110 protein-coding genes and 1 riboswitch (1 of these 111 running past the window's edge) are annotated in these 113690 nt (G+C 72.5%); of the genes, 57 read left to right on the top strand and 53 right to left on the bottom strand.

Annotation, left to right across the window (positions count from 1 at the left end):
- The 6 genes from AC156L_RS25380 to AC156L_RS25355 form a co-directional block, all read right to left on the bottom strand.
- On the bottom strand, positions 1-217 hold the 5' end (the start) of the coding sequence (locus AC156L_RS25380; protein ID WP_330874436.1) for a CHAT domain-containing protein. It extends 3263 nt beyond the left edge of the window; the window shows 217 of its 3480 coding nt (coding positions 1-217); it begins with the start codon at positions 215-217; its stop codon lies off the left edge, out of view.
- Between the two features lie 4 nt (positions 218-221).
- Entirely contained in the window at positions 222-371 is a 150-nt protein-coding gene (locus AC156L_RS25375; protein ID WP_330874435.1) for a hypothetical protein, read from the bottom strand.
- Entirely contained in the window at positions 368-1015 is a 648-nt protein-coding gene (locus AC156L_RS25370) for a DUF6338 family protein (protein WP_330874434.1), read from the bottom strand. Before AC156L_RS25370 ends, AC156L_RS25375 begins: the two co-directional genes overlap by 4 nt.
- Positions 1016-1103: 88 nt before the next feature.
- Positions 1104-1901, bottom strand: coding sequence for a hypothetical protein (locus AC156L_RS25365; protein WP_330874433.1), 798 nt, complete (start codon positions 1899-1901; stop codon positions 1104-1106).
- Positions 1902-1940: 39 nt separating this feature from the next.
- The gene (locus tag AC156L_RS25360) at positions 1941-2429 is read right to left on the bottom strand and encodes a YcxB family protein (RefSeq protein WP_330874432.1); all 489 of its coding nucleotides are present in this window, start codon (positions 2427-2429) and stop codon (positions 1941-1943) included.
- Positions 2430-2477: 48 nt separating this feature from the next.
- A complete protein-coding gene (locus AC156L_RS25355; protein WP_330874431.1) occupies positions 2478-3188 on the bottom strand; it encodes a polysaccharide deacetylase family protein in 711 nt (236 codons plus the stop codon).
- 37 nt (positions 3189-3225) lie between these two features.
- Between AC156L_RS25355 and AC156L_RS25350 the strand changes: the two genes are divergently transcribed.
- The 3 genes from AC156L_RS25350 (at position 3226) to AC156L_RS25340 (ending at position 7289) form a co-directional block, all read left to right on the top strand.
- Positions 3226-4617: a sigma 54-interacting transcriptional regulator gene (locus tag AC156L_RS25350; protein WP_330874430.1), complete on the top strand. Its 1392-nt coding sequence runs from the start codon at positions 3226-3228 to the stop codon at positions 4615-4617.
- Complete coding sequence (locus AC156L_RS25345; RefSeq protein WP_330874429.1) at positions 4614-6557, top strand: VWA domain-containing protein; 1944 nt, start codon at positions 4614-4616, stop codon at positions 6555-6557. Before AC156L_RS25350 ends, AC156L_RS25345 begins: the two co-directional genes overlap by 4 nt.
- A gap of 63 nt (positions 6558-6620) precedes the next feature.
- Positions 6621-7289, top strand: a complete 669-nt coding sequence (locus AC156L_RS25340) for a hypothetical protein (protein WP_330874428.1) — start codon at positions 6621-6623, stop codon at positions 7287-7289.
- Here AC156L_RS25340 and ctaD read toward each other — a convergent pair.
- Together ctaD and AC156L_RS25330 are read right to left on the bottom strand one after the other, a co-directional pair.
- Complete coding sequence (gene ctaD / locus AC156L_RS25335; RefSeq protein ID WP_330874427.1) at positions 7286-9043, bottom strand: aa3-type cytochrome oxidase subunit I; 1758 nt, start codon at positions 9041-9043, stop codon at positions 7286-7288. The two genes, AC156L_RS25340 and ctaD, sit on opposite strands and share 4 nt — an antisense overlap.
- A gap of 70 nt (positions 9044-9113) precedes the next feature.
- A complete protein-coding gene (locus AC156L_RS25330; protein WP_484407320.1) occupies positions 9114-9944 on the bottom strand; it encodes a slipin family protein in 831 nt (276 codons plus the stop codon).
- A 170-nt stretch (positions 9945-10114) separates the two neighbouring features.
- On the opposite strand from AC156L_RS25330, the gene AC156L_RS25325 reads away from it, so the two are divergent.
- Together AC156L_RS25325 and mshC are read left to right on the top strand one after the other, a co-directional pair.
- Complete coding sequence (locus AC156L_RS25325; RefSeq protein ID WP_330874425.1) at positions 10115-12199, top strand: MMPL family transporter; 2085 nt, start codon at positions 10115-10117, stop codon at positions 12197-12199.
- A gap of 10 nt (positions 12200-12209) precedes the next feature.
- Complete coding sequence (gene mshC, locus AC156L_RS25320) at positions 12210-13448, top strand: cysteine--1-D-myo-inosityl 2-amino-2-deoxy-alpha-D-glucopyranoside ligase (protein ID WP_330874424.1); 1239 nt, start codon at positions 12210-12212, stop codon at positions 13446-13448.
- A gap of 109 nt (positions 13449-13557) precedes the next feature.
- On the opposite strand, the gene AC156L_RS25315 is transcribed toward mshC, so the two are convergent.
- Positions 13558-15369 (bottom strand): S8 family peptidase, encoded by a 1812-nt coding sequence (locus tag AC156L_RS25315; protein WP_330874423.1) that lies wholly within the window; start codon positions 15367-15369, stop codon positions 13558-13560.
- Between the two features lie 525 nt (positions 15370-15894).
- Here AC156L_RS25315 and AC156L_RS25310 point away from each other — a divergent pair.
- Together AC156L_RS25310 and AC156L_RS25305 are read left to right on the top strand one after the other, a co-directional pair.
- On the top strand, positions 15895-17022 hold the full coding sequence (locus AC156L_RS25310; RefSeq protein WP_330874422.1) for a S1 family peptidase: 1128 nt from the start codon (positions 15895-15897) through the stop codon (positions 17020-17022).
- Positions 17023-17280: 258 nt separating this feature from the next.
- The gene (locus AC156L_RS25305; RefSeq protein WP_330874421.1) at positions 17281-19764 is read left to right on the top strand and encodes a terpene synthase family protein; all 2484 of its coding nucleotides are present in this window, start codon (positions 17281-17283) and stop codon (positions 19762-19764) included.
- Here AC156L_RS25305 and AC156L_RS25300 read toward each other — a convergent pair.
- Positions 19737-20225: a GbsR/MarR family transcriptional regulator gene (locus AC156L_RS25300; protein WP_330874420.1), complete on the bottom strand. Its 489-nt coding sequence runs from the start codon at positions 20223-20225 to the stop codon at positions 19737-19739. The genes AC156L_RS25305 and AC156L_RS25300 overlap by 28 nt on opposite strands.
- A gap of 90 nt (positions 20226-20315) precedes the next feature.
- On the opposite strand from AC156L_RS25300, the gene AC156L_RS25295 reads away from it, so the two are divergent.
- Both AC156L_RS25295 and AC156L_RS25290 read left to right on the top strand, forming a co-directional pair.
- Positions 20316-21221 carry an ABC transporter ATP-binding protein gene (locus AC156L_RS25295; protein WP_330874419.1) on the top strand — a complete coding sequence of 302 codons (906 nt, stop codon included), beginning with the start codon at positions 20316-20318 and terminating at the stop codon, positions 21219-21221.
- On the top strand, positions 21218-22891 hold the full coding sequence (locus AC156L_RS25290) for an ABC transporter permease (RefSeq protein ID WP_330874418.1): 1674 nt from the start codon (positions 21218-21220) through the stop codon (positions 22889-22891). Before AC156L_RS25295 ends, AC156L_RS25290 begins: the two co-directional genes overlap by 4 nt.
- A gap of 22 nt (positions 22892-22913) precedes the next feature.
- Here the strand turns inward: AC156L_RS25290 and AC156L_RS25285 are convergent, their stop codons facing one another.
- The 3 genes from AC156L_RS25285 to AC156L_RS25275 all read right to left on the bottom strand — a co-directional run bounded on the left by AC156L_RS25285 (position 22914) and on the right by AC156L_RS25275 (position 26441).
- On the bottom strand, positions 22914-24101 hold the full coding sequence (locus AC156L_RS25285) for an MFS transporter (protein WP_330874417.1): 1188 nt from the start codon (positions 24099-24101) through the stop codon (positions 22914-22916).
- A gap of 38 nt (positions 24102-24139) precedes the next feature.
- Positions 24140-25450, bottom strand: coding sequence for a serine hydrolase domain-containing protein (locus tag AC156L_RS25280; RefSeq protein WP_330874416.1), 1311 nt, complete (start codon positions 25448-25450; stop codon positions 24140-24142).
- A gap of 94 nt (positions 25451-25544) precedes the next feature.
- Positions 25545-26441, bottom strand: coding sequence for a PAC2 family protein (locus tag AC156L_RS25275; protein ID WP_414719809.1), 897 nt, complete (start codon positions 26439-26441; stop codon positions 25545-25547).
- Between the two features lie 50 nt (positions 26442-26491).
- Here AC156L_RS25275 and metH point away from each other — a divergent pair, with 50 nt between their 5' ends.
- Together metH and AC156L_RS25265 are read left to right on the top strand one after the other, a co-directional pair.
- Positions 26492-30049: a methionine synthase gene (gene metH, locus AC156L_RS25270; RefSeq protein WP_484407318.1), complete on the top strand. Its 3558-nt coding sequence runs from the start codon at positions 26492-26494 to the stop codon at positions 30047-30049.
- Positions 30042-30704, top strand: coding sequence for an HAD family hydrolase (locus AC156L_RS25265; RefSeq protein ID WP_330873632.1), 663 nt, complete (start codon positions 30042-30044; stop codon positions 30702-30704). The genes metH and AC156L_RS25265 overlap by 8 nt, the downstream gene beginning before the upstream one ends.
- A gap of 54 nt (positions 30705-30758) precedes the next feature.
- Here the strand turns inward: AC156L_RS25265 and AC156L_RS25260 are convergent, their stop codons facing one another.
- The 5 genes from AC156L_RS25260 to AC156L_RS25240 form a co-directional block, all read right to left on the bottom strand.
- Positions 30759-31514 carry a CbtA family protein gene (locus AC156L_RS25260; protein WP_330873633.1) on the bottom strand — a complete coding sequence of 252 codons (756 nt, stop codon included), beginning with the start codon at positions 31512-31514 and terminating at the stop codon, positions 30759-30761.
- A gap of 11 nt (positions 31515-31525) precedes the next feature.
- Positions 31526-31711: a CbtB domain-containing protein gene (locus tag AC156L_RS25255; protein WP_330873634.1), complete on the bottom strand. Its 186-nt coding sequence runs from the start codon at positions 31709-31711 to the stop codon at positions 31526-31528.
- A gap of 33 nt (positions 31712-31744) precedes the next feature.
- Positions 31745-31919, bottom strand: a riboswitch (cobalamin riboswitch).
- Positions 31920-32005: 86 nt separating this feature from the next.
- Positions 32006-32674 carry a (2Fe-2S)-binding protein gene (locus AC156L_RS25250; RefSeq protein WP_330873635.1) on the bottom strand — a complete coding sequence of 223 codons (669 nt, stop codon included), beginning with the start codon at positions 32672-32674 and terminating at the stop codon, positions 32006-32008.
- Positions 32675-32727: 53 nt separating this feature from the next.
- Positions 32728-33489, bottom strand: coding sequence for an alpha/beta hydrolase (locus AC156L_RS25245; RefSeq protein WP_330873636.1), 762 nt, complete (start codon positions 33487-33489; stop codon positions 32728-32730).
- A gap of 1 nt (position 33490) precedes the next feature.
- Positions 33491-34453 carry a GlxA family transcriptional regulator gene (locus AC156L_RS25240; protein ID WP_330873637.1) on the bottom strand — a complete coding sequence of 321 codons (963 nt, stop codon included), beginning with the start codon at positions 34451-34453 and terminating at the stop codon, positions 33491-33493.
- A gap of 86 nt (positions 34454-34539) precedes the next feature.
- Here AC156L_RS25240 and AC156L_RS25235 point away from each other — a divergent pair, with 86 nt between their 5' ends.
- Positions 34540-34773, top strand: a complete 234-nt coding sequence (locus AC156L_RS25235) for a hypothetical protein (RefSeq protein WP_330873638.1) — start codon at positions 34540-34542, stop codon at positions 34771-34773.
- Between the two features lie 41 nt (positions 34774-34814).
- Here the strand turns inward: AC156L_RS25235 and AC156L_RS25230 are convergent, their stop codons facing one another.
- On the bottom strand, positions 34815-35429 hold the full coding sequence (locus tag AC156L_RS25230; protein ID WP_330873639.1) for a TetR/AcrR family transcriptional regulator: 615 nt from the start codon (positions 35427-35429) through the stop codon (positions 34815-34817).
- Positions 35430-35587: 158 nt separating this feature from the next.
- On the opposite strand from AC156L_RS25230, the gene AC156L_RS25225 reads away from it, so the two are divergent.
- From AC156L_RS25225 to AC156L_RS25215, 3 genes are all read left to right on the top strand, one after another.
- Entirely contained in the window at positions 35588-35851 is a 264-nt protein-coding gene (locus tag AC156L_RS25225; RefSeq protein WP_106191219.1) for a phosphoribosyl-ATP diphosphatase, read from the top strand.
- Positions 35852-35863: 12 nt separating this feature from the next.
- Positions 35864-36709, top strand: coding sequence for an ATP phosphoribosyltransferase (hisG, locus tag AC156L_RS25220; RefSeq protein ID WP_330873640.1), 846 nt, complete (start codon positions 35864-35866; stop codon positions 36707-36709).
- A 280-nt stretch (positions 36710-36989) separates the two neighbouring features.
- Complete coding sequence (locus AC156L_RS25215) at positions 36990-37643, top strand: lytic polysaccharide monooxygenase auxiliary activity family 9 protein (RefSeq protein ID WP_330873641.1); 654 nt, start codon at positions 36990-36992, stop codon at positions 37641-37643.
- A gap of 45 nt (positions 37644-37688) precedes the next feature.
- Here AC156L_RS25215 and AC156L_RS25210 read toward each other — a convergent pair whose 3' ends face one another.
- The 3 genes from AC156L_RS25210 to AC156L_RS25200 all read right to left on the bottom strand — a co-directional run bounded on the left by AC156L_RS25210 (position 37689) and on the right by AC156L_RS25200 (position 40295).
- On the bottom strand, positions 37689-38528 hold the full coding sequence (locus tag AC156L_RS25210) for a glycoside hydrolase family 16 protein (RefSeq protein WP_330873642.1): 840 nt from the start codon (positions 38526-38528) through the stop codon (positions 37689-37691).
- Between the two features lie 106 nt (positions 38529-38634).
- Positions 38635-39408, bottom strand: coding sequence for a thioesterase family protein (locus tag AC156L_RS25205; protein ID WP_330873643.1), 774 nt, complete (start codon positions 39406-39408; stop codon positions 38635-38637).
- A complete protein-coding gene (locus AC156L_RS25200; protein WP_330873644.1) occupies positions 39408-40295 on the bottom strand; it encodes a RecB family exonuclease in 888 nt (295 codons plus the stop codon). Before AC156L_RS25200 ends, AC156L_RS25205 begins: the two co-directional genes overlap by 1 nt.
- Before the next feature lie 178 nt (positions 40296-40473).
- Between AC156L_RS25200 and AC156L_RS25195 the strand changes: the two genes are divergently transcribed.
- Positions 40474-41604, top strand: a complete 1131-nt coding sequence (locus AC156L_RS25195; RefSeq protein ID WP_330873645.1) for a site-2 protease family protein — start codon at positions 40474-40476, stop codon at positions 41602-41604.
- On the opposite strand, the gene AC156L_RS25190 is transcribed toward AC156L_RS25195, so the two are convergent.
- Entirely contained in the window at positions 41579-42241 is a 663-nt protein-coding gene (locus tag AC156L_RS25190; protein WP_330873646.1) for a response regulator transcription factor, read from the bottom strand. The genes AC156L_RS25195 and AC156L_RS25190 overlap by 26 nt on opposite strands.
- Positions 42238-43371: a sensor histidine kinase gene (locus AC156L_RS25185; protein WP_330873647.1), complete on the bottom strand. Its 1134-nt coding sequence runs from the start codon at positions 43369-43371 to the stop codon at positions 42238-42240. The genes AC156L_RS25190 and AC156L_RS25185 overlap by 4 nt, the downstream gene beginning before the upstream one ends.
- A 146-nt stretch (positions 43372-43517) precedes the next feature.
- Here AC156L_RS25185 and AC156L_RS25180 point away from each other — a divergent pair, with 146 nt between their 5' ends.
- Together AC156L_RS25180 and AC156L_RS25175 are read left to right on the top strand one after the other, a co-directional pair.
- A complete protein-coding gene (locus AC156L_RS25180; RefSeq protein ID WP_330873648.1) occupies positions 43518-43733 on the top strand; it encodes a hypothetical protein in 216 nt (71 codons plus the stop codon).
- A gap of 82 nt (positions 43734-43815) precedes the next feature.
- Positions 43816-44643, top strand: a complete 828-nt coding sequence (locus AC156L_RS25175; RefSeq protein WP_330873649.1) for a tRNA (adenine-N1)-methyltransferase — start codon at positions 43816-43818, stop codon at positions 44641-44643.
- 42 nt (positions 44644-44685) lie between these two features.
- Here AC156L_RS25175 and AC156L_RS25170 read toward each other — a convergent pair whose 3' ends face one another.
- Positions 44686-45453 carry an Rv0361 family membrane protein gene (locus tag AC156L_RS25170; protein ID WP_330873650.1) on the bottom strand — a complete coding sequence of 256 codons (768 nt, stop codon included), beginning with the start codon at positions 45451-45453 and terminating at the stop codon, positions 44686-44688.
- Between the two features lie 239 nt (positions 45454-45692).
- Here AC156L_RS25170 and arc point away from each other — a divergent pair, with 239 nt between their 5' ends.
- The gene (gene arc, locus AC156L_RS25165) at positions 45693-47492 is read left to right on the top strand and encodes a proteasome ATPase (protein ID WP_330873651.1); all 1800 of its coding nucleotides are present in this window, start codon (positions 45693-45695) and stop codon (positions 47490-47492) included.
- Positions 47493-47547: 55 nt separating this feature from the next.
- Here arc and AC156L_RS25160 read toward each other — a convergent pair whose 3' ends face one another.
- Both AC156L_RS25160 and AC156L_RS25155 read right to left on the bottom strand, forming a co-directional pair.
- A complete protein-coding gene (locus AC156L_RS25160) occupies positions 47548-48189 on the bottom strand; it encodes a response regulator transcription factor (protein WP_330873652.1) in 642 nt (213 codons plus the stop codon).
- Positions 48186-49298, bottom strand: a complete 1113-nt coding sequence (locus AC156L_RS25155; RefSeq protein WP_330873653.1) for a sensor histidine kinase — start codon at positions 49296-49298, stop codon at positions 48186-48188. The genes AC156L_RS25160 and AC156L_RS25155 overlap by 4 nt, the downstream gene beginning before the upstream one ends.
- Before the next feature lie 110 nt (positions 49299-49408).
- Between AC156L_RS25155 and AC156L_RS25150 the strand changes: the two genes are divergently transcribed.
- The 3 genes from AC156L_RS25150 (at position 49409) to AC156L_RS25140 (ending at position 51815) form a co-directional block, all read left to right on the top strand.
- Complete coding sequence (locus AC156L_RS25150) at positions 49409-50317, top strand: ABC transporter ATP-binding protein (RefSeq protein WP_330873682.1); 909 nt, start codon at positions 49409-49411, stop codon at positions 50315-50317.
- Positions 50317-51075: an ABC transporter permease gene (locus AC156L_RS25145; RefSeq protein ID WP_330873654.1), complete on the top strand. Its 759-nt coding sequence runs from the start codon at positions 50317-50319 to the stop codon at positions 51073-51075. Before AC156L_RS25150 ends, AC156L_RS25145 begins: the two co-directional genes overlap by 1 nt.
- Before the next feature lie 71 nt (positions 51076-51146).
- A complete protein-coding gene (locus AC156L_RS25140) occupies positions 51147-51815 on the top strand; it encodes a hypothetical protein (RefSeq protein ID WP_330873655.1) in 669 nt (222 codons plus the stop codon).
- Here the strand turns inward: AC156L_RS25140 and AC156L_RS25135 are convergent.
- Together AC156L_RS25135 and AC156L_RS25130 are read right to left on the bottom strand one after the other, a co-directional pair.
- Positions 51769-52080 (bottom strand): DUF6191 domain-containing protein, encoded by a 312-nt coding sequence (locus AC156L_RS25135; RefSeq protein ID WP_484407315.1) that lies wholly within the window; start codon positions 52078-52080, stop codon positions 51769-51771. The two genes, AC156L_RS25140 and AC156L_RS25135, sit on opposite strands and share 47 nt — an antisense overlap.
- A gap of 2 nt (positions 52081-52082) precedes the next feature.
- Entirely contained in the window at positions 52083-52598 is a 516-nt protein-coding gene (locus AC156L_RS25130) for an NUDIX hydrolase (RefSeq protein ID WP_330873657.1), read from the bottom strand.
- 105 nt (positions 52599-52703) lie between these two features.
- Here AC156L_RS25130 and AC156L_RS25125 point away from each other — a divergent pair, with 105 nt between their 5' ends.
- On the top strand, positions 52704-55205 hold the full coding sequence (locus tag AC156L_RS25125; RefSeq protein WP_330873658.1) for an FtsX-like permease family protein: 2502 nt from the start codon (positions 52704-52706) through the stop codon (positions 55203-55205).
- Positions 55206-55260: 55 nt separating this feature from the next.
- On the top strand, positions 55261-58374 hold the full coding sequence (locus tag AC156L_RS25120; protein ID WP_330873659.1) for a S8 family serine peptidase: 3114 nt from the start codon (positions 55261-55263) through the stop codon (positions 58372-58374).
- Positions 58375-58377: 3 nt separating this feature from the next.
- On the opposite strand, the gene AC156L_RS25115 is transcribed toward AC156L_RS25120, so the two are convergent.
- On the bottom strand, positions 58378-59538 hold the full coding sequence (locus AC156L_RS25115; protein WP_330873660.1) for an FAD-dependent monooxygenase: 1161 nt from the start codon (positions 59536-59538) through the stop codon (positions 58378-58380).
- An 85-nt stretch (positions 59539-59623) separates the two neighbouring features.
- Between AC156L_RS25115 and dop the strand changes: the two genes are divergently transcribed.
- The 4 genes from dop to prcA all read left to right on the top strand — a co-directional run bounded on the left by dop (position 59624) and on the right by prcA (position 63192).
- Positions 59624-61129 carry a depupylase/deamidase Dop gene (gene dop / locus AC156L_RS25110; RefSeq protein WP_330873661.1) on the top strand — a complete coding sequence of 502 codons (1506 nt, stop codon included), beginning with the start codon at positions 59624-59626 and terminating at the stop codon, positions 61127-61129.
- 134 nt (positions 61130-61263) lie between these two features.
- On the top strand, positions 61264-61455 hold the full coding sequence (locus tag AC156L_RS25105) for a ubiquitin-like protein Pup (RefSeq protein ID WP_330873662.1): 192 nt from the start codon (positions 61264-61266) through the stop codon (positions 61453-61455).
- Positions 61456-61505: 50 nt separating this feature from the next.
- A complete protein-coding gene (prcB, locus tag AC156L_RS25100; protein ID WP_330873663.1) occupies positions 61506-62345 on the top strand; it encodes a proteasome subunit beta in 840 nt (279 codons plus the stop codon).
- Positions 62346-62385: 40 nt separating this feature from the next.
- The gene (gene prcA / locus AC156L_RS25095; protein ID WP_330873664.1) at positions 62386-63192 is read left to right on the top strand and encodes a proteasome subunit alpha; all 807 of its coding nucleotides are present in this window, start codon (positions 62386-62388) and stop codon (positions 63190-63192) included.
- Between the two features lie 66 nt (positions 63193-63258).
- Here the strand turns inward: prcA and AC156L_RS25090 are convergent, their stop codons facing one another.
- On the bottom strand, positions 63259-63813 hold the full coding sequence (locus tag AC156L_RS25090; protein ID WP_330873665.1) for a hypothetical protein: 555 nt from the start codon (positions 63811-63813) through the stop codon (positions 63259-63261).
- 129 nt (positions 63814-63942) lie between these two features.
- Here AC156L_RS25090 and AC156L_RS25085 point away from each other — a divergent pair, with 129 nt between their 5' ends.
- Positions 63943-64419 carry a GNAT family N-acetyltransferase gene (locus AC156L_RS25085; protein WP_330873666.1) on the top strand — a complete coding sequence of 159 codons (477 nt, stop codon included), beginning with the start codon at positions 63943-63945 and terminating at the stop codon, positions 64417-64419.
- 107 nt (positions 64420-64526) lie between these two features.
- On the opposite strand, the gene AC156L_RS25080 is transcribed toward AC156L_RS25085, so the two are convergent.
- From AC156L_RS25080 to AC156L_RS25065, 4 genes are read right to left on the bottom strand one after another with little or no spacing between them, the layout of a single operon-like run.
- Positions 64527-65438 (bottom strand): bifunctional helix-turn-helix transcriptional regulator/GNAT family N-acetyltransferase, encoded by a 912-nt coding sequence (locus AC156L_RS25080; RefSeq protein ID WP_330873667.1) that lies wholly within the window; start codon positions 65436-65438, stop codon positions 64527-64529.
- 59 nt (positions 65439-65497) lie between these two features.
- Positions 65498-66355, bottom strand: a complete 858-nt coding sequence (locus AC156L_RS25075; RefSeq protein ID WP_330873668.1) for a transglutaminase domain-containing protein — start codon at positions 66353-66355, stop codon at positions 65498-65500.
- Positions 66352-67113 (bottom strand): MerR family transcriptional regulator, encoded by a 762-nt coding sequence (locus AC156L_RS25070; protein WP_330873669.1) that lies wholly within the window; start codon positions 67111-67113, stop codon positions 66352-66354. The genes AC156L_RS25075 and AC156L_RS25070 overlap by 4 nt, the downstream gene beginning before the upstream one ends.
- 42 nt (positions 67114-67155) lie before the next feature.
- A complete protein-coding gene (locus AC156L_RS25065; RefSeq protein WP_330873670.1) occupies positions 67156-68604 on the bottom strand; it encodes a bifunctional phosphatase PAP2/diacylglycerol kinase family protein in 1449 nt (482 codons plus the stop codon).
- A 79-nt stretch (positions 68605-68683) separates the two neighbouring features.
- On the opposite strand from AC156L_RS25065, the gene pafA reads away from it, so the two are divergent.
- The 9 genes from pafA (at position 68684) to AC156L_RS25020 (ending at position 76292) form a co-directional block, all read left to right on the top strand.
- Positions 68684-70042 (top strand): Pup--protein ligase, encoded by a 1359-nt coding sequence (gene pafA / locus AC156L_RS25060; protein WP_259629963.1) that lies wholly within the window; start codon positions 68684-68686, stop codon positions 70040-70042.
- A 242-nt stretch (positions 70043-70284) separates the two neighbouring features.
- The gene (locus AC156L_RS25055) at positions 70285-70461 is read left to right on the top strand and encodes a beta propeller repeat protein (protein WP_330873671.1); all 177 of its coding nucleotides are present in this window, start codon (positions 70285-70287) and stop codon (positions 70459-70461) included.
- Positions 70462-70533: 72 nt separating this feature from the next.
- Entirely contained in the window at positions 70534-71526 is a 993-nt protein-coding gene (locus AC156L_RS25050) for a helix-turn-helix transcriptional regulator (protein ID WP_330873672.1), read from the top strand.
- Positions 71523-72494 carry a helix-turn-helix transcriptional regulator gene (locus AC156L_RS25045; RefSeq protein WP_484407312.1) on the top strand — a complete coding sequence of 324 codons (972 nt, stop codon included), beginning with the start codon at positions 71523-71525 and terminating at the stop codon, positions 72492-72494. Before AC156L_RS25050 ends, AC156L_RS25045 begins: the two co-directional genes overlap by 4 nt.
- An 18-nt stretch (positions 72495-72512) precedes the next feature.
- Positions 72513-72764 carry a bacteriophage holin gene (locus tag AC156L_RS25040; RefSeq protein WP_330873674.1) on the top strand — a complete coding sequence of 84 codons (252 nt, stop codon included), beginning with the start codon at positions 72513-72515 and terminating at the stop codon, positions 72762-72764.
- Positions 72757-73068: a Sec-independent protein translocase subunit TatA gene (gene tatA, locus AC156L_RS25035; RefSeq protein WP_330873675.1), complete on the top strand. Its 312-nt coding sequence runs from the start codon at positions 72757-72759 to the stop codon at positions 73066-73068. Before AC156L_RS25040 ends, tatA begins: the two co-directional genes overlap by 8 nt.
- A gap of 20 nt (positions 73069-73088) precedes the next feature.
- The gene (gene tatC / locus AC156L_RS25030) at positions 73089-74066 is read left to right on the top strand and encodes a twin-arginine translocase subunit TatC (RefSeq protein ID WP_414719773.1); all 978 of its coding nucleotides are present in this window, start codon (positions 73089-73091) and stop codon (positions 74064-74066) included.
- A 129-nt stretch (positions 74067-74195) separates the two neighbouring features.
- Positions 74196-75068 carry a diacylglycerol/lipid kinase family protein gene (locus AC156L_RS25025; RefSeq protein ID WP_330873676.1) on the top strand — a complete coding sequence of 291 codons (873 nt, stop codon included), beginning with the start codon at positions 74196-74198 and terminating at the stop codon, positions 75066-75068.
- 81 nt (positions 75069-75149) lie between these two features.
- Positions 75150-76292 carry a cellulose-binding domain-containing protein gene (locus AC156L_RS25020; protein WP_330873677.1) on the top strand — a complete coding sequence of 381 codons (1143 nt, stop codon included), beginning with the start codon at positions 75150-75152 and terminating at the stop codon, positions 76290-76292.
- A 6-nt stretch (positions 76293-76298) separates the two neighbouring features.
- Here the strand turns inward: AC156L_RS25020 and AC156L_RS25015 are convergent, their stop codons facing one another.
- A complete protein-coding gene (locus AC156L_RS25015) occupies positions 76299-76862 on the bottom strand; it encodes a TetR/AcrR family transcriptional regulator (protein ID WP_330873678.1) in 564 nt (187 codons plus the stop codon).
- Between the two features lie 77 nt (positions 76863-76939).
- On the opposite strand from AC156L_RS25015, the gene AC156L_RS25010 reads away from it, so the two are divergent.
- Positions 76940-77641, top strand: coding sequence for an alpha/beta fold hydrolase (locus tag AC156L_RS25010; protein ID WP_330873679.1), 702 nt, complete (start codon positions 76940-76942; stop codon positions 77639-77641).
- Positions 77642-77699: 58 nt separating this feature from the next.
- On the opposite strand, the gene AC156L_RS25005 is transcribed toward AC156L_RS25010, so the two are convergent.
- The 5 genes from AC156L_RS25005 to AC156L_RS24985 all read right to left on the bottom strand — a co-directional run bounded on the left by AC156L_RS25005 (position 77700) and on the right by AC156L_RS24985 (position 86354).
- Complete coding sequence (locus AC156L_RS25005; protein ID WP_330873680.1) at positions 77700-79151, bottom strand: glutamate synthase subunit beta; 1452 nt, start codon at positions 79149-79151, stop codon at positions 77700-77702.
- Positions 79144-83700, bottom strand: a complete 4557-nt coding sequence (gene gltB, locus AC156L_RS25000; protein WP_484407311.1) for a glutamate synthase large subunit — start codon at positions 83698-83700, stop codon at positions 79144-79146. The genes AC156L_RS25005 and gltB overlap by 8 nt, the downstream gene beginning before the upstream one ends.
- A gap of 371 nt (positions 83701-84071) precedes the next feature.
- On the bottom strand, positions 84072-84824 hold the full coding sequence (gene cobF, locus AC156L_RS24995) for a precorrin-6A synthase (deacetylating) (protein WP_330877289.1): 753 nt from the start codon (positions 84822-84824) through the stop codon (positions 84072-84074).
- The gene (locus AC156L_RS24990; protein WP_330877288.1) at positions 84821-85060 is read right to left on the bottom strand and encodes a hypothetical protein; all 240 of its coding nucleotides are present in this window, start codon (positions 85058-85060) and stop codon (positions 84821-84823) included. The genes cobF and AC156L_RS24990 overlap by 4 nt, the downstream gene beginning before the upstream one ends.
- A 115-nt stretch (positions 85061-85175) precedes the next feature.
- Positions 85176-86354 (bottom strand): AI-2E family transporter, encoded by a 1179-nt coding sequence (locus AC156L_RS24985; protein ID WP_330877287.1) that lies wholly within the window; start codon positions 86352-86354, stop codon positions 85176-85178.
- A gap of 83 nt (positions 86355-86437) precedes the next feature.
- Here AC156L_RS24985 and AC156L_RS24980 point away from each other — a divergent pair, with 83 nt between their 5' ends.
- Positions 86438-86680 (top strand): hypothetical protein, encoded by a 243-nt coding sequence (locus AC156L_RS24980; protein ID WP_330877286.1) that lies wholly within the window; start codon positions 86438-86440, stop codon positions 86678-86680.
- Here AC156L_RS24980 and AC156L_RS24975 read toward each other — a convergent pair.
- Positions 86677-87513, bottom strand: a complete 837-nt coding sequence (locus AC156L_RS24975; protein WP_330877285.1) for a patatin-like phospholipase family protein — start codon at positions 87511-87513, stop codon at positions 86677-86679. The two genes, AC156L_RS24980 and AC156L_RS24975, sit on opposite strands and share 4 nt — an antisense overlap.
- A gap of 59 nt (positions 87514-87572) precedes the next feature.
- Between AC156L_RS24975 and AC156L_RS24970 the strand changes: the two genes are divergently transcribed.
- Together AC156L_RS24970 and AC156L_RS24965 are read left to right on the top strand one after the other, a co-directional pair.
- Positions 87573-88277 carry a VIT1/CCC1 transporter family protein gene (locus tag AC156L_RS24970; protein WP_330877284.1) on the top strand — a complete coding sequence of 235 codons (705 nt, stop codon included), beginning with the start codon at positions 87573-87575 and terminating at the stop codon, positions 88275-88277.
- Positions 88278-88291: 14 nt separating this feature from the next.
- Positions 88292-88744, top strand: a complete 453-nt coding sequence (locus AC156L_RS24965; RefSeq protein WP_330877283.1) for an SRPBCC family protein — start codon at positions 88292-88294, stop codon at positions 88742-88744.
- A gap of 7 nt (positions 88745-88751) precedes the next feature.
- Here AC156L_RS24965 and AC156L_RS24960 read toward each other — a convergent pair whose 3' ends face one another.
- Entirely contained in the window at positions 88752-89303 is a 552-nt protein-coding gene (locus AC156L_RS24960) for a hypothetical protein (RefSeq protein ID WP_330877282.1), read from the bottom strand.
- Between the two features lie 29 nt (positions 89304-89332).
- Here AC156L_RS24960 and AC156L_RS24955 point away from each other — a divergent pair, with 29 nt between their 5' ends.
- The 3 genes from AC156L_RS24955 to AC156L_RS24945 all read left to right on the top strand — a co-directional run bounded on the left by AC156L_RS24955 (position 89333) and on the right by AC156L_RS24945 (position 92176).
- Entirely contained in the window at positions 89333-90013 is a 681-nt protein-coding gene (locus AC156L_RS24955) for a response regulator transcription factor (RefSeq protein WP_330877281.1), read from the top strand.
- Positions 90010-91296, top strand: a complete 1287-nt coding sequence (locus AC156L_RS24950; RefSeq protein WP_330877280.1) for a HAMP domain-containing sensor histidine kinase — start codon at positions 90010-90012, stop codon at positions 91294-91296. Before AC156L_RS24955 ends, AC156L_RS24950 begins: the two co-directional genes overlap by 4 nt.
- A 136-nt stretch (positions 91297-91432) precedes the next feature.
- Positions 91433-92176 (top strand): CAP domain-containing protein, encoded by a 744-nt coding sequence (locus AC156L_RS24945; RefSeq protein ID WP_330877279.1) that lies wholly within the window; start codon positions 91433-91435, stop codon positions 92174-92176.
- 75 nt (positions 92177-92251) lie between these two features.
- On the opposite strand, the gene AC156L_RS24940 is transcribed toward AC156L_RS24945, so the two are convergent.
- The gene (locus AC156L_RS24940; RefSeq protein WP_330877278.1) at positions 92252-92737 is read right to left on the bottom strand and encodes an Lrp/AsnC family transcriptional regulator; all 486 of its coding nucleotides are present in this window, start codon (positions 92735-92737) and stop codon (positions 92252-92254) included.
- A gap of 112 nt (positions 92738-92849) precedes the next feature.
- On the opposite strand from AC156L_RS24940, the gene pdhA reads away from it, so the two are divergent.
- The 3 genes from pdhA to AC156L_RS24925 are packed head-to-tail and all read left to right on the top strand — an operon-like array spanning position 92850 to position 96122.
- Positions 92850-93941: a pyruvate dehydrogenase (acetyl-transferring) E1 component subunit alpha gene (pdhA, locus tag AC156L_RS24935; RefSeq protein ID WP_414719943.1), complete on the top strand. Its 1092-nt coding sequence runs from the start codon at positions 92850-92852 to the stop codon at positions 93939-93941.
- The gene (locus AC156L_RS24930; RefSeq protein ID WP_330877277.1) at positions 93938-94930 is read left to right on the top strand and encodes an alpha-ketoacid dehydrogenase subunit beta; all 993 of its coding nucleotides are present in this window, start codon (positions 93938-93940) and stop codon (positions 94928-94930) included. The genes pdhA and AC156L_RS24930 overlap by 4 nt, the downstream gene beginning before the upstream one ends.
- Complete coding sequence (locus AC156L_RS24925) at positions 94923-96122, top strand: dihydrolipoamide acetyltransferase family protein (protein WP_484407308.1); 1200 nt, start codon at positions 94923-94925, stop codon at positions 96120-96122. Before AC156L_RS24930 ends, AC156L_RS24925 begins: the two co-directional genes overlap by 8 nt.
- Here AC156L_RS24925 and AC156L_RS24920 read toward each other — a convergent pair.
- A complete protein-coding gene (locus tag AC156L_RS24920; RefSeq protein ID WP_330877275.1) occupies positions 96119-96592 on the bottom strand; it encodes an anthrone oxygenase family protein in 474 nt (157 codons plus the stop codon). The two genes, AC156L_RS24925 and AC156L_RS24920, sit on opposite strands and share 4 nt — an antisense overlap.
- Positions 96593-96673: 81 nt before the next feature.
- Between AC156L_RS24920 and AC156L_RS24915 the strand changes: the two genes are divergently transcribed.
- Complete coding sequence (locus AC156L_RS24915; protein ID WP_330877274.1) at positions 96674-97609, top strand: AraC family transcriptional regulator; 936 nt, start codon at positions 96674-96676, stop codon at positions 97607-97609.
- On the opposite strand, the gene AC156L_RS24910 is transcribed toward AC156L_RS24915, so the two are convergent.
- Together AC156L_RS24910 and AC156L_RS24905 are read right to left on the bottom strand one after the other, a co-directional pair.
- Positions 97606-97989, bottom strand: a complete 384-nt coding sequence (locus AC156L_RS24910; protein ID WP_330877273.1) for a DUF5313 family protein — start codon at positions 97987-97989, stop codon at positions 97606-97608. The genes AC156L_RS24915 and AC156L_RS24910 overlap by 4 nt on opposite strands.
- Positions 97986-98426 carry a MarR family winged helix-turn-helix transcriptional regulator gene (locus AC156L_RS24905; RefSeq protein WP_330877271.1) on the bottom strand — a complete coding sequence of 147 codons (441 nt, stop codon included), beginning with the start codon at positions 98424-98426 and terminating at the stop codon, positions 97986-97988. The genes AC156L_RS24910 and AC156L_RS24905 overlap by 4 nt, the downstream gene beginning before the upstream one ends.
- Before the next feature lie 80 nt (positions 98427-98506).
- On the opposite strand from AC156L_RS24905, the gene AC156L_RS24900 reads away from it, so the two are divergent.
- Positions 98507-99025, top strand: coding sequence for a DUF2087 domain-containing protein (locus AC156L_RS24900; RefSeq protein WP_330877270.1), 519 nt, complete (start codon positions 98507-98509; stop codon positions 99023-99025).
- Here the strand turns inward: AC156L_RS24900 and AC156L_RS24895 are convergent.
- A complete protein-coding gene (locus AC156L_RS24895; RefSeq protein WP_330877269.1) occupies positions 99022-99609 on the bottom strand; it encodes a TetR/AcrR family transcriptional regulator in 588 nt (195 codons plus the stop codon). The two genes, AC156L_RS24900 and AC156L_RS24895, sit on opposite strands and share 4 nt — an antisense overlap.
- 80 nt (positions 99610-99689) lie before the next feature.
- On the opposite strand from AC156L_RS24895, the gene AC156L_RS24890 reads away from it, so the two are divergent.
- The gene (locus AC156L_RS24890) at positions 99690-100868 is read left to right on the top strand and encodes a thiolase family protein (RefSeq protein ID WP_330877268.1); all 1179 of its coding nucleotides are present in this window, start codon (positions 99690-99692) and stop codon (positions 100866-100868) included.
- A 49-nt stretch (positions 100869-100917) separates the two neighbouring features.
- On the opposite strand, the gene AC156L_RS24885 is transcribed toward AC156L_RS24890, so the two are convergent.
- On the bottom strand, positions 100918-101727 hold the full coding sequence (locus tag AC156L_RS24885) for an alpha/beta fold hydrolase (RefSeq protein WP_330877267.1): 810 nt from the start codon (positions 101725-101727) through the stop codon (positions 100918-100920).
- A 259-nt stretch (positions 101728-101986) separates the two neighbouring features.
- Between AC156L_RS24885 and hisG (AC156L_RS24880) the strand changes: the two genes are divergently transcribed.
- The gene (gene hisG / locus AC156L_RS24880) at positions 101987-102844 is read left to right on the top strand and encodes an ATP phosphoribosyltransferase (RefSeq protein ID WP_330877292.1); all 858 of its coding nucleotides are present in this window, start codon (positions 101987-101989) and stop codon (positions 102842-102844) included.
- A gap of 7 nt (positions 102845-102851) precedes the next feature.
- Here the strand turns inward: hisG (AC156L_RS24880) and AC156L_RS24875 are convergent, their stop codons facing one another.
- Positions 102852-103412, bottom strand: coding sequence for a TIGR03086 family metal-binding protein (locus AC156L_RS24875; protein WP_484407306.1), 561 nt, complete (start codon positions 103410-103412; stop codon positions 102852-102854).
- 96 nt (positions 103413-103508) lie between these two features.
- Between AC156L_RS24875 and AC156L_RS24870 the strand changes: the two genes are divergently transcribed.
- The 3 genes from AC156L_RS24870 (at position 103509) to AC156L_RS24860 (ending at position 106430) form a co-directional block, all read left to right on the top strand.
- Positions 103509-104294, top strand: coding sequence for an AraC family transcriptional regulator (locus AC156L_RS24870; protein WP_330877265.1), 786 nt, complete (start codon positions 103509-103511; stop codon positions 104292-104294).
- A 77-nt stretch (positions 104295-104371) separates the two neighbouring features.
- On the top strand, positions 104372-105724 hold the full coding sequence (locus AC156L_RS24865; protein ID WP_330877264.1) for a carotenoid oxygenase family protein: 1353 nt from the start codon (positions 104372-104374) through the stop codon (positions 105722-105724).
- Positions 105725-105767: 43 nt separating this feature from the next.
- Positions 105768-106430 carry a response regulator transcription factor gene (locus AC156L_RS24860; RefSeq protein ID WP_330877263.1) on the top strand — a complete coding sequence of 221 codons (663 nt, stop codon included), beginning with the start codon at positions 105768-105770 and terminating at the stop codon, positions 106428-106430.
- Here AC156L_RS24860 and AC156L_RS24855 read toward each other — a convergent pair whose 3' ends face one another.
- Complete coding sequence (locus tag AC156L_RS24855; RefSeq protein WP_414719945.1) at positions 106431-107432, bottom strand: P1 family peptidase; 1002 nt, start codon at positions 107430-107432, stop codon at positions 106431-106433.
- A 665-nt stretch (positions 107433-108097) separates the two neighbouring features.
- Positions 108098-108781 carry an 8-oxoguanine DNA glycosylase OGG fold protein gene (locus AC156L_RS24850; RefSeq protein ID WP_330877261.1) on the bottom strand — a complete coding sequence of 228 codons (684 nt, stop codon included), beginning with the start codon at positions 108779-108781 and terminating at the stop codon, positions 108098-108100.
- 415 nt (positions 108782-109196) lie between these two features.
- Here AC156L_RS24850 and AC156L_RS24845 point away from each other — a divergent pair, with 415 nt between their 5' ends.
- Both AC156L_RS24845 and AC156L_RS24840 read left to right on the top strand, forming a co-directional pair.
- Positions 109197-111425 (top strand): RICIN domain-containing protein, encoded by a 2229-nt coding sequence (locus AC156L_RS24845; protein ID WP_414719940.1) that lies wholly within the window; start codon positions 109197-109199, stop codon positions 111423-111425.
- Between the two features lie 149 nt (positions 111426-111574).
- Positions 111575-112777, top strand: a complete 1203-nt coding sequence (locus tag AC156L_RS24840) for an MFS transporter (RefSeq protein WP_330877260.1) — start codon at positions 111575-111577, stop codon at positions 112775-112777.
- A gap of 38 nt (positions 112778-112815) precedes the next feature.
- Here the strand turns inward: AC156L_RS24840 and AC156L_RS24835 are convergent, their stop codons facing one another.
- Positions 112816-113586, bottom strand: a complete 771-nt coding sequence (locus tag AC156L_RS24835) for a DUF1684 domain-containing protein (protein WP_484407305.1) — start codon at positions 113584-113586, stop codon at positions 112816-112818.
- Positions 113587-113690: the final 104 nt, after the last annotated feature.

Below are 113690 nucleotides of genomic sequence, written 5' to 3'. Positions count from 1 at the left end.
CGACCGCCTCGTCGAGGTAGCTCGGGTCGCCGGTCTGCTGGAACCGGGTCTGGAGCAGTCCGCCGAGGTTGGACAGGTGGCGCACCCGCTCCTCACCGCCCGGCCCGGTGGCGAGCCTGCCCGCCTCGATCGCGGCCCGCACCGCGGCCGGGCTGGGGTCGAAGCGCGCGACCCGCAGCGCGAGGTCGAACTTCCGGCCCCTGTTCGCGGCGAACACCCGCTCACTCCTCGGACGGCGGGGTGCGCGACGGCCCCGCCTGCCCCGGCGGGGCCTCGTCGGGTTCCGGCACGTCCCGCTTGGGCGAGAAGCCGCGGCCCGCGCCGCGGAACAGGTCCGCCTCGTCGGGCAGGGGGGTCGGTTCGGTCGTCACCCGTCCACCTCTCTCACGTCGTCGGGCGCGCTGACGAACTCCAGCACGTCGAAGTCCTCCGCTCGCAGGCGCAGACCGGCCGTGCCGCGCACCCGCGGTCCGAACCCGCCGTCGGGCGTCATCACCCGCGCGGACTCCAGGTACAGCTCGGCCGGGTGCGGGTAGGAGGACGCGTAGGACCCGTGCCCGTACCAGCCGCCCGCCCAGTTGCCGTCCTTGAGCCGGACCCGGACGAAGCACGGGTCGCGGTCGCGGAAGGCGTGGTCCCACGCGGTCGGCGTGCGCCGGTAGGTCGACCGGTGGCGCTCGCGCTCCACCAGCGACACGGCCGAGGCGACCACGGCGGGCACGACCAGGAACAGCAGCACGCCCACCAGCCCGACCAGCCTCGGCTGCTGCACGAACCCGTTCAGCTCGCCGGGCGGCCTGCCGCGGACGAGCGCGACCAGCGCGGGACCGGCGGCGGTGAGGTACGCGGCGTCCAGCGCGATCGACGCGACGACCGCGCGCAGCACGCGCTCCCCGAGGTCGCGCTCCCACGGCACCGGGCCGCGCAGGCGTTCCCGCACGAACTGGTAGGAGATGCCGGGCAGCACGAGCAGCACCAGGAGGACGAGCTGCACGACAGTCGAGGGCGCCTGCACCCCAACCTCCCCCAGGTGTGGATGATCTTCGCCACCCAGGCTACTGCGCGAGTGCTCCCGTGCGAGCGGGATTCAGCCGTCCGTGGGATCAGTGCAGCCCGGCCGCCTGGTCCGACAGCACGCGCACGGCCTCCTCCACGGCGGCGCAGCGGGCCCGCCGCACGGCCTCCGACAGGGGCCGCAGCGCGTCGTCGCGGGCCTGCATCGCCGACGCCGACCTCGCCCCGCCGGGGGAGTCGCCGCGGGCGACCTCCAGGATCGCGGCGACCTCGGCGGCCCGCTGGAGCACCCGGACCGCCCTCGGCGGCATCCCCGCGGGCCACTCCAGCTTCGAGTGCCTGGTGGACAGCTCGGCGATCTCCTCGCGCACGTTCGGGCGGTGCTTGGCCACGTCCAGCGTCACCAGCGCCGTCGCGGCCTGGCGCATGGCGCTGGAGAGGCCGTGCTCGGCCTCGCCGATGGGCACGTGCTCCGCGCCCCCGGCGGACGGCAGGTCGAACACGGTCCAGCGCAGGACGCCGTCCGCGACGACCTTGGGCACGAGCCCGACGCCGGTGTCCGGCAGCACCGCCGCCTCGCCCGCCCGCAGCGCGCACGTGCTCAGCGGACCCTTGCCGCCCAGACCGCGGACGTCACCCGGTACGGGGAGGGCGAGCCTGCCCGTCCGCGTGCCCGCGCGGCGCAGCGACGCCAGCAGCAGCGCGGGGCCGACCGGGGCCTCGTCCGGGCCCGGCAGGTCCAGCGCCGTCGCGGTGCCGTCGTCGTCGGCCACCACTTCGTGCAGGTCGGCCCACGCCCCGAGGGCGTCAAGGACGTCGTCGGCCGCGGCCGCACCATGCAGCCACGCGGAGGTCCAGACGACCAGCGTCGCACTCGCACAAGACACGCTGTCCAAGGTTAGTGCCTCCGCGGGGGTGCTCCGTCCTCAGGCGGCCGGTCCCACGTGCCGGACGAGGAGGTCGCGGAAGCGGTTCCGGGCGGCGTTGTCCTCGAACGCCCGGTACGGCACCGCGTACATCGGCCCCCGCGCGCCCTCCCAGGTGCGCAGGATGAACCCGCGCCGGGTCTCCGTCCACGCGGGGAGGTGCGTCCACGGCAGCTCGCTGCGCGCCGCGTCGCCGACGGTCATCCGCAGCGAGTGGTCGTCCGCGGTGGCCGTGACGGTGTTCGCGGCGAGGGGGTGGCCGCTGAAGTCGATCCGCACCTGGACGGGGACCAGCACCGCGACCAGGCCCGCGACGGCGATGCCGAACAGGCCCGGAGCCGTGGACCCGCTCAGCAGCAGCACCACCGATCCCGCCAGGAGGACGGCCGCGAACCAGGGGGCCCAGCGGAACATCGGCACGGCCGAGCGCAGGGCGTCACCCCAGTCGGCCGGTTCCGGTGCCCACCTGAAGTCGACGCTGCCGCTCACTGATGCTCCGATGTCCGGGATGTCCGTGCCGCCGCATTCTCCTGCGCCTCAGGTGAGCAGTTGGGCCACCGTGACGAAGGTGTAACCCTCCGCCTTGAGCGCGCGGACGATCCCCGGCACCGCGTCCCACGAGGACTGCCGCGAGGTGGGCCACACGTGCAGCAGCACGATGGAGCCAGGCCGGACCTCGTCGCAGGTCCGGCGCACGACCTCGGCCGTCGTCGGCTGCTCGCCGGAGTCCGGTTCGACGTCCCACGTGATCGTGGTCCGGTCGTGGTCGGCGAGGTAGGAGGGCAGCGCGAACAGCTTCTTGCCGTGCGGCGGCCTGAAGTGGATCGGTCCCGTGTGGCCCGCGGCCCGGATCGCGGCGTCCGTGCGCTCGACCTCGTCGGCGACGAACTCGTCCGACACCAGCACCATCCGCCGGTGGGTGTAGCTGTGGTTGCCCAGCTCGTGGCCCGCGTCGACCAGCAGGCGGGCGTACCCGGGGTGCGCGTCCACCTCCCGGCCGACGACGAAGAACGTCGCGGGCACGTCCAGGTCGGCCAGCGTCCGCACCACGTCGAGGGTCCGGTCGCCGGGACCGTCGTCGAACGTGAGCGCGACGACCTTGCGGTCGGTTTCCACCCGGTGGACGAGCTTTCCCGCGAACTGGAACGTGCGCGACTTCGACACCTGGAACAGGCCGAACGCCGTGCTCACCAGGAGCAGCAGGACCACCGCGGCGACGACGGCCCACCGCCGCTGGAGTTGCTCCACGTCGACCAGTCTGGCAAACGTGCGTAGCGTCGATCGGGTGACCGCCTCCTCCGCACTTCCCCGTACCGCGGGTGAGCTCCGCGCCGCGGGCCACCTGCCCCGCAGCGTGAAGACCGAGATCCGCGAGAACCTGCTCACCGCACTGCGCGCGGGCAAGAACCCCTGGCCCGGCATCGTCGGCTTCGACCGCACGGTGGTCCCGCAGCTCGAACGCGCCCTGCTGGCCGGGCACGACTTCGTGCTCCTCGGCGAGCGCGGCCAGGGCAAGACCCGCCTGCTGCGCACCCTGATCGGCCTGCTGGACGAGTGGACGCCCGTCATCGAGGGCTCCGAACTGGGCGAACACCCCCTCGACCCGATCACGCCCGAGTCGAGGCGCCGGGCCGAGGAGCTGGGCGACGACCTGCCCGTCACGTGGCGGCACCGCGACCAGCGCTACGCCGAGAAGCTCGCCACGCCGGACACGTCGGTCGGCGACCTCGTCGGCGACATCGACCCGGTCAAGGTCGCCCAGGGCCGCAGCCTCGGCGACCCCGAGACCATCCACTACGGCCTGCTGCCGCGCTCGCACCGCGGCATCATCGCCATCAACGAGCTGCCCGACCTCGCCGAGCGCATCCAGGTGTCGCTGCTCAACGTGATGGAGGAGCGCGACATCCAGGTCCGCGGCTACACGCTGCGGCTGCCGCTGGACGTGCTGCTCGTCGCCACCGCGAACCCCGAGGACTACACCAACCGCGGCCGGATCATCACGCCGCTCAAGGACCGGTTCGGCGCCGAGGTCCGCACGCACTACCCGTTGGAGATCGCCAACGAGGTCGACCTGGTCCGCCAGGAGGCCGACCTGGTCGCCGAGGTCGGCGACCACCTGATCGAGGTCGTCGCCCGGTTCGTGCGGCACCTGCGCGAGTCGTCCGCCGTCGACCAGCGCTCCGGCGTGTCCGCCCGGTTCGCCGTCGCGGCGGCCGAGACCGTCGCCGCGTCCGCGCTGCGCCGGTCCGCGCTGATCGGCGAGACCCCGGCGGTCGCCCGGCCGGTCGACCTGGAGTCCGTGCCCGAGGTGCTGCGCGGCAAGCTGGAGTTCGAGGCGGGGGAGGAGGGGCGCGAGATCGAGATCCTCACGCACCTGCTGCGCCGCTCGATCGCCGACACCGCACGCTCCACGTTCGCCGGGATCGACCTCCGGTCGCTCGCCGACGCCGTGACCGACGGCCACCCCGTCGCCACCGGCGAGCGCGTGCCCGCGGGCACCGTGCTCGCGGCCCTGCCCGAGCTGCCGGTCCTGCACGAGGTCGCGGCCCGCCTGGGCGTCGGCCCGAAGGACCCGGTCGGCCGGATCGCCTCCGCCGTCGAACTGGCGCTGGAGTCGCTCTACCTGACCAGGCAGATCGGCAAGGACAGCGACGACGATCGATCGGTGTACGGATGAGCGGATACCGCTACGGGCGCTACGTCGACGGCCCGGACCCCCTGGCGCCGCCGACGGACCTGCGCGCCGCCATGGACGAGCTGGGCCGCGAGGTCATGGAGGGCTCCTCGCCCGCCGCCGCGCTGCGCGAGCTGCTGCGGCGCGGCGTGCAGGGCACCCGCGGACTCGACGACCTCATGTCCAGGCTGTGGAAGAAGCGGTCGGACATCCAGCGCCGCCACCGGCTCGACGGCACGTTGCAGGAGGTCCAGCGCCTGCTCTCGGAGGCGTTGAGCGCCGAGCGCAAGGCCCTGTTCCCCGAGCCGACCGACGACGCCCGGTTCCGCGAGGCCCAGCTCGACGCGCTGCCCCCCGGCACCGCGGCGGCCGTGCGCGACCTGGCCGAGTACGACTGGCGTTCCCCCGAGGCGCGCGAGTCGTACGAGAAGATCCGGAACCTGCTCGGCCGCGAGCTGATGGACCAGCGCTTCCAGGGCGTGAAGGAGGCGATGAGCAACGTCGACCAGGCATCCGTGCAGCGCGTCCAGGAGATGTTGGCCGACCTGAACGCGCTGCTGGCGGGCCACGCCGCGGGCGACCAGGACACCCCCGCCCGGTTCGACGAGTTCATGCGCGAGCACGGCGAGTTCTTCCCCGAGAACCCGCGCGACGTCGACGAGCTGATCGACGCGCTGGCGGAACGCTCCGCCGCCGCGCAGCGGATGATGAACTCGATGACCGACGAGCAGCGCGCCGAACTGGCGGCGCTGTCGCAGCAGGCCTTCGGCAACTCCGGTGTCGGGCAGCAGCTGTCTCAGTTGGACTCGCTGCTGCAAGGCCTGCGGCCGGGCGAGGACTGGACCGGCTCGTCCCGCTTCCGCGGCCAGAACCCGCTGGGGCTGGGCGAGGGCGCCCTGGCCATGCAGGACCTGGCCGACCTGGACGCGCTGGCCGAGCAGCTCGGCCAGTCCTACCCCGGCGCGCGGCTGGAGGACATCGACGTCGAGTCGCTCGTCCAGCAGCTGGGCGCCGAGGCGGGCGTCGACGCGCGTCGGCTCGCGGAGCTGGAACGCCAGCTGCGCGAGCAGAACCTGCTCGAACGCGGACCCGACGGCGACCTGCGGCTGACCCCGAAGGCGCTGCGGCGCCTGGGCGAGACCGCGCTGCGCGGCGTCGTGGACAGCGTCCGCACCCCGCGCGGCGACCGGGACAGCAACCGGGCGGGCGCGGCGGGCGAGCCGATCGGCAGCACCCGGCCGTGGCAGTTCGGCGACGCCGAGCCGTGGAACGTGCCCCGCACCGTGACCAACGCGGTGCTGCGCGGCGGCGGCGGGCCGGTGTCGCTGGACGTGGTCGACGTCGAGATCACCGAGACCGAGCTGCGGTCGCGCGCGGCCATCGCGCTGTGCGTGGACACGTCGTGGTCGATGGTGCAGGACGGCCGCTGGGTGCCGATGAAGCGCACCGCGCTGGCGCTGCACCACCTGGTGCGCACCAGGTTCCGCACGGACGCGCTGGAGCTGATCACGTTCGGCAGGCACGCCGAGACCGTCGACATCGGCGGGCTCACGTCGCTGGAGGGCGTGTGGGAGCAGGGCACCAACCTGCACCACGCGCTCCTGCTGGCCGGTCGTCACCTGCGCCGCCACCCGGACGCGCAGCCGGTCGTGCTGGTCGTCACCGACGGCGAGCCGACCGCGCACCTGGAGCCGGACGGTGAGGCGGAGTTCCACTACCCGCCGCTGCCGCGCACGCTCGGGAAGACGCTGGTGGAGGTCGACACCATCGCCAAGCTGGGCGCGTCGATCACCGTGTTCAAGCTCGGCGACGACCCCCGCCTGGCCGCGTTCGTCGACACCGTGGCCCGCCGCAGCGGCGGGCGGGTGGTGGCACCGGACGAGGACGGTCTCGGCGCGGCCGTGGTGAGCGACTACCTGAGGGCCCGCAAGCGCAGGCGGTGACCGCGGGAGCGCCCCGGACACGGGTCCGGGGCGCTCCCGCGGCGCACCGGGCACACTGGTCGGGTGGAGACCGAGGGCGCGCGACTGGCGCGGGAGTGGCTGGCCGAGCGGGACGTGGTGCCCGCGGGCGACGGGTGGTGGCACGACGGGCAGGAGTGCTCCGCCAACGAGGTGGCGCACGACTGGACCGACAAGGCCCTCGAAGACCCCGGCCTGGACGACGTCGGGCGGGTGCGGGTGGCGCTGGGGCTGCTCGACCTGCTCGACCAGTACGCCGTGACGATGTACCTCAAGACCACACCGCTGTCGCCGGAGGCCGACGCCCTGTTCTGGGAGGCCTACCGGCGGCGGCTGGAGGCTCCCGCGTCCGCCGAGCCGGTCACCTACTCGCTGTGGGTCGACTGGTTCGAGGACCCGCTGACCGCCGAGGGCGCGTTCGCCGAGGTCGTGGCCCGCCCGGACGACCTCGCCGACGGTCCCCTGCGCCGCAACCGCCGGGTGCTCGCGGTGTCCGGCCCGGTGCCGTGGCGGGCCAAGCGGGCGGTGTACGAGGCCGCCGCCACGGTGCCCGAACTGCACCTCGCTCTCTTCCACGGGCTGCTCGGCAGCCGCTACGACGTGTACGGCGACCTCGACGCCCCGCAGGCCCTCGCCCTGCTGCGCCGGCTGGACCTGCCGGAGGGCACGGCGAACGTGGACGTGCTGCGCGAGGAGCTGGAGGCGCGGCGCTAGGACTCGCGGTCGCGGTCCGCCGCCAGGGCCTCCTCGGTCGTCTCGTCGCGCGGCACCCGGCGCTTGCCCGGTCTCAGCAGCGAGAAGTGGGACTCCTCGCGCATCCGCTCGACCATGTGCGGGTAGTGCAGCTCGAACGCGGGCCGCTCCGAGCGGATCCGGGGCAGTTCGGTGAAGTTGTGCCGCGGCGGGGGTGAGGAGGTGGCCCACTCCAGGGAGTTGCCGAAGCCCCACGGGTCGTCGGCGTTCGCCGGGTCGCCGAAGCGGTAGCTGCGGAACACGTTGTACACGAACGGGAGCACGGAGGCGCCGAGCAGGAACGAGCCGATGGTGGACAGGGTGTTGAGGAACGTGAACCCGTCGCTCGCCAGGTAGTCGGCGTAGCGCCGGGGCATGCCCTCGTTGCCCAGCCAGTGCTGGACCAGGAACGTCAGGTGGAAGCCGAGGAACGTGGTCCAGAAGTGCAGCTTCCCCAGGCCCTCGTCGAGCATCCGGCCGGTCATCTTGGGGAACCAGAAGTAGATCCCGGCGTAGGTGGCGAAGACGATGGTGCCGAACAGCACGTAGTGGAAGTGCGCGACGACGAAGTACGTGTCGGTGACGTGGAAGTCGACCGGCGGCGAGGCCAGCAGGATGCCGGTGAGACCGCCGAGCAGGAACGTGACCAGGAACCCGACGCTGAACAGCATCGGCGACTCGAACGTCAGCCTGCCGCGCCACATCGTGCCGATCCAGTTGAAGAACTTGATGCCCGTCGGCACGGAGATCAGGAACGTCATGAGCGCGAAGAACGGCAGCAGCACCGCGCCGGTGGCGTACATGTGGTGCGCCCACACGGCCACGGACAGCATGGCGATGGCCAGGGTCGCGAACACCATCCCCTTGTAGCCGAACAGGGGTTTGCGGCTGAACACCGGGATGACCTCGGTGATGATGCCGAAGAACGGCAGCGCCACGATGTAGACCTCGGGGTGGCCGAAGAACCAGAACAGGTGCTGCCACAGGATCACGCCGCCGTTGGCGGGGTCGTACACGTGCGCGCCGAGGTGCCGGTCGGCGGCCAGGCCCATGAGCGCGGCGGTGAGGATCGGGAACGCCAGCAGGATCAGGATGCTGGTGACCAGGATGTTCCAGGTGAAGATCGGCATCCGCCACATCGTCATGCCGGGCGCGCGCAGGCAGATGACGGTGGTGGTCATGTTGACCCCGCCGAGGATCGTGCCGAGGCCGCTCACCGCCAGCCCCATGATCCACAGGTCCGCGCCGATGCCGGGGGTGTGCATCGCGCTGGCGAGCGGCGTGTACGCCGTCCAGCCGAAGTCGGGTGCGCCGCCGGGCGTCAGGAACGAGGACAGGACGATCAGGCCGCCGAAGAGGAACAGCCAGTAGGAGAACGCGTTGAGCCGCGGGAACGCCACGTCCGGCGCGCCGATCTGGAGCGGCAGGACGTAGTTGGCGAACCCGAACAGGATCGGGGTCGCGTAGAGCAGCAGCATGATCGTGCCGTGCATGGTGAACAGCTGGTTGTACTGCTCGTTCGACAGGAACTGGAGGCCGGGCCGCGCCAGCTCGCCGCGCATCAGCAGCGCCATCACGCCGCCGACCATGAAGAACGCGAACGACGTGACGAGGTACAGCAGGCCGATCTGCTTGGGGTCGGTCGTCCTGAACAGGGAGAGCAGCAGCCCGCCCTTGGGACGCGGTCTCGCGGCGCCGGGGTGCACGACAACCGGCGTCGGCCTGAGCACGGTCACGGTGTTCTCCCTCGTCCTCGGACGTGAGCGGTGTCCATCGTCCACCCGCGTCCGGGACCGGGGCAATCGGTCAGCCGGGGAGTCGTCCCTCCGACTTGTTCGGTTCAGGGTCCGCCGCCCGCGCCGCCTGCCGGTCCAGCGCGTCGGAGCTCTTCTCCAGGAACCGCAGCAGCTCCACCGGGAACGGCAGCACGAGCGTCGAGTTCTTCTCCGCCGCCACCTCGACGATCGTCTGGAGCAGCCGCAGTTGCAGGGCGGCGGGCGTGTCCGCCATCGTCCCGGCGGCCTGCGACAGCTTCAGCGACGCCTGGAGCTCGCCGTCGGCGGTGATGATCCGCGCCCGCCGCTCCCGCTCGGCCTCGGCCTGCCGCGACATCGAGCGCTTCATGCCCTCGGGCAGCGCGACGTCCTTGATCTCCACGCGGTCGATGTCGATGCCCCACCCCACGGCGGGCGTGTCGATCATCAGCTCCAGGCCCTGGTTCAGCCGCTCGCGGTTGGACAGCAGGTCGTCCAGCTCGCTCTTGCCGATGATCGAGCGCAGCGACGTCTGCGCCACCTGGAGGACGGCGAACCGGTAGTCCTCGACGTTCACCACCGCGCGCACCGGGTCGACGACCTTGAAGTACACCACCGCGTCCACCCGCAGCGTCACGTTGTCGCGGGTGATGCCGTCCTGCGCCGGGATGGGCAGCGTGACGATCTGGAGGTTCACCTTCTTCAACCGGTCCACGCCGGGGATGAGCATCGTCAGCCCCGGACCGCGCAGGTGCTCGCGCACCCGGCCGAACCGGAAGACGATGCCCTGCTCGAACTGCTTGATCACGCGGGCGCTCGTCCCGAGGCCCACGGCGGCGAAGCCCAGCACGCCGAGCACGATGTCGAGGATCACCGGGACCATCTCCCTCAGTCACGACCCGCTGTCGAGCGTACGCCCGCGACCGGTCCGGTCGCCGGGTCGCCGCGCCCCCGTGCTGGGGACGAGCGGGCCGCGGCACGCGGTGTGTCCTGGCCGACACGGGGCCCCGACCACCGGGCGGACCCGACCGGCGCCACCTAGCCTTCTGCACCATGAAGTGGCTCCGCTGGACCCTGCCCGCAGTGCTGGTCGCCGTCTGGCTGCTCGTCGGCGGCCTCGGCGGCCCGTTGCAGGGCAAGCTGTCGGAGGTGCAGACGAACGACAACGCGTCGTTCCTCCCCGCGTCGGCGGAGGCCACCGAGGTCGCCGACTGGCAGAAGCGGTTCGCGGACGAGGAGTCGCTGCCCGCGCTCGTCGTGTTCGAGCGCGACGGCGGTCTGACGCCGGACGACCTCGCGGCGATCGGCGACCGGGTCAGGGCCCTCGCGACCTTCGAGGGCGTCGAGGGCCGGGTGATCGGACCGGTGCCCGCCGAGGACGGGCGGGCCGCGCAGGTGATCGTGCCGCTCAAGCCCGTGGGCTCGGAGATCACCGAGGTCGTGGAGGAGCTGCGCGCGTCCGTGCGGGAGGGGCTGCCGTCCGGGCTCACCCCGTACGTCACGGGCCCCGCGGGCATCCTCGGCGACTTCGCCAACGCCTTCGGCGGCATCGACGGGCTGCTGCTGGTCGTGACGGCGGTCGTCGTCGCGCTGATCCTGCTCGTCGTCTACCGCAGCCCGCTGCTGCCGCTCGTGGTGATCCTCAACGCCGGCCTGGCGCTGTCGCTCGCGGTCATCGTCGTGTACCTGCTGGCGCGCGACGACGTGCTGACGCTCAACGGGCAGAGCCAGGGCATCCTGTTCATCCTCGTGTTCGGCGCGTCCACGGACTACTCGCTGCTGCTGGTCGCGCGGTTCCGGGAGGAGCTGCACCGGCACGAGGACCGGTGGAGCTCCCTGCGGACGGCGATGAAGCAGTCGCTGGAGCCGATCGTGGCGTCCGCCGGAACGGTGGTCATCGGACTGCTGTGCCTGCTGCTGTCGGACCTGAAGTCGAACCAGGGCCTCGGTCCGGTGGCGGCGATCGGCATCGCCGCGTCCCTGGTCGCGACGCTCACGTTCCTGCCGGCGATGCTCGCGCTGCTCGGCCGGTCCGCGTTCTGGCCGTTCCGGCCGAAGTTCGACACGGTGGCGCACAAGGAGTCCGGCCTCTGGCAGCGGGTGTCGGCGTTCGTCGGCCGCCGGGCGCGGGCGACGTGGATCGTGACGACGCTGGTGCTGCTGGTGGGGGTCGCGTTCGTGCCGCAGCTCAAGGCGAACGGCGTGGCGCAGACCGACTTCTTCCTCAACCCGGTCGAGTCGGTGACCGGCCAGGAGGTGCTGACCGAGCACTTCGACGGCGGCACCGGGTCGCCCGCGGTGATCATCGTGGAGCGGTCGGCCGCGCAGGAGGCCGTGGCCAGGGCCAGGGCCGTGCCCGGCGTCGCGGAGGTCGCGCCGTCCTCGGACAAGGTCGTCGACGGCAGGGTGGAGCTGCTGGCGACGCTGAAGGCCCCGGCCGACAGCGCGGAGGCGACGGCGGCGCTGCGGCAGCTCCGCACCGACCTGCACCCGGTCGGCGGCGCGCTCGTCGGCGGCGTCACGGCCATCCAGGTCGACGTTCAGGACACCGCGAAGCGCGACCTGCGGGTGATCATCCCCGTGGTGCTGCTGGTGATCTTCCTCATCCTGGCGCTGCTGCTGCGCGCCCTGCTGGCCCCGCTGCTGCTGATCGCGACCGTCGTCCTGTCGTTCGCCGCGACCCTGGGCGTGGCCGCGCTGGTGTTCAACGACCTGCTGGACTTCCCCGGCGCGGACCCGAGCGTGCCGCTGTTCGCGTTCGTGTTCCTGGTGGCGCTGGGGATCGACTACAACATCTTCCTGATGACGAGGGTGCGCGAGGAGTCCATCCGGCACGGCACCCGCGAGGGCACGCTGATCGGGCTCTCCGTCACGGGCGGGGTGATCACCTCGGCCGGTGTCGTGCTCGCCGCGACGTTCGCCGCGCTCGCCGTCCTGCCGATCCTGTTCCTCGCGCAGATCGCGTTCCTGGTGGCGTTCGGCGTCCTGCTCGACACGCTCATCGTGCGCTCGCTGCTCGTGCCCGCGCTGACCGTCGACATCGGCCGCGCGGTCTGGTGGCCGTCGGCGCTGTCGCGCAGGGGTGTGACCGCCGTCCCAGAGGCCGAGAAGTCCTCCCGGTCCCCGCACTCGGGTTAGGGTCGAACCCATGCAGACCTGGTCATCCATCCCAGTGCCGCGGGTAGCGGGCGAGCCTCGACCCCTGCGGTTGTTCGACACGGCCACGGGCGAGGTCCGCCCCACGGCGCCGGACGACACCGCCAGGTTGTACGTCTGCGGCATCACGCCGTACGACGCCACGCACCTCGGCCACGCGGCCACGTACCTGGCCTTCGACCTCGTGCACCGGCTGTGGCTCGACAACGGCCACGACGTCCACTACGTGCAGAACGTCACGGACATCGACGACCCGCTGCTGGAGCGCGCGGCCCGCGACCAGGACGACTGGGTCGTGCTCGGGATGCGGGAGACCGCCCTGTTCCGCGAGGACATGGAGGCGCTGCGGGTCCTGCCCCCGCGCCAGTACATCGGCGCGGTCGAGGCGATCCCGGAGATCGTCGAGGCCATCGCGAAGCTCGTCGCCGACGGCGCCGCCTACCGCGTGGACGACGCCGAGTACCCCGACGTGTACTTCGACCACACCGTGACCGGCCGGTTCGGCTACGAGTCGAACTACGACGAGCAGACGATGCTGGGCTTCTTCGCCGAGCGCGGCGGCGACCCCGACCGCCCCGGCAAGCGGCACCCGCTGGACGCCCTGCTGTGGCGCCTGGAGCGGCCGGGCGAGCCCGCGTGGCCGTCGGACCTCGGCGCGGGCCGCCCCGGCTGGCACATCGAGTGCAGCGCCATCGCCCTCAACCGCCTCGGCACGGCGTTCGACGTCCAGGGCGGCGGCTCCGACCTGGTCTTCCCGCACCACGAGTACAGCTCCGCGCACGCGGAGGCGCTGACCGGCCAGCACCCGTTCGCCCGGCACTACGTGCACGCGGGCATGATCGGCCTGGACGGGGAGAAGATGTCGAAGTCCAGGGGCAACCTGGTCTTCGTGTCGAAGCTGAGGGCCGAGAAGGTCGACCCGAACGCCGTCCGCCTCGCCCTGTTCGCGGGCCACTACCGGTCCGACCGGCCGTGGAGCGCCGCACTGCTCGACGAGGCCCTGACCAGGCTCGACCGCTGGCGCGCCGCGGCGGCACTGGTGGCGGGCCCCGCCGCCGAGGACACGATCGCGCGGCTGCGCGAGCACCTCGGCAACGACCTGGACACCCCGCGCGCGCTGGCCGCGGTGGACGCGTGGGCGGCCGACGCGCTGGCGACCGGCGGCTCCGACCACTCGGCGCCCGCGCTCGTGCGCGAGGCCGTGGACGCGCTGCTGGGCGTCGCGCTCTAGCCCCTGGAGAGCACGAAGGCCGTCCTGCGTCGAGCAGGACGGCCTTCTCCGTGCTGTGCGGGAGCCCGTGGGTGAGCCCTGGCGGCTCACCCACGGGAGGGATCAGGACCTACGCGTCGAGCGTCCACGAGTCGATGCGACCCGTGTCGAGGGACGCCTGGTCGCGGACCCGCAGCTTCCAGGTACCGGCGGCGACCTCGCTGGAGGCGTTCACCGTGTACGTCTGGTTGATGTTGTCGGTGCTGCCACCGGTGCGGTTGTGCAGGTTGTACGAGGTGCCGTCCGGCGCGACGAGGTCGACGACGAGGTCACCCTTGTAGGTGTGGACGATCGCGACCGTCACCGTGGTGGTGGCCGAGGCGTTGCCGGAGCAGGACAGGGCGATGGAGCTGCTCACGTCCGAGTTGTCCGGGATCGCCACGTCGGTGCCGTTGGTCGCCGCGTCGCAGCCGGAGCCGACCGGGTTGACGACCCAGGAGAAGGTCGCCGTGCCGGTCTTCGCGGCGGCGTCGGTCACCGTCACCGTCACCGACGAGGTGCCCGCGGTGGTCGGCGTGCCGGAGACCAGGCCCGAGGAGCTGATCGACAGACCGGCCGGGAGACCGGACGCCGCGAAGGTGTACGGCGAGGTGCCGCCGGACGCCGCGAGCTGGAGGTTCACCGCGGTGCCCACGGTGCTCGCCTGCGCGCCGGGGTTGGTGACCGACGGGTTGCCGGGCACGCCACCGGTGCCGGTGAACAGCAGCTTGTTCGGCGAGCCGGTGCCGGGGTTCGTGACCTTGTCGCTGGTCGCGGCGTTGACGATCGCGGAGTGCACGGTCGCCGGGCTCGCGGTCGGGTTGCCCGCCAGGTAGAGGGCCACGGCACCCGCGACGTGCGGCGTCGCCATCGACGTGCCGCTGATGTTGTTCGTGGCCGTGTCGTTGGTGTTCCACGACGACACGATGTTCTGGCCGGGGGCGTAGAGGTCGGTGCAGGTGCCGTAGTTCGAGAACGAGGCACGCGCGTCGGTGTTGGTCGACGCGTTCACCGTGAGGGCCGTCGCGACGCGTGCCGGGGAGAAGTTGCACGCGTTGGTGTTCGAGTTGCCCGAGGCGATGGCGTAGGAGACACCGGAGGCGATGGAGTTCGCGACCGCGTTGTCCAGGGTCGTGTCGACGCCGCCACCGAGGCTCATGTTGGCCACGGCGGGCTTGATCGCGTTCGCGGTCACCCAGTCGATGCCCGCGACGACGCCCGCGGTCGTGCCGGAGCCCGCGCAGTTCAACACCTTGACGGCGACGATGGAGACGCCCTTCGCGACGCCGTACTCGGCGCCGCCGACCGTGCCCGCCACGTGCGTGCCGTGGCCGTTGCAGTCGGAGTTGTTGCCGTCACCGGAGGTGTTGGTGCCCCACGTCGCCCGGCCGCCGAAGGTGGAGTGCGTGGTGCGCACACCGGTGTCGACGATGTAGGCGTGCACGTTCGACGCCGTCGTGCCGTAGGTGTAGCTGTTGTCGAGGGGCAGGTTCTGCTGGTCGATCCGGTCGATGCCCCACGAGGGGACGGGCGACTGGGTGTCGGCGAGCGTGACCACAGCGTCCTGCTGGACGTAGGCGACCGTGGGGTCCGCGGCGAGCTTGCGGGCCTGGTCGGCGGTCATCGTGACGGAGAAGCCGTTGATCGCGTGCTTGAACGCGGCACGCACCTGGCCGCCGTACTTCGAGGTCAAGGAGCCCGCCGTCCGCGCGGACTCGGCCCGCGGCGACGCGCTCTCCTTGAGCGTGACGATGTAGCTGTCCTTGACGGCGTCGGCGCGGTCAGCGCCGAGGATCTGACCTTCGGCCGACGCGGGTGCGGCGGCGGTGATGGCCAGGGCGATCGCCGCGGTGGCGGCCATGCCCAATCCGGCCAGACGTCTGGTGATCCGAGCGTCTCCCATTGCAGGTGTCTCCCTCAAGACGGGGTCGCTCAGCCGTTCGGCGGTGCCGAACGACTGAGCCGCAGGGTAGGGACATTCGCGCGAACGGGTGAAACGGTAATCGACCGGTCACAGAAGATAGTCGTGACATTCGACGGCCGGGAGTAGGACCGATCGTTGCAACTTGGCGCGGATAATTACCCGTTGACATGCGAAAACCGGGAACCGTGTTTAAGGGCCCCGGCTACTGGGAACGCGCGTCGCGGCTATCTCATTCGGCCGGATGGCCGCTACCGTCGGGCGGCTCTACCTACTTCCGGGTACGCCTGCATAGCGTCACCCGTTAGGAGGACCGGAACCGAGTCGAGTGGTTCAGGGCCGATGGGGACGCGGAGCGTGTCGCAGGTGCGGCCACGCCGCAACGTGGTCGATCTCCTCATCGCGGCCGGGACGCTCGGCGTTACAGCTCCACTCGACGTCGGCTCGGCACCGGTCCACCTCGCCCCCCAGGGGGCGTTCCCCGCAGCCGAGGAAGAGGAGAGCTGGATGAAGTGCACGAGTGTTGCGCGGGCGGCTGGAGCAGTGGTGCTCGCGACCCTCACGGTGGTGCCCGGAACGGCCCTGGCCTCGGCCTCGGACCCGACGGCCGCGCTGCCCGCTGAGGTGTTGGCCGCCTACCAGCGCGACCTCGGGTTGGATTCGGGCGAGGCGAAGGCGCGATTGGAGTTGGAGCGGACGGCCGCGGCGACGCAGAAGTCGGTCCAGGAGTTCACCGGGGCCGCCTACGGCGGGGCGTGGTTCGACGCGGACAGCGGGAAGCTCGTCGTGGGTGTCACCGACGAGGCGAGGTCCAGGGTGGTGAGGGCGCTCGGCGCCGAGCCGAAGCTGGTGGCGCACAGCGCGACGACGCTGACCGACACCAAGAACGAGATCGACCGGGCGGGCAGGGCCCCCGGCGCGGTGACCGGCTGGTACGTCGACACCGAGGCGAACTCGGTCGTGGTGACCGTGAAGCGCGGCGCCGTCGACGGCGAGGTGTCGCGGTTCCTCGACACCGCCAAGGCCGCGGGGCCGGTCTCGGTCGTGGAGACCGACCGGGCGCCCAGGCTGTACGCGGACATCCGCGGCGGCGACGCCTACAACATCAACAACCAGTCGCGGTGCTCGATCGGGTTCGCCGTGTCCGGCGGGTTCGTGTCGGCGGGCCACTGCGGCTCGCCGGGTGACCCGGTGACGTCCGGTGGTCAGTCGATGGGCTCGTTCGAGGGGTCCTCGTTCCCCGGCGACGACTACTCGTACGTGACCACCGGTTCCGGCTGGACGCCCACGGCGAAGGTCAACCACTACGGCGGCGCGGACGTGATCGTGTCGGGGTCGACCGAGGCGGCCGTCGGTGCCTCGGTGTGCCGCTCCGGTTCCACGACCGGGTGGCACTGCGGGACCGTGCAGGCGAAGGACCAGACGGTGAACTACCAGGAGGGCTCGGTCTCGGGCCTCACGCGGACGAACGCGTGCGCCGAGCCCGGTGACTCGGGCGGCTCCTGGGTCAGCGGCACCCAGGCCCAGGGCGTGACGTCCGGCGGCTCCGGTGACTGCACCTCCGGCGGGGAGACGTACTTCCAGCCGGTCAACGAGATCCTGTCCGTCTACGGGGTCAGCCTGATCACCGGCTGACCGCCGTCGCGACACCGGTGGGCCACCTCGGGATCGGGTGGCCCACCGGTGCGCGCGGGTCTCACCACCGGGTGAACTTCGAGGTGGGGCGCTCCTGGGGCGAACCGGCCGCCGCGGTGATCACCCCCACGGTCAGTAGCGCGGGTGTCACCCGCCAGAACAGGCCGTCCGCTCCAATGGCCGTTGTCCGGTCGCGGCCCCGGTTGCGAGGGTCTTCTACCGAGCCCCCAGCAGCCGGCCGAAGGAGCAGTCCCACCCATGCAGGCGTTCACGCTGCCCGACTTCTACCTGCCCCACCCGGCCAGGATCAACCCCCACCTGGAGCGCACGCGGTCGCACAGCGCGGCCTGGGCCGAGGCGATGGGGATGCTGTCGGCCCCGAAGCCCGGTGGCGGTGTCGTCTGGACCGAGTCCGCCCTCGCGCGCATGGACTACGCGCTCATGTGCGCCTACACCCACCCGGACTGCGGCGGCGACGCGCTCGACCTGATCACCGACTGGTACGTCTGGGTCTTCTTCTTCGACGACCACTTCCTGGAGCAGTTCAAGTACACCCGCGACCGCAGGGGGGCGCAGGCCTACCTGGACCGGCTCGAACGGTTCATGACGGCGGGCGACGAGCAGGCCCCCGAGGTGACCAACCCCGCCGAGGCCGGGCTGCACGACCTGTGGCGGCGCACCGTCCCGTCCATGTCGGACGGCTGGCGCCGCCGGTTCACCACCGTGACGCACAACCTGATGGTCGAGTCCCTGTGGGAGCTCGACAACATCGAGCTGGGGCGGATCGCGAACCCGATCGAGTACCTCCAGATGCGCCGCCGGGTCGGCGGTGCCCCGTGGTCGGCCGGGCTGGTCGAGTACGCGGTCGGCGCGGAGGTCCCGGACGCCGTCGCGGCCCTGCGGCCGATGCGGCTGCTGTCGGACACGTTCTCCGACGCCGTGCACCTGCGCAACGACCTGTTCTCCTACCAGCGCGAGGTCGAGGAGGAGGGCGAGAACTCGAACGCCGTGCTGGTGTTCGAGGAGTTCCTCGGCTGCACCACCCAGCAGGCCGCCGACCTCGTCAACGAGCTGCTGACCTCGCGGCTGCACCAGTTCGAGAACACCGCGCTGGTCGAGGTGCCCGCGCTGATGGCCGAGCACCGCGTCCCGCCGCACGAGCAGCTCGGCGTGGCCGCGTACGTGAAGGGGTTGCAGGACTGGCAGTCCGGCGGCCACGAGTGGCACGCCGTGTCCAGCCGGTACATGAACGAGGAGGCGGCGACCGGCACCAGCGTCCTCGGTGGACCGTCCGGGTTCGGCACGTCGGCCAGCCGCATGTTCTCACCCGCAGCCACCGGGATGCGGCGGCGGGAGCGGCAGTTCGGCTTCACGCCCTTCGAGCGGGTCGGCCACCTGCCGCTGCCGGACTTCCACATGCCGTTCGACGTCAGGACGAGCCCGCACCTCGACGCCGCCCGCGAGTACTCCGTCGGCTGGGCGCGTGCGATGGGGATGTTCGGCTCGATCTGGGACGAGCGGAAGTTCGCGGGCTTCGACTTCGCGCACTGCGCCGCGATGATCGACGCCGACGCCACCCCCGACGGCCTCAACCTCACCTCGGACTGGCTCGCCTGGGGCACCTACGGCGACGACTACTTCCCGCTGGTGTTCGGCGCCGCGCGCAACGTCGCGGCGGCCAAGGCGTGCAACGAGCGGCTGTCGCTGTTCATGCCGGTCGACGGGAGCGGGACCCCCGAGCCGACGAACCCGATCGAGCTGGGCCTCCAGGACCTGTGGCGGCGCACCGCCGGACCGATGGAGCCCGGCGCCCGCCAGGAGTTCCGCCACGCCGTCGAGGCCATGACGGAGAGCTGGGTCTGGGAGGTCTTCAACCAGGCGCAGCACCGGGTGCCCGACCCCGTCGACTACGTCGAGATGCGGCGCCGGACGTTCGGCTCGGACATGACGATGAGCCTGAACCGCCTGGCGAACTGGAACTCCGTGCCGCGGGAGATCTACGACACGCGGGTGATCCGCGAGATGGAGACGGCGGCCCAGGACTACGCCTGCTTCACGAACGACCTCTTCTCGTACCAGAAGGAGGTCGAGTTCGAGGGCGAGGCGCACAACATGGTCGTCGTGGTCGAGAACTTCCTGGAGGTCGACCGGCTCACCGCCAGGGACGTCGTCGCGAAGCTGATGACCGACCGGATGCGCCAGTTCGAGCACATCGTCGCGAACGACCTGCCGAAGCTGTTCGAGGAGCTCGACCTGGACGACTCGGTGCGCGCGATCCTCACCAGGCAGGCCGAGGGGTTGAAGGAGTGGATGTCCGGCATCCTGGAGTGGCACCGGAAGGTGGTGCGCTACGGCGAGGCCGAGCTGCGGCGCGACCGCGCCGCGAGCCCGCCGGAGGTGCGCGCGAGCGGGTTCGGGCGGCCCGGCGGGTTCGGGCGGACGGGGTTCGCGGTGTCCGGCGCCGGTCTGCCGGGGTCGACGGTGGCCGCCGCGCGGACGTGGACGCCACCGAGCGCGCCCGTGGGGGCCGTGCCGGGTGGGCCTGTCGTGACCGTGCCGGGTGTGCCGGTGCGGGGTGTGTCGGGTGGGCCTGTCGTGACCGCGCCGAGCGCGCCCGTGGGGGCCGTGCCGGGTGGGCCTGTCGTGACCGCGCCGAGCGAGCCGGTGCGGGGCGCGCCGTCGGCTCGGGGGCTGGGCACCTCGGCCGCGCGGGTTCAGGTGCCGAAGGTCTCCTCGCGGTAGACGCGCCACCGTTCGAGCATCCCCGGCATCTCCCGGTGGATGAACCGGAAGAAGGCCAGCGTCTCGTTGAGGCGCCTGCCCGCCGGGGTGTCGGGACCCAGCGTCTCGACACCCTCCTTCAGGGGCACGGCCCAGCGCTCCAGCATCTGGTCCTTGTGGAAGACGGCCTCGTACCAGACGTCGTCGGACACCTGGAACACGTCGCGGCGGGAGCCCACCTCCCGCTCGCGGCGCACCAGCTCGACCTGGCCCAGGTAGCGCACGGCCCCGGAGATCGCGGCGGGGGAGACCTGGAGCAGCTCGCCCAGCTCGGCCGCGGTCATCCGCCCCGTATCGCTGACCAGGAGCGTCACGAAGACCCGCGCGGGCATCCGCGCCATACCCGAATCGGTGAACACCGAGGAGAAGCGCTCGATGAAGCGCACGACGGCCTGGTTGTCGCGCTCCGCCACTCCGGTCACCTCGGCACCATCCTCTTCGTCCGTTCGACGTGGAATCTTATCCGATTTCACAACTTCACGAAGTTGTGAAATGAGCGTAGCTTACGGTTCATGACTGATGCGATATCCGTGTCGGGCCTGGTGAAGACCTTCGGCCCGACGCGTGCGCTGGACGGTCTCGACCTGACCGTCCGCACCGGTGAGGTGCACGGCTTCCTCGGCCCCAACGGGGCGGGCAAGTCGACCACCATCCGGATGTTGCTGGGGCTGCTGCGAGCCGACGCGGGCACCACCCGCCTGCTCGGCGGCGACCCGTGGAAGGACGCCGTCACCCTGCACCGCAGGCTCGCCTACGTGCCGGGCGACGTCACGCTGTGGCCGACCCTGTCCGGCGGCGAGGTCATCGACCTGCTCGGCAGGCTGCGCGGCGGGCTCGACCACACCCGCCGGGCCGAGCTGCTGGAGCGCTTCGAGCTGGACCCGCGCAAGAAGGGCCGGGCCTACTCGAAGGGCAACCGGCAGAAGGTGGCGCTGGTCGCCGCCCTCGCCTCCGACGTGGAGCTGCTGGTCCTGGACGAGCCGACCTCCGGGCTGGACCCGCTGATGGAGGCCGTGTTCCAGGAGTGCGTCCAGGAGGAGCGGAGCAGGGGCAGGACCGTCCTGCTCTCCAGCCACATCCTCGCCGAGGTGGAGGCCCTCTGCGACCGGGTGAGCATCATCCGCGGTGGTCGGACCGTCGAGTCCGGCACGCTCACCGAGCTGCGCCACCTCACCCGCACCAGCATCTCCGCCGAACTCGCGACCGAGCCGCACGGCCTGGCCGCGCTGCCCGGCGTGCACGACCTGAGGGTCGAGGGGAACCGCGTCCACCTCGACGTGGACACCGAGCAGCTCGACGCCGTCCTCCGGCGGCTCACGCAGGCCGGTGTCCGCGGTCTGGCGAGCCACCCGCCGACCCTGGAGCAGCTCTTCCTCCGCCACTACGAGGCGGAACCCGAGGTCGTGGTGCCGTCGTGAGCGCCGTGGTGTCGCGACCGGATCCCGGAGCCGCCCCGGCGGCGCGGGACGGGGGCGGCCGTGGCGCCGCGGTGACCGGGGGGTTCGCGGGCACCGGCGCCCTGGTGCGGCTCGCGCTGCGCCGCGACCGGATCATGCTCCCCGCCTGGATCGCGGGCGTCGTGGTGCTGGCCGCGGGCTCCGCCGCTGCCGCCGCCGACCTCTACTCGACGGTCGAGTCGCGCGTGGCCTCCGCCACCGCCGCGAACAACACGACCGCGCTGGTCGCGCTGTACGGCCGGGTGTACGACCCGACCTCGGCGGGCGGCATCTCGATGGTCAAGACCGGCGGTCTCGGCGCGGTGCTGATCGCCCTGCTGTCGATCGTCGTCGTGGTCCGGCACACCCGTGCCGAGGAGGAGACCGGACGGCTGGAACTGGTCGGCGCGACCGTCGTCGGCCGGTACGCCCCGCTGTCCGCGGCCCTGGTCGTCGCCGTCGGCACCAACGTGGTGCTGGCCCTGCTCACGGCCGTGAGCGTGGCCGGGGTGGGGATGCCGACGGCGGGCTCGTTCGCGTTCGGCCTCGCCTGGGGCGGTGTGGGGATCGCCTTCGCGGGCATCGCGGCCATCACCGCCCAGGTCTCCTCGACGGCCCGCGGCGCGACCAGCCTGGCCTCGATCGTGCTCGGCGTGGTCTACGTCCTGCGCGCGGTCGGCGACACGGCGGGCCCGGACGGCCCCACCTGGATGTCGTGGCTCTCGCCGATCGGCTGGGGCCAGCAGTTCCGCCCCTACTCGGGCGACCGCTGGTGGGTGCTGCTGGTCCTGCTCGGCTTCGCCGCCGTGGTCGTGCAGGGCGCCTACGCGCTGGTCGAACGCCGCGACCTCGGCGCGGGCCTGGTCGCCGACCGGCTCGGCCCCGCCGGGTCCACGCGGCTGGGCAGCCCGCTCGCGCTGGCCTGGCGCCTGCACCGCGGCTCGCTGCTCGGCTGGACCGCGGCGTTCGCCGGGGTCGGGCTGGTGCTGGGCAACATCGCGGACAACGTCAGCGGCTTCGTCGACAGCCCGTCCGCGCGGGAGATGGTCGCGAAGCTCGGCGGCACGGACGCGCTCACCGACGCGTTCATCTCCGCCGAGATGGGGATCATGGGCCTGGTCGCGTCGGTCTACGGCATCCAGGCCGCCCTGCGGCTGCGGACCGAGGAGACGGGCCAGCGCGCCGAACCCCTGCTCGCGGGCGCGGTCTCGCGGACCGGCTGGGCGGGGAGCCACCTGGTCATCGCGTTCGGCGGCCCGGTGCTGCTGATCACGGCGATGGGGGTGGGCGCTGGCCTGTCGCACGGCTCGTCGTCCGGCGACATGGGCCGGTTCGGGCCGGTGCTCGTCTCGGCGCTGCTCCAGGTGCCCGCCGTGTGGGTGGTCGGCGGCATCGTGGTGCTCGCGTTCGGCGCCGCTCCGCGCCTGGCCGCCGCCGGGTGGGTCGCGCTCCTGCTGTTCCTGCTGCTCGGCCAGCTCGGGCCGCTGCTGGAGCTGGACCAGTGGGCGATGAACCTGTCCCCGTACACCCACGTCCCGAAGTTCCCCGCCGGGGACGTCGACCCCGTGCCGCTGGTGTGGCTGGTGCTCGTCGCCGCCGCGCTCGTCGCCGCGGGGCTCGCCGCGTTCCGACGCCGGGACGTCACCACCTGACCCGGGAGTCCACCGGGCCGGGCTACACGTGCTCGTCGGGGCGCCCGCGCCGAAGCACCAGCGGGGGCACGAGGACGAGCAGGGCGGCGGGCACGAGGAACGCGAGGACCGGGTCGAGGTGGTACAGGGGCACGAACGCGGTCGGTGACAGGGCGGCGCCGAGGAACCGCAGCGACTGCACGACCGAGACCGAGCCGCCCCTGTTCGGGCCCTCGCCGGTGAGGACCAGGGTGTTCACCCCGACGATGACGCCCTGGCTGCACGCGCCGGTCAGCGCCCAGAGGAGACCGACCGCCCACAGCGCCGGGAGCGTCGCCACCGCGGCCAGCAGCACCCCACCGGTCGCCGTGCCCACCAGCACGCAGCGCCGGGCGCCGAACCGGTCCACCGCGCGGCCCACCAGCCGGGCGGTGAGGATGCCGGCCAGGCCGAAGCCCGTCAGGACCAGGCCGCGCTGCCCCGCGCTCAGCCCGAAGTCGTCGCCGAGGCGGAACGCGACCAGGAACGACAGACCGCCGAGGCAGCCCCAGGCCACGAAGGCCGTGACGGCGATCCTCACCACCGACGGGCGCCACGCGCTGCGCAGCCGCGGGCGCTCGCCCGAGGGGGCGGTGGTCCTCGGCAGTCCGATCCAGGCGAGCAGCGCCGCCACCACCGCGGCACCCGCGAACGCCCAGCGCCAGGACGCCTCTGCGGCGAGGCCGCCCACCAGCGGGGCCGAGGTCTGTCCCGCCGCCTGCATGGCCGCGAAGACGCCCAGCGTGCGGCCGAGGCGGTCCTCCCTGGTGACCGCCGCGATGGCCGCGAGCAGCAGCGGGGTGGTGAACGCGTTCGCCGCGCCCTGGACCGCCCTTCCGGCGAGCAGGACGGGGAACGACCAGGAGACGGCGCACAGCACTGAGGCCAGCACGTAGACGAGGTAGGCGGTCCGGACCGTCCGCGGCGCGCCCCAGCGGGCGCCGAGGGTGCCGGAGAACAGCATCAGCCCCGCGAACGGCAGGAGGTACGTCGTGAGGGTCGCCGCCGCCCCGCCGCCGGTCCGGTCGAAGTCCGCGCCGATCTCGGGGAGGATCGACGACGTCATCGCGCCGCCGAAGGGGCCGAGGAAGCCGCCCGCGTACAGGGCGGCGAGGGTGGCCCTGTCCCGCAGGCCGGTGCGGGGTGCCGTCGTGGTCATGGTGGCGCGCTCGTCCTGTGTGGTGGGTCCCACCCGTCCGGTGGTCGTGGACAGTCAACTCCACGTGCCGGTCAGGCGCGGTCGGGGTCCACGGGACGGGACCGCGGCTCGCGCGCGGCGGTCTCCGCCTCCTGCTCCTGGGTCACCTCCAGGGTGTCGTCGTCGAGCAGCCTGATCTCGCAGTCGAGGTCGGCCGCGCGGTAGCGGCCCCGGCCCAGGTGGTGCAGCGGCAGGGGCGGCAGGCCCGGCGCGGTGAGGACCAGGTGGCCGTCGGCCCCGGTGACGGTGAACCGGTAGTCGTCGCGCAGGCGCCACGCGCCCGTCGGGTCGCCCGCGCCCGGAGGCGGCGCGCCGTACCGGCGCTCCGCCTCGGCCAGCAGGCCGAGCAGGATCTCGTCCGCCACCTCGTTGTTGGCCATCACCGCCATCGTGGCCCCGGTCGAGGGCCAGGTGAACGTCCAGCAGCCGTAGCCGACGTTGCCGCCCGTGTGGCCGAACCTGCCCGTCGCGTCGACGTGCACGCCCAGCCCGTAGCCGCCCGGCACCTGCGGGGTCAGCATCTGCTCGGTGGTCTCTCCGGTCAGCAGACCCAGGGCGCCGGTGCGGATCTCCGCGCCCAGCTTCACCAGGTCGGACGGGGTCGTCCAGAGGCCCGCGCCCGCCAGTTCCGGCTGCACCCGCCACCCGCCGCTGACCGGGGTGCCGTCCAGGTGGTGCCCCGCCGCGGCGTCCCGGTGGTGCGGGAACTGCTGGTCGTAGCCGCTGTGCCGCATGCCCAGCGGCTCCAGGACCAGCGAGTGCGCGAGGGAGGCGAACGGGGTGTCGGTGACGTCCTCCAGGAGTTGCTGGAGGACGGCGTAGTGGCTGCCCGAGTAGCGGAAGCGGCTGCCGGGCAGCGTGGTCGCCCGCACCGGCGGGGTGTTGGCGGGCGGCTCGCCGTCCAGGACCTGGCGCAGGGTCGGGATCCGGTCGTCCTGGTGGAAGCCGCGGAACCAGTTGTAGGACAGGCCCGCGGTGTGGGCCAGCAGCTGGCGCACGGTGATCCGGGGCCGCGCGCCGCCGACGTCCGGCAGCCGCCACGAGGTGAGGTAGGTGTGGGCGTCCTCGTCGAGGTCGAGGACGCCCTGGTCCACCAGGCGCAGGGTGCCGAACGCGGCGACGTGCTTGCTGATCGAGCACGCCTGGAAGACCGTCCCGGTGCCGGCCGTCCCGTAGGCCGCGGCCCAGGGCTCGACACCCTCCTGGGCGACGGCGACGCTGACCGCGGGCACCCGGTGCAGGCCCATGAGGTCCAGGAGCGTGGCCCGGTCCGGCGACCGGTGCCGCCTGCGCTGCTGGCGGTCCAGCCCGGCCAGGAACTCGGTCCACTCGGATTCGACCACGGCGGAGCCCACCTCCCGTGAATTGGTCCCACTCTAGGGAGGACGGGCCCCCGGTGGTGCCGCCATCGCGCGTGGCGGTGGCGGCACCCGGTGCCTACAGGCCCGCCGGGCCCTTGCCGGGACCGCGGCCCCGGCGGCGGAGGTAGCGCTCGAACTCCGCCGCGATGGCGTCGCCGCTCTCCTCGGTGATCTCGATCTCCGCGTCGCCGCGCTCCTCCAGGGCACGCACGTAGTTGCGCACGTCCTCGTCCTCGTCCGCCATCTCGCTGACGGTCCGCTCCCACTCCTCGGCCTGCTCCGGCAGCGCGCCGAGCGGCACCTCGACGTCGAGGACCTCCTCGACGCGGTGCAGCAGCGCCAGGGTCGCCTTCGGCGACGGGGGCTGGGAGACGTAGTGCGGCACCGCCGCCCAGAACGAGATGGCGGGGATGCCCGCCTGGACGCACAGGTCCTGGAAGACGCCGACGATCCCGGTCGGACCCTCGTAGCGGGAGCGCTCCAGCCCGTACTTCGCCGCCGACTCCTCGTCGTAGGCGGTGCCGGTCACGGGGACCGGGCGGGTGTGCGGGGTGTCCATGAGCAGCGCGCCCAGCGTCACCACGGTGGTGATGCCGAGGCCCTCGATGTGGCCGAGGAGTTCCGCCGCGAACCTGCCCCACCGCATGTTGGGCTCGATGCCGTGCACCAGGACCACGTCGGTCGCGGAGCCCGGTGGGCGGCACACGGTCAGCCGGGTCGTCGGGAATTCCACCCTTCGGGTGATGCCGTCCACCATGCGGACCGTGGGTCGCGTCACCTGGAAGTCGTAGTAGTCGTCGGGGTCGATCTCCACGAGCGGAGTCGCGTCCCAGGTGAGTTGCAGGTGTTCGATCGCGGTACTGGCTGCGTCTCCAGCGTCGTTCCAGCCCTCGAACGCCGCCACCATGATCGGGTTGGTGAGGGGTTTCCGAGGGTCGTAGGGGGTGGGGGAGGCCTGGTCCGGATCGGTCACCGGGTCAGACTACGACCCGTGGCCAAGTTGGATGCCCGTAGGCTTGGCGCATGGTGGATCGTGTCTCCTCACCTCTGCTGGCCGCTCTCGACGACCGGGTGGTCGTCGCGGACGGCGCGATGGGCACCATGCTCCAGTCGGTAGAGCTCACGCTGGACGACTTCGCAGGTCACGAGGGTTGCAACGAGATCTTGAACATCACCAGGCCCGACGTCGTGCGCGAGGTGCACCGCGCCTACCTGGAGGCCGGGGCTGACGCCGTCGAGACCAACACCTTCGGGGCCAACCTGCCCAACCTCGCCGACTACGGGATCGCCGACCGGATCTTCGAACTGTCCAGAGTGGGCGGTGCGCTGGCCCGCGAGGTGGCCGACGAGTTCGCCGAGCCGGGGCGGCCGAGGTTCGTGCTCGGGTCGGTCGGGCCGGGCACGAAGCTGCCGACGCTGGGGCACGCCCCGTACGCGCGGCTGCGCGACGCCTACCTGGAGCAGGTGAAGGGCCTGCTCGCGGGCGGTGTGGACGCGGTGGTCGTCGAGACCTCGCAGGACCTGCTCCAGACGAAGGCGGCGATCGTCGGCGCCAAGCGGGCGATGGCGGCCGACGGGCGGGCCGTGCCGATCATCGCCCAGGTGACCGTGGAGACGACCGGGACGATGCTGCTCGGGTCGGAGATCGGGGCGGCGCTCACGGCGCTGGAACCGCTCGGGATCGACCTGATCGGGCTGAACTGCGCGACCGGTCCCGCCGAGATGAGCGAACACCTGCGGCAGCTCGCCAAGCACGCGCGCGTCCCGCTGTCGGTGATGCCGAACGCGGGCCTGCCCCGGCTCGGGCCGAACGGCGCCGTGTACCCCCTGTCACCGGAGGAGCTGGCCGAGGCGCTGGCCGGGTTCGTGCGGGACTTCGGGACGCGGCTGGTCGGCGGCTGCTGCGGCACGACCGGCGAGCACATCCGGCAGGTCGTGGCCGCCGTGCGCGACCTCGGCCCCACCCCGCGCAGGCCGAGGCCGGAGCCGGGCGTGTCGTCGCTCTACCAGGCCGTGCCGTTCCGGCAGGACGCGTCCGTGCTGATGATCGGCGAGCGGACCAACGCGAACGGGTCCAAGGCGTTCCGGACGGCGATGCTGGAGGACCGCTTCGACGACTGCGTCGAGATCGCCCGCGACCAGACCCGCGACGGCGCGCACCTGCTCGACCTGAACGTCGACTACGTCGGCCGGGACGGCGCGGCGGACATGACGGCGCTGGCGTCGAGGCTGGCCACCGCGTCGACGCTGCCGATCATGCTGGACTCGACCGAGCCCGAGGTGCTGCGGGCCGGGCTGGAGTGCCTGGGAGGCCGCTGCGCGGTCAACTCGGTCAACTACGAGGACGGCGACGGCCCTGGGTCCCGGTTCCACCGGATCATGGAGCTGGTCGCCGAGCACGGCTCGGCGGTCGTGGCGCTGTGCATCGACGAGGAGGGCCAGGCGCGCACCGCCGAGTGGAAGGTGCGGGTGGCCGAGCGGATCATCGCCGACCTGACCGGGAACTGGGGGGTGCGGGCCGAGGACATCATCGTCGACTGCCTCACGTTCCCGATCTCCACCGGGCAGGAGGAGGTGCGCCGGGACGGGATCGAGACCATCGAGGCCATCCGCGAGCTGAAGCGGCGCCACCCGGACGTGCAGACGACGCTGGGCCTGTCGAACGTCTCGTTCGGACTGAACCCGGCCGCGCGGCAGGTGCTGAACTCCGTGTTCCTGCACGAGTGCGCGCAGGCCGGTCTGGACTCGGCGATCGTGCACGCCTCGAAGATCATCCCGATGGCGCGGATCCCCGACGAGCAGCGCGCGGTCGCCCTGGACCTGGTGCACGACCGCCGCCGCGAGGGCTACGACCCGTTGCAGCGGCTGATGGAGCTGTTCGAGGGCGTGACCACGTCGTCGGACAGGGCGTCGCGCGCGGAGGAGCTGGCCGCGCTGCCGCTGTTCGAGCGGCTGGAGCGCCGGATCGTGGACGGCGAGCGGGTCGGCCTGGAGGACGACCTGGACGGCGCGCTGGAGCAGCGGCCCGCGTTGCAGATCATCAACGACACGCTGCTGTCCGGCATGAAGACCGTCGGCGAGCTGTTCGGCTCCGGCCAGATGCAGCTGCCGTTCGTGCTCCAGTCCGCCGAGGTGATGAAGACCGCCGTGGCGCACCTGGAACCGCACATGGAGCGCGCCGACGACGGCGGCAAGGGCCGGATCGTGCTCGCCACCGTCAAGGGCGACGTCCACGACATCGGCAAGAACCTGGTCGACATCATCCTGACCAACAACGGCTACGAGGTCGTGAACCTCGGGATCAAGCAGCCGATCACCACCATCCTGGACGCCGCCGCCGAGCACCGCGCGGACGCCATCGGCATGTCCGGTCTGCTGGTGAAGTCCACCGTGGTCATGAAGGAGAACCTCGCCGAGATGAACTCGCGCGGGGTCGCGGCCCGGTGGCCCGTCCTGCTCGGCGGTGCCGCGCTGACCAGGGCGTACGTCGAGAACGACCTCACCGAGATGTACCTCGGGGACGTCCGGTACGCCCGCGACGCCTTCGAGGGCCTGCGGCTCATGGACGCGATCATGGCGGCCAAGCGCGGCGAGCCCGCGGCCGTCGACCCGGAGGCCGGGGCGAAGGCCGCCGAGCGCAGGGCGCGGCGCGAGCGGTCGCTGCGGATCGCGGCCGAGCGCAGGGCGAAGGCCGAGGCGCAGGAGACCGCGCCCGTCCCCGCGCGCTCGTCCGTCGCGGTGGACGTGCCGATCCCGACCCCGCCGTTCTGGGGCAGCCGGGTCGTGAAGGGCATCCCGGTCGCCGACTACGCCGCGCTGCTCGACGAGCGGGCCACGTTCATGGGCCAGTGGGGTCTCAGGGGCGCCCGCGGCGGCGGCCCGACCTACGAGGAGCTGGTGGAGACCGAGGGCAGGCCGCGGCTGCGGTACTGGATGGACCGGTTGACCACCGAGGGCGTGCTCGCGCACGCCGCCGTGGTCTACGGCTACTTCCCGTGCGTCGCCGAGGGCGACGACCTGGTGGTGCTGCGGGAGCCGCGGCCCGACGCCGCCGAACGGCTCCGCTTCACCTTCCCGCGCCAGCGCCGCGACCGGCGGCTGTGCCTGGCCGACTTCTGGCGGCAGCGCGACGCGGCCGTCCGGGAGGGCGTGGTCGACGTGGTCGCGTTCCACCTCGTCACCATGGGGCAGCCGATCGCCGACTACGCCAACGAGCTGTTCGGCAAGGACGCCTACCGCGAGTACCTGGAGGTGCACGGCCTCGGCGTGCAGCTCACCGAGGCGCTCGCCGAGCACTGGCACCGGCGCGTCCGCGAGGAGCTGCGCTGGCCCGACGGCGGCCCGGTCTCCGCCGAGGACCCCGCCGACGTCGAGCAGTTCTTCAAGCTCGGCTACCGCGGCGCCCGCTACTCGTTCGGCTACGGCGCCTGCCCGGAGATGGAGGACCGCGCGAAGGTCGTCGAACTCCTGGAACCCGACCGGATCGGCGTCGTGCTGTCCGAGGAACTCCAGCTGCACCCCGAGCAGTCCACCGACGCGTTCGTCGCGCACCACCCGGAAGCGAAGTACTTCAATGTCTGATGGTCGACCCGCCGGTGTCCTCTGGGACATGGACGGCACCCTGCTCGACTCCGAGAAGCTGTGGGACATCCCGCTCTACGAGTACGCGGAGAAGCTGGGAGGCACGCTGTCGCTCGCGACGCGGCAGGCGATGGTGGGCTCGAACGTCCCCACCACGCTGGCGCTGCTCTACGGCGACGTCGGTGTCGAGCCGACGCGGGAGGACCTGACCGACGCCGCCGCGTGGATCGCCCGCCGCACCGAGGAGGTGTTCCGCGCGGGCCTGCCGTGGCGGCCGGGCGCGGTGGACGCGCTGCGCGCCGTGCGGGACTCGGGCGTGCCGATGGCGCTGGTGACGTCGACCGAGCGGGCGCTGACCGAGGTCGCGCTCGACACGATCGGCCGCGAGCTGTTCGACGTGACGGTGTGCGGGGACGAGGTCGACGGCCTCAACAAGCCGCTGCCCGAGCCCTACCTGAAGGCCGCCCGGCTGCTCGGCGTCGAGCCGACCGCGTGCGTCGCGATCGAGGACTCGCCGACCGGTGTGGCCTCCGCCGTCGCCGCGGGCTGCACGGTGCTCGTCGTGCCGTGCGACGTGGAGGTCGAGCCGGGGGAGCGGCGGGTGTTCCGCGAGTCGCTCGTGGGTGTGGACCTGGACGTGCTGTCCGCGCTGTGACGCCGGTGGTGGGAGGGGAGCCCTTCCTCGTGGGGCTCCCCTCCCACCCCGTGCTCAGACGGCCGTGACCGACCTGATCTTCGTGGTGCGGCGGACCGCCGGGTCGATCAGCAGTCCGAACGCCACGCCGAGCCCGATCCACAGGGTCGCCGTCTCGGCCAGCGAGGCGAGGCGGAAGTCCCAGAGGACGCTCGACGGCATGTCGGCGGGCACGGCGTCCGGCGGCGGCGGGAACACCAGCAGCAGGACCGTCACCGCGGCGACCGTCGCGAGCAGCACCGCCGTGGCGCGCACCGGCGCGGCCAGGTGGCCGAGCCGCGAGGCGAGGAAGCTCGCCCCGTACGCGACCGCGATGCCCGCGACGATGAGCCCGAGGTACAGGCCCGTCCGGTAGTCGACCGTCGACGGGTCGCCGACGGCGGGCGGGTTCGCCGGGTACTTGACCGCGGGCAGCAGCGCCGCGACCCCGAACGCCGCCAACCCCAGCGTCGCGCTGCGGAAGAACGGCTGCCCGTCGGTGAACCAGCGCCGCGTGCAGGCGAAGACCGTCGCGAACAGCGCGCCGACCGCGAGACCGACGACGACCGCGGCCAGCACGCCGCCGAAGACCTGGGTGCCCCGGCTGAACAGCTCGCCGTGCTCGTGCGCGTCACCCTCGACGTGCTCGGCCGCCGCGCGGGCCTCCTCGACCGCCAGCGCGGCGCGGATCGGCACCTCGACGACGAACAGGCCCACGAGTCCCGCCGCGAGCCCGGCGATGCCGCCCGCGGCCACACCGCGGGTCAGCAGTCCGGTGTAGGTGGTTGCCATGCGGGCGCCGCCTAGTGGCACGGGACGCCGAGGGCGTGGCGTCCGTCGTGGAAGAACTCGTGGACCGTCTCGGCGGTAGCGCCCAGCGCGACACCGTTCTCCTGGAGGACGACCCAGGCGACGATCAGGGCCACGAGTGCGACGGCGAACGCCCATTTGGGCACGGTGGTGGACGGTGTCAGTGCGGGGCTCGTCATGACGGGCTCCTCCATACCTCGTGGAAGGTCAACGGTGTACTCGGCGCCGCAGCCGGTCTCCTGACTCCCAGGTCACCGCTAGCCCGCGTCTTCCCAGCAGAACTCTTCTGCCAGTGACGTTCCCGGCGGGGTCGCTACCCGGTCACAGTGGCGAGGACCGCGCCGGATTCACACCGGCTTCCCGTCCACTGCGGCGGTGGAACCGTAAAGGTCCCACGTGCTCCGGCACAACCGACCAGACGAGTTGTCGTGTGCGCCACCTCGGCGAACGGACAGTCACCACCGCGACGGGCGCTACCTCGCGGGCAGCGGGCAGTCCCCGCACGTCCCGCCACCGTCCAACCGGTAGTAGAGGCAGCAGCTGCGCCGCCGGAACACCACCTCGCCGGGGAACGGCACGAACTCGCCCGCTCCCCGCAGCGGCGGCTCCGCGAACAGCGCGGCCCCCACCGCGAGGCACTCCTCGGCGCTCGCCGTCCCGGACCGGGCCAACGTCCGCAGCCCACCCGCCGCGGACGACACCGCGTTCCCCCACAGCAGCCCGGCCGCCACCCCGCTCTCCCGGCGGATCGCGTCGACCACGGGCGCCATCGCCTCGACCACCCCCGGCCGGGTGACCGGGTCGGCCAACCGCACCTGCACACCGCTTTCGGGGGAGTACCGCCACCACACGTTCGCGGGCCGGACGTCCGGCACCGCACCGCCGAGCACGTGCGCGGCCACCACCGGGCACAGCAGCCGAGCCGTGTAGCTCAGGAAGAACAGGGACGCGGCCACCCTCCGCTCCGCCGTCCGGTACCGCACGCCGATGGCGTCGAGCGCGTCCCCCAGAGCCGGCCCGCCGTCGAGCAGCGCCTCACCGGAGGCCCAGGTCGAGTCGGGCCTGCCGACGTCGAGCACGAAGAACGGACTGATGCCACGCGCCTGCCGCAGTGTGGCCAGCACCCTGGCGAATTCCGACACGCCCCGAAGCTACCCGGCCACCACCCGCGCCTTCAGCCGCCCGTCGGCGGGGGCTACCCCAGCGCGACCACCGCGTCGACCAGTGCCGTGCCGTCGAGCAGCACGCGGTCGTTGTGGTCGGCGTCGACCGCGACCACCGAGGCGCGCGCCGCCCGCGCGACGACCAGGCTCAACGGAGGCGGCACCACGGTGTCGGCGGTGCCGTACACGACCGTCGTCGGCACCCCCGCCCTGGCGACGTGCTCGGCCACCGGGAAGCGGTCGCGCAGCAGCAGGCCGACCGGCAGGTACGGGTGGTGCACGCGTCCGGCCGAGGCGAGGTCGACGAACGGTGAGCGCAGGAGCAGGCCCGCGGGCGGGTGTTCCACGGCCAGCTCGGCGACGACCGCGGCGCCCAGGCTCTCGCCGAAGTACAGCATCCGGTCGGGGGTGACGCCGGAGTCCAGCAGGTACCGGTGGGCCGCGCGCACGTCCAGCGCCAAGCCCTCCTCGGTGGGGCTGCCGGGGTTGCCGCCGTAGCCTCGGTAGTCGAACAGCAGGACCGCGAACCCCGCGTCCACCAGCGCCGCCGCCAGCGGGACGCGGTCCCCCCGGTCGCCCGCGTTGCCCTGCGCCACGAGGACCGTGCGACCGGGGCCGGGGAAGTGCCACGCGCCGAGGTCCAGGCCGTCGGACGTGCGCAGCACGACCGGCCGAGCACCGGGCGCGAGCGCCGGGGCGGTGTCGTCCGGGAAGTAGACCAGGTGGCGCTGGAACACCCAGAGCGCGCCGACGAGGACCACGGGCACCAGTGCGGCCACCGCGAGGCGCCACACGTCAGGCCTCCGCGGGGCGGTGGGCGAACGTGCGGCGGTAGTCGTTCGGCGTCACGCCGACCGCGCGGTTGAAGTGGTGGCGCAGCAGCGCGGCCGTGCCGAACCCGCTGTGCCTGGCGACGTCGTCGATGCCGAAGTCGGTGTCCTCCAGCAGTTGCCGGGCGCGCAGCACGCGCTGGGCGGTGAGCCAGCGGTGCGGGGTCGTGCCCGTCTCCGCGACGAAGCGGCGGGCGAACGTGCGCTCGGACAGCGTGGCGCGCCGCGCCAGGTCCGCCACCGCGTGCTCGGTGTCGAGGTGCTTGAGCATCCAGGTGAGCAGCGGGGAGAGGCTGTCGGCCGTGCAGTCCGGCACCGGGAGTTCGACGTACTGGCGCTGGCCGCCGTCGCGCTGCGGGGCGACGACCATGCGGCGGGCGATGGCGGTGGCGACGGCCGAGCCGTGTTCGCGGCGCACGAGGTGCAGGCAGGCGTCGATGCCGGACGCGGTGCCCGCGCTGGTGATGATGTTGCCGTCGTCGACGAACAGCACGTCGGGGTCGAGCCTGGCGAGCGGGAACCGCTCGGCGAAGTTCTCCTTCTCGCGCCAGTGGGCGGTGCAGCGCCGTCCGTCGAGCAGTCCCGCCGCGCCGAGCAGGAATCCGCCGCTGCACACCGAGAGGAGGGTCGCGCCCGCGTCGGCGGCGTCGCGGAGCGCCCGCAGGACGGCGGGCGGGTACTCGTCGCGGATGGTGAACGCGGGGACGGCGACCAGGTCGGCGCCGACGAGCGCGTCCAGGCCCAGCGAGGGGGTGATGGTGACGCCGACCTTCGTGCCCAGCGGCGCGCCCGGCTCCTCGCCGCACACCCGGAACTCGATCGGCGGAACGCCGTCCGCGGTGCGGTCGACGCCGAAGACCTCGCAGATGAGCCCGAACTCGAACGTCTCGACGCCGTCGATCAGGACGCACGCGACGGTGTTCAGCATCGCCCCAGCATAGTTGGCAGGATTTTGTCGCACAACGTCAGAGCTGCCACTGTTGGCGGGATGTTGTGCAGCGAACACTTAGTGCCATGACAAGCGCACTGATCGTCCTCGCAGTCCTGGCGCTGGTGGGCTACGGCCTGGAGCGCCGCACGAGCGGCCGGTCCGGGCCGCGTCCGCGGCTGGCGGGCAGCTCCGACGTCCTCGACCGGGACCTCCAGCGGGTGGCCGCCGACCTGCGGGTCGCGCCCCCCGCCGAGCGCGCCGCCACCGCGCGCGACCGCCGCGTGCTGGTCGTCCGCCGTGCCGGTCTCCCGGTCTGACCCGGTGCGCCGGGCCCGGTGACGGGGCTCGGCGCACCGCACTACTCCGCCGACGGGTCCGGCAGGCCCGCGGCCACCTGGCGCAGCGCGTTGCGCACGAGCTGGGTGATCGGCGCGGGCTTCGCGGTGGTGAGCCACTTGTCCGTCGCCACCTCGACCGCCGCCCACACCGTCGCCGCCACCAGTCGCGGGTACAGGTCGCGCCCGACCCTGGTGCCGGTCCGCTCCGCCACCACCTCGGCCAGCTCGCGCTCGGCGATCGCGTTCGTCTTGAGGAACTCCCCGAGCAGGCTCGGTTCGCTCGTCATCAGCCGGATGCTGGCCGTCCACTCCGGATCGGGGCTCTTGCGGTCCGCCCGGTACGGCGAGAGCGCCGCGTAGGTGATGGCGTCCCACAGCGGCTCGGACGCCGGACGGCCCCGCAGCACCTCGGCGACCCCGCGCGCCCGGTCGAGGTGCCTGGCGGCGATGGCCTCCGCCTTGCCGCCGAAGTAGTTGCTGAACGTGCGGTGCGACACCCCTGCCGCCGCGGTGATGTCCTCGATCAGGGCGTTCTCCACGCCGCGCTCCACCGCGAGCCGCACGGCCGCCCGGATCATCGCTTCTCGCCTGGCCGACTTCTTCTGGTCCCGCAGGCCGAGTGGTGGGGTCGTCATCGCGCCACGATAGTGCCGATCTTGCCCGCTGTGCAAGATTGCGCGGAGTGCAAGACGACCTCCCCCGGTCGCGCGGAGGTGTACCCCGTCAGTCCACTGGGTGGACATTCGTGCCCAGATGCACTGCGTCCGGGCGCGGGGTGGGAGGATTCCCGCTCGTGAAGACCTTCGACGAGCTGTTCGCGGAACTCAGCGAGCGCGCCCACACCAAGCCAGAGGGGTCCGGCACCGTCGCAGCACTGGAGGCCGGCGTCCATGCGCAGGGCAAGAAGGTGCTCGAGGAAGCCGGCGAGGTGTGGATCGCCGCCGAGCACGAATCCGACGAGCGCCTGTCCGAGGAGATCTCACAGCTCCTCTACCGGCTGCAGGTGTTGATGCTGGGCCGCGGGCTCACCTTGGACGACATCTACAAGTACCTGTAAGAGGGGATCCCCATGCTGCGCGTGGCTGTTCCGAACAAGGGCGCGCTCGCCGAGCGCGCCTCCGAGATGCTCAGGGAGGCGGGCTACCGCCAGCGCAACGAGCAGCGCGACCTCACCGTCATCGACTCCGCCAACGACGTCGAGTTCTTCTTCCTGCGCCCCAAGGACATCGCGATCTACGTCGGCTCCGGCAGGCTGGACCTCGGCATCACCGGGCTCGACCTGATGCGCGACTCCGGCGCCAGCGTGGAGCCGCGCCTGTCGCTCGGCTTCGGCGGGTCGACGTTCCGCTACGCGGGACCGAGGGGCACCGACTGGCAGCTGGCCGACATCAAGGGCAAGCGCCTCGCCACGGCGTACAAGACGCTCGTGCAGGCCGACCTGGAGAAGCACGGCATCGAGGCCGAGATCATCCGGCTCGACGGCGCCGTGGAGATCTCCATCCAGCTCGGCGTGGCCGACCTGATCGCGGACGTCGTCGGCTCCGGCCGCACGCTCCAGCAGCACGACCTGGTGCCGTTCGGGCACACGATCTGCGAGTCCGAAGCCGTGCTCATCCACTCCTCGTCCGTCGAGGACTCGGCGGCGAAGCAGCAGCTCACGGCCCGGTTGCAGGGTGTCGTGTTCGCCCAGCACTACCTGATGCTGGACTACGACTGCCCGCGTTCGCTGCTGGACGAGGCGCTGCGCGTCACGCCCGGCCTCGAATCGCCGACGGTGGCGCCGCTGGCCGACCCGGCCCAGGTGGCCGTGCGCGCCATGGTGCCGCGCAAGGACGCCAACCAGCTCATGGACGAGCTGTCGGCGCTGGGCGCGAAGGCGATCCTCGCGTCGGACATCCGGTTCTGCCGCCTGTGACGGCGGAGGGCGCCCACCACGGCGTCGCGCCGGGCCGTTCGGTCTAGCGCGACGCCGCGTCCGGCGGGGTCGAGGCCACCACCTCGGCCCCGCCGAACGCGGGCTCCCGGTTATTCCACGTCGGCGGAGCCGCCGAATCCGGACGTCCTGCCGCTGGTCACGGGTCGGGTGGCGGGTTCGGGTCCGCCATCCTCTGTTCACAGAGTGTCGTTCGTTCGCTACGGTGCGATCTGGGAGCGTTCCCAGACCCCTGCTTCGCAATCCTCACTGTGGAGGACGTGTGAACTTCCGAAAGGCACTACCCCAAGCGCTCGGCGTACTCGTGGCGGTGACCGCCCTGCTCACCTCGGTCGTCGTCGGCGTCGCGGGCGCACACGGATCGACCACCGACCCGCCGTCGCGCAACTACGGCTGCCACCAGCGGTGGGGCAGCAACTTCCAGGATCCGACGATGGCCACCAAGGATCCGATGTGCTGGCAGGCCTGGCAGGCCAACTCGAACGCGATGTGGAACTGGAACGGCCTCTACCGGGAGAACGTGGGCGGCAACCACCAGGCCGCCGTCCCGGACGGGCAGCTGTGCAGCGGCGGGCACGCCGAGGGTGGCCGCTACAACTCGCTCGACGCCGTCGGCGCGTGGCAGGCGGCGACGAAGAGCAGGCAGTTCACCCTGACGATCACCGACCAGGCGCGGCACGGTGCGGACTACCTGATCGTGTACATCACGAAGCAGGGCTTCGACCCCACGCGGCAGGCGCTCGGGTGGGGTGACCTGGAACAGGTCGTCAGGACGGGCCGCTACGCGCAGGCGGGCTCGTACGCGACGGCGGTCAACGCGGGCAACCGGACCGGACGCCACGTGGTGTACACGATCTGGCAGGCCAGCCACCTGGACCAGTCGTACTACTTCTGCAGCGACGTGATCTTCCAGTAGCGCGGCCAGGGGTGCGGCGGGCGAGGACCGCCGCACCCCGTCGCGCTAGCCCTGGTAGACCCGCACGTAGTCGATCCCGAGCTGCTGCGGGAACGTCGTCGACCCGTCCGGGTTGCCCGGCCACTGGCCGCCGACCGCCAGGTTCATGATCAGGTAGAACCTGTTGTTGAACACCCAGGTCCGGCCGCCGAGGTCCGCGGGGGTCCTGGTCTGGTAGACCACGCCGTCGACGAGCCACTGGATCCGGTTGGCGCTCCAGTCGATCGCGTAGGTGTGGTAGGCGGCGGACCACGGCTGCCCGTTCGGCGACTGCCGCGCGGCGCCGATCCCGCCCGCGCCCGAGTAGCCGGGGCCGTGCAGCGTGCCGTGGACGGTCGTCGGCTCGCGACCGATGTTCTCCATGATGTCGATCTCACCGCAGTTGGGCCAGCCGACCTGCCCGATGTTGGAGCCGAGCATCCAGAACGCGGGCCAGATGCCCTGCCCGTACGGCAGCTTCATCCGGGTCTCGATGCGGCCGTAGGTCCAGTTGATCCGGTTGTTCGTGGTGAGCTTGCCGGACGTGTACTGGCAGTTGCCGCCGTTCCAGCAGGGTGCGCCGGAGTTCTCGCGGCGGGCGGTGATCACCAGTTGGCCGCCGCCGTTCAGCGCGACGTTCGAGGTCTTGTCGGTGTAGGCCTGGAGTTCGTTGTTGCCCCAGCCGTTCGAGCCGTTGCCGATGTCGTAGGCCCACTTGGCGCTGTTGGGCTTCGACCCCGACGGTCCGTCGAACTCGTCGGACCACACCAGCGCGGGCGCGGCACCGGCCGGTGGGGTGAGCGGGGCGAGGGGTAGGGCCAGCAGCGAGCCGGCCACGACGAGCAGAACACGACGCAGGGTGGACACTGTGCCTCCTCGTGACATGCAGGGGGCGTCAGTGGGAGCGCTCTCACCTCAGCTTGTTCACGCAGTGTCGCGCTGTGACTCCACCAGGTCAAGCGAGCGACCGGTATTAGCGCTCCCGGACGTACAGCGACTGCGCCGTTCTCCCCACGGGCCCCAGCAGGTCGTGCACGACGCTCGTCGCCACCCCCACACCGGTGGGCCCGACGACCGTCGCCGCCTCCAGCGCGAACCACGACCCCCGCGGCTCCCGGTGGAGGTGCACGGAGAGGTCGGTGTTGATCGCGAACCACTTCCGGATGTCCAGCCTGCTCGACACGCCGCTCGCCGAGTCCGCGATCGTGAACAGCCGCTGCACCGCGGTCGTCTCCTCGCCGTCGACGGTCGGCAGCAGCGGCTTCCCCCACACGATCGCGTCGCCCGGCGTCACCATGTCGCCGTCCACCGTGCGCCAGTCGACCGCGTCGAGGTAGCCGCACGACCAGTCCGCGGGCATGACGATCCTCGGGCAGGCGGGCGGTTCCGGCAGCATCCCGGAGAACCCGGACGCGACGGCGGCCGTGTCGCCGCTCGTGATCCGCCAGGCCTGCGCCCGGAGCACGACCCGGCCCTCGTGGCTCAGCTCGGCGCCGAGCAGCTCGACCGAGCGGCCGGGGCGCAGGACCGACGCGCTGACCTCCAGGTCGGCCACCGGGACCGGGCCGAGCACGTCCAGGACGACCCGCGAGAGGAGCGCGTCCTCACGCGGAGCGGTCTTCTCCAGCTCGCGCACCAGCAGCGCGGACGGCGGGCCGAGGTGCTGGCTCTCGGTGCTCCACGGGCCCGCGGTGTGCTCGGTGGACCGGTACCGCGAGGCGGTGAGGCGCTCGTAGAAGCCCGCCACTAGTCGACCCTGTCCAGGGGCGTCTCCACGCTGCCGTCCGGCTCCGGCCAGCCGGGGTACGGGGGCGGTGTCCCGTCGAACGCCGGGCAGAAGGCCTTGTGGTCGCAGTAGTCGCACAGCTTGCTCGGGTTCGGGCGGAAGTCGCCGGTCTTGCCCGCCTTGAGGATCGCCACCCAGATGGCCTCCAGGGTGCGCTCGAAGCGGCTCAGCTCCGCCTCGTCCGGGGTGTAGGCGAGTGCCTGGCGGTCGCTCAGGTACATCAGGCGCAGCTGCCGGGGGACCTCGCCCCGCAGCTTCCACAGCATCAGCGCGTAGAACTTCATCTGGAACATCGCCTTGGCCTCGCCGATCAGCCTGGGCGCGGCGCCGGTCTTGTAGTCGACCACGCGGATCTCCCCGGTGGGGGCCACGTCGACCCGGTCGATGTACCCGCGCAGCAGCACCCCCGACGGGAGTTCGGACTCGACCAGCAGCTCGCGGGCGTCCGGTTCGAAGCGGGTGGGGTCCTCCAGCTCGAAGTAGCCGTCCAGGAGGCCGTCGGCCTCGCGCAGCCACTTCTCCAGGGCCGGGTCGTCGGTGCCGGAGAAGAGGTTGGCGAACTCCGGACGCTCGTTCCTCACCCGCTCCCAGGCCGGGGCCAGGAGGGCCTTCGCGGTGCTCGGGGTGCGCTCACGGGCGGGCAGCGCGAACAGGTCCTCCAGCACCGCGTGGACGACCGTGCCTCTCACCTGGGCTTTCGTGGGGACCTCGGGGAGGCGGTCGACGGCCCGGAAGCGGTAGAGCAGCGGGCACTGCTTGAAGTCGCCCGCTCGTGACGGGGACAACGCCGGTCGACGGGGTGGGCGGGAACTCGTCGCGACCGCACTCGTCGCCGCTGGATCGGACATGGGACGAACGATAGGGGAGGGGTCCGACAGTGCTGGACCGCGCTGGTCGTCGGTCGTGGACGACGGGGTGGGGCGGTGCGGGCGGACCGGGTGGCCGCCGGTTCGTCGGTGGTCGTGGTTCCCGCTGGTCCTGCCGCGTGTCACGGCAGTCGTACACCGTTCGTCCTAGGCTTGCGCGATGGCCACTACGGGGAGTTGGCGGCGGCAGGTGGAGCGGGACGGCGGGGTGCTGCTGTTTCGCGCCGCGGGCGTTCCCGTGTTGTTGGCGCCGTCCTGGTGGCTCGGGTCCGCCGCGATCGTGTTGATCTACACGCCGCTGGTGGGGCGGATACTGCCCGAGGTCACCGCTCTCACCGCGTTCTTGATCGCCGGTACCTTCACGCTCTTCCTGGGGCTGTCCGTGCTCGCCCACGAGCTGGGGCACACGTTGACCGCTCTTCGGCTCGGGTTGCCCGTTCGGCGGTTGCGGTTGTTCCTGCTGGGTGGGGTGTCGGAGATGATGCGGACGCCTGCTCGGCCGGGGCACGAAGGGCTGGTCGCCGTGGCCGGGCCCGCCGTGTCCGTGGGGTTGGCCGGGGCCTTCGGGCTCGCCGCCGCGGTGATGGAGCCCGGCACGCCGTTGTGGTTGGTCGTCGCCCAGACCGCGTTCGCCAACGCCGCCGTGGCGGTGTTCAACCTGCTGCCGGGGCTGCCGTTGGACGGTGGGCGGATCCTGCGCGCGGGGATCTGGGCCGCTACCGGGCGGCGGGCCTCCGGGACCAGGGCCGCTGTGCTCGGGGGTGGTGTCGTCGCGGCGCTGCTGGTCCTGTGGGCGCTGTGGGGGATCCTCCAGGGCGACGAGGACGCGTGGGTCCGGTTCGGTGTCTGCGTGCTCACCGCCTGGTTCGTCGTGGCAGGCGCCAAGGGGGAGATGTCGGCCGAGCGGCGGCGCAGCTGGCCCGACGGGCTGACCTTGGCCGAGCTGGTGCAGCCGGTGTTGCAGCTGCCCGCCGAGAGCCCGGTGTCCGGTGCGCTGACCGCGTCCGCCGGTCGCGGGGTCGTGCTGGTCAGGGCCGACGGGGTGGCGGTCGGGCTGTTGGACCAGGACCTGGCGCGGCGGCTGAGCTCCCGCACGCCGCACGCCCCCGCCGAGCAGGCCGCCGAGCCGATCCGGCCCGAGACGGTCCTGCTCGCCGACGAACCCGGTGAGGAGATCGTCGACCGGGTGCGGGGGACGGCCGCCTGGCAGTTCCTCGTCGTCGACCTCGAGGGGCGGCCCGCGGGGGTGCTGAGGCGGGAAGACCTCAGTGCCGCGCTGGACCGTCGCTGACCAGGCCCGCCTCCTGGGCCAGGATCGCCGCCTGCACGCGCGAGCGCAGGTCGAGCTTGGTCAGCACGCGCGACACGTGGGTCTTCACCGTCGTCTCGCCGATGTGCAGCCGCTTGCCGATCTGCTGGTTCGACAGGCCCTCGCCCAGGCACGCGAGCACCTCGGTCTCGCGCTCCGTCAGCAGGTCGAGGCTCTTCGGGCGGTCGACCTGCCTCGGCGCCACCGCGGCGAAGTCGCGCATCAGCCGCCTGGTCACCGACGGGGCCAGCACGCCGTCGCCCGCCGCGACCAGGCGGACCGCCTCGACCAGCGCGGCGGCCTCCACCGACTTCAGCAGGAAACCGGCCGCGCCCGCGCGCAGCGACGCGTGCACGTACTCGTCCATGTCGAACGTCGTCAGCACCAGCACCTGGCAGACGCCGTCGGCGACCAGTTCGCGCGTGGCGGCGATGCCGTCCATGCCGGGCATCCTGATGTCCATCAGCACGACGTCCGGCTTCAGCGCGCGGGCCATCCGGACGGCGGTGGCGCCGTCGGCCGCCTCGCCGACGACCTCGATGCCCTCACCGCCGCCGAGGATCATCACGAGCCCGGCCCTGATCGCCGAGTGGTCGTCCGCGACCAGCACCGTCGTCACAGCGACCCCGCCAGGGGCAGCTCGGCGCGGACGCGCCACAGGTCGTCGACCCGGCCCGCGTCGAACGTCCCGCCGACGGCCTGCGCCCGTTCCGCCATCCCCACCAGCCCGCTCCCGGTCCCCGGCGTCGAAGGTCCGCGCCACTGGTTGGTCACGGTAACGGCCAGCCGCCTGCCCGCGCCGTCCAGCGCCACCTCCACGCGCGCGCCCGGCGCGTGCTTGAGCGCGTTCGTGAGCGACTCCTGGACGATCCGGTACGCCGCCAGGTCGACCGCCACGGGCAGCTCGGCCGGGGCCTCGCCGGTCAGCTCGACCGTCAGCCCGCCCGCGCGCGCGGAGTCGACCAGCCTGCCCACCTCGCTCAACCGCGCCGACGCGGGCTCGTCCGGCTCCTCGTCGTCCGCGCGCAGCACGTCGATCATGGTCCGCATCTCGGCCAACGACTGGATGCTGTTCTCCCGCACCGACTTCAGCACGGTCTTCACCGTCTCCGGGTCGCGTTCGGCCATCGACAGGACGGCCTCCGACTGGATGGCGATGGCCGACAGGTGGCCCGCGATCACGTCGTGCAGGTCGCGCGCCATGCGGGACCGCTCGGCCGTCACGGCGGCGCGGCGGTCGAGCTGCGCGATCCGCGCCACCTGCTCGGTGTAGGAGCGGTGCTGGCGCAGGTTGACCGCCCACCACACCGGCATGACCAGCACGGAGAAGATCTGGAGCCCCGAGCCGACGGCGGTCCGCCAGCCGTCCACGGTCAGCGCTATGCCGATCGCTATGCCGATCGCGGTGGTCACCACCAGCCCGGTGATGAGCTGGCCGGTCCGCTTCGACCCGCGCAGCGTGGCCATGTGCAGCAGGTCCATCAGCACGATGACCACCGGCGCGCTCAGCCCGAGCGCCACGTCCACCGACGCCGCCGACAGGGCGATGAACGCCCCCGCGAGCGGAGCGCGGGTCCGCAGGAGCTGCCCGGTGCAGGCGATGCACAGCACGAGCAGCCGCCAGCCCAGCGGCACGTCGGAGGGCCCGGCCCACAGCTCGTAGAGGTCGAACCGGTAGAGCAGGGCACCGACGGCGAAGCACGCCGTCGCGACGATCGCGTCGCGGGCGGGGTCGGGGAGTCGGCGCACGGAGCCATCACAGCACACGGTCCCGGCGGGGCGAGTCCTACGAAGTGATGACACCCCATCGGTACGACCGGCGGACTACAGGACGCCCCCCGGCCAGCAGGCTGGTGGCAACACACCGAACGACTACGACAGCCCAGGAGGCAGTCATGCTCGCGATCGTCGCCCAGGTCCTCGGGTTCGTCATGCTGATCCCGCAGGGCATCCTGCCCATCATCTTCCTCGCCGCGGACGTCCAGTCGAAGAGCTGGTTCCTCGCCCTGTACGTGCCGGAGCCGCTGAGCCTCCCGGTCGCCATCGCCTTCGTGGTCGTCGGCGGGCTGCTCGCGTTCTTCGGTACCAGGAGCGTCATCCGCTGGACGTGACCTCCCGGTGTCGGTGCTCATCGCGGCCCCTGAGACCATCGTGCGCTGTCCAGTCCCCGCACGTAGCAGGAGGTTTCCCGCGGTGAGCACCGCCAGTGGCCCGTTCCGCCCCGGTGACCGGGTGCAGTTGACCGACCCGAAGGGACGGCACTACACGATCGTGCTCGAACCGGGCAAGGAGTACCACACCCACCGCGGCGCCCTGCCGCACGACAAGCTGATCGGCGAGCCCGAGGGCTCCGTCATCCAGTCCGTCGGTGGTACGTCCTTCCTGGCCCTGCGGCCGCTGCTGGCGGACTACGTCCTGTCCATGCCGCGCGGCGCGCAGGTGATCTACCCGAAGGACGCCGCGCAGATCGTCATGTACGGGGACGTCTTCCCCGGCGCGCGCGTCCTGGAGGCGGGCGCGGGCTCCGGCGCGCTCACCTGCTCGCTGCTGCGGGCGGTGGGGGAGAAGGGCAGCGTCATCTCCTACGAGGTGCGCCAGGACCACGCCGACCACGCGATCCGCAACGTCGAGCAGTTCTTCGGCGAGCGCCCCGGCAACTGGTCGCTGACCGTCGCCGACCTGGCCACGCACACCGGTGAGGTCGACCGGGTCGTGCTGGACATGCTCTCCCCGTGGGAGCAGCTGGAGACGGTGTCGAAGAACCTGATCCCCGGCGGCGTGCTGGTCGTCTACGTGGCGACCACGACGCAGCTCTCCAAGGTGTGCGAGGCGCTGCGCGAGCAGCAGCACTGGACCGAGCCGCAGTCGTGGGAGACGCTCGTGCGCCCGTGGCACACCGTGGGCCTGGCCGTGCGGCCCGAGCACCGGATGATCGCGCACACGGCGTTCCTGCTCACCACCCGCCGCCTCGCCGACGGCGTGACGCCGCCGCGTCCGCAGCGCAGGCCCTCGAAGGGGTGAACCGACCGCCGTGCGGGCCTCGTGCCCGCACGGCGGTCCGGCCTACTTCTCGGCGTCGGGGTTGAAGGTCCCGCAGACCTTCCAGTCGCCGTCTTCCTTGATCATCTTCATCGTGGTCGTGTCGTCCTTGATGAAGTCCTTGAACTCCTCGGGGACGTTCTCGAACGTCACCTTGAGCGTGCCGGTCGCGGTGTCGCCCGACTCCGTGACGTCGGTGACCGCGAACTTCGCCCTGATGTCCTTGAACTCCTCGCCCGCCGAGCTGGGGACGGACTGCGGCAGCTTCGCGATCTTGTCGGCGTCGGCCTTGCAGTTGAGCGTCTTCAGGACGGCGACGTCCATGTCCTTGCCCTTGTTGAGCTCGGTCACCAGCGTGTCCGCTGTGGCCTGCGCGGAACCCCCGGACAGCAGGAAGAACGCCGCGCCGCCGCCGACCAGCGCCAGGACGACGACACCGATGATGATGAAGAGGGCCGGATTTGTCCTCTTCGGAGGCCCGTAGGGCTGGCCGGGAGCCCCCGGCTGGCCGAAACCACCCGGTTGGCCGTACGGGGGCTGGCCGTACTGGCCCTGCGTGGCGTAGGGCTGCTGGCCGTAACCGGGCTGGCCCTGCGGGGGTTGTGGCGCGAAACCGCCGGGAGGAGGGCCGTAGCCGGGTGGCTGTCCACCCTGTGGGAAACCCTGGGGCTGCGCAGGATACCCGCCCGGCTGCTGGCCGAAACCGGGCTGCTGGCCGAATTGCCCTGGTTGCCGGCCCTGCGGATCCGGTTGCTGACCGTGGGGACCAGGCTGTTGCGGCGGGACGGACATCACGTTCTCCTAGAACTTGCCGCTGGTGGCGTGGACACTGCCCGGTAACACGCCGGTGGACGAGTACAGGACGCACGGTAGCGGGTAGGCCGATCCCCCTGACACCGAGATGGAGCAGTCCATCCCCTCGGGAGTGTCGTTCGCGACGCCACACGACTCCCGACCACGTCGGGGATAGCCGCTTTTGTCGGTGATCGCCGGTACCGTTGCTGATACGAACACGGGAGGAGGGTGCCGACATGCAGCACGGTCATCCCGGCAGCCAACCCGATGAGGGTGGCGAGCTGAACACGGGCAACAACTCAGATGAGCTGACAGCGCAGGTCAGGTTCCTGGAGGACGAGATCGCGCTGCTGCGCCGCAAGCTGACGGAGTCCCCGCGACACGTCCGCCTGCTGGAGCAGCGATTGGCCGAGGCATCCGAGCGCGTCAGCCAATTGACCGAGCGCAACACGAAGCTCATTGACACCCTCCGAGAGGCGCGCGGCCAACTGCTGGCCCTGCGCGAGGAGGTCGACCGCCTGGCGCAACCACCCAGCGGCTACGGCGTTTTCCTCGAGCAGTTCGAAGACGGCACGGTGGACGTGTTCACCTCAGGCCGTCGCATGCGGGTGTCCGTCTCACCCGCCGTCGAGTCCCCGACGCTGGTGCGCGGTCAGTCGGTGCGCCTGAACGAGGCGCTCACGGTGGTCGAGGGCGGCAGCTTCGAGCAGACCGGCGAGGTCTGCACGTTGCGGGAGATCCTGGAGGGCGTCGAGCCGGAGAACTCGGTCCAGCGCGCGCTCGTCGTCGGCCACGCCGACGAGGAGCGGGTCGTGTGGCTGGCACAGCCGCTGATCGACTCGCCGCTCAAGATCGGCGACTCGCTGCTGGTCGACTCGAAGGCGGGCTTCGCCTACGAGCGGGTCCCGAAGGCCGAGGTCGAGGACCTCGTGCTGGAGGAGGTGCCGGACGTCCTGTACACCGACATCGGTGGACTGGGCAGGCAGATCGAGCAGATCCGCGACGCCGTGGAGATGCCGTTCCTGCACGCCGACCTGTTCCGGGAGTACAAGCTCAGGCCGCCGAAGGGCGTCCTGCTGTACGGGCCCCCCGGCTGCGGCAAGACGCTGATCGCGAAGGCCGTCGCCAACTCGTTGGCGAAGAAGGTGCTGGAAGCCAGGGGTGAGACCGGGAAGCAGGCCAAGTCCTACTTCCTGAACATCAAGGGCCCGGAGCTGTTGAACAAGTTCGTCGGCGAGACCGAGCGGAGCATCCGCCTGATCTTCCAGCGGGCTCGGGAGAAGGCCTCCGAGGGCACCCCGGTCATCGTGTTCTTCGACGAGATGGACTCGATCTTCCGCACCCGCGGCTCCGGTGTGTCGTCCGACGTCGAGACGACCATCGTGCCGCAGCTGCTGTCGGAGATCGACGGCGTCGAGGGCCTGGAGAACGTCATCGTGATCGGCGCCTCCAACCGCGAGGACATGATCGACCCGGCCATCCTCCGGCCGGGCAGGCTCGACGTGAAGATCAAGATCGAGCGTCCGGACGCCGAGGGCGCCATGGACATCTTCAACAAGTACCTGACGCCCGACCTGCCGATCCACGCCGACGACCTCGCCGAGTTCGGCGGCGACCCGAAGGCCTGCATCGAGGGCATGGTGCAGCACACGGTCGAGCGCATGTACGAGGAGACCGAGGAGAACCGGTTCCTGGAGGTCACCTACGCCAACGGTGACAAGGAGGTCCTGTACTTCCGGGACTTCAACTCCGGCGCCATGATCCAGAACATCGTCGACCGGGCGAAGAAGGCGGCCATCAAGGCGCTGCTCGACACCAAGCAGCCCGGTCTGTCGGTGCGGCACCTCCTCGCCGCGATCGTCGACGAGTTCGCGGAGAACGAGGACCTCCCGAACACGACGAACCCGGACGACTGGGCTCGCATCTCCGGCAAGAAGGGGGAGCGGATCGTCTACATCCGCACCCTCGTCACCGGCAAGACCGCCGACTCGGGCCGTGCCATCGACACGGCCACGAACACCGGCCAGTACCTGTAGGTCCACAGCGACCGGTGAAGCCCGTCCGCCGCACGGCGGGCGGGCTTCACCGCGTTCAGGGCGCGGTCCCGACCAGGCCCGACTCGTAGGCGATGATCACGAGCTGGGCGCGGTCGCGGGCCTGGAGCTTGCCCAGCAGCCTGCCGATGTGGGTCTTCACGGTGCCGACGCTCAGGTGCAGGGTCTGGGTGATCTCGGTGTTCGACAGGCCACGGGCGATCAGCAGCAGCACGTCCCGCTCGCGCTCGGTGATGCCCTCCAGCGAGCGGGTCGGCCTGCGCTCCGGCCGCTTGCCGAACTCGGCGATGAGCCGCCGGGTCACGGAGGGCGCCAGCAGGCCCTCACCAGCGGCGATCGTCCTGATCGCGGCCAGCAGCTCGGTCGGGGGCGTGTCCTTGAGCAGGAAGCCGCTGGCCCCGGCCCGCAGCGCGGCGTACACGTAGGCGTCCAGGTCGAACGTGGTCAGGATCAGCACCTTCGCGGTCGAGGAGATCCGGCCGGTGGCGTCGATGCCGTCCATCTCCGGCATCCGGATGTCCATCAGCACCACGTCCGGCTCGGTCTCGCGGGCCAGGTCGACGGCCTCGCGGCCGTTCGCGGCCTCGCCGACGACCCGCAGGTCCGGCGCCGAGTCCACCAGCAGCCGGAAGCTGCCCCGCAGCAGGGCCTGGTCGTCCACCACCAGCACCTTGATCATCCGAACGGCACCTCGGCCAGCACCCGGAAGCCGCCCTCGCGGCGCGGACCGGCCCGGAAGTCGCCGCCGTACACGGCCACCCGCTCCCGCATCCCGGCCAGGCCGTGCCCGCCACCGCCCGCGAGCGCCCGTTCCCCCGGCCCGTTGTCGGTCACCTCGACCGTCGCGGCGGTGTCCGTGACGGTGATCGACACCGTGCAGTCCGCGGGAGCGGCGTGCTTCACCACGTTCGTCACCGACTCCTGCACGATCCGGTACACGGTCAGGCCGACGCCCTCCGGCAGCGCCGCCCCGCCGGTCGTCGTCAGGGTCACCGGCACGCCCGCCATCGCCGCGCGGTCCACCAGCGCGGGGAGGTCGGCCAGGCTGGGCGCGGGGGCCAGGTCCGGCGTCTCCGACGACCGCAGCACCCCCAGCAGGTGCCGCATCTCCGTCAGGGCCGCCCGGCCGGTCCTCTCGATCACGCCCAGCGCCTCCTTCGCCTCCGCGGGCTGCTCGTCCGCCACGTGGTTCGCGATGCCCGCCTTGACGGTGATCATGGTGAGGCTGTGGGCGACGATGTCGTGCAGCTCCCTGGCGATGCGCAGGCGCTCCTCGGTGAGCGCGTGCTCCGCCTGCTCCGCCGTCGTCCTGGCCACGAACCGCCTCCTGAGCCTCGTCGTCCAGCCGAGCGCCCAGGTGGCGGCCATGAGGAACCACACCGTCACGGTGATGCCCAGGTCGTCGGGCCACGGCTCGGAGATCGCCAGGCACACCGCCGTCAGCGCCGCGCCGCCCGCCAGCACCGGGGCGGACCGGCGCCGGGGCAGCGCCACCGCGACCATGTACAGGGCGAACAGGGTCGGTGTGTAGACCTCCAGGGTGATGTGGAGCAGGGTCGCGGTGTTCTGGGCGACCACCACCACCGCGAACGCGGCCAGCGGCCACCGGCGGCGCACCGCCAGGGGAGCGCCCACCAGCACGGCCAGCGCGTAGCCGAACGGCACCGGCCCGTGGGTGATCTCCACGAAGGTGAAGTAGAGCAGCGTCGCGACGACGGCCGCCACCACGTCCGTACCGACCGTGTAGGCCACCGGCAGCCACTTGACCAGGCGGGGAGGTGCAGTCACCGGTCGACCGTAGCGACGACCGCGCGACCGGGGCATCGGACCGTGGTCCGATCCCGGCCGTGGTCGCTGGTCCGATCCGCCGCGACCGCCCCCGCGCCAGGCTCGTCGGCATGATCGAGGTACGCGAACTCACGAAGCGCTACGGCGCGGTCCGGGCTGTCGACGGACTCTCCTTCGAGGTGAAACCCGGCTACGTGGCCGGGTTCCTGGGGCCCAACGGCGCGGGCAAGTCGACCACCATGAGGGCCGTGCTGGGGCTCGACGCGCCCACGTCCGGCGCGGCGCTGGTCAACGGCAGGCGGTACGCGGAGATCAGGCGGCCGATGTTCGAGGTCGGCGCCCTGCTCGACGCCAACGCCGTGCACGGCGGGCGCACCGCCGTGAACCACCTGCGGTGCCTGGCCCGCAGCAACGGCATCGGCGTCAAGCGGGTGGCGGAGGTGCTGGAGCAGGTCGGCCTGGCCGGTGCCGCCCACCGCAGGGTGGGGGCGCTGTCGCTGGGCATGAAGCAGCGGCTCGGCGTCGCCGCGGCCCTGCTCGGCGATCCGGGCGTGCTGCTGTTCGACGAGCCGGTCAACGGGCTCGACCCCGAGGGCATCCGCTGGATCAGGGGGCTGATGCGCGGACTGGCCGCCGAGGGCAGGACGGTCCTGGTGTCCAGCCACCTGATGAGCGAGATGGCCGTCACCGCCGATCGGATCGTCGTGATCGGGCGCGGGCGGCTGATCCTGGAGTCGTCCATGCGCGAGCTGGCCGACCGGTTCAAGCGCGACGTGCTGGTGCGCACGCCGGACGTCGCCGGGCTGCGGCGGGTGCTGGAGGCGGCGGGCGCGGCGGTCGTCGTGGACGACGGCGCGCTGGTCGTGCGGGCGCTGGAGGCGGGCGACATCGCTGACCTGGCCGCCCGGCACGGCATCGCGGTGCACGAGCTGACGCCGCGCAGCGCGACCCTGGAGGACGCCTACCTCGAACTGACCGAGGACAGCGTGGAGTTCCGCACCTCGGAGGTGGCCCGGTGATGGACGTGGTGGCGTCGGAGTGGCTCAAGGTCCGCACCGTGCGGTCCACCTGGTACCTGCTGCTGGGCGTGGTGGGGGTGCTCGCCGTCGGCACGGTCGTCTCGATCCTGATGACCGCCGAGTGGGACCGGTCGACACCCGAGATCCGGGCGGCCTTCGCCTCGGCCGACCCCACCGTCTTCGTCGTGCCGTTCGCGCAGTTCGCGTTCGGCGTGCTCGGCGCGCTCGTGGCGACGTCGGAGTACACCAACGGGATGATCCGCACCGTCCTCGCCGGGGTACCGAGGCGGCTGGTGGTGATGGCCTCCAAGACGGTCGTCGTCGGGGTGGGAAGCCTGGTGCTCGGCACGGTGGTGTCGCTGCTCTCCTACGGCGTCGGCGCGGTCGTCACCGGCGACCGGCCCGCGCCGATCGCGGTCGAGCCGTTCGCCGAGGCGCTGCCGTCGCTGCTCGCCAACGGGGTCGGGTCGGCGGTCATCGCGCTGGTGGGGCTGGGCTTCGGGCTGCTCACGAGGTCGACGGCCGGGGCGCTGGTCACGCTGTGCGTCCTGATGTTCGTCATCCCGATCGTGGCCGTCCTGCTGCCTGCCCCGTGGAACAACCGGGTGGTCTCGGTGACGCTGCTCTACCTGCCGTCGCAGTTCTCCGGGGCGCTCACCGGGCAGCTGTCGCAGGCGGAGGCGTTCACGGTCATGCTCGTCTACCTGGTCGTGGCGCTCGGGGCGGGCGCGGTGGTCCTGGTGCGCCGCGACGCCTGAGCGACCCCCTGCGACCCGCGCGCGACGCGAGCCGCTAGGTTCTCGGAGATCGTCGAGCCTGGAGGACACCCTTGCGTCGCGCGCACGTCGCGGTCGTGGTCGCGACCACCCTCGTCCTGACCTCGTGCTCCCTGGACCAGCGCCCGCTGCGCCGCGGGTTCGCCCAGGACGGCACCCCCGCCGCCACCACCACGACGACCGCGTCGCCGACGGCGAACGCCGCGCCCGCGTCGTCGTCCGCCGCGCCGAGCGCGAAGTCCCGTCCCGCGGCGGAGTTCGCGGCACTGGTGCTCCCGCGGGCCGCGCTCACCGAGGACGGGTTGGACGTGCGGGAGTCGGCCGCCGCCGCGCCCTCGGAGCCGGAGTCGGTGTGCGGCGAGCAGGTCGGCGCTCCGGGGCGGCTGGAGGACGGGTACCGGGTCACCACGCGCAGCCAGAGCGGCGCCAGCACGCTGGAGCAGCGGATCGCGGCCTACCCGCCGGGCGCGGCCGAGACCGTTGTGGAGCGGGCGCGCGAAGCGTTGTCGTGCACCGAGGTCGAGCTGGGCGCGCTGTCCGGAGTGGACGACGCGGCGGGCTGGTGCGAGGAGCTGGCGGGCGGTCGTGGCGCGTGCACGGCGGTGCTGGCCAAGGACGACCTGGCGATCACGCTGCGGCTGGAGACGATCAGCGTCGCCAGGGCGCGGGACGTCGTCACCCGGCTGGCGGGCGCGGGCGCGGGGCTGCTGGCGAAAGCCTGACGACACCGCCGTCGAGGTCCACCGGGCCGCGCGGGGGAGCGGCGTCGCCCTCCTCGTCGCGCAGCAGCGCCTCGGTCCGGCGCTGGTCGAGTTCGGCCTGCTTGGTGGCGTAGAAGAGCAGCGTCACCTGGTCGAAGGCCGCTCCGCTGAGCACGGGCGCCCCACCCCGGCGGCGCCTCGCCCAGCGCACGAGGTGCTCGCCGACGGCCAGCAGGAACAGCAGGCAGGCCAGGCCGGGGATCGACAGGGCGAAGAACACCCCCACGGTCAGTCCCCCCGTCTCGCGATCCACTGGTGGAACAGGGCGCGCCCGTCCGGCACCACCGGCCAGTCCGGGTCGTCGACGGCGGTCCGCAGGTCGTCCAGGTCCATCCACCAGCCCTCGGCCACCTCCTCCGGCTGGTGCGTGAACGGGCCGTCCGTGCGGACCTCGTAGACGTGGGCGGTGTACCGGACGGGCGGGTCGACGAACCTCGACACGAACGAGCGGGTCAGCGGCGCGCCGCGCACGCCCAGCTCCTCGGCCAGTTCGCGTTCCGCGCACGCGTCCGGGGTCTCGCCGTCCGCGAGCACCCCGCCCGCCCAGCAGTCGTACAGGCCGGGGTAGACGTCCTTGGTGTCGGTGCGCCGGTGCACGTACACCCGCCGCCCGTCGAGCGAGCGCACCAGGATCGTGGCGCACGCGTGCCACAGGCCCTCCCCGCGCACCCGGCCGCGCGGCGCGCCGGGCCGGGGGAGGCCCTCCTCGTCGAAGACCGCGACCAGTTCCCGTGCCGATGTCACCCGGTTGTCCTCCCGTGGTCGTACACACCATTGCTACCACGGTCCGACGCCCGGCGACGCGCTCGATTCCTACGGTCGTGACGCACACCGTCACGAGGAGGAGCTTTGCCCACAACGATCGGACTCGGCCTCGCCGAGTTCCGCCACCGCCCCGGCCGCGCGCTGCTGCCCGGTGTCGCCCTGGTCGTCGGCGTGGCGTGCCTGACCGCCTCGCTGGTGCTGAGCGACGTGATCGTCGACTCCGCGGAAGCGGGCACCCCGGTCGTGCCCTCGGCGGTCACCCTCCAGGTCGGCGTGGTCCACGACCCCGACCTGGCCTTCGACGCCCAGCCGAAGCTCGACCAGGCCACCGCCGACCGGATCGCGGCCGTGCCCGGTGTGGAGCGCGTGGTGCCGGTGCGCCGGGTCGAGGTCGACCTGCTGCTGAACGACGGCCGCGCGGGCACCCGGCGCGCGAGCGGTGACGTCGAGGTGGACCGCGACGGGCTGCGGCGCGTCCCGATCGGCGAGGGGCGTTCCCCCGCCGCGGACGGTGAGATCGCCGTCGACAAGGTCACCGCGGCGAAGCACGACCTGCGGCCGGGATCGACCGTGCGGGTCGCCGACGCGCGGGGCAGGACGCTCGACGTGGTGGTCGGGGGGATCACCAAGCGCGGCGGGCTGGCCGACGAGGCGTCGGTCGTGGTCGGCGAGCAACTGGCGCTGAAGCTGGACGGGAAGCCGACCGTGACGGACCTCCAGGTCGTCGGCGGCGACCGGGCCGCCGTCGCGGCGGCCGTCGGGCCCGCGTTCCGGGTCTCGCAGGTGTACGACGAGGACCGGAGGGAGGGGAGCACCGGCGACAGCGGCTCGCTGGCCGCGATCCTGATCCTGTTCGCCATCCTCGCGCTCGCCACGGCGTCGTTCGTCGCCGCGGCCACCTTCCGCGCCGTGTACCTCCAGCGCCAGCGCCAGACCGCGCTGCTGCGCTGCCTCGGAGCGAACCGCAAGCCCCTCGTCGTGGCGAACCTGGTCGAGGCGCTGTTCACCGGCGCGGTGGCGGGCGTGCTCGGAGCGCTGGCCGGTGGGCCGGTGGCGGTGGGGCTGTCCAAGGTCTTCGACGCCACGGGCATCTCGGAGCTGTTCGGCACGGTCGCGCTGAACCCGTCCCCGCTGCCGCAGGGCCTCCACGTGGGCATCGGCGCGGCCGTGGCCGGGTTCCTCAGCGTGTTCGCCGCCCTCCGGCCGTCGCTGGCCGCGTCGCGGGTGTCGCCGCTGGCCGCGCTGCGCACGTCCGAGGGCGCCACCCCGGACAGGTCGGTGGCGCGCCGCCGCACGGTGTTCGGGATCCTCCTGGTGGTCGTGGCGGTGGCGATGGGGCTCATGGCCGTCGCGGCGCAGCGCTCGGTCGCGGCGATGTTCCTGGTGCTGTTCTCCGGGATCATCGGCGTCTTCGGGCTCTTCGGCGTGCTCGGACCGGTCGTCGTGCCGCGGCTCAGCATCCTGTTCGGCGGGATCGCCGCCAGGGTCGGCGGCGCGCACTGGAAGCTCGCGGCGGCCGAGGTGCGCCGGGAGCCGCAGCGGTCCGCGTCGGTCGCGATGCCGCTCGTGCTGGCCGCCGCGATGGTCACGTTCTTCGCCGTCACCGTGGGCACGGCCCGCGACATCGAGGCGTCGCTGTCGACCAGCCCCCGGCCGGACGTGGTCGTGTCCGACGTCGGCGAACGGCCGCTGCCGGGTGACGTGGCCGAGGTGACCGACCGCCCCGAGGTGGCGGGCAGGGCCGTGCTGCACAGCGCCGACGGCAAGCGCGCCGACGGTGATCCGTTCACGGCCGTGGGCGCGGACCCGACGCAGCTCGCGGCGTGGCTGAACGCGGAGAACAGCGGGGCCACCGGGGTCGCGGACCTCCGCGGGGGCACGGCGCTGGTCTCGGAGTGGTCGCTCGACTCGTGGAACACGGCGGTCGGGCAGCAGGTGGCGCTGGACGGCCTCGCCTCGGGACCGCGCACGGTCACCGTCGTGGGCACCATCCCCGGCGAGCTGATCGGCTACGCGAGCATCGTGGTCGCCGACCCCACCATCGGCCCCGCCACCAGCGTCGTCGTCGCGCTCAAGCCGGGCGCGGACGCGTCGGCCTACCAGGCCGCGGTGCGGGCGGCCCTGCCGGACGCGCCCACGGTCGAGGCGGAGACGGCCGTCGACGAGGCCGCGCGGAACCAGCGCTACCTGGACCTGGCCACCGTGATGCTGATGGTGCTGCTGGGCCTGTCCGTGGCCGTGGCGGTCACCGGGATCGGCACCACGCTCACCATCTCGGTGCAGGAGCGGCGCAAGGAACTGGCGCTGCGCCGGGCGCTCGGCGTCACCAAGGGCGGGCTCCAGGCCGGGATCGTGGCCGAGGCCGTGCTGCTGTCGCTGGTCGGTGTGCTCGGCGGCGGTGTGGTCGGGCTCGTCTACGCGCAGCTGACGATCACCGCGGCCGGGGTGTCCACCTTCCCCAGCGCGGACTGGCTCTCGCTGGCGCTCGGAGGGCTCGTGGTGGTGGCGCTCGCGGTGCTGTCGGCCTTCGGCCCGGCGCGCGGGGCGTCGAGGATCCGGCCGGCGGCCGGGCTCGCGTCGGGGTGATGTTCGACCGAATGCCCGTCGCCGCGCCCCACTTGTCCAGACCATTCTGGATCACGTGGACCGAGTGGTGGGGTTTGGCGGGCTGGTCGTCGCCGGAGTGGTCGCGCTCGCCGTGGTGCAGGTCGCCGCGGCGAGCGCGGACCCGGTGGGGGACAAGGGGCTCGTGCTGCTCACCGGCGACCGGGTGGTCGTCGGCGACGGCGGTGCGGTGAGCGCGGTGGAGCCGGGGCCGGGGCGGGAGGCGCTGGTGTTCTCCACCTACGAGAGAGCCGGGCACCGGTACGTGGTGCCGGAGGACGCGCTCGCGCCGATCCGCGGGGGACGGCTGGACGAGCGGATCTTCGACGTCACGGCCCTGCGGGACGCCGGGTACGGCACCGACGGGCGACCGGTGCCGCTCATCGTGAGCCACCCGCCGGGATCCCCGCGCACCGCGGACCTCGCGGCGATCGGGGCGAGCACGGTCGAGGCGGCGGCGGACGGGTCCGCGTGGCGGGAGCTGCTGGAGGGCGGCGCGCGGAAGGTGTGGCTGGACGGGAGGGTCACGGCGTCGCTCGACCGCAGCACCCGCCAGATCGGCGCGCCCGCCGCCTGGGAGGCCGGGCACACCGGCGAGGGCGTGGTGGTCGCGGTGCTGGACACCGGCGTCGACCAGACGCACCCGGACCTCGCGGGCCAGGAGGTCGCCGAGCGGAACTTCAGCACGGCCGCCGACACCGTCGACAGGTACGGCCACGGCACCCACGTCGCCGCCACCATCGCGAGCAGGGGCGCCGGGTACCGGGGCGTCGCGCCGGGGGCGCGGCTGCTCGACGGCAAGGTGCTCGACGACTCGGGCGGCGGGTCGGAGTCCGACGTGCTGCGGGGCATGCAGTGGGCCGCGGAACAGGGCGCGCGGGTGGTCAACATGAGCCTCGGCACCGCCGACTCGGACACCCTCGACCCGGTCGAGGACGCCGTGAACACCCTGTCCGCCCGGTACGGGACGCTGTTCGTCGTCGCGGCGGGCAACTCGGGGCCGGACGCCACGACGGTCGGCTCGCCGGGCAGCGCGGACGCCGCCCTCACCGTCGGCGCCGTCGACCGCGACGACGCGCCTGCACCCTTCTCCAGCCGCGGACCGAGGGTCGGCGACGGGGCGATCAAGCCCGACATCACCGCGCCGGGCGTCGGGATCGTCGCCGCGAAGGCCATCCACGGCCGGATCGGCACCCCCGTCGACCCCGGCCACGTGTCCGCGTCCGGCACGTCGATGGCCACCCCGCACGTCGCGGGCGCCGCGGCGGTCCTGGCCGGGCAGCACCCGGACTGGACCGGGGAGCGGCTCAAGTCGGCGCTCACCGCGTCCGCGAGGCCCACCCCCGGACTCACGCCGTTCGAGCAGGGCGCGGGCCGGGTGGACGTGGCCCGCGCGATCACCCAGGAGGTCGGCACCGTGCCGTCGTCGGTGTCGCTGGGCACGCACGTCCACCCGCACGACGACGACCAGCCGGTGACGAAGTCCATCTCCTACCGCAACTCCGGGACGGCGGACGTCGTGCTGGACCTCGCCGTGGAGGCCGCCGCGCCCGCGGGGATGTTCACCCTCACACCCGCGCGGCTCACCGTGCCCGCCGGGGGCGGGGCGACCGCGTCGGTCACCGGCTTCACCGGCGTGGACACCGCCGACGGCACCTACCACGGCGCCGTCGTCGCGACCGGCGGCGGCACGACCGCGCGCACGCCGATCGTGATCGTCCGCGAGGCCGAGAGCTACGACCTGACCCTGAACCACGTCCAGCGGCCGGGAGCGCCGTCGGGCAACTACAGCACCACCGTGCGCAACCTCGCGACCGGCGAGGAGGTCCGGCCCCACGAGCCGGACGGCAGCGTCACGGTCCGGCTGCCGAAGGGCCGCTACCTGGTCGACAGCACCGCGGGCGGGCCGACGTTCGACTGGCTCGTCCAGCCCTTCCTGGTGCTCGACCGGGACACCGCGGTGGAACTGGACTTCCGGACCGCCCAGCCGATCCGGATCACCGCCCCCGACCCCGTCGCGTTCGTGCGCGGCGCCGCCGTCTTCCACGACCACAGGCTCGGCACCGGGGCCGTGGTCGCCAAGGGCTCGCTGTCCGGCGGCGACGCGAGCCTGAACCGGATGCGCGTCGCGCACGTCGGTCCGCCCGCCCCGGCGGACGAGGCGTTCCGGACGCTGATCAGCACCCAGTGGGCCGGGGAGGGCGACGACTTCTACGGCCTCGCCTACCACGGGACCGGCACGTGGCCGACCGGGTTCACCCGCGCGCCCGCCAAGGCCGACTTGGCGCACGTGCGGGCCGAGGTCGCGTCGGGCAGGCGCCTGGTGAAGCCGTACCCGAGGACCGGCGCCGCGGTGGCCGACCACGGGCTCGCGCTGCCCGTGTCCGGGCCGCGCGACGAGTACCTGAGCACGGAGAGCAGCGCCTGGCGGATCGACGGCCGCGACCTCGCCGAGGACGGCTCCACCACGGCGTTCGAGTGGCGCGGGCCGGTCAGGGAGCACCGGCCCGGTCGGACCTCCGTGCAGCGCCCCGGCGGCGGGGTGCTCGGCCCGGCGTTCCCGCCGACCCGCGACGCGGGGCGCTGGGTGAGCCGGACCGGTGACGTGCTGCACGTCGACGTGCCGCTGTTCGGCGACCGGGAGGGCAACGCGGGCTTCTCGGCCGTGGACCCCCGCACCACGGTCGTCCACCGCGACGGCCGCGAGGTCGCCAAGACCTCCGGCACGGGGGCCGCCGACCTCACCCTGCCCGCCGAGCCGGGGACCTACCGGCTCAGCACGTCGGCGACCCACGCGGGCTCCGCGGTGTCGGCGGCCTGGACGTTCCGCTCGGGCCGCACCGACCGCACCACCCCGCTGCCGCTGTCGGCCGTGCGGTTCGACCCCGACCCGGCCGACGCGGTGGCCGGGAGGACGGTGACCGTGCCGGTGTCGGTGACCTCGCAGACCGGCGTCGCGCCGAGGTCGCTGACCGTGCGGGTGTCCTACGACAGCGGGAGGACCTGGCGGCCCGCGCCGCTGCTGGGCCGCGCGCTGGTCGTGCTGCACCACCCCCGGACCGCGACGTCGGTGTCCCTGCGGGCCACGGCGGTCGACCGGGACGGCGGCACCGTCGAGCAGACGATCCTCGACGCCTACCGGCTGGGCTGACGGCTACGCGGGGCCGGGACCGCCCGGCCCCGCGTACAGCCAGTCCAGCTCGGAGTGGTCGTCGTCGGCCCGCAGCGCGAACATCCGGTCGCGCACGGCGGTCAGCAGCGGGTCGGCGGTGTGCCACAGCTCGCCCCACGGCCGCGCGGAGGTCTGGCACCGCACCGCCTTGGGCAGGCGGGCGCGCTGGAACGCCTCCAGGTCGCCGCTCGGCAGCACCCGGCCCAGCTCGACGGCGTCCTCCAGGGCCTGGCAGGCGCCCTGGCCGAGGTACTGGAGCATCGGGTGGGCCGCGTCGCCCAGCAGCGCGAGCCGCCCGGTGACCCACGTGTCCAGCGGCTCGCGGTCGTACATCGCCCAGAACCGGTCGCGGCCCACCCGCGCCACCGCGTCCCGCACCGGCTCGCACGTCCCGGCGAACGCCGCGTCCAGCTCGTCCACCCCGCCCCACCCGGCCTCACCCGCGTGGAAGCGGGGACTGCGGAACACCGCGACCTGGTTGACCAGCGCACCCGCCCGGACGGGGTACCGCACCAGGTGCACGCCGGGCCCGATCCACAGCACCACGTCGTCGCCCGCGTCCTCGCCGCGCGGGGCCGTGCCGCGGTAGGCGGCGTACCCGCCGCACACCGGCTCGTCGTCGCTCAGGTGCCGCCGCAGCCCCGAACGGAGCCCGTCGGCGGCGAGCAGCGTGCGGGTCCGGTAGGTGGTGCCGTCGGCGCACGTGACGTCCGCGCCGTCGGACCGGACCCGCGACGACACGACCTCCCGACCGGCTTCGAGGGTGATCCCGTCGGCGGCCCGGCAGTGCGCGAGCAGCACGTCGAGCAGGTCGCCCCGGTGCATGACCAGGTACGGGTAGCCGTACCGGTCGCGGAAGGCCCGACCCAGGTCGAGCCGGGTCAGCAGCCGTCCGCTCACCGCGTCGCGCAGCACGCCCGCGCCCGGTCGCACGGCCAGCGGGAGGACGTCGTCCAGCACGCCCAGCGCGTCCAGCGCGCGGCTCGCGTTCGGGCCCAGCTGGAGCCCGGCGCCGATCTCGCCGAACTCGGGGGACTGCTCCAGCACGTGCGCGGGCAGGCCGCGGCGGGCGGCGGCCAGGGCCGTCGCGAGTCCGCCGATCCCCCCGCCGACGATGAGCAGCGGCACCTCGACAGGGCTCAACGCGGGTCCTTCCGTCCGTGGCGAACGCAGACTATTGGCAACGCCGTATAGCCCCGAGCAGGGGCGGACGCCGTAGGCTGGGCCCATGAGGCGGATCATGGGAACCGAAGTCGAGTACGGCATCTCGGTGCCGGGGGATGCGACGGCGAACCCGGTGCTGACCTCGACACAAGTGGTGCTGGCCTACGCGGCGGCCGCCGACATCCCGCGCGCCCGCCGGGCCCGCTGGGACTACGAGGTGGAATCACCGCTGCGCGACGCGCGCGGGTTCGACCTCGGCGTGCCGGGCAACCACCCGATCGACACCGACGTCGAGGACCTCGGCGCGGCCAACGTCATCCTCACCAACGGCGCCAGGCTCTACGTCGACCACGCGCACCCCGAGTACTCCGCGCCCGAGGTCACGAACGCCCGCGACGCCGTGATCTGGGACAAGGCGGGTGAGCGGATCATGGAGCAGGCGGCGATCAAGGCCGCCAGCGTCCCCGGCCAGCCCCGGCTCCAGCTCTACAAGAACAACGTCGACGGCAAGGGCGCCAGCTACGGCACCCACGAGAACTACCTGATGTCCCGCAGCACGCCGTTCACCGCGGTGATCGCCGGGCTCACCCCCTTCTTCGCGTCGCGGCAGGTCATCACCGGCTCCGGCCGCGTCGGCATCGGCCCGACCGGCGACGACGAGGGCTTCCAGCTCTCGCAGCGGTCGGACTACATCGAGGTCGAGGTCGGCCTGGAGACCACGCTCAAGCGCGGCATCATCAACACCCGCGACGAGCCCCACGCCGACGCGGACAAGTACCGCAGGCTGCACGTCATCATCGGCGACGCGAACCTCGCCGAGTACTCCACGTTCCTCAAGGTCGGCACCACCTCGGTCGTGCTGGACATGATCGAGGCGGGCAGGCGCTTCGACGACCTGCGGCTGCTCGACCCGGTCCGCGCGGTGCACCAGATCAGCCACGACCCGACCCTCAAGGTCAAGGTCGAGCTGACCGGCGGACGCAAGATGACCGGCCTGGAGCTCCAGTACGCCTACCACGAGCGCGCGGTGAGGTTCGTCGAGGAGGACACGGCGGGCGACCACGCCGCCGACCGCGACGTGCTGCGCGTCTGGGGCGAGGTGCTCGACGCGCTGTCCCGCGACCCGCAGGAGTGCGCGGACCGCCTCGACTGGGTGGCGAAGCTGCGGCTGCTGGAGGGCTACCGGTCCCGCGACAACCTGGCCTGGGGCGCGCCCCGGCTCAAGCTGGTCGACCTCCAGTACTCCGACGTGCGGCTGGACAAGGGCCTGTACAACCGGCTGGTCGCGCGCGGCTCGATGAAGCGCCTGGTCAGCGAGGACGAGGTGCTCGCGGCCGTGAAGTCGCCGCCGGAGGACACCCGCGCGTACTTCCGCGGCCGGTGCCTGGAGCGCTACCCCCAGTCGGTCGCCGCCGCGTCGTGGGACTCGGTGATCTTCGACCTCGGTCGGGAATCACTCGTCCGGATTCCCACCCTTGAGCCCCTTCGGGGCACGAAAGCCCACGTCGGAGCCCTCCTGGAGGCCGCGGAGACGGCCGAGCAGCTGGTGGACGCCCTGACGAGGGGCTGATCATCGAACCCGTGTGGCAGGCACTGATTGTCGGTCCTGCTGGGTAATGTTGTCGGTGGGCCCGGTCAGCCGGGTTCACCGCCGACGGAGTTGGCGGTAGCTGACAGTCGGCCTGGCCGACGCGGGAGGCTGAGATGGCACAGGAACAGGTTCAGCGCCAAGGCGGCGGTGACGGGGACGACGGCGACGGCGCGGCCGCCGCCGGTCAGGAACGACGCGAGAAGCTCGGCGAGGACGTCGACGCGATCCTGGACGAGATCGACGACGTCCTGGAGGAGAACGCCGAAGACTTCGTGCGGGCCTACGTGCAAAAGGGCGGCGAGTAGCGGCACCGGCCGCCAACCAGCCGACTCGGGGACAGGAGACGAAGCCACACATGGAAAACAGCTCGTCCGGGCGGTACCCGTCCGCGTCGTTGCCCCCGGCGTACCTGACGCCGGGGTCATCGTCGTTCACCGACTTCCTGCGCGCCCAAGCGCCCGAGTTGCTGCCGTCGGGGCGGAAGCTGCCCGAGGGCAGCCACGTCCAGGCCCCGCACGGGACGACGATCGTCGCCGTCACCTTCAAGGGCGGCGTGCTGATCGCGGGCGACCGGCGGGCGACCATGGGCAACGTGATCGCCCAGCGCGACATGAAGAAGGTGTTCGTCACCGACGACTACTCCGCCGTCGGCATCGCGGGCACCGCGGGCATCGCGATCGAGATCGTGCGCCTCTTCGCGGTCGAGCTCCGCCACTACGAGAAGATCGAGGGCGTCTCGCTCTCGCTCGACGGCAAGGCCAACCGCCTGTCCGCGATGATCCGGGGCAACCTGGACGCCGCGATGGCGGGCCTCGCCGTCGTGCCCCTGTTCGCGGGCTTCGACACCGAGGCCGCCGACCCCGAGCGCGCGGGCCGGATCGTGTCCTACGACGTCACCGGCGGCCGCTACGAGGAGACCCAGGGCTACCAGGCCGTCGGCTCCGGCTCGCTGTTCGCCAAGTCATCGCTGAAGAAGCTCTACGACCCGGACGCGGACGCCGACGGCGCCGCGCGCGCCGCCGTCGAGGCGCTCTACGACGCGGCGGACGACGACACGGCCACCGGCGGACCGGACACCGTGCGGCGCATCTACCCGGTGATCGTCACGATCACCGCGGCCGAGGGCGCCGTCCCGCTGTCCGACGAGCGGACGGCCGCGGTCGCCGAGGCCGTCGTCGAAGGCCGCAGGGTCTAGCCGTGCCCACCACCATCCGTCGAGGTCAGGAGCCGCGCCAGTGACGATGCCGTTGTACGCCTCCCCCGAGCAGATCCTGCGCGACCGCTCGGAGTACGCCAGGAAGGGTATTGCGCGGGGCCGCAGCGTCGTCGTGCTCAGGTACGCCGACGGGATCCTGTTCGTCGCCGAGAACCCGTCGAGCACGCTGCACAAGGTCTCCGAGATCTACGACCGCATCGGCTTCGCCGCCGTCGGCCGGTACAGCGAGTTCGAGAACCTCCGCCAGGCGGGCATCCGGTTCGCCGACATCCGCGGGTACCAGAACGACCCGCGCGACGTGACCGGCCGCTCCCTGGCCAACGTGTACGCGCAGACGCTCGGCTCGATCTTCACCGAGCAGATCAAGCCCCTGGAGGTCGAGATCTGCGTCGCGGAGGTCGGCCACCTGCCCGAGCAGGACACGATGTACCGGCTCACCTACGACGGCTCGATCGTCGACGAGCCGCAGTACGTCGTGATGGGCGGCCAGGCCGAGGCCACGACCACCGCGCTGAAGGACCTCTTCAGCGACGGTCTGGCACTGGCGGACGCCGTCGGTGTGGCGGTGCGCGGCCTCAGCGCCGGGTCCACGTCCACCGGCAACGGCAAGCCCGACCTGCTGGACCGGGGGAAGCTCGAAGTGGCGGTCCTGGAACGGGACCGGCCGCGCCGGGCGTTCCGCCGGATCGTCGGGGCGGCGCTGGACGCGATGCTGCCGGGCGAGGAGCCCGAGGAGCCCGTCTCCGAGGCGCCCACGTCCGACAAGGGCGGGCCCGCCAAGCCCACCAAGGACGTGAACCTGCCGCCGAACGACGACAAGGCGTAGTCCTTCCAGGGCGAGCGGGGCATCTCCGGGTCGGAGGTGCCCCGCTCCGCCGCGCGGACCGTCCTGCTAGGACACCGAGGCCAGCACCTTGTCGAACGCGCGGGTGAGCGTCACGGCCGTGCCCGCGGTGGCGTTGACGAAGTAGACCTCCACGGTCCGGTCACCCGCGGCGATGTCGCCCTCGACGGTGTTCCCGCCACGGGTGCAGGTCTTGGCGCCGGTGACGGTCGAGTCGGCGAGGGTGCCACCGCCGTCCGCGCAACCGCTCTCGAACCCGGCCCGCACCACCGCCGCGTCGGCGCCGGTGACGGTGTCGACCCGCAGGACCAGCGGGTCGCCCGCCTCCTGCGGGGTGGCCGCGGAGGTGTAGACGCAGGTCAGTGCCTTCACCTCGGGCCGGGTCTCCAGTTCGTGGTCCTCGCGCACGTCGGCCAGGTCGAAGACCAGACCGGTCGCCGTGGACAGGTCCGACGCGTCCAGCGGGCAGCGGGGACCGGCCGTGGCCGACACCTCGGTGGCCGTGGCGCTGGTCGCCGCCGTGGGCGTCCCGGACGTGGAGCACGCCGCGGTGGCCAGGCAGAGGGCGGCCGCGATCAGCAGAGGGCCCGTGGTGCGTCGCATCGTTCTCCTCATGTCCGTGGTGGACGGGAGCATCGTCCTCGGGGATCCGTCCGGGCCGCACCGTGACGCGATCGTGTCCGCGCGGTAAGGGCGTTGCGGCGCCTCCGCCGCCTCGTCCACGATGGTCCGGTGGTCGTGGTGCGCGAACTGGGGACCGAGGACTGGGCCGACTGGCGGGAACTCCGCCTGGCGGCGCTGCGCGACGCTCCCGAGGCCTTCGGCGCGACGCTCGCCGACTGGCAGGGCGAGGGCGACTCGGAGCGGCGCTGGCGCGCCCGCCTCGACAGCGGCCACAACGTGCTCGCGCACCTGGACGGCGTCCCCGCGGGCATGGTGAGCGGGATGCCGCGCGGGCACCGGGTCGTGCTGGCCTCGATGTGGGTCGCCCCGTTCGCCCGAGGCCGCGGGGTCGGTGACGCGCTGGTGGCGGCGGTGGTCGAGCGGGCGGAGGGCACGGTGTTCCTGGACGTCGTGAGGACCAACACGGTCGCCGCGGCGCTGTACCGCAGGCACGGCTTCGTCGACGACGGACCGGGCGACGGCGACCTGCGCCGGATGGTCCGCCACCCGTCCCGCTCCCGGCTCGCGCCGCGCGCCCACCCCTGACGCTGGACCACGCCACCCGGCGCCGACCGGAGGACCGCCCGCACCCGGTTGCGAGCCGATCAGTCCGCGGTGGACTGATCGGCTCAGCTCGTTGTGCCCCAGGGGTTTCACCGCCCGGCGGGGAACCGGCACTCCCAGTCCTGCCCGACCACGTCCCGGCCGAACAGCCGCTGGGGCCGCTCGGCCACCAGCGCGAACCCCTGCCGCTGGTAGATCCGCCGGGCCTGGTCGAGCCCCTCGACGGTCCACAGCACCATCCGCCGGTAGCCCGACCGCCGGGCGAAGCGCACGCACTCGTCCACCAGCCGCGCGCCGATGCCCAGGCCGCGCGCGGACGGCTCCACCAGCAGCAGCCGCAGCTTCGCCGTCTCGTCGTCCTCCCGCACGCACAGCACCGAGCCGACCGGTTCGCCGTCGACCTCCGCGATCCAGGCCGCCTCGCGCTCCGGGTCGTGACCGCCGCCGAAGTCCGCCACGACACCCGCGACGAGCGCCTCGAACGTCGTGTCGAACCCGCACTCCTCGGAGTAGCGGGCGCCGTGCCGCTGCACGATCCACCCGAGGTCGCCGGGGCGCGGGGGCCGCAGCGCGTAGGCGGGCGGGGGAGCGTCGCCCAGCGTGCGGCGGATCGTCGTCATGGCGGTGACCAGCCTGCGCCGGTCCGACTCCGGCACCTCCGCCAGGAGCGCGGCGACCTCGTTCGACGACCGCTCGTCCAGCGCCGCGAACACCGCGCGGCCGTGCTCGGTCGGCCGGACCAGTTGGCGGCGGCCGTCGGTGGGCGACGGCTCGCGCACGGCGAGCCCGTCGGCCTCGAAGCGGTTCAGGATCCGGCTGAGGTACCCGGCGTCCAGGCCGAGGTCGCCGCGCAGGGCGGCGACCTCGCACCGGTCGCGGTGGGCCAGCTCGAACAGGACCCTGACCTCCGTCGCCGAGTACGGCGAGTCCAGGTACCGGTCCAGCAGACCGATCACGCGGGTGTAGAAGCGGGTGAACGCGCGCACGTCGGCGACCGTCATCGTTGACCACCTCAACAAAGTCGTTGACCAGGTCAACCATAGCGCCGGGTGCGCGTCCGTCACACCGGTTCGTCGACGCCGCGCACCGCGTTGCGCACCACGGCGGGCAGCCGCAGCCGCTCGTCGCGGCACAGCGCGCGCAGCTCGGCGGCACGGGCGTCCGGGTCGAGCGTCAACTCGGCCAGCCGGTCGAACAGCGCGAGCGCGTCCTCGCCGATCTCGTCCTCAGGCTCCGGCATCGCGCCCCAGGTGTCCCACGGCAGCACTTCCACGCCCAGCAGCGCCGTCGCGTCCCGCACCAGGTTCGCCGCGATCCACCACAGCCCGGACTCGCCGAGCACCGAGAGCCCGAACAGCGCCGGATCCGCCTCACCCGCCCGGCAGCGCCGCCACGCCTCGCCCGCGACCAGGAAGCGGTCGCGGGGCACGTCGGTGACGTCGAAGTCGATCGGGAACAGCGCCCGCTGCACGTCGTCGACCTGGCCGTCCACGAGGACCCAGCGGTCGCCGTTCCAGTGCTCGGCGACCCAGTGGTCCTCGAAGGTGCCGCCGCCGAAGTACCCGCCGAACCCGCACCGGGCCCGCGCGGGCACGTCCAGGGCGCGCAGCGCGGTCACCAGCAGCACGGTGAAGTGCCTGCAGTTACCGGGAACGCGGTCCTTCGGCTCCCTGGACTCGGTCAGCGGTCGCCCGTCCCGCTCGGTGATCCGCCCCAGCAGGTCCTCGACGCGCCGCAGGTGCACCGTGGCGCGGTCCTCCTCCGACAGCACCACGTCGTAGGACGGCGCGAGGTGCTCGTGGATCAGCAGGCCGTGGCCGACGGCCGCGAGTCCCGCGACGTCGTGCGGCAGCCGGGCCAACAGCCCCGCGTGCGCACCGGCCGACGTCATCGGGCCGGGGCGGGTGCAGTCGGTCACGAGCGCACCTCGCGCGCCCGCTTCACGTAGTCCACCAGGTCGGAGCCCTCGGGCCAGCCGAGCTGCCGGTCGACCGCCCCCTTCGACCCCTCGTACGCGGCGTCCGCCGCCGCCACGATCGCCGGGTCGCCGCCGTGGAACGCCGACCCGATCTCGTCCCAGCGGCCGGTCAGCTCCTGCACGCGCGGGTCGTCGACCGGCACGCCGTCCTCCTGGAGCTGCCGAATCCGCTGCGCGAGGCCGAACCACTCCAGCTTCATCGACTCGATCGCCTCGGGCCCCAGCGCGGCCCTGCGCCCGGCCATCAGCTCCTGCTGCTCGCGGGTGTAGTGCTCGTCCAACATCGAGATCATCTCCAGAGTCGTCGTCAACTGCTCCGGATCGGGCGTCCCCGAGGTGTCGAGCCTGCTCAGCAGCCCGCTGATCCGCGTGCGCAGCCGCGCGACGCGGGTGGCCCGCTCGTCCAGGTGCGCCAGCTGGCCCACCAGCACCGCACGCAGCGCCGACACGTCGTCGACGGGCCGGGCGAGCACGCTCCCGATCTCCTCCAGCGACAACCCGAGCCCGCGCAACGCGCACACCCGGTACAGCCGCCGCAGGTCGCCCTCGGTGTAGCGGCGGTGGCCCGCCCCGGTCCGCTCGCTCGCCGGCACCAACCCGATCTCGTCGTAGTGGTGCAGCGCGCGCACGGTCAGGCCGGTGGCGCGGGCCAGCTCACCCACGCCCCACCGCCGCTCGACACCCTCGTCCCCGGTCATGACGACGACGCTACGAACCTCACACGACGTGAGGTCAAGCCCTCAGGGCCGGTAGATCGCGAGCGCGGCCGGGTGGGAGCGGAAGCGGAACCTGTCGCCCGTCGGACCCACCTCGCCGTCGGTCGCGATGGCCACGTCGGAGCCGAACACGCGGACGTCGAGCGTGCGCGTCTCCATGTGCCGGTAGGTGCGGCTGCGGTGCAGCGAGCCGAGCACCGCGCCGATGAAGAACCTGGTCCGCGAGTAGCGGGCGTCCGCGCGGATGTACCGGACGTCCATCAGGCCCGCGTCGAGCTTCGGGCGGGTGGTGGGGGCGAAGCCCTTCGGCAGGTACGGGCCGTTGCCGACGAACAGCATCCACACGCGGTGCGGCTCGCCGTTCAGCTCCATGTTCAGCGGCTGCGACGAGCGCAGGACCTTGAACATGGCGATGCCCGCGGCGGGCCACTTGCCCCAGCGCTTCTCCAGCTTCTCCCGCAGCCGCACCATGTCCGGGTACCCGCCGAGGCTCGCGGTGTTGACGAACCAGATGCGGTCGCCGCCGTCGACCTCCACCGCGGCCAGGTCGACGCGCACGCCGTCGCCCGCGCGGACGGCCGTCTCCGCGTCGGCGAGGCCCTCGACGCCGACGTCGCGGGCGAAGTGGTTGAGCGTGCCCGCGGGCACCAGGACCAGCGGCAGCTCGTTCTCGGCCGCGACGGCGGCGACCGCCGCGACGGACCCGTCGCCGCCCGCGACGCCGAGCGCGGCGGGGTGGTGGTCGTCGATCACGGTGTCGAGCTGGTCGATCGGGATGACGGTCGCCTTCGGCCAGGCCTGCTGGATCTGCTCGGACGGGTCGGCCGTGGTGGGGCCGGAGCCGGGGTTGACGACCACCACGAGGCCCTCGCCGTCGACCAGTTCGTCCAGCGTCGTGTGCTCGTACGCCGACGCGGGCTCCTCGCGGCCCAGCGGCCACCAGCGCTTGGTCAGCAGACCCGTGCCGACGCCGATCGCCGCGCCCGCCGCCACGTCCGACGGCCAGTGCACGCCGGTGTGGACCCGCGAGTACGCCACGGCCGCGGCGATCGGGGCGATCACCGCCGCCGCCCTCGGCGAGTCCATCGCGATGGCCGTGGTGAACGCCGCCGCCGACGCCGCGTGACCCGACGGGAACGACGACGACGTGGGCCGCTTGGTCAGCCTGCGCGCCATCGGCACCAGGTCGGCGGCGGGCCTGCGGCGGGGGAACAGGGTCTTGCCGACCGCGTTCGCGCTGAAGCTGGCGCCCGCGATGGCCACCACGCCACGCAGCGCCGCCTTCCGGGTTATTCCTTTCCTCGTGGCCAGCACCGCCGCGATCACGAACCACAGCACCCCGTGGTTGGCCGTCTTCGTCAGCCTCTTCAATCCCGCATCAGCCGAGGTCAGAGGCAGGTTCGCGCTCCGACGCACCAGCTTCTGGTCGATCAGCCCGACCCGCATACCCGACTTGCGCACTCGTCTCAGCACACCGCGACGTTAGCCCGAATCGGGCACGCCGCCCGTTTGGATCACTGATGGTGGAGCGTTTTGCGCCTACTGTTGAGGGATGCAGCGGCGGATCTTCGGCATTGAGACTGAGTTCGGGGTGACCTGCACCTTCCACGGGCAGCGCAGGTTGTCCCCGGATGAGGTCGCGCGGTATCTGTTCCGCCGGGTCGTGTCGTGGGGGCGTTCCTCGAACGTGTTCCTGCGCAACGGCTCCCGGCTGTACCTCGACGTGGGCTCCCACCCGGAGTACGCGACGGCCGAGTGCGACGACCTGGCCCAGCTCGTCACCCACGACAAGGCGGGGGAGCGGATCCTCGAAGACCTGCTCGTCGACGCCGAACGCAGGCTCGCCGACGAGGGCATCGGCGGGGACATCTTCCTGTTCAAGAACAACACCGACTCCGCGGGCAACTCCTACGGCTGCCACGAGAACTACCTGGTCGCCCGCGCGGGGGAGTTCTCCCGCATCGCGGACGTCCTGCTGCCGTTCCTGGTGACCCGCCAGCTCATCTGCGGAGCGGGGAAGGTCCTCCAGACCCCCCGCGGCGCGGTGTTCTGCCTCTCGCAGCGCGCCGAGCACATCTGGGAGGGCGTCTCCAGCGCCACGACCCGGTCCCGCCCGATCATCAACACCCGCGACGAGCCGCACGCCGACGCCGAGCGCTACCGCAGGCTCCACGTGATCGTCGGCGACTCCAACATGTCCGAGGTGACGACGCTGCTCAAGGTGGGCAGCGCGAACCTCGTGCTGGAGATGATCGAGCAGGGGGTGCAGTTCCGGGACTTCTCCCTGGACAACCCGATAAGGGCCATCCGCGAGATCAGCCACGACCTCACCGGCCGTCGCACCGTCCGGCTCGCGGGCGGCAAGGAGGCGTCGGCGCTGGACATCCAGCGCGAGTACTACGAGCGGGCCGTCGAACACGTCGCCAAGCGCTCCCCGGACCCGATGGCCGAGCGCGTGCTCGAACTGTGGGGCCGGACGCTCGACGCGATCGAGGCCGAGGACCTGTCCAAGATCGACCGCGAGATCGACTGGGCCATCAAGCACCGGCTGATGCAGCGCTACCAGCTCAAGCACGACATGGACCTGTCCAACCCGCGCATCGCGCAGATCGACCTGGCCTACCACGACATCCGCCGCGGCCGGGGCATCTTCGACCTGCTCCAGCGCAAGGGCCAGGTCGAGCGGGTCACCGACGACGGCGAGATCGAGGCCGCCAAGGACACCCCGCCGCAGACGACGAGGGCGAAGCTGCGCGGCGACTTCATCGCCGCCGCCCAGGCCGCCGGTCGCGACTTCACCGTCGACTGGGTGCACCTGAAGCTGAACGACCAGGCGCAGCGCACCGTGCTGTGCAAGGACCCGTTCCGGGCGGTCGACGAACGCGTCGAACGGCTGATCGCCTCCCTGTAGTCCCGCTCCACCACGAGGGGATCCCCACTTCGGTGGGGATCCCCTCGTGGCACGCGGTGGGGCAGCACGGCCGCAACCGGGAGGGGCGGGCACGCGGGTGTCGGGTGCGGTGGTCGCGGTCGTGCAGGCGTCGGCGGTCCCGGCGGTGGCCTCGACCGCCGACGGCCCCTCGTGGGTGCCCACGCCGACCGGGACGGACGCGCAGCTCCGCGGTCGCGCGGGTCAGCGGCAGCCGGGGGACCGTGCCGCCGGCGGTCGACGGCGGCGCCACCTGGACGTCGGTCGGGCCGCCGGACACCGCCGCCCTGGAGTTTCGCGACGTCGAGGCCTTCGACGCGCGGTTCGCCACCGGCGGCGGGGCCTCGGCGCGGGTGCTGCGCTCCTCGGACGGCGGGGGTGGTCGGGCGGCCTCGCCGTGAACGGGCCGTTCATCGGGGTTCCCGGTGGGGACGGGGGTCGTCCGGTCGTCCGACGGGGTTAGGGTTGGCGCCGTGTCCACCACCCGTGCCGAACGGCTCGTCAACCTGGTCTTGTGCCTGCTGTCGACCCGCCAGTTCCTGAGCGCCGAGCGGATCCGGGGCATCGTGCCCGGGTACGCCGACGCGCTCAGCGACGAGGCGTTCTACCGGATGTTCGAGCGGGACAAGACGGAGCTGCGCGACCTCGGCGTGCCGCTGGAGGTCGGGCGCACCGGGTCGTTCGAGACGACGGACGGGTACCGGATCGCGCGGCGCGACTACGAGCTCGGCGACATCGACCTGGAGCCGGACGAGGCCGCCGCCGTGGCGCTCGCCGCGCGGCTCTGGGACTCGCCGCAGTTCACCGGGGCCGCGCACGGGGCGCTGATCAAGCTGCGCGCGGCGGGCGTGGACGTCGACCAGGACGTGCGGGCCGCCGTGGAGCCGAAGGTGCGCACGAGCGAGCCCGCGTTCCCGTCGCTGCTGGCGGCCGTGCAGGCGGGCCAGGTCGTGGAGTTCGACTACCGGCGGCTGCCCGCCACCGACGTGTCGACGCGGACGATCGAGCCGTGGGGCGTGGTGGCGCGGCGCGGGCGCTGGTACCTGGTGGGGCACGACCGCGACCGCGACGCGGCGCGCTGCTTCCGGCTGTCGCGGGTGGTCGGCGACGTGCGCACGGTCGGCAAGCCCGGCGTGGTGGAGCGGCCCGTCGACGTCGACCTGCTGAGCTTCGTCGCGACGACCCAGAACGACCCGCAGCCCGCCTCCCCGACCCGCCTGTGGGTGGCCAAGGGCCGGGCGCAGGGGCTGCGGCGGCGGGCTGACGTCGTCGGCGAGCAGCTCGTGGACGGCAGGCCGGGTGACCTGGTGGAGATCGAACTCCGGTTCCCCGACTCGGCGGCCCGGTGGATCGCGGGCTTCGGGCCGGACGTGCTGGTGCTCGAACCCGAGGTGCTGGCCAAGGCGGTGCGGGAACGGCTGCTGGGCGCGCTGCGCTCGCAGCGCGGTGCGGAGGTGGGGTCGTGAGCGCGTCGTCCGAGCGGGTGCCGCGCCTGCTGGCGCTGGTGCCGTACCTGCTGGCCAGGCCGGGCATCCCGCTGCGCGAGGTCGCCGAGGACTTCGAGGTGCCGGAGAAGCAGCTCCGCAAGGACCTCGAACTGCTGTGGATGTGCGGGCTGCCGGGCTACGGGCCCGGCGACCTGATCGACCTGTCGTTCGAGGGCGACACGGTCACCGTCGGCTTCGACGCGGGCATGAGCCGCCCGCTGCGGCTGACCGCGGCCGAGGCGACGTCGCTGCTGGTGGCCCTGCGCGCGCTCAGCGACACGCCGGGGATGCTGGACGCCGAGGCGGTCCAGCGGGCCGTCGCGAAGATCGAGGCCGCCGTCGGCCAGGCGCAGCCCGCGGGCGTGACCGTCGGGCTCGCGATCCGCGAGGCGCCGGAGACCGCGCAGGTCAGGGACTCGCTCCAGGACGGCGTCCGCCGGGAGCGGGCACTGCGGCTGCGGTACTACACGCCGTCGCGCGACGAGATCACCGACCGGGTCGTCGACCCGCTGCGGATGCTGCTCGTGGAGGGCTACAGCTACCTGGAGGCCTGGTGCAGGCAGGCCGACGGCGTGCGGCTGTTCCGGCTCGACCGGATCGACGAGGTCGAGGTGCTGGACGAGCGCGCGGCCCCGCCGCCGCACGTGCGGCTGACCGACACCTCGGAGGGGCTGTTCCAGCCCGACCCGTCGCAGCGCATCGCCGTGCTGGTGCTCGAACCGGACGCCCGGTGGGTCAGCGAGTACTACCCGGTCGAGGACGTGATCGAACTCGGCCGCGGCCGGGCGCGGGTGATGATGCGCTACACCGACCTGTCGTGGATGGTCAGGCTGACCCTCGGGCTCGGCGGGGACGTGCGCGTCGAGCACCCCGCCGAACTGGCCGACGAGGTCGTCCGCCAGGCGACCGAGGCACTGCGCAGGGTGGAGCACCTGCCGGCCACCTGAGACCAGTACGGTGAGGGGGTGCCGTACTTGCCGAGCCTCGTGCTCGTGGTCGTAGGAGTGGTCGCGCTCGTCGCGGTCGTGATCCGGGTGGTCGGTTCCCTTCGTGACTTCACGAAGGTCAGCTCGCGAGTGAGTGACAATGTTGGCGACGGTGTGGGGTTGCTGAAGGCGCGGTCGGCCGCGCTCGGGGTGGCCTTCGCCGAACGGCGCAAGCACCAGCCCCGCGTACGATCGACGGACCGGGGGAGACAGGAGGACCACCGTGGGTAACCTCGGAGCTACAGAGCTGATCATCATCGCTGTGGTGATCATCCTGCTGTTCGGCGCGAAGAAGCTGCCCGACATGGCGCGCTCGCTCGGCAAGTCGGCGAAGATCCTCAAGGCGGAGACCAAGGGTCTGCGCGAGGACGACGACCAGCAGCAGCAGGCGCCGCAGCAGCAGTACGCGCAGCAGCCGCCGGTTCAGCAGCTGCCGCCCGCGCAGCCGCCCGTCGCGCAGCCGCCCGTCGCCCAGCCCACCGTGCAACCGGTTGTGCAGCAGCAGCCCGTTGACCAGAAGAACACCAACAACTGAGCTGAAGGACGGACCAGACGGTGGGCGCAAGTCCCGTCCGGTGGCTGGTGCAGCTCCGGGACCGCAGGAAGAACTCCGGCCGTCGGGGCAATCCCGACGGCACCATGTCCCTCAAGGACCACCTGTACGACCTCCGGAGCCGACTGGCCTGGGGGCTGCTGTTCATCGCCATCGGCGCCGTCTTCGGCTTCATCTGGTGGGGGTGGCGGATCTTCGGGCTGCCGAGCCTCGGTGACGTCGTCATCAGCCCGTACTGCGGGATCCCGTTGCAGGACCGGCTGCACCAGGGCTCCGACAGCTGCCAGCTCCTCCAGACCGAGCCCTTCGAAGCCTTCATGATCCAGTTGAAGGTCGGTGCGGCTGCGGGCATGGCGCTGACCGCGCCGCTGTGGCTCCACCAGGTCTGGAAGTTCATCGCGCCGGGCCTGTACTCGAAGGAGCGCAAGTTCGCGCTGACCTTCGTGTTCGTGGCGTCGCTGCTGTTCATCCTGGGCGCGGTGCTGGCGTTCTACGTCGTGCCGCAGGGCTTGAGCGTCCTGGTCGGGTTCGGCGACAACAAGTTCCTGACCGCGCTGTCGGGTGGCGCGTACATCAACTTCGTCCTGGCCCTGCTGCTGATCTTCGGGGTGAGCTTCGAACTGCCCCTGGTCGTGGTGATGCTCAACCAGGTCGGCATCGTGAGCTACGAGAAGCTGAGCAAGTGGCGTCGGGGCATCATCTTCGGCCTGTTCATCTTCGCCGCCATCGCCACACCGGGGACGGACCCGATCTCGATGGTGGCACTGGCGGTGGCGTTGACGCTGCTGTTCGAACTCGCGATCCAGATAGCCCGCGTGCACGACCGGCGGGCGGCGAAGAAGCTGGCGGCCGAGGGCCTGGCCGAGTTGGACGACAACGAGCCCGCGCCGTTCGACTACACGCCCACCTCGATCGAGGAGGAGCCGGTTCCGCCGCCCAAGGCGGAGGCGAGGCGCGTCGACTACGACGACGCGACCTGAGGCCGGGCCCCGCCACCACCGGCGGGGCCCGCTCGCGTTTCCGGGGCGGCGGAACGAAGTCCTCGCCGTGATCGCCGTGACCGGTATGCTCCCCCGACCGCCTCGACCGACCGGATGGGATCACGCACCATGACGCACGCGGCCCTCCTGGTGTGCCCGACGTCCGGCAAGGGCCGGGCCGCGCGGATGGCGGGCACGGTCGCCGCGAGCCTGCGCGAGGCCGTGGACCGGCTGGACCTCCACGTCGGCTACAGCGCCGCGGACACCGCCCGGCTGGCCCGCAAGGCCGTGGCCGACGGCGTCGACGTGCTGGTGGTGCTGGGCGGCGACGGCGGGGCGCACCTGGGCGTGCAGGCGTGCGCCGAGAGCGGCACGGCGCTGGCCGTGGTCCCTGCGGGCACCGGCAACGACCTCGCGGCGGTCCTCGGCACGACCGGGGTCGCCGACGTGGTCTCCCGGCTGCGGTCGGGGGAGCGCAGGCGACTGGACCTCGGCCTCGCCTCGAACGGCACGTGGTTCGCGACGGTGCTGTGCGCCGGGTTCGACTCGGCGGTCAACGAGCGCGCGAACGCCATGCGCTGGCCAGCCGGTCCCCGGCGCTACGACCTGGCGATCCTCGCCGAACTGGCGGCGCTGCGGGCGCTGCCGCTGGTCGTGGAGACCGAGCACGGCGTGGAGGAGGTGGACGCCACGCTCGTCGCGGTCGGCAACACGCCCAACTACGGCGGGGGCATCCCGATCTGCCCCGGTGCCGACCCGGCGGACGGCCTGTTCGACGTCACCGTGGTCACCGGGGTGAGCCGCACGGCCCTGGTGCGGATGCTGCCGACCCTGCGGACCGGCGGCCACGTGGAGCACGTGGCCGTGCGGACGCTCCGCGCTAGATCGGTCCGCCTCGCGGGTGACAACGGCTGGGTCGGGTACGCCGACGGCGAACGCGTCGAGGCCCTGCCGCTGACCGTCGAGTGCCGTCCGGGTGCGCTGTCCGTGGTGTCCGCCTAGGCCTGTCGGCCGATTTCCTTCTCGTGCGGTCTCCGTTACGGTCTGTGTCTGGGAACGCTCCCAGAACTCTAAGGAGTCACCGTGCCAAGGTTGTCGCGCGTGCTCGCCGCCCTGCTCGCCGGGGTGTCCGTCGGAGCGCTGGTGCTGGTGGGCGGCAACTCGGCCGCCGCGGCGCCCGCGTGCGTCGTCACCTACGAGCCGAACCAGTGGCAGGGCGGGTTCACCGCGAACGTCGGCGTCACCAACAACGGTGCCCCGGTCACGTCGTGGACGGTGACCTGGACCTACGCCGGCAGCCAGCAGGTCACCTCCGGCTGGAACGCCGACGTCCGCCAGACCGGCAAGCAGGTCACGGCGAAGAACGTCGCCCACAACGGCGCGCTCGCCACGGGTGGCAGCACGCAGTTCGGTTTCCAGGCCACGTTCTCGGGGACCAACGACGCGCCGGTCGACTTCGCGCTCAACGGCGTCGCCTGCAACGACCGGCCGCCGACGACCACCACCACGACGACCACGACGACGACCACCACCCCGCCCCAGCCCGGCACCTGCCCGACGGGCGCGGTGTGCGACGACTTCGAGCGGCAGACCGGCACGTCGCCCGGCGGGCTGTGGACCGTGGGCGCGGCCAACTGCACCGGCACGGGCACGGTCTCGGTGGACACCGCGGTGGCGCACGGCGGGTCCCGCTCGGTCCGCGTGGACGGCAAGGCGGGCTACTGCAACCACGTGTTCTTCGGCACCTCCGTCACCACCTCCGGGGTCCTGCGCGTCCGCTACTACCTGCGGCACACCACGGCGCTGCCCATGAGCCACGTGACGACGGCCGCGCTGAAGGACTCCGCCGACAACGGGCGCGACCTCCGGTTCGGCGGGCAGAACCAGGCGCTCCAGTGGAACCGCGAGTCCGACGACGCCACCCTGCCCGCGCAGAGCCCCGCCGGGGTGGCGCAGAGCGCGCCGCTGCCCGTGGACCGGTGGAACTGCGTGGAGTTCGAGGTCGACCGCGCGGGCGGGCTCCGCACGTGGCTCGACTCGCGCGAGATCGCGGGTCTGGTGGTGGACGGCGTGCCCACGCCCGACGTCGACCAGCAGTGGCTCGCCCGCTCCGGCTGGCGTCCGGCGCCGGTCGACCTGCGGCTGGGCTGGGAGAGCTACGGCGAGGGCGCCGACACCCTCTGGTTCGACGACGTGGTGATCAGCGGGTCCCCGATCGGCTGCTGAGCACGGTCACCCGGACGGCGTGGGGCGCAGCCCCGCGACGAGGGTCGCGACCATCCGCCGCGCGTCGTAGCGGGAGCTCTTGCCCGACCCCGCGCACAGGCTGCCGATCCCGAGCATCAGCTCGTGGGCGTCCTGCCCGGAGCGGACCTCGCCCGACGCCGCCGCCGCGTCGAGCAGCCTGCCGCACACGGGCACGAGCCGGTCGAGGAAGTACGAGTGCAGGGGGTCGAAGCAGGGGTCGTCGGACTGGAGCACGACGGCGAGCCCCTGCTTGGTCACCACGAAGTCGACGAACAGGTCGGCCCACCGCTCCAGCGCGGCGTACGGGCTCGGGCCCTCCGCCAGCAGCGCGGGTTCGGCCTCCACCAGTGATTCGACCTGGTGCCGGTAGACCGCGACGATGAGGTCCGCCCGCGTGGGGAAGTGGCGGTAGATCGTCGCCGTCCCCACGCCCGCCTCCGCCGCGATGGCCCTGATGGGCGCCTCCACGCCGGAGGTCACGAAGACCGCCGCCGCGGCGGCGAGCAGGTTCTCCTCGTTGCGCCGCGCGTCCGCGCGCTTGGTCGTCACACCCGTCCTCCTTGCTAACCGGGACAGTGTCCCATATCTTAAGCGGGACAGTGTCCCGTTTATGGCTGGAGAGAACCTTGACAACATACGTGCTGGTACACGGCGCCTGGCACAGCGGACGGGCCTGGGACAGGGTGGTCCCGCTGCTCGAATCGGCAGGCCACCGGGTGTACGCGCCCTCGCTGACCGGCTACGGCGACAAGGCCCACCTGCTCGGCCCCGAGGTGGGGCTCGACACCCACGTCGACGACGTCGTCGGGCTCATCACCGGCGAGGACCTCACCGACGTGGTGCTCGTGGGCCACAGCTACGCCGGGCTGGTCGTCTCCTCCGCCGCCAACCGGGTCCCGGACCGGATCGGACGCCTGGTGTACCTCGACGCGATGGTCCCCGAGCACGGCGAGACCGCCGCCGACGTCATGCCGATGAGCCGGTTCCTGATCGACCTGGCGCTGGGGTCCGAGAGCGGCTGGCGGGTCCCGCCGCTCCCCGAGACGCCCGATGGCCTGTTCGGGGTCACCGACCCGGACGACCTCGCCTGGCTGCGCTCGATGCTCTCGGACCAGCCGGTGCTCTGCCTCCAGCAGCCCGTCCACCTGGACGACCCGGCCGTGGCGGCGATCCCGCGCGCGCACGTCCACTGCACGGTCGGCAGGCCGGAGGGCTTCGAACACCGCCCCGTTCCGGCGGGGGAGGAGGTGTACGAGCTGGCCACCGGCCACGACTGCATGATCACCACGCCGGGCGAGCTGGCCGGACTGCTGCTCAAACTGGCCTGAGACGCCGAAGGGCCCTCGGGGACGCCGTTGTCCCCGAGGGCCCTCCAGGCACCGATCGTCAGGCGATCGGGCGGTCGGTCGGCTCGATGGGGCGGGGGAGCAGGTCGCGGCCGGTCAGGTACGCGTCGACGCCCGCGGCGGCCGAGCGGCCCTCCGCGATGGCCCACACGATCAGCGACTGGCCACGGCCCATGTCACCCGCGACGAACACGCCGTCGACGGTCGTGGCGAAGGAGCGGTCGCGGACGACGTTGCCGCGCGCGTCCAGCTCGACGCCCAGGTCCTCGACCAGACCCGCCTTCTCCGGTCCGAGGAAGCCCATGGCCAGGGTCACGAGCTGGGCCGGGATGACCCGCTCGGTGCCCTCGACCGGGACGAACTTCCCGGCCTCGAAGGCGACCTCGACCAGCTTGAGCGACTGGACGGCACCGTCCTCGTCGCCCTGGAACTCCACCGTGGACACCGCGTAGACCCGCTCGCCGCCCTCCTCGTGGGCGGAGGACACCCGGTAGACCATCGAGTACGTGGGCCACGGGTTGTTCGCGGCCCGCACCTCCGGCGGCCTCGGCATGATCTCCAGCTGGGTCACCGACGCCGCGCCCTGCCGGTGCGCGGTGCCGACGCAGTCCGCGCCGGTGTCACCGCCGCCGATCACGACGACGTGCTTGCCCTCGGCGTGGATCGGCGACCGGTCCAGGTCGCCGCGCGCCACCCGGTTCGCGGGCGGCAGGTACTCCATCGCCTGGTGCACGCCCTTGAGCGAACGGCCGGGGATCGGCAGGTCGCGCCACGCCGTGGCGCCGCCCGCCAGCACGACGGCGTCGTAGGAGGCCCGCAGCTCCTCGACTGTGACGTCTACCCCGACGTTGACCGACACCCGGAACTCGGTGCCCTCGGCCCGCATCTGGTCCAGCCGCCGGTCCAGCCGCCACTTCTCCATCTTGAACTCGGGGATGCCGTAGCGCAGCAGCCCGCCGATCGCGTCGGCCCGCTCCAGCACCACGACGTCGTGGCCCGCGCGGGTCAACTGCTGCGCGGCGGCCAGCCCCGCGGGCCCGGAACCCACCACGGCGACCTTCTTGCCGGTGCGGACCTCCGGCACCTGCGGGGTGACCCACCCCTCGTCCCACGCCCTGTCGATGATCGAGATCTCGACGCGCTTGATGGTCACCGGATCGTCGTTGATGCCGAGGACGCACGCGGTCTCGCAGGGGGCGGGGCACAGCGTCCCGGTGAACTCCGGGAAGTTGTTCGTGGCGTGCAGGCGCTCACTGGCGTCGCGCCAGTCCTGCCGCCACACCAGCGTGTTCCACTCCGGGATGAGGTTGCCCAGCGGGCAGCCCTGGTGGCAGAACGGGACGCCGCAGTCCATGCAGCGCCCGGCCTGCTTCTCCAGCCGCTGCCCCTCGAACTCCTCGTAGACCTCGCGCCAGTCCTTCAGGCGCAGGAACACCGGCCGGGTGGTCGGCACCTCGCGCTCGGTGGTGAGAAAACCCCTCGGGTCAGCCATGAGCGGCCTCCATGATCGCCTCGTTGACGTCGCGGCCGTCGCGCTCGGCCTGAGCCTGCGCCGCCAACACCCGCTTGAAGTCCTTCGGCATGACCTTCGTGAACCGCTCCGCGGCCACGTCCCAGTCCGCCAGCACACCGCGCGCCACGGCGGAGTCCGTCTCCGCGTAGTGGCGCTCGACGACGTCGTGCAGGAACTCGCGCTCGTCGTCGGTGAGCGGGTCGAGGTCGACCATCTCCGGGTTGACCCGCTGCGGTTGCAGGTCGAGCACGTAGGCGATGCCGCCGGACATGCCCGCCGCGAAGTTGCGGCCGGTCTGCCCGAGCACGACCACCCGGCCGCCGGTCATGTACTCGCAGCCGTGGTCGCCCACGCCCTCCACGACGGCCAGCGCCCCGGAGTTGCGGACGCAGAAGCGCTCGCCGACCCGGCCGCGCAGGAAGATCTCGCCGCCGGTCGCGCCGTAGCCGATCACGTTGCCCGCGATGGTGTTGTGCTCCGCGACGAACTGCGCGTCGGCCACCGGCCGGATGGTGATCCGGCCGCCGGACAGGCCCTTGCCGACGTAGTCGTTGCCGTCGCCGACCAGCCGCAGCGTGATGCCCTTCGGCAGGAACGCGCCGAACGACTGGCCCGCGGTGCCGGTGAAGGTGATGTCGATCGTGTCGTCCGGCAGCCCCTCACCGCCCCAGCGCCTGGTCAGCTCCGAGCCGAGCATGGTGCCTACCGTGCGGTTCACGTTGCGCACGGGCAGCTCCAGCCGCACCCGGTCGCCGGAGGACAGGGCGCCCTCGGCGAGCTGGATCAGCGTGTTGTCGAGCGCCTTCTCCAGACCGTGGTCCTGCGTCGTGGTCTGGTGCCGCGACGCGCGCGGCGGCAGCTCCGGCACGTGGAAGATCGGCGACAGGTCGAGACCCGCGGCCTTCCAGTGGTCGATCGCCTTGCGCTTGTCGAGCACCTCGGCGTGCCCGACGGCCTCCACGAGCGAGCGGAAACCGAGCTGCGCCAGCAGTTCCCTGACCTCCTGCGCGACGAACTCGAAGAAGTTCACCACGTGCTCGGCCTGGCCGGTGAACTTGGCGCGCAGCACCGGGTTCTGCGTCGCGACGCCGACCGGGCAGGTGTCCAGGTGGCACACGCGCATCATGACGCAGCCCGACACGACCAGCGGCGCGGTCGCGAAGCCGAACTCCTCCGCGCCGAGCAGCGCGGCGATCACGACGTCGCGGCCGGTCTTGAGCTGGCCGTCGGTCTGCACCACGATCCGGTCGCGCAACCTGTTGGCCAGCAACGTCTGCTGCGTCTCGGCGAGACCCAGCTCCCACGGTCCGCCCGCGTGCTTGAGGGAGGACAGGGGGGAGGCGCCGGTGCCGCCGTCGTGCCCGGAGATCAGCACCACGTCGGCGTGCGCCTTGGACACGCCCGCCGCGACCGTGCCGACACCGACCTCGGACACCAGCTTCACGTGGACGCGGGCGGCCGGGTTGGCGTTCTTCAGGTCGTGGATGAGCTGCGCGAGGTCCTCGATGGAGTAGATGTCGTGGTGCGGCGGTGGGGAGATGAGCCCGACGCCCGGCGTGGAGTGCCGCGTCTTCGCGATCCACGGGTACACCTTGGTGCCGGGCAGCTGCCCGCCCTCGCCGGGCTTCGCGCCCTGCGCCATCTTGATCTGGATGTCGTCGGCGTTCACCAGGTACTCGCTGGTGACGCCGAACCGGCCGGACGCCACCTGCTTGATCGCCGACCGGCGCAGGTCGCCGTTGGCGTCGCGGGTGTAGCGGTCGCTGTCCTCGCCGCCCTCACCGGTGTTGGACTTCGCGCCCAGCCGGTTCATCGCGATGGCCAGGACCTCGTGCATCTCCTTGGAGATCGAGCCGTAGGAGATGGCGCCGGTGGCGAACCGCTTGACGATCTCGGAGACCGGTTCGACCTCCTCGATCGGCACCGGGGGCCGCAGCCCCTCCTTGAACGCGAACAGCCCGCGCAGGGTCAGCAGCCGTTCCGACTGCTCGTCGACCGCGCGCGTGTACTCCTTGAAGACGTCGTAGCGCCCGGACCGGGTGGAGTGCTGGAGCTTGAAGATTGTCGTGGGGTTGAACAGGTGCGCCTCGCCCTCGCGACGCCACTGGTAGTCGCCGCCGACCTCCAGCTCGCGGTGGTTCGCGTGCATCCCGTCGGCCGGGAACGCCTTGCGGTGCCGCTTCGCCACCTCCTCGGCCAGCACGTCGAAGTCGACGCCGCCGAGCCGGGACGTGGTGCCGGTGAAGCAGTCGTCGATGACGGCCGACCCGATGCCGATCGCCTCGAAGATCTGCGCACCCGTGTAGGACGCGACCGTCGAGACGCCCATCTTCGACATCGTCTTGCGGACGCCCTTGCCCAGCGCCTTGATCAGGTTCCGGGCGGCGTGGTGCGGGTCGGTGTCGCCGAGCAGGCCGCGCCGGGCCAGGTCCTCCACGGTGCTCATCGCCAGGTACGGGTTCACGGCCTTGGCGCCGTACCCGACCAGCAGGGCCACGTGGTGCACCTCGCGGGCGTCACCGGACTCGACGATGAGCCCGACCTGCGTGCGGGTCTTCTCGCGCACCAGGTGGTGGTGCACCGCGCCGGTCAGCAGCAGCGACGGGATCGGCGCCTTCGTCGCGGTCACCCCGCGGTCGGACAGCACGATCACCCGCGCGCCGTCCTCGATGGCCTCCGACACCTCGGAGCGGATCTGGTCCAGCCGGGCCACCAGCGCCGCGCCGCCGCCGCGCACGTCGTACGTGCCGCGGACCGTGACGGCCTGGAACTCCGGGAACTCGCCGTCGTCGTTGACGTGCGTGATCTTGGCCAGCTCGTCGTTGTCCAGCACCGGGAACGGCAGGGTGATGCGCCTGCACGAGTCCGCGTCGGAGATCAGCAGGTTCGGCTCGGAGCCGACCGTGGTCTGCAACGAGGTGATCAGCTCTTCGCGGATCGAGTCCAGCGGCGGGTTGGTCACCTGGGCGAACAGCTGGGTGAAGTAGTCGAAGAGCTGCCGCGGCTTGTCCGACAGCGGCGCGAACGGGGCGTCGTTGCCCATCGAGCCGATCGGCTCCGCGCCGGAGGCCGCCATCGGCCGCAGGAGGACGTTCACCTCCTCCTCGGTGTAGCCGAAGGCCTGCTGCCGCACCACGAGCGACGCGTGCGACGGCACCTCGCGCTCCCGCACCGGCAGGTCGTCGAGCGCCACCAGGCCCTCGGCGGTCCACTCGGCGTACGGGTGCGCGGCGGCCAGCTCGCCCTTGATCTCGTCGTCGTCGATGATCCGACCGGCCGCGGTGTCCACGAGGAACATGCGGCCCGGCTCCAACCGTCCCTTCCGGACGATGGTCGCGGGGTCGAACTCCAGCACGCCGGCCTCGCTGCCGAGCACCACGAGCCCGTCCTCGGTGACCCAGTACCGGGCCGGGCGCAGGCCGTTGCGGTCCAGCACCGCGCCGATGACCGTGCCGTCGGTGAACGACACCAGCGCGGGCCCGTCCCACGGCTCCATGAGCGTGGCGTGGAACTCGTAGAACGCGCGCCGCGCGGGATCCATCTCGGTGTGGTTCTCCCACGCCTCCGGGATCATCATCAGCACCGCGTGCGGCAGCGACCGGCCGCCGAGGTGCAGCATCTCCAGCACCTCGTCGAACGAGGCGGAGTCGCTCGCGCCGCGGGTGATGACCGGGAAGATCCGCGAGAGGTCGCCGTCGATGACGTCGGAGGCGAGCGTCGACTCGCGGGCGTCCATCCAGTTCCGGTTGCCGCGCAGCGTGTTGATCTCGCCGTTGTGCGCCACGTACCGGTACGGGTGCGCCAGCGGCCACGACGGGAACGTGTTCGTGGAGAACCGGGAGTGCACCAGGCCGATGGAGCTGGTGACCCGCTCGTCGACCAGGTCCGGGAAGAACCGCTCCACCTGGGGCTCGGTCAGCATGCCCTTGTAGACGATCGTCCGCGCGGACAGCGACGGGAAGTACACGTCCGCCGCGTGCTCGGCGCGCTTGCGCACGACGAACGCCAACCGCTCCAACGCCAGCCCCTCGACGGCCGGGTTGCGCGGTGCGACGAACACCTGGGCGAAGTGCGGCATCGTCGTGGCCGCGGTCGGCCCGACGTGCTCGGTGTCGACCGGCAGGTCTCTCCAGCCCAGGACGTCGGCGTCCTCCTCGGCGGCGATCCGGCCGATCGTCTCGACGACCTCGGCGCGCGCGGCCGGGTCGACGGGCAGGAACGCCGTCCCCACGGCGTACCCACCGCCCTCCGGCAGCGCGAAGTCGACGACCTCGCGGTAGAAGTCGTGCGGCACCTGGATCAGGATCCCGGCACCGTCGCCCGTCTCGGGCTCCGCGCCCCGAGCACCCCGGTGCTCCAGGTTGCGCAGCGCGACGAGCGCCTTGGACACGATGTCGTGGTTGCGGCGTCCGGCCAGGTCGGCGACGAACGCGACTCCGCACGCGTCGTGCTCGAACTGCGGGTCGTACAGACCGGGTGTGGAGCTCGGGTGCTGCTTGTGGTGGGTCACAGCCTGCGGCCCTCCCATGACTAGTAGCTGAACAGGGGCTCACGTCGTTCGGGCACACGTCGGTGGCCGACGCCCAGCACGACGAGGTGTCGTGGGCACGGCCTGCTCGGGTACGGCGAAACGTCGGTTTGCTACCGGTGGTGATGACCGCACGCCGTTGTGCGGGAGGCACTGCGTGGTGCTCGCGCACTCGGCCGGATGGCGGATCGTGGTGCGCTGGGGTTGTGCGCCGGGGGTGACCCGGTCTTGTGACGATAGTGTGAATTCGCCGTTATGGCTCTAGTCCGTCCAGGGCTCGTGGGAAATCCCACCCCTTGTTGACATTCTCCCGGTGGCTGGAACAGCCGATGGGGTAGTCCGAACGGGTGTTCTCGCAGGTCGTTCGAGGGTCAGGGCTTGCGGCGCAGCAGGTAGGTGTCCATGATCCAGCCCTTGCGCTCCCGCGCCTCGGCCCTGGTGGCGGCGATCCGCTCGCCGACCTCGCCGACGGGGCCCGAGATGAGCAGTTCGTCCGGTGTCCCCACGTACGCGCCCCAGTAGACGTGCACGTCGTCGTCGACGCCGGTGAACGAGTTGTGCGCGTCCAGCATGACCACCACGTCGTCCACGTCGGCGGGGAAACCCTCGGCCAGCCGCCGCCCGGTGGTGATCTGCACGGGCCGCCCGACCCGGTTGAGGCTGGTCCGGTGCTTCGCGACCAGCGCCTGCACGCTGGTGATGCCGGGGACGACCTCGTAGTCGAACTCCACGCCGCCGCGCGCCAGGATGTCCTCGACGATCGCGAGCGTGCTGTCGTAGAGGGCGGGGTCGCCCCACACCAGGAACGCCCCGGTCTGCCCGTCCTCCAGCTCGGTGCGGATCAGCTCCTCGCACACGTCGGCCCGGCGGCGGCGCCAGTCGTGCACGGCCTCGGCGTACGCGGGCGTCGTCCGGTCGCGGTCCGGGTCGCGCGCCTCCACGACCCGGTAGTCCCGCTCGACGTGCCGGTCCAGGATCTCCTGCCGCACGTCCACCAGGTCCTGCTTCACCTCGCCCTTGTCGAGGACGAAGAACACGTCGACCCGGTTGAGCGCCTTGACCGCCTGGATGGTGACGTAGTCGGGGTCGCCCGCGCCGATGCCGATGAGGAGGATCTGCTTCACGGACCGGAGTCTGCCGGCTCCGAACCCCTCGGCCAGTCGTGCTCGCGCATGGCGCCGCGCACACACCCGGCGGCGGCGACGAGCAGCGTGGCCGCGAGCACCGCGGGCCACAGCGTGGCGGACGTGATCGCGATGGCGATGTTCGTGAGGCCCGTGAGGGCGAACAGGACGGCGGGCACCAACCAGGCCCGTTCATAACCCTGCGTGACCCGGTGTCTCACCGAATGGTCGATCATGGTGCTCCTCCAAGCCCTGTGACGCCCATATCGGCGGCACCCCGAGCGGGGTTACCCACTTTCGCCATGAATCACACGTGTTTCCGACGAGCGGTCGCTCCGGTGGGGCGGACGGTCACGCGCGGTCGAGCCTGGGGAAGAGGATCTCCCTGAACAGCAGGAGCACGGCCGCTGCCAGCGGAATCGCGACGATGGCCCCGACGACCCCCAGCAGGGTCCCCCCGATGAGGACGGCCGCGACCGTCACCACGTCGGGAACCTGGACCACCCGCCCCATGATCTTCGGAGCAAGGAGGTAGTTCTCCACGGTCTGGTAGACGATGAAGAAAATCGCCGTCGCGATGCCTACGGGGAGTGACACCGTCAGGGCGATGAGGCTCACGACGACCGCCGCGATGGTCGCCCCGACGGCCGGGATGAGGTCCAGGATCATCACGGCGATGGCGAGCAGGAGCGCGTAGGGGATGCCGAACACGATCAACCAGATGAACGTCACACCGCCCGCGATGAGCGAGATCAGCACGTTGCCGAGCACGTAGCCGCCGATCCTGGCGAACATCTGGTCGCCGATCAGGATCGCGCGGGGCCGCCGGGAACTCGGCACGAACCGGTACATCGTGCGGCGGATCGCGGGCAGGTAGCCGAGGAAGTACGCGGTCAGGATCAGCACGATGACCGTGTTCGTCAGCACCCCGAACACCATCCGGCCCGCGCCGAGGATCCCGTTCATCAGGGTGTCCTGGTTCGTGCTGAGCAGCTTCTGCACGCGGTCCCGCAGGTCGAAGCGCTCGTCCAGCTCGGAGACCCAGGAGCCCTTCGACGTCAGCTCGGTCAGGTACTCCGGCGCGCGGGACGCGAACTGCGTCGCCTGGTCGACCAGCGGGGTGATCGCCATGACCAGGAAGCCGACGAACACGGCGACCAGCGTCGCCAGCACGGTCGCGACCGCGGCGGCGCGGGGCCAGGCGTGCCGCGCGAGCCACGACACCGCGGGCTCCAGGCCCACCGCGAGGAAGAACGCCAGCCCGATGAGGACGAGCACGTCCCGCGTCCCCAGCACGAGCTGGGCGAGCACGTAGGTGACGGCGACCCCCGCCGCGCCCGCCATCCCGACGAAGAACGGGGACCGGCGGTCGAGGGGACGCCCGAGCCTGCCCAGCGGGCGCTCGTCGCTGCGCATCCGCTCCGCCTCGGCCTCCGCGTCGGCGATCGGCCCCTCGTCGTCCCGCTCGTGCGGTTGCGCGACCAGGTCGTGGTGCGCTCGGGACGCCGCCCCGTCAGCAGAATCGGACATGCCGCCCGGATGCCCTGGCGGTCCGCACAGAAAACCTGCAACCGCCTCACGGGGTTCCGCCGGTTCCGCGCGACTCCGGTGCCATGAGCGGACGCGCACCGGACCACGACCGAGGCCTCGCCTTCGACCTGGCGACGCTGAACCGGCGCCGCGTGCTCGCCCTCCTCGGCGGTGCGGGCCTCGCCACCCTCGTCGGCTGCGCGAGCGGGTCCGCCCCGGTCGCGTCGACCGCCGCCGGGTCGTCCTCCACCGCCGCGTCGGCGGCCGACTGCGCCGCGGAGATCCCGGACGAGACGGCGGGCCCGCACCCCGGCGTCGACCTCTAACGGCCCCAGGCCGCGCCCACCTCGTCGGCGAGGGCGAGCCCCTGGAGCCTGCCCGCGCGCGCCACCGGCTCCCTGGTCGTGGGGTCGAGCGGGTTGGGGCCGATCGCGGCCAGGCCCGCCTCGTCGACGTCGACCACCAGCACCTCGGACCCGTCCGCGCGCAGCGCCTCCACCTGCGGGGTGAGGGTGTCCACCTCCTCCACCACCATCGCCCTGAGCACCAGCACGACGTCGTGGCCCCGCGCGAGGTCCGCGTTCTCCGCGCTGCGGACGCCGCCGTCGACGTACCGGGCGCCGCCGATCGTGACCGGCGGCCAGATCACCGGCACCGCGCAGCTCGCCGTCACCGCGTCGACCAGCCCGACCCCGCTGTCCGCGTCGAAGACCCGCTCCAGCCCGGTCGCCGCGTCCACGGCCACCAGCCGCAGCGGCGTCGCGGGCCACGCGTCGACGGGTACCCGCGCGGCGATCACCTCCCGCCGACGCCCTTCGGCGACGGTGGGCGCGGCGAGCGCGGTCTGGCCGATCCGGCGGCGCACCTCGACGGGATCGGTGTCGCCGTCGGCGAAGCCGAACACCTCGGCCAGCCGGTCGAGGTCGAAGTCGGCGGCCAGTTCCGGGGCCTGCGCCCCCGGCTCCACCTGCCTGCGCAGCAGCTCGGGCAGCCCGAGGTCGCTGGTGATCTGCGCCGCGACCGACGCGCCCGCCGACGTGCCGACCACGAGGTCCGGCCGCGTCACGTCGACACCGCCCTCGGCCAGCCCGGCCAGGACGCCGATCTCCCAGGCGATGCCCGCCACCCCGCCGCCGCCGAGGACCAGTGCGCGTGTCATGCCTCCACCAGTACCACCGCGGATGGGCCGGAGCACCGGTCCCGTGCTTTGATCACCGCGTGGCCCATCCAGGAGAACCCCACCACGACGGCCTGGCGGGCAGGCTGAACTGGCTGCGGGCCGGTGTCCTCGGCGCCAACGACGGCATCGTGTCGACCGCCGGTCTGGTCGTCGGCGTCGCGGGCGCCACGACGGACCGCACGGCGATCCTCGCCGCGGGCGTCGCCGGTCTGGTCGCCGGGTCCCTGTCGATGGCGGGCGGCGAGTACGTGTCGGTCAGCACCCAGCGCGACACCGAGAGCGCCGCGCTGGACAAGGAGCGCGCCGAACTCCGGGACACGCCCGTCGAGGAGGAGCGCGAACTCGCCGCGATCTACCGGGACAAGGGGTTGTCGGCGGACCTCGCCGACGAGGTCGCGGCGGAGCTGACCCGCAAGGACGCGCTGCGCGCGCACGCCGACGCCGAACTCCGGATCGACCCGGACAACCTGACCAGCCCGTGGCAGGCGGCCTGGGCGTCGCTGGTCGCGTTCGCGCTCGGCGCCCTGGTGCCGGTCGTCGCGATCACGGCCCCGCCCGTCTCGTGGCGCGTGTGGACGTGCGTCGTCGCCGTCGTGCTCGGGCTCGTGGTGACCGGGATCATCAGTTCGAGGCTCGGCGGGGGCGAACCGCGCAGGGCGGTCGCGCGGAACGTACTCGTGGGAAGCCTGACGATGGTGATCACCTACTACGCGGGTGTCCTGTTCGGCGTCACGGTCGGTTAGCGGGAGGGAAGCACGTGGACGAGGTGCGCGCGGTCGACACCGGAGCTCGGACGGTCACCAGGCAGGTGGTGGTGAACGCCCCGGCGGCGACGCTGTTCGCCATGCTCGCCGACCCCCGCAGGCACGGCGAGGTCGACGGGTCCGGCACGGTGCTCAGCGGGGTGCGCGGCCCCGCCCGCCTCAGCGAGGGCGCGGAGTTCTCCGTCGCCATGAGGATGTACGGCGTCCCCTACCGCATCACCAGTCGCGTGACCGCGTTCGAGGACGGCAGGCTGATCGAGTGGCGCCACCCGATGGGCCACCGCTGGCGGTGGACGTTCGAGGAGCACGAGGGCCGCACGACGGTGACCGAGACGTTCGACTACACCACCGCCCGCTCGCCGAAGGCGCTGGAACTGCTGAGGATGCCCGCCCTCAACGCGAAGGGCATCAGGGCGACGCTGACCGGGCTGCGCGACCGGTTCTAGCGGCGGCTCAGCCCGACTCGGTGATCTTCCAGCGGGGGCCGTCCTGCCAGTTCGCCTCCAGCTTGGACTTCTCCGTCGCGCTCTGGAACTCCACCACCAGGGTCGTCCCGGCGGGCTGCTGCACGGACACCGCGAAGCCCTGCCGGGGCGTCGCCGAGATCGTCTGCACGGAGTCGGCTCCGAACCGGACGGCCAGTTCCCCGCCGTCGAGCTGGAAGCTGCGGAGGTAGACCTGCTTCCCGTTCTCCTCCGTCCAACTGCCCTCGGTGGACGCCAGCCGCGCGGGTGAGGTCGCCGTCGTCGTCGGTGACGACGGCGTGGCCGACGCCGACGAGCTGGGCGGGGCGGAGGACGAGGGCGGCGCCGTGGGTCGGGGAGTGGTCGTCGTGGTGGCGGAGCTGGGCGTGGCGCTGCTGGCCACGAGGGTCTGACCGGTGACCACCTGCGGTCTCTGCTGGACACCCGCGTCGAGGACGGAGCGGACGCCGAGCCAGGACAGCGCCACGGCGACGGCCGTCGATGCCAGCCAGGCCGCGATGTACCGGATGCCATGTGCCACGGGTGGCATCCTGCCAGTACCTTCCTCCCATGCCTTCGGTGCTGCTCGTGGAGGACGATCCGGTGGTGCGGTCGGCCGTGACCAGGGCCCTCACCGCGCTCGGCAACGCGGTCACCCCCGTGGGGACCGCGCTGGACGCGTTGCGGGAGATCACGTCGGGCACGTTCGACGTGGTCGTGCTGGACCTCGGCCTGCCGGACATGGACGGCGGCGACGCCCTGCGCATGATGCGCGGGGTGTGCGACGTGCCCGTGATCGTGGCGACCGCGCGCGACGACGAGACGGAGATCGTGCGCCTGCTGAACGCGGGCGCCGACGACTACCTGGTGAAGCCGTTCTCCAGCGACCACCTCGCGGCGCGACTGGCCGCCGTGCTGCGCCGGGCCAGACGCGACGACGCCCACGAGCCGCTGCGGGTCGGCGAGCTGGTGGTGGACCTGGAGCGGCGCGAGGCGTCGCTGGGGTCGCGGACGCTCGCGTTGACGCGCAAGGAGTTCGACCTGCTCGCCTACCTGGCGGCCCGCGAGGGCAAGGTCGTGCCGCGCGCCGAACTCCTGTCGAACCTGTGGAACATGCCGGGCAACCAGGACGACCAGACGCTGGACGTCCACCTGTCCTGGCTGCGCCGCAAGCTCGGTGAACGCGCCGCGGCACCCCGCTACCTGCACACCGTGCGCGGTGTCGGCTTCAAGCTGACGGCGGCTGGGTGAGGCGCTCGCTCGCGCTCGTCGCCCTCGCGGTCACGTCCATGATCGCGTTGGCGTTCCTCATCCCCCTGGCGATGGTGGTGGCACAGCTCGCCGAGGACCGCGCACTCGCCGAAGCCGAACGCCAGGCCGTGGCGCTCACACCCGTCCTGGTCATCACCAACGAGCCGAGGGCCGTCGAGCAGGCGCTCGCCAGCACGCAGTACGGCGGTGCGGGCCGGATCGCGGTGCACCTGCCGGGCGGGCAGGTGCTCGGGTTCGTGAAGTCGACGCCCGAGCAGCTCGCCACCGCGAAGGAGGAGGGCAAGTCGTTCACCGCGTCGGTGTCCGACGGCCGCGTCTACCTCCAGCCCGTGGTGCTCGACCGCGGCCGGGTGGCCGTCGTGGAGGCGTTCATCCCCGAGGCCGACCTGTCCAGGGGTGTCGAGTCGGCGTGGCTCGCGCTGTCCGGCGTCGCCATCGTGCTGGTGCTCGGGTCGGTGCTGGTGGCCGACCGGCTGGGCGCGCGGGTCGTGAGCGCGGCCTCCGCGCTGGCCGACGGCGCCCGGAAGATGGAGCAGGGCGACCTGGGCGCGCGGGTGGAGCCCACGGGGCCGCCGGAACTGGTCGAGGCGGGCGGCGCGTTCAACCGCATGGCGGCGCGGATAGGTCAGCTGGTGGCCTCCGAACGAGAAGTCCTCGCGGACCTGTCGCACCGCCTGCGCACACCGCTGACCGCGCTGCGGCTCGATTCCGAAACCCTCGGCACCGACAGCAGCGCGAACCGCGTCCGCCAAGCCGTGCACGCGCTGGAGCGCGAGGTCAACGAACTCATCCGCGCGGCCCGCCGCGAACTCGCCGACCCGGACAGCAACCGGTGCGACGCGGCCCTCGTGGTGCAGGACCGGCTGGTGTTCTGGTCGGCGCTGGCCGACGACCAGCAGCGCCTGTGGAACCTGCGCGGCACCGAGAAGCGGGCCATGGTGGGCCTCGCCAGGTCCGACCTCGCGGCCGCGATGGACGCCGTGATCGGCAACATCTTCCGGCACACGCCGGAGGGCACGAACTTCGTGGTGGCCCTGTTCCACCAGGCCGAACGCGTCGTCATCGTCATCGAGGACGCCGGTCCCGGCATCCCGGACGCGGAGGCCGCGATGCGGCGCGGCGTGAGCGGAGCGGGCTCGACCGGACTGGGCATGGACATCGTCCGCCGGGCGGCCGAGGCGACCGGCGGCTCGCTGCGGATCGACCGAGGACCGCTGGGCGGCACGCGGGTCCAGCTGCGTCTGACCAGGCTGCCGGACTGATCGGCGGAATAACTTTAATTATCCTGATGTCTACATTAAATGTTCCATAAATAATCGTTCCTTGACATTGTTTCGAATGCGACTAGGGTTTTGCGAGGTCTTTGTTTCCCCAATGTCGCAGAAGAGGAACTCCGCCGTGCCACGCACCACAACCGCCATCCGCTCGCTCCTGCTGGCCGTCAGCGCCGCCGTGCTGGTCGCCGGGTGCGAAGGCGGTGGCACCGTCGGTGCGGGCGGTGGCGGCGGGTTCGTGACCCAGACGCCGAGCGCGGTCGCCACCTCGCAGTCCACGGCCGCGCTGGTCGGCGAGACCGGGTCGACGGCGGGGTCCAGCAGCAGCGCGGCCCCGAGCAGCAGCGCGGAGTCGTCCGCGCCGACCACCACGACCACGACCACCACCAGCGAGACGTCCTCGGTCGCGCCGCCCGTGGAGAACACGCCCGAGCCGCCCGCCGACCCGCCCGCGCCGCCGGTGGAGCAGACCCCGCCGCCGACCGAGGCGCAGGGCCAGGAGGCGAAGGTCCTGGAGATCACCAACCGGGAGCGCGCCGCCGCGGGCTGCCCGGCGCTGAAGGCCGACGACCGCCTCGCGGCCGCCGCCCGCGGCCACAGCGAGGACATGGCCAAGCAGAACTACTTCGACCACAAGTCGAAGGACGGCCGCTCGTTCGTCGACCGCATCAAGGCCGCGGGCTACCCCAGCCCCGGCGCGGAGAACATCGCCGCGGGCCAGCCCACGCCCGAGGCCGTCATGAAGGGCTGGATGGAGTCGCCCGGCCACCGCGCGAACATCCTCAACTGCGGCCTCACGTCACTGGGCACCGGCGTCGCCAAGGGCGGCTCGTTCGGCATCTACTGGACCCAGAACTTCGGCTGGTAGGCCCGCCCGCCCGACCGGGCGGCGCTCCCACGATCTCAGGCACCCCGAGCCCTGCACTCGGGGTGCCTGTCCACGTCAGTCCACGGGCGAGTGCAGTTCGTCCAGCACCAGCACGGTGTGGCTGGACGTCACGTCCGGCATCGTCTGGAGCCGGTTCAGCACCAGGTCCCGCAGGCTGTGCGCGTCCGGCGCCCGCACCAGCAGCACCAGGTCGTGGTCGCCGGACACCAGCGCCCCGTGCCACACCTCGGGGATCTCCAGGATCCGCCGCCGCACCGCCTTCCACGAGTGCTGGCTGATCTTCAGGTACACGTACGCCGAGATCCCGAACCCGTACCGCTCCGGGTCCACGTCGGCGCTGTACCCGGTGATCACCTTGTCGCGGTGCAGCCGGTCCACGCGCGAGTACGCGCTCGCGCGCGAGATGTGCAGCCGCTCGGCCAGCGCCCGCATCGACAGCCGACCGTCGCCGCGCAGCTCCTCCACGATCCGCCGGTCGGTGTCGTCCAGGGGTTCCAGACGTCCAGTCGACGTGGTGTTCACGCGTGGCTTGGTGGGCATCTGGCCACGATAACCGCCGCTCACGGCCGTTCGTCCAGGGAAGACGCCCAGATCTAGAACATTGGCAGTGACCCGGTTCACCATGGGCCTCACCCCGGCCCGAGGAGGACACGTGGCACGCACCAGCCTGCCCGCGCGGGAGCGCTCGCTGCTCCCGACGGACGCGCCGTTGTCCCTGCTGACGAAGACCGGCCAGCCGGTCGTCGACCCCGAGCTGACGATGCCGGACGACGACGTGCTGCTGGAGCTGCACCGCCGCATGGTCGTCGGCCGCCGCTTCGACACCCAGGCCACCGCGCTGACCCGCCAGGGGCGGCTCGCGGTCTACCCGTCGTCGCGCGGCCAGGAGGCGTGCGAGGTCGGGTCGGTGCTGGCGCTGCGCGAGCAGGACTGGCTGTTCCCGACCTACCGCGACTCGGTCGCGCTGGTGACCAGGGGCGTCCCGGCGGGGGAGACGCTGACGCTGCTCCAGGGCGGCTGGCACTCGGGCTACGACCCGCACGAGCACCGGGTGGCCCCGCAGTGCACGCCGCTCGCCACCAACACGCTGCACGCCGTGGGCCTCGCGCACGCCGCGACGCTCAAGGGCGAGGACACCGTGGCGCTGGTGCTGCTCGGCGACGGCGCCACCAGCGAGGGCGACACGCACGAGGCGCTGAACTTCGCCGCGGTGTGGCGGGCGCCCGTGGTGTTCCTGGTGCAGAACAACGGCTACGCGATCAGCGTGCCCATGAGCAAGCAGAACATCGCGCCCTCGTTGGCGCACAAGGGCATCGGCTACGGCGTGCCGTCCGTGCTGGTCGACGGCAACGACCCGGCCGCGCTCTACGCCGTCGTGCGGGACGCCGTCCGCGCCGCCGCCGAGGGCGGTGGCCCGACGCTGGTCGAGGCCCTGACCTACCGGGTCGAGGCGCACACCAACGCCGACGACGCGACCCGCTACCGCGACGCCGACGAGGTGGCCGCGTGGCTGGACCGCGACCCCGTCGACCGCATCGAGGCCTACCTGACCGCGCGCGGCCTGCTGGACGACGCCCGCCGCGCGTCCGTCGCCGCCGAGGCCGAGGCCTTCGCCGCGGGCGTGCGCGAGGTGATGAACGCCGACGTCGAGGTCGACCCGGCCGAGCTGTTCGAGCACGTCTACGCCGAGCCGACCCGGCAGCTTCGGGAGCAGGCCGCGCTGCTCGCGGGGGAACTGGCATGAGCACGATGTCGATGTCCGGCGCGCTGAACCTGGCGCTCGCCGACGCCCTCGACGCCGACGAGCGCGTGCTCGTCTTCGGCGAGGACGTCGGCCCGCTCGGCGGTGTCTTCCGGGTCACCGACGGGCTCGCCGCGCGGTTCGGCGACCGGCGGGTGTTCGACACCCCGCTCGCGGAGTCCGGCATCGTCGGCACCGCGATCGGCATGGCCGTGAACGGGATGCGCCCGGTCGTGGAGATGCAGTTCGACGCGTTCGCCTACCCGGCGTTCGAGCAGATCACCAGCCACCTGGCCAAGATGCGCAACCGCACGCGCGGCACGGTGGAGGTGCCCGTCGTCATCCGCATCCCCTACGGCGGCGGCATCGGCGGCGTCGAGCACCACTGCGACTCCTCGGAGGCCTACTACACGCACACCTCCGGGCTGCGGGTCGTCACGCCCGGCACCCCGCAGGACGGCTACGACCTGCTGCGCGACGCGATCGACTCGCCGGACCCGGTGATCTTCCTCGAACCCAAGCGCCGCTACTGGTCCAAGGGCGAGGTCGTGGCGGGCCGCCCGCGGACCGGGTTCGACCGCGCGCTGGTCCGCAGGCCCGGCAACGACGTCACGCTGATCGCGTACGGGCCGATGGTCGCGACCGCGCTGGAGACCGCGGAGGCCGCGAAGGAGGAGGGCTGGGACGTCGAGGTCGTCGACCTGCGCAGCCTGTCGCCGTTCGACGACGAGACGGTGTGCGAGTCGGTGCGCCGCACCGGGCGCGCGGTCGTCGTGCACGAGGCGGCCGGGTTCGGCGGCTACGGCGCGGAGGTCGTCGCGCGCGTCACCGAGCGCTGCTTCCACCACCTGCACGCCCCGGTGCTGCGGGTGACCGGTTTCGACGTCCCCTACCCGCCGCCGAAGCTGGAGGAGCACTTCCTGCCCGGCGTGGACCGGATCCTGGACACCATCGGTCGGCTCCAGTGGGACGACGAGGTGTGCGGTGCCTGACTTCCTGCTGCCCGACCTCGGCGAAGGGCTGACCGAGGGCGAGATCGTCACGTGGCTGGTGTCGGTGGGGGACAGGGTGTCCGTCGACCAGCCGGTCGTGGAGGTCGAGACCGCCAAGGCCGTCGTCGAGGTGCCGTGCCCGTACGAGGGCGTCGTCACCGCCACCCACGGCCGGGCCGGTGAGTCGCTGGCCGTCGGGTCCGTGCTGCTGACCGTGGGCGGCGAGGGGTTCCAGGAGCCCGGCGTCGTCGTGCCCGAAGAGGGCAGCGGCAACGTCCTCATCGGCTACGGCACCTCCGAGGCGCCGCGCCGCAAGCGCGGGCGAGCCCGAGCGGCGGCTGCGCCCACCACCACCGCGCCCACGGCCACCGCGCCCGGTGTGATCTCGCCGCTGGTCCGCAAACTGGCGCGGGACAACGGGGTCGACGTCGGCGCGCTCACGGGCAGCGGCCCCGACGGGATCGTCCGCCGTCACGACGTGGAGGAGGAACTGGCCCGCCGGGCCACCCCCGCGCCGACGTCCGGAGGCCGCCGGATCCCGTTGAGGGGTCTGCGGAAGACCGTGGCGGACAAGCTCTCCACGTCCCGCCGCGAGATCCCCGAGGCGACGGTGTGGGTCGACGTCGACGCCACCGCGTTCCTCGCCGCCCGCGCCGCCCTCAAGGACGTCGGGCTGCTCGCCCTGCTGGCCCGCTTCACCGTGCTGGGCCTGACGAAGTTCCCCGAGCTGAACTCCAGGGTGGAGGGTGACGAGGTCGTGGTGCTCGACCACGTCAACCTCGGCTTCGCCGCGCAGACCGACCGCGGACTGGTCGTCCCCGTGGTGAGGAACGCCCACGACCTGACCACGAGCGAGCTGTCGGCGGCGCTGGCCGACCGCACCGCCGCCGCCCGCGCGGGCACGCTGACGCCCGCGGACCTCACCGGAGGCACCTTCACGGTCAACAACTACGGCGTGTTCGGAGTGGACGGTTCGGCCGCGATCATCAACCACCCCGAGGCAGCGATCCTCGGCATGGGCCGGATCATCGACCGGCCGTGGGTGGTCGACGGGCGGCTGGCCGTGCGCAAGGTCTGCGAGCTGACGCTGGCGTTCGACCACCGGGTCTGCGACGGCGGCGTGGCGGGCGGGTTCCTGAGGTACGTCGCGGACCGCGTCGAGTCACCGGTGTCCGCACTGGGCGACCTCTAGGCCCGCAGCGCCAGCACCAGGCACAGGAACCCGGCGGTCGACGTGACCGCGCGGGCGGTGTTCCAGCGCACCCACGTGGTCTCGAAGCTCGCGCGCACGGCCGCCGGGTCGGGGATCGCCGACGGTGGGCCCGCGGCGTCGAGCGCGTTGTTCAGCGGGACGTTGACCGTTCCGGTGATCACGACCGTCGCCAGGTGGAGCACCGCGCCCGCGACGACGAGGCCGAACCCGGCGCGGCCGAGGTGCAGGACCGCCGCCAGCGCGCCCAGCACCGCCGCGCCGAGGAACGCGACCAGGAACCAGCCGTTGACGATGGCGACGTTGATCCGCCGCATCGTGTCGACGAACGCCCGGTCGTCGACGCCCCTGAGCGCGGGCATCACCGAGCAGGCGTAGGAGTAGAAGAGGCCCGCGACGAGCCCGGTGGCCAGGGTGGCCGCGATCAGCGCGGCGGCGCGCAAGGTGTCCATGCCGTCCAGTGAAGTGCGCGGGCCCGTCCCAGGCCATCGTCCGGGCGCTCCCGGACGTGCGCCTCCGTCTACGCTCGGGCCGTGGACGCGCTGGCGGGGTTGTTGGACGGGCCGCGGGCCAGGGGCGCGTTCCTGCTCCGCTCCGTGCTCGACCCGCCGTGGTCGATCCGCGTCCAGGACGAGGCCCCGCTGACCGTCGTCTCGGTGGTGCGCGGCCACGCCTGGATCGTGCCGCCCGGCGCGGCCGAGCCGGTGCCGCTGGTGGCGGGCGACGTCGCCGTGGTCCTCGGCCCCGAGCCGTACACCGTCGCCGACCACCCGGACACCGTGCCGCAGGCGGTCATCCACCCCGGCCAGCGCTGCGAGACGCCCGACGGCCGCGGCCTCGCCGCGAGCATGGGCCTCGGCGTCCGCACCTGGGGCACCAACCCCGACGGCGGCACGATGATGCTGACCGGCGCGTACCCGGTGCGCGGCGAGGTGAGCCGACGGCTGCTCGACGCGCTGCCGACGCTGCTGGTGCTGCGCGAGGACGAGTGGGACTGCCCGGTCGTCCCGCTGCTGGCGGCCGAGATCGCCAAGGACGAGCCTGGCCAGGAGGCCGTCCTGGACCGCCTGCTCGACCTGCTGCTGATCGCGGTGCTGCGCGCGTGGTTCGCCCGCGCCGACGCGCCCGCCTGGTACCGCGCGCTCGCCGATCCCGTGGTGGGACGGGCGGTCCGGCTGCTCCAGCACAACCCCGCGCACCCGTGGACGGTGGCGGGGCTGGCCGCCGAGGTGGGCGTGTCGCGGGCGGCGCTGGCCCGCCGGTTCACCGACCTCGTCGGCGAGCCTCCGATGGCGTTCCTGACCGGCTGGCGGCTGGCGCTGGCCGCGGACCTGCTGCGCGGCACGGACGCCACGGTCGGCGCGGTGGCCCGGCAGGTCGGGTACGGCAGCTCGTTCTCGCTGAGCACCGCGTTCAAGCGCGAACGGGGTGTCAGCCCGCAGGAGTACCGGACGGGCCGTCCGGGCTAGGAGCGCCAGGTCGCGTTGTAGCGGGCCTGCTGGTCGTCGTCGGTGCGCCGGGCGCGGGCCTCGCCCGCGGCTCCGTGGGGGTAGCCGTACTTCGTGATCCGGTTCTCGACGCTCTCGGCGGCGTAGGACAGGGAGAAGTAGACGCCGACGATGAGGCCCAGCGCGCCGCACGCCACGGCGAGGCCGATCGGGGAACCCAGCAGCACCACCAGGAGCACGCCGATCACCAGGCTCAGCGGCAGGACCTGGAGCAGCGAGCGGGCGGTGAAGTGGAGCAGCCAGTTCGGGCGCGTGACGTTGTGGAACACCCACTCGCGGTGGCCCTGCGGCAGGCGGCCCCCCAGGTAGTACCAGAGGCGGAGGACGGGGTTCGGCTTCACGGCTGCTCCTGGTGTGCGGCGGCGATGACGCGGGTCAGCGAGCTGTGCAGGGTGCGCAGCTCGTCCAGGCTCATGCCGAGCCTGCCGACGATCGCGGGCGGGATCCCGAGCGCCTCGTCGCGCAGGGCGCGGCCCGCGGCGGTGAGGGTGACCGCCAGCGCGCGCTCGTCGGCGCGGTCGCGCTCGCGGGTGACGTACCCGGCCGACTCCAGTCGCTTCAGCAGCGGGGAGAGGGTGCCGGGGTCGAGCTTGAGCAGGGAGCACAGCTCCCTGCCGGACAGCGGGTCCCGCTGCCACAGGGCCAGCATCACCAGGTACTGCGGGTGGGTGAGGCCCATGGGTTCCAGCAGCGGCTTGTAGACGGCCACGACGCCGCGGGCGGCGATCGAGAGCGCGAAGCAGACCTGGTTCTCCAGGGCCAGCGGGTCCTCCTCCATGTGCTTAGTGTACCAATCATTGGTGCACCAACTGATTATTCGACTGTGTGCTTCGTCATGGATCGGGTTAGGTGGGAGCCGTGACCCCCGAACACCTCGTCGGCCTCCTGGCCGAACCGGAACGCCTCCGCGTCGTGGCCGCCGTCGTGCTGGGCGCCCGCTCGCCCGCGGAGATCGCCGCGGCGGCGGACCTCGACGTCCGGGTGGTGCTCAAGGCGTTGCGGCGGCTGGAGTCGGGCGGTCTGGTCGCGTCCGGCCCCTCCGGGGTCGTGCTGCACGCCGAGCTGTTCAAGGAGGTCGCGAGCGCGGCCACCGCGGCTCCGCCCGAGCACGAGGACCAGGTGCTGCGGGCGTTCGTGCGGGGTGGGCGGCTGGTGCGGTTCCCGTCGGCGGGGTCCAAGCGGCTGACCGTGCTGGAGCACGTGGCGCAGACGTTCGAGCCGGGGCGCAGGTACCCGGAGTCGGAGGTGAACGCCGCGCTGCGGGCCTGGTGCGAGGGCGGCGAGGCCGACCACATCTCGCTGCGCCGGTACCTGATCGACGCGGGCCTGCTGAGCAGGGACGCCGGGCTGTACTGGCGCTCCGGCGGCCCGGTCTAGCCCCGGCGGATCCCGTCGAAGGCCATGTGGCACACGGTGTCGGCCAGTTCGGTGTGGTCGGAGCCGCGGCGCGGGCGGTACCACTCGGTCAGCGAGTTCACCATGCCGAAGAGGAGCCGGGCGACCGTCGCCGGGTCGAGCCCCTCCCGCACGTCGCCCTCGGCCTCCGCCTGCTTCACCAGGTCGGTGATGAGGTGGTCGAACTCGCGGCGCCGGGCCAGCGCGGTCCGCTCCACCTTCGTGTTGCCCCGCACGCGGAGCAGCAGCGTGACGAAAGGCAGCTGCCGCACCAGGACGGCGACGCTGCCGCGCAGCACGTGCTCCAGGCGGTCGATCGCCCGGCCGGGGACGTCGTCCACCTCGGCCACGACCGCGAACAGGCCGTCCAGCGCGCGGTCCACGGCCAGCCGGAGGAGCTCGTCCTTGCTGGGCACGTGGTAGTAGATCGCGGACTTCGTGATGCCGAGCTTGCGGGCCAGGTCCTCCATGCTGGTGCCGTCGTAGCCGCGCTCGTTGAACAGCTTCACGGCCACCAGGAGGAGGGACTCCAGGTCGTAGCCCGGACGGCCGCGCTTCGTGGTCATGGCGGCATTGTCGCCCACCTCTCGTTTCCTGACCGAACGGACGGTGGATAATGGAGGTCCTGCCGAGGAAGGGAACCCTGATGCCCGAGGTGTACCTGGTCGACGGAGTCCGCACCGCCCAAGGCCGCTACGGGGGTGCGCTGGCGGGCGTCCGGCCGGACGACCTGGCCGGGCTCGTGGTCGCCGAGGTGCTGCGGCGGGCGGGCCTGCCCGGCGGCGCGGTGGACGAGGTGGTCCTCGGGGCCGCCAACCAGGCCGGTGAGGACAACCGGAACGTCGCCCGCATGGCCGTGCTGCTCGCGGGCCTGCCCGTCGAGGTCCCCGGCTACACCGTGAACCGGCTGTGCGCGAGCGGCCTCACCGCCGTGGCCACCGCCGCGCAGGCGATCCGCTCCGGCGAGGCCGACGTGGTCGTCGCGGGCGGCGTGGAGTCGATGACCCGCGCCCCGTGGGTGATGGCCAAGCCCGGCACGCCGTGGGCCAAGCCCGGCGAGGTGTCGGACACGTCCCTGGGCTGGCGGTTCACGAACCCCCGGTTCGACCCCGACACGACGCTGACGATGGGGGAGACGGCAGAGGAGGTCGCCGCGCTCGACGGGATCACCCGCGAGGACTCCGACGCGTTCTCCCTGCGCAGCCACGAACGGGCGGTCGCGGCCGTCGACGCGGGCCGCTTCGACGCCGAGATCGTGCCGGTCCCGGTGAAGGGCGGCGAGTTCGCCGTCGACGAGGGGCCGCGACGCGGTGGTTCGCTGGAGAAGCTCGCCTCGCTGAGGACCGTGTTCCGGGACGGCGGTGTGGTCACGGCGGGGTCGTCGTCGCCGCTGTCCGACGGCGCCGCGGCGCTGGTGCTGGCGAGCGAGGACGCCGTCCGCGAGCACGGGCTCACGCCCCGCGCCCGCGTGGTGGCGGGCGCGAGCGCGGGCGTGTCGCCGCACGTGATGGGGCTGGGACCGGTCCCGGCCACGGAGAAGGTGCTCGCGCGGGTCGGCTGGGCCGTCGACTCGCTCGACGCCGTGGAGCTGAACGAGGCGTTCGCCGTCCAGAGCCTGGCCGTGGTGCGGCGGTTGAAGCTGGACGAGGAGCGGGTGAACGCCGACGGCGGGGCCATCGCGCTGGGCCACCCGCTCGGCGCGTCCGGCGCGCGCCTGGTGGTGACCCTGCTCGGGCGGCTGGAGCGCGAGGGCGGCACGCGCGGGCTCGCCACGCTCTGCGTCGGCGTCGGCCAGGGCGTGTCCCTGCTGGTGGAACGGGTCTAGCGCAGCGGGCCGCCGTCCCCCGGACCGGGGAACGGCGGCCCGCGTGCGGTCAGCGGGCGGCGCGGACGATCAGGTCCGCCACCTCCGAGGGCCGGGAGACGGTGACCGCGTGCGAGGCGCCGCGCAGTTCGACCACGCCGCGGGCGTCGGCGCGCTCCGCCATGAACCGCTGGGCCTCCAGCGGGATGTTCTTGTCCGCGGTCGGGATCAGGAACCAGGACGGGATGGCGCGCCACGCCGGTGCGCCCGCGGCGCCGGACAGCGCGGCGTCCCGGACCGGGCGCTGGGTCGCGGCCATCAGCGCCGCCTCCTGCCGGGGCACGTCGGCGGCGAACTGCTCGCGGAACAGCTCCTGCTTGATCGTCAGGTCGTTGGTGCCGTCGCCGAGCGGGATCGGGTTCAGCGTCGGGGGCAGCGTGCTGCCGGGGAACTCGCCGGTCAGGTCGAGCGCCGACTCACCGGCCTCCGGGGCGAACGCGGCGATGTAGGCGAGGGACCTGACGTTCGGGTTGCCCGTCGCCGCGCCGGAGATGACCAGGCCGCCGTAGGAGTGCCCGGCGAGCACGACCGGCCCCCGCACGCCCGCCAGCACCGCCCTGAGGTAGGCGACGTCGGTGTCCAGCGAGCGCAGCGGGTTGGCGACGGCGACCACCGGGTAGCCGCGGTCGCGCAGCCGGGACACGACGCCGTTCCAGCTCGACGACTCGGCGAACGCGCCGTGCACGAGGACCACGGTGGGTTTGGGTCCGCCGGGGCGTTCGGCGCTCGCGGTGTCGGCCGCGGCGAACGAGAGCGGCAGGGCGGTCGCGACCAGGCCCGCCACCAGTGCCAGTGCCGCGGTGAGGGTGAACGTGCGCATCGGGGTCCTCCGTGGGATGTCGGTGCAACTGCCTTGTGCACAACTTACTTTGACACGAGGAAAGCTAGCACGAGGTACCCGGTGGAGCGCAATCCCCGTCTCAGCAGGCCGTCCCCGCGCCCGGCCGGTGCGCGCCGTTCTGCCTGTTCCGCGAGCACCGGGTGCGGAGCGTGAGGTGCCCGCCACGTCCCGGCGGCACGAACGTGGTGCCTTGATTGTGGAATGGCGGAGGCCTTGTGCGACCATTGCGATCATGACTCTGCTTCGTGTCGCAGTGCCGAACAAGGGTTCTTTGAGTGGCGCTGCCATGCAGTTGCTGACCGATGCGGGTTATCAACTGCACCGCAACAATCGCGAGCTTTCGATGCTCGACCTCGCGCACGGGGTGGAATTCTTCTTCCAGCGCCCGAAGGACATCGCCGTCTACGTGGGAAGTGGTGCGCTCAACGTCGGCATCACCGGTCGGGATCTCCTGCACGACTCGGGTGCCGCCGCCAAGGAAATCCTTCCCCTCGGATTCGCCAAGTCGAAGTTCCGGTTCGCCGCCAAGCCGGGGGAGGTCTCCGAGGTCGCCGCGCTCGACGGGCGCAAGGTGGCGACGAGCTACCCGACCCTGGTCGGGAAGTACCTGGTGGGACTGGGTGTGAGCGCGCACCTGGTCAAGCTGGAGGGCGCCGTGGAGAACGCGGTCGCCCTCGGCCTCGCCGACGCCGTCGCCGACGTCGTCGAGACCGGGACCTCCCTGCGCAACGCCGGTTTGGAGGCGTTCGGCGATCCCGTCCTCGCCTCGGAAGCGGTCCTCGTCCGCACCGAGGGGCGAAAGTTGTCACCCGAGTTGGAGACCGCCGTAGAAGTGCTGGTGCAGCGCTTGCAAGGCGTGCTGCACGCCCGTGAATTCGTGTTGATCGATTACGTGTGCCGCACGGACGTGGTCGACCGGGCGTGCGAATTGACCCCTGGCCGCGAATCCCCGACCTTGTCGCCCCTGGCGAAAGAAGGATGGGTCGCGGTGCGTTCCCTGGTGGAGCGGCGTGGAATTCAGCGGCTCATGGACGAGCTGATGAACATCGGCGCCGAGGCGATTCTCGTGACGAAATTGGAAGCCTGCCGGATCTGACACGGTGTTACGGCTTCCACCGCGGATCGCGCCCGGTCAACCCGAGCACCCGGTCCACGGTGGGCGCCCCGTCGGGCACGACGACCTCCGCGCCGTACACCCCCATGGCGCGGCCCTGGTCCGCGGTCTTCGCCACCTCGCCGAGGGCGAACCCCAGGACGTCGTCGTCCCACTCCGGCCGCTGCCCGCTCGCCCGGCCGAGGTCCCAGCCGTGCACCAGCAGCTCCACCAGCACCATCCCGCCGACCAGGTCGGCGGGCATCTCCGTCGGGCCGCCCATGTGCGTCGTGCCCTCCCACGCGGCGTCGTCGCCCCACGCGGCGGCGACGTCCTCGACCTGCGCCGCCACCCGCTCCGCCCAGTCGTCGCCGACGCGCACGCCCTCCAGCGGCGGCACGGCCTCCCCGCGTCCCGCGCCCGCCAGCGACGGCCCCCAGGTGAGCAGGTGCCCGAGCAGCGCGCGCACGTCGAACTCCGCGCACGGCGTCGGCGCGTCCAGGTCGCGCACGCTGCGCAGCACGCCGATCGTCGTCGCCGCGGTGCTCCCGACCAGTCGTCCCCGTGCCATGTCCGTGCTCCCCACTGGCGTGTTCCCGTTGTGCCGCCACGGTAGGAGCGCGCCGCGGCGCTGTCTTGGACGAACGCGACACGTAGGATCCCCACCGTGGCGGAGCGGGACGTGCGGGAGGTCGGCGGTGCGTGGGCGGACTTCCAGGTCCACTCGTTCCCCGAGCCCGCCGCCGACCTGGCGTCCTTCGTGGACCACTTCTGGGCCGTCTCCTGGGACCTGGGCGACCAACCGCCGTACCGGCAGCTGGTCGTGCCGAACCCGACCGTGCAGCTGTCCTTCCCGAACGGTGCCGCGCAGGTGCACGGCGTCGGCCGCCGGTCCGGCCACAAGGTGCTGGCGGGCGCGGGCCGGGTGTTCGGCGTGGCGTTCCGGCCCGGCTGCTTCCGGCCGTTCCTCGGCCGGTCCGTGTCCACGATCACGGGCCGGGTCCTGCCCGCCGCCGAGGTGTTCGGCCCGGTTCCCGCTCGCGCCGTGCTGGAGGCCGAGGACGCCGGGGAACAGGCGCGGATCGTCGAGGGGTTCCTGCGCTCCGCGTGGCCCGCGCCCGATCCGGCGGCCGAGCACGTGGCGTCGGTGGTCGCGCTGGTGGCCGGTGATCCCGGCCTCACCAGGGTCTCCGACCTGGCCGAGCGCCTCGGCACCCACGTCCGATCTGTGCAGCGGCTGTTCGCCGAGTACGTTGGCGTGGGCCCGAAGTGGGTGATCCGCCGGTACCGGCTCCGCGAGGTGACGGACAGGATGGCTCGTTCGGCGGCGGTCGACTGGGCCGGGGTGGCCGCGGAACTGGGCTACTCGGACCAAGCCCACCTGGCCCGCGACTTCACCGCCATGATCGGTGAGTCACCAACCCGTTACGCGGCGCGGTATCCCGCACCCTGACGTGCCCGCTTGCTTGACTAACCGAATAACAACGGTGTTCCATAACGAGGTTTCCACCAACCGGGAGTAGGTCTGCCATGCACGGGGTGCAAGACGGGATGGCCGTGGACGTTCCCGCACCCGTCCTCCCCGTCGAGGGCGCTGTGCCGAACTGGCTCTCGGGCACCCTCCTGCGCACCGGCCCCGCCACCTCGCCGTCGGCGTTCCGCAACTGGCTCGGCGGCCCGTCGGCGTTGCACCGCTTCGGTTTCGGCGGCGGAGCGGTGGCCTACCGGTCGGTCTCGCCCGACGGCGTGCCCACCCCGCGCGACCGTGGCCGCATCGACTTCGCCGGGTTCACCGCGGACCCGTGCCGCTCGCTGTTCTCCCGCTTCCTGACCCGGTACCGGATCGCTCCCAACGCCGCCGCGAACGTGCTGTCGCTCGCCGACCGCCAGTGGGCCCGCCACGACACCCCGATCGCGGTCGACTTCGACCCCGGCGTGCTCGACGGCGTCGGCATCGCGGGCGGCCTGCCGACGGCCGTGCCCAGCGCGCACCCGCACCACGCGCCGCTCACCGGCGACGTGCTCGACTACGTCCTGCGCTTCGGCGAGCGCAGCGAGTACCGCATCCACCGCAGGCGCCCCGGCAGCAGGGTCAGGGAGCTGCTGGTGGCCGTGCCGACCGAGAACCCCGGCTACCTGCACAGCTTCGCGGTCACCGACAGGTTCGTCGTGCTGGTCGAGTACCCGTACGTCGTGGACCCGCGCCACCCGCTCGCGCCCGGCAGGCCGTTCATCTCCAACCACCGCTGGCGCCCCGAACTCGGCACCCGGTTCATCGTGGTCGACCAGGCCGACGGCCGGATCGTCGCGGACCACCGCACCGAGGCGTTCTTCGCCTTCCACCACATCAACGCCCGCGACGCGGGCCACCGCGTGGTGCTGGACATCTGCTCCTACCCCAACGCCGACCCGGTCAACGCGCCCCGGCCCTCCCGCTGGCGCGGCGAACTGCCCCTCGCGCTGCCGACCCGCTACGAGATCGACCTGCTCGGCGGCGTGGTGCACACCCGCCGCCTGGCGAGCGAGGCGTTCGAGCTGCCCCGCATCTCCTACCGCGCGCACAACGGCGGCGACTACCGGTTCGCCTACGGCGTCGGCGTCCGGGACGCGCGCGGCGGCTCGGTGTTCGACAGCCTGGTGAAGATCGACGTGCACTCGGGCGACACGTGCGTGTGGCACGAACCCGGCCAGCACCCCGGCGAGCCCGTGTTCGTGCCCTCGCCGACGGCCCGGCACGAGGACGACGGCGTGCTGCTGTCCGTCGTGCTGGACGGCCGCGACGGCCGGGCGGGGATGGTCGTGCTGGACGCCAGGACGTTCGACGAGCTGGCCCGCGTCGGCGTGCCGCACCACGGGGACGCCGCGGTCTACACGGCGAGCTGACCGCCGCGCGCTCCGCCCGCCGGGGTGGCGCTAGGGTCTGCGCGTGATCCGGGTGGTGGTGTGCGACGACCAGGAACTGGTGCGCACCGGTTATGCGACGATCTTCGGTGCCCAGCCCGACATCGAGGTGGTCGGCGAGGCCGCCGACGGCCGCGCGGCGGTCGACCTGGTCCGCGAGGTGCGGCCCGACGTCGTCGTGATGGACATCCGGATGCCCGTGCTGGACGGCATCGAGGCGACCCGGCGGCTCGCGGGCGAGGGTGTGGCCGAACCGGTGAAGGTGCTGGTGGTGACCACCTTCACCCTCGACGAGTACGTGTACGAGGCGCTGCGGGCCGGGGCGAGCGGGTTCCTGCTCAAGGACGCGGCGCCCGCGGACCTGATCGCGGGCATCCGCACGGTCGCCGGGGGAGACTCCCTGCTGGCGCCCGCCGTGACGCGGACCCTCATCGGCCGGTTCGCGTCCCGCGTCCAGCCGACCACGCCGGACCCCGAGCACCCGCTGACGCCGCGCGAGCTGGAGGTCCTGAAGCTGATCGCCGAGGGCCTGTCCAACGCGGAGATCGCGGCGGCGCTGGTGATCAGCCACGAGACCGTGAAGACCTACGTGTCGCGCCTGCTGGCCAAGCTGGGCCTGCGCGACCGGGTCCACGCGGTCGTCTTCGCCCACCGCGCGGGCCTGGTCCCCGGCGCGGTCCACCCCTGACTAGCGCCGGTACCCGGCCGCCGTCCTCGGGTACCGCTCCCGGTACGCCACCAGGTGCCCGGCGGTCGTCGTGACCGACTCCGCGGCCAGCAGCCCGTGCACCAGCGCCCGCGCGAACACCTCGGCCGCCGCCGCGACGACCGCCTCGGGGTCGGTCTCCGCCGTGCCGGTGGACACCGAGAACACCGTGTCGCCGTCGAACAGGCCGTGGGCGGGCCGCACGGCCAGCGCCAGGCCGTCCTGGCCCGCGTTCGCCAGCCGGTACAGGTCGGAGGGGGAGAGGCGGGCGGTGGTGGCCACGACGCCGATGACCGTGTTGAGCGGGTTGCCGCCCGTCGGGGGCGGCTCGGTCGGTTCGTCACCCCCGGCGGCGGGGAACTCCCGCCAGCCGACGGGTTCGCCGTCGCGGAGGCGGCCCGCCGCACCCAGGGACAGACCGTGGGGCAGCCCGGTGGTGTGGTCCACGGACGATCCGACGGCGTTCAGCGCGGCCAGCGCGGCGACGACCGTGCCGTCCGGCAGCACCGCGCTGGCGGTGCCGAGCCCGCCCTTGAGGTCGGCGTTCACCGCACCGGCGCCCGCTCCGACGTTGCCGCAGCCGAAGGACGCCGCCGTCGCCGCCGACGCGGCCTCCACGCCGAACGCGGGCGTGGGCCGGAGCGCGAAGTCGCCGCCGCGGCCGAGGTCGAAGAGCGCGGCGGCGGGCACCAGCGGGTCGTCGGTGCCCAGCCACGCCTGCACGCCGTCGGCCGCCGCCAGCCCGTACGAGCTGCCGCCGGTGAGCACGATCGCCGGTACGGCGCGCCCGCCGTACCGGGGGTCCAGCGCCGCCGTCTCACGGGTCGCGGGCGCCCCGCCCCGGACGTCCACCGTCGCCAGCGAACCCTCCGGCAGCAGGACCACGGTGGTCCCGGTCAGCGCCCCTCCGCCGGTCCTGGTGGCGTTGCCGACCCTGATGCCCGGCACGTCGGTGATCGCGTTGTGCTCGCCCGCGGTGACCATCGCGGGATCGTACTTCGTCAACAGCGGCGAACCGTGGACCACATCTTCTCCCTGATGCGCGCCACTGGCTGTCACCCGTGCGCCACCGGCCGAAGGGGACCCGCCCGAGGTCCGGTCCACTCGCTTTCACCTCCCTCTCCGGCGCCCGCGCAGGGAAAGCGTGTGCCTGACCAGTTCGGGGGTGAGCCGGTCGCCAGGCCTTCGAGGAGTTCGGATCGGATCTCGTCGACGGCGACCTCGCCGACCCGGCCCTGGCGTCCGCGCGCGGCGCAGCCCCACCCTCGTCGATCGTGACGAGCGCCGGCGCGACGGCGGTGCCCGCGCGGGCAGGGCCGTCGAGGGCGGTCCGCGCCGAGGCCGGGTCGGTGTGGACGACGCGCCGGGAGAACGTGCTCGGCATCGAATGCCCCGCGGGGTTGGTCGTGGTCGGTGAAGCGCGGATTCGCTTTCCGGAACACGACCACCCGGCGGAAACAGGGAATGGAGAACCACTTGTCGACCCTATTCGCAACCACCTGGGACACGAACCTCCACGAATGGAGTACGAATGGGCGATAAAACCGCCTCCGGTGAACCGTTCACCGTTCGGTCGCGCACTGCGTCCGGCCCGGTCCGGAGAAAGGACCGGGCGGGGACGGCGCGGATCGCGGTGGACCGGAACGGCGTCAGGCGCGGCCGAGCGCCTGCCCGGCCGCGGCCAGGGTGCGCTCCACGAGGTCGGTCGCCGTGCCCGGCGCCCAGCGCTCCGCCCACTCCCGCGCGTAGCGGAGGTAGTCGCCGTACTGCTCGGTCGACCACGGTCCGTCCGGGCTCCAGTTCGAGCCGCGCAGGGCGTTCACGCCCACCGTGACGTGCTGGTCCAGGATCAGCGGGCCGCCCGCCACCGGGTCGTACGCGCCGAAGTGCAGCACCCGGCCTCCGTCGGCCGCGCCGAGCCGGGCGAGCGCGTGATCGCCCCGGCGGGCGAGGGTCGCGTACCCCGCGACGGCGCCGTCGGCACGGGCCGTGCGCACCGCGTGGGCGAGGTTGGCGCCGACGGTGCCGGGGTTCGCGTCGAAGACCGAGCCCAGCTTGGCGGCGTTGCGCCGCTTCGTGCCGACGGCCCAGACCTGCGTCGCGACCAGGGTGTGGACCGCGCCCAGCTCGTCGTCGGCGCGCTCCCCGATGGCGAACAGGACGCGCCGGTCGACGGTGGTGCGGTCGTCCAGCTCGGAGGGCCAGCAGGCCCGGTCGGGCAGGTAGCCGAGCCAGTGGTCCTTCACGAACCCGACCGACTGGTCCAGCAGGTAGGCGCTGTCGCGAGCGGGAGGGGTGCCGCGGAAGACGGTCTCGAACGCGAGGGTGGCCACCGGCGCATCCTATGGACCGGTTTTCCCGCCCGTCGCCGCGGTCGCCGGGAGAACATGCTTCAAGACTTAGTTTAAGTGATGTATTGACACCTGGCGGTAACAGTCATAACGTCCTGAACCACGCAGGAGGGAGCCCCGGTGAGCAGAACCGACGTCGATGCACGACATCGACATCGGCGGAAACCCGAGGCCGGCGAGAGTCGGTAGTCTCGCCTTTTCGGAGCCGCGCGGCCATCGTCGAACAACGCTCTGACGTCCCCCGGCGAACAATCCACCCTGCCTGATCACCGTTCGACGGAACTCCGGCGCGCGCACCCCTGCCACCGGCCCCCCGCGTCCTCCGCGCGAGGTGGCCGATCGCCTCCGCGCGCGTTGGCGACGACGCCGCGCAGCGCGGCCGAGGAGGGTTTCCCCAGTGCTCCCACGTCCCCAGTCCCGCGTGCCGCGCGGTCGCCGAACGGCGCTCGCCGCCGTGCTGGCGATCATCGCGGGCACGATCACGGCCCTGGCCGCCGCTCCCGCCGCGAACGCGGCGGTCGACCCCGGCACCTGGTACACGGTCGTGAACCAGGGCAGCGGCAAGTGCGTCGACGCGCGTGCCGCCGCGACCGCCAACGGCACCGCGGTCCAGCAGTACACCTGCAACAGCAGCAGCGCCCAGCAGTGGCAGTTCCAGCCCACCAGCGGCGGGTTCAGCAGGATCAACGCCCGCGACAACTCCGCGCAGGTGCTCGACGTGGCGGACGTGTCCACCGCCGACGGTGGACTGATCCACCTGTGGACCTATGGTGGTGGCAACAACCAGCAGTGGCAGGCGGTCGAGCAGGCAGGTGGTTCGTACCGCTTCGTCAGCAGGCTGAGCGGGAAGTGCCTCGACGTGCCGAGCGCGTCCACGGCGGACAGCGTGCAGCTCCAGCAGTACACCTGCAACGGGTCGGGCGCGCAGACGTTCAGCCTCGTCCCCGCAGGAGGTACCACGCCCGTGCCCGGCCAGCCCGACTTCGGCCCGAACGCCATCATCTTCGACCCGTCGATGTCGGCCGCGAGCATCCAGAGCAGGGTCGACCAGGTCTTCGCGCAGCAGGAGCGCAACCAGTTCGGCACGCAGCGGTACGCGCTGATGTTCAAGCCGGGCACGTACAACGCGAACGTGAACGTGGGCTTCTACACCCACGTCCTCGGTCTCGGCATGTCGCCGGACAGCGTGAACGTCAACGGCTCGGTGCACGTCGAGGCCGACTGGTTCCAGGGCAACGCGACGCAGAACTTCTGGCGCGCGGCGGAGAACCTGTCGGTCACCCCGACCGGCGGCACCGACCGCTGGGCCGTCTCGCAGGCCGCGCCGTACCGCCGCATGCACGTCCGCGGCAACCTCCAGCTCGACGACGGAGGCTGGTCCAGCGGCGGCCTGCTGGCCGACAGCAAGATCGACGGACAGGTCCGCTCCGGCTCGCAGCAGCAGTGGCTGACCCGCAACAGCGACATGGGCAGCTGGACCGGGTCCAACTGGAACATGGTGTTCGTCGGCGCGACCAACGCCCCCGCGGGCACCTTCCCCAACCCGCCGTACACGCGGGTCAACCAGACCCCGCAGGTCCGCGAGAAGCCGTTCCTCAACATCGACGCGGCGGGCGGCTACAACGTCTTCGTCCCCGCGCTGCGGAACAACTCCGCGGGCGCGAGCTGGACGAACGGCACCCCCGCCGGCCAGAACCTGCCCATCAGCCAGTTCTTCGTGGCCAAGCCGGGCACCTCGGCGAGCGCCATCAACGCCGCGCTCGCCGCGGGCAAGGACCTGATCTTCGGACCGGGTGTGCACCGCTTGAACGAGACGATCCGCGTCACCCGTCCGGACACCGTCGTGCTCGGCCTCGGCCTGGCGACGCTGATCCCGGAGAACGGCGTCACCGCGATGACCGTCGCGGACGTCGACGGCGTCAAGATCGCGGGCATCCTGGTCGACGCGGGCACCACGAACTCCAACCTGCTGATGGAGATCGGCCCCGCGGGCTCCAGCGCGAACCACTCGGCCAACCCGACGTCGCTGAACGACGTGTTCTTCCGGGTCGGCGGCGCGGTCGTCGGGCGGGCCACGACGAACCTCGTCATCAACAGCGACAACGTCATCGGCGACCACCTGTGGATCTGGCGCGGTGACCACGGCGACAGCACGGGCAACGGGGTGGGCTGGACCGTCAACACCTCGGACACCGGGCTGATCGTCAACGGCGACAACGTGACGATGTACGGCCTGTTCGTCGAGCACTACCAGAAGTACCAGACCATCTGGAACGGCAACGGCGGCAAGACGTACTTCTACCAGAACGAGATGCCGTACGACCCGCCGAACCAGGCGGCCTACATGAACGGCTCCACGCAGGGCTACGCGGCGTACAAGGTCGCGAACTCGGTCACCAGCCACGAGGTCTGGGGATTCGGCAGCTACTGCTTCTTCAACGTCAACCCGAGCGTGGTGAACGCCCGCGCGATCGAGACGCCCAACCACCCGAACGTGCGCTTCCACAACATGGTGACCGTCTCGCTCGGCGGCAACCAGGGCACGATCCGCAACATCGTCAACACCACCGGTGGGACGGTGGGCCCCGGCAACGCGACGGTCGCGAACCTGGTCAGCTACCCGTAGCACGTCCTCGCGTCCCCGAGGCGCCGTCCGGCTTCCGCCGGGCGGCGCCTCGGGGTTTCCCGGAAGGGGAAACAGCGGGCAACGGGCGGCGACCCGGAACCGTCGTACCCCGGAGGTACGTTCGGGTCCCCCTACCGGACGAGGCTCCCATGACCGCCACGACAACGGATCCGCCCGTGCCGGGCGACCTGCGGATGGCCCGCGCGCTCGGGCCGGTCCTGCTCGCCTCGGCCGTCGGCCTGCTGCCGTTCACCGTGTTCAGCACGTTCCTGGTGCCGATCGCGGAGGAGGCTGGCAGCGGCGTGGCCGCGCTGGGCAGCCTGCGCGGGCTCGGCGGCCTGGCCGCGCTGGCCGTGGGCGCGGCCGTGGCGCCGCTGCTCGACCGGCTGCCCAAGCGGCACGTGGCGGCGGCCGGTCTGGCGCTGCTCGGCCTGTCCTCGCTGCTCGGCGCGACCGGTCACTTCGTCGCCTGGGTGGCGTTCGCGCTGCTCGTCGGCGCGGGCACGTCCGTGCTGGCGCCCGCCACGGCGGCGATGGCGGCCGACCGGTTCGGCGACGGCCCCGCCGCGGGCCGCGCGGCCACGCTCGTCACGGCGACGCAGTCGCTGACGGCGATGCTCGCCGCGCCGCTGGTCGCCGCGCCCGCGCTGCTGTGGGGCTGGCAGGGCGACCTGGTGGCCGTCTCGGTGATCTCGTTCGCGCTCGCCGCGCTGTTCCGCGCGCGCCGAGGCCCCGTGCTCGCCCCGAGACCGCGGATCGGTTACCTGGAGTCGTTGCGCGCCTTGGGCTCCGTGCCCGGTGCCGTGCCGCTGCTGGCCGTCGCCCTGCTGCGCACCGCGGCGTTCATGGGCTACCTGTCGTACCTGGCCGCGTTCTACGGCGAGCGCTTCTCGTTGTCCCCCGGCGTGTTCGCGCTCGTGTGGACGCTCAGCGGCGGCTCGTTCTTCGTCGGCAACCTGTTCGCGGGCCGGTTCACCAACGCCGCCGCGGAGGGCCGGAGGACCGAGCGGGTCATGGTGGTGTGCCTCGTGGTCGCGCTCGGCGCCGTCGTCGGCTTCTACTTCGCGCCCACCCTGCCGCTCGCGCTGGCGCTGACGGTGCTGCTCGGCGCCGGCCACGCGGGCGTCGCGGCCTGCGTGACGACCCTGCTGGTGCGCCGGTGCGGCCCGCTGCGCGGCTCGGCGCTCGGGATCAACGCGGCGGGCATGAGCCTGGGCGTCTTCGTCGGCTCGGCGCTCGGCGGGCTCGGTCTCGGCCTCGCGGGCTATCCGGGCACCGCGGCGGTCCTGGGCGGGCTGACGCTCGCGGCGGTGGTCTCGGCCTCGCGCGTGCGCTCAGTGGCTTCAGTGTAGACCGAAACCAACCGCGAGGCGCTCGGGTGAGCGACGGCCTAGGCGGGGGTGCGCTCGCCCGCCTCGACGGCGACCGTGACGACGTTGCCCTCCGGCGGCTCGGGGCACGTGCCGTAGGGGGAGAAGGAGAAGGGCATGTTGGTGGCGCGGTTGAAGTCCAGCACCGCGCGCCCGTCGACCAGCGGGCCCGACAGGGAGCGCCACGGAGCCGTGGACGTGCCGCTGGTGGCGTCGCTGAACCGGACGTTCACGCTGTCGCCGTCGACCGACGCGGCGAGTTCCTGCTCGACCCCGCCGAGGGTGAACACCAGTACGCCGTCCACGGTGGTCTCCTGCTCCAGACCGGCCTGGGCCGAGCCGACGACCACCGTCCGCGGCACCTCGTAGGGGCGGAACTCGGCGTCGACGACGAACTCGGGCCGCACGTCGAACGCGGGCACCCCGGTGAACGCCAACCGGGTGGGGGAGTTCGGGTCGCGGGGCCGCAGCGCGTACCGGCCGGACCGCAGGGCGACCTCCACCCGCACGTCGCCGTAGGAGGCGAAGAGCTCCGAGCCCTGCTCGGCCACCTCGACCGACGCCGTCCCGTCGAGCACCGCGCCGTCGACCACCAGGCCTTCGGCGGCGGCAGCGCTCACCTGGGCGCGGCCACCGGCGACGGTCCACTCGCCGGGCACCCCTGGGAACCGCCGGGGCGACTCGTCCAGCCACAGCAGCCCGGTCAGGCTCAGCCACCCGTGGGGTTGCCGGAGCACGGCCTCGCGTCGGTGGTGCCACTCGGTCCAGTCGGCCTGAAGATCCGCGGTCATGCCGGGGGAACGCCCGCGACCGCGACGGGGATCCCACCAGCCGGGGAGTGAGAGAAATCCCACCCCGGACGCCGCGCGCGGGGGTGCGGTCGACGCCCCCCCCC

The sequence above is a fragment of the Umezawaea sp. genome (assembly GCF_057122925.1).
The sequence above is the reverse complement of the archived record's forward strand: the minus strand, read 5'-3'. Positions and strand labels throughout refer to the sequence as shown.

Bases quoted from the DNA above. Each gene is read 5' to 3' on its own strand.
- AC156L_RS25345 (WP_330874429.1), top strand. From the start codon at position 4,614: ATGAGCGGATACCGCTACGGGCGCTACGTCGACGGCCCGGACCCCCTG.
- AC156L_RS25330 (WP_484407320.1), bottom strand. From the start codon at position 9,944: ATGGTCCCGGTGATCCTCGACATCGTGCTCGGCGTGCTGGGCTTCGCC.
- AC156L_RS25325 (WP_330874425.1), top strand. From the start codon at position 10,115: ATGAAGTGGCTCCGCTGGACCCTGCCCGCAGTGCTGGTCGCCGTCTGG.
- mshC (WP_330874424.1), top strand. From the start codon at position 12,210: ATGCAGACCTGGTCATCCATCCCAGTGCCGCGGGTAGCGGGCGAGCCT.
- AC156L_RS25315 (WP_330874423.1), bottom strand. From the start codon at position 15,369: ATGGGAGACGCTCGGATCACCAGACGTCTGGCCGGATTGGGCATGGCC.
- AC156L_RS25310 (WP_330874422.1), top strand. From the start codon at position 15,895: ATGAAGTGCACGAGTGTTGCGCGGGCGGCTGGAGCAGTGGTGCTCGCG.
- AC156L_RS25305 (WP_330874421.1), top strand. From the start codon at position 17,281: ATGCAGGCGTTCACGCTGCCCGACTTCTACCTGCCCCACCCGGCCAGG.
- AC156L_RS25295 (WP_330874419.1), top strand. From the start codon at position 20,316: ATGACTGATGCGATATCCGTGTCGGGCCTGGTGAAGACCTTCGGCCCG.
- metH (WP_484407318.1), top strand. From the start codon at position 26,492: ATGGTGGATCGTGTCTCCTCACCTCTGCTGGCCGCTCTCGACGACCGG.
- AC156L_RS25265 (WP_330873632.1), top strand. From the start codon at position 30,042: ATGTCTGATGGTCGACCCGCCGGTGTCCTCTGGGACATGGACGGCACC.
- AC156L_RS25260 (WP_330873633.1), bottom strand. From the start codon at position 31,514: ATGGCAACCACCTACACCGGACTGCTGACCCGCGGTGTGGCCGCGGGC.
- AC156L_RS25255 (WP_330873634.1), bottom strand. From the start codon at position 31,711: ATGACGAGCCCCGCACTGACACCGTCCACCACCGTGCCCAAATGGGCG.
- AC156L_RS25240 (WP_330873637.1), bottom strand. From the start codon at position 34,453: ATGCTGAACACCGTCGCGTGCGTCCTGATCGACGGCGTCGAGACGTTC.
- AC156L_RS25235 (WP_330873638.1), top strand. From the start codon at position 34,540: ATGACAAGCGCACTGATCGTCCTCGCAGTCCTGGCGCTGGTGGGCTAC.
- AC156L_RS25230 (WP_330873639.1), bottom strand. From the start codon at position 35,429: ATGACGACCCCACCACTCGGCCTGCGGGACCAGAAGAAGTCGGCCAGG.
- hisG (WP_330873640.1), top strand. From the start codon at position 35,864: ATGCTGCGCGTGGCTGTTCCGAACAAGGGCGCGCTCGCCGAGCGCGCC.
- AC156L_RS25200 (WP_330873644.1), bottom strand. From the start codon at position 40,295: ATGTCCGATCCAGCGGCGACGAGTGCGGTCGCGACGAGTTCCCGCCCA.
- AC156L_RS25195 (WP_330873645.1), top strand. From the start codon at position 40,474: ATGGCCACTACGGGGAGTTGGCGGCGGCAGGTGGAGCGGGACGGCGGG.
- AC156L_RS25180 (WP_330873648.1), top strand. From the start codon at position 43,518: ATGCTCGCGATCGTCGCCCAGGTCCTCGGGTTCGTCATGCTGATCCCG.
- AC156L_RS25170 (WP_330873650.1), bottom strand. From the start codon at position 45,453: ATGTCCGTCCCGCCGCAACAGCCTGGTCCCCACGGTCAGCAACCGGAT.
- arc (WP_330873651.1), top strand. From the start codon at position 45,693: ATGCAGCACGGTCATCCCGGCAGCCAACCCGATGAGGGTGGCGAGCTG.
- AC156L_RS25160 (WP_330873652.1), bottom strand. From the start codon at position 48,189: ATGATCAAGGTGCTGGTGGTGGACGACCAGGCCCTGCTGCGGGGCAGC.
- AC156L_RS25150 (WP_330873682.1), top strand. From the start codon at position 49,409: ATGATCGAGGTACGCGAACTCACGAAGCGCTACGGCGCGGTCCGGGCT.
- AC156L_RS25145 (WP_330873654.1), top strand. From the start codon at position 50,317: ATGGACGTGGTGGCGTCGGAGTGGCTCAAGGTCCGCACCGTGCGGTCC.
- dop (WP_330873661.1), top strand. From the start codon at position 59,624: ATGAGGCGGATCATGGGAACCGAAGTCGAGTACGGCATCTCGGTGCCG.
- AC156L_RS25105 (WP_330873662.1), top strand. From the start codon at position 61,264: ATGGCACAGGAACAGGTTCAGCGCCAAGGCGGCGGTGACGGGGACGAC.
- prcB (WP_330873663.1), top strand. From the start codon at position 61,506: ATGGAAAACAGCTCGTCCGGGCGGTACCCGTCCGCGTCGTTGCCCCCG.
- AC156L_RS25090 (WP_330873665.1), bottom strand. From the start codon at position 63,813: ATGCGACGCACCACGGGCCCTCTGCTGATCGCGGCCGCCCTCTGCCTG.
- AC156L_RS25080 (WP_330873667.1), bottom strand. From the start codon at position 65,438: ATGACGGTCGCCGACGTGCGCGCGTTCACCCGCTTCTACACCCGCGTG.
- AC156L_RS25070 (WP_330873669.1), bottom strand. From the start codon at position 67,113: ATGACCGGGGACGAGGGTGTCGAGCGGCGGTGGGGCGTGGGTGAGCTG.
- pafA (WP_259629963.1), top strand. From the start codon at position 68,684: ATGCAGCGGCGGATCTTCGGCATTGAGACTGAGTTCGGGGTGACCTGC.
- AC156L_RS25025 (WP_330873676.1), top strand. From the start codon at position 74,196: ATGACGCACGCGGCCCTCCTGGTGTGCCCGACGTCCGGCAAGGGCCGG.
- AC156L_RS25005 (WP_330873680.1), bottom strand. From the start codon at position 79,151: ATGGCTGACCCGAGGGGTTTTCTCACCACCGAGCGCGAGGTGCCGACC.
- gltB (WP_484407311.1), bottom strand. From the start codon at position 83,700: ATGGGAGGGCCGCAGGCTGTGACCCACCACAAGCAGCACCCGAGCTCC.
- AC156L_RS24990 (WP_330877288.1), bottom strand. From the start codon at position 85,060: ATGATCGACCATTCGGTGAGACACCGGGTCACGCAGGGTTATGAACGG.
- AC156L_RS24985 (WP_330877287.1), bottom strand. From the start codon at position 86,354: ATGTCCGATTCTGCTGACGGGGCGGCGTCCCGAGCGCACCACGACCTG.
- AC156L_RS24980 (WP_330877286.1), top strand. From the start codon at position 86,438: ATGAGCGGACGCGCACCGGACCACGACCGAGGCCTCGCCTTCGACCTG.
- AC156L_RS24975 (WP_330877285.1), bottom strand. From the start codon at position 87,513: ATGACACGCGCACTGGTCCTCGGCGGCGGCGGGGTGGCGGGCATCGCC.
- AC156L_RS24955 (WP_330877281.1), top strand. From the start codon at position 89,333: ATGCCTTCGGTGCTGCTCGTGGAGGACGATCCGGTGGTGCGGTCGGCC.
- AC156L_RS24940 (WP_330877278.1), bottom strand. From the start codon at position 92,737: ATGCCCACCAAGCCACGCGTGAACACCACGTCGACTGGACGTCTGGAA.
- AC156L_RS24930 (WP_330877277.1), top strand. From the start codon at position 93,938: ATGAGCACGATGTCGATGTCCGGCGCGCTGAACCTGGCGCTCGCCGAC.
- AC156L_RS24920 (WP_330877275.1), bottom strand. From the start codon at position 96,592: ATGGACACCTTGCGCGCCGCCGCGCTGATCGCGGCCACCCTGGCCACC.
- AC156L_RS24905 (WP_330877271.1), bottom strand. From the start codon at position 98,426: ATGGAGGAGGACCCGCTGGCCCTGGAGAACCAGGTCTGCTTCGCGCTC.
- AC156L_RS24895 (WP_330877269.1), bottom strand. From the start codon at position 99,609: ATGACCACGAAGCGCGGCCGTCCGGGCTACGACCTGGAGTCCCTCCTC.
- AC156L_RS24890 (WP_330877268.1), top strand. From the start codon at position 99,690: ATGCCCGAGGTGTACCTGGTCGACGGAGTCCGCACCGCCCAAGGCCGC.
- AC156L_RS24885 (WP_330877267.1), bottom strand. From the start codon at position 101,727: ATGCGCACGTTCACCCTCACCGCGGCACTGGCACTGGTGGCGGGCCTG.
- AC156L_RS24875 (WP_484407306.1), bottom strand. From the start codon at position 103,412: ATGGCACGGGGACGACTGGTCGGGAGCACCGCGGCGACGACGATCGGC.
- AC156L_RS24865 (WP_330877264.1), top strand. From the start codon at position 104,372: ATGCACGGGGTGCAAGACGGGATGGCCGTGGACGTTCCCGCACCCGTC.
- AC156L_RS24855 (WP_414719945.1), bottom strand. From the start codon at position 107,432: ATGGTCACCGCGGGCGAGCACAACGCGATCACCGACGTGCCGGGCATC.
- AC156L_RS24840 (WP_330877260.1), top strand. From the start codon at position 111,575: ATGACCGCCACGACAACGGATCCGCCCGTGCCGGGCGACCTGCGGATG.
- AC156L_RS24835 (WP_484407305.1), bottom strand. From the start codon at position 113,586: ATGACCGCGGATCTTCAGGCCGACTGGACCGAGTGGCACCACCGACGC.